The 115,343-nt window shown below is 41.9% G+C and carries 109 protein-coding genes, 2 tRNA genes, 6 pseudogenes and 1 riboswitch (2 of these 118 only partly in view); of the genes and pseudogenes, 76 read left to right on the forward strand and 41 right to left on the reverse strand.

The window, feature by feature from the left end; all coding sequences use genetic code 11:
- The 4 genes and pseudogenes from VY86_RS16335 to VY86_RS16345 form a co-directional block, all read left to right on the forward strand.
- Window positions 1-785 carry the 3' end of a ShlB/FhaC/HecB family hemolysin secretion/activation protein gene (locus VY86_RS16335; RefSeq protein ID WP_052760860.1) on the forward strand. Its footprint begins 895 nt before the window's first position, so only the last 785 of its 1,680 coding nucleotides appear in the window; its start codon lies beyond the left edge, outside the window; its stop codon occupies window positions 783-785.
- A gap of 60 nt (window positions 786-845) precedes the next feature.
- Window positions 846-2,258: pseudogene (locus VY86_RS26575) on the forward strand (filamentous hemagglutinin N-terminal domain-containing protein); the annotation flags it as partial.
- 489 nt (window positions 2,259-2,747) lie between these two features.
- Window positions 2,748-6,209: a DUF637 domain-containing protein gene (locus tag VY86_RS26580; protein WP_052760862.1), complete on the forward strand. Its 3,462-nt coding sequence runs from the start codon at window positions 2,748-2,750 to the stop codon at window positions 6,207-6,209.
- Entirely contained in the window at window positions 6,209-6,715 is a 507-nt protein-coding gene (locus VY86_RS16345) for a contact-dependent growth inhibition system immunity protein (protein ID WP_046975758.1), read from the forward strand. The genes VY86_RS26580 and VY86_RS16345 overlap by 1 nt, the downstream gene beginning before the upstream one ends.
- Window positions 6,716-6,868: 153 nt before the next feature.
- On the opposite strand, the gene VY86_RS16350 is transcribed toward VY86_RS16345, so the two are convergent.
- The 3 genes from VY86_RS16350 to VY86_RS16360 all read right to left on the reverse strand — a co-directional run bounded on the left by VY86_RS16350 (window position 6,869) and on the right by VY86_RS16360 (window position 8,755).
- The gene (locus VY86_RS16350) at window positions 6,869-7,591 is read right to left on the reverse strand and encodes a helix-turn-helix transcriptional regulator (protein WP_031282008.1); all 723 of its coding nucleotides are present in this window, start codon (window positions 7,589-7,591) and stop codon (window positions 6,869-6,871) included.
- A gap of 377 nt (window positions 7,592-7,968) precedes the next feature.
- Window positions 7,969-8,469 (reverse strand): GNAT family N-acetyltransferase, encoded by a 501-nt coding sequence (locus tag VY86_RS16355; RefSeq protein WP_158020039.1) that lies wholly within the window; start codon window positions 8,467-8,469, stop codon window positions 7,969-7,971.
- A gap of 7 nt (window positions 8,470-8,476) precedes the next feature.
- Window positions 8,477-8,755, reverse strand: a complete 279-nt coding sequence (locus VY86_RS16360) for a type II toxin-antitoxin system TacA family antitoxin (RefSeq protein ID WP_021325292.1) — start codon at window positions 8,753-8,755, stop codon at window positions 8,477-8,479.
- Window positions 8,756-9,007: 252 nt separating this feature from the next.
- Here VY86_RS16360 and VY86_RS26245 point away from each other — a divergent pair, with 252 nt between their 5' ends.
- The 3 genes from VY86_RS26245 to VY86_RS25995 all read left to right on the forward strand — a co-directional run bounded on the left by VY86_RS26245 (window position 9,008) and on the right by VY86_RS25995 (window position 11,497).
- A complete protein-coding gene (locus VY86_RS26245) occupies window positions 9,008-10,447 on the forward strand; it encodes an endonuclease toxin domain-containing protein (RefSeq protein ID WP_046975760.1) in 1,440 nt (479 codons plus the stop codon).
- Window positions 10,447-10,947, forward strand: a complete 501-nt coding sequence (locus VY86_RS16370) for a contact-dependent growth inhibition system immunity protein (RefSeq protein ID WP_046975761.1) — start codon at window positions 10,447-10,449, stop codon at window positions 10,945-10,947. The genes VY86_RS26245 and VY86_RS16370 overlap by 1 nt, the downstream gene beginning before the upstream one ends.
- A gap of 427 nt (window positions 10,948-11,374) precedes the next feature.
- Window positions 11,375-11,497, forward strand: coding sequence for a contact-dependent growth inhibition system immunity protein (locus VY86_RS25995; RefSeq protein ID WP_228939585.1), 123 nt, complete (start codon window positions 11,375-11,377; stop codon window positions 11,495-11,497).
- 336 nt (window positions 11,498-11,833) lie between these two features.
- On the opposite strand, the gene VY86_RS16375 is transcribed toward VY86_RS25995, so the two are convergent.
- From VY86_RS16375 to VY86_RS16395, 5 genes are all read right to left on the reverse strand, one after another.
- Window positions 11,834-12,562 carry a helix-turn-helix transcriptional regulator gene (locus tag VY86_RS16375; protein ID WP_046976925.1) on the reverse strand — a complete coding sequence of 243 codons (729 nt, stop codon included), beginning with the start codon at window positions 12,560-12,562 and terminating at the stop codon, window positions 11,834-11,836.
- Window positions 12,563-12,859: 297 nt separating this feature from the next.
- Complete coding sequence (nadS, locus tag VY86_RS16380) at window positions 12,860-13,144, reverse strand: NadS family protein (RefSeq protein ID WP_046975762.1); 285 nt, start codon at window positions 13,142-13,144, stop codon at window positions 12,860-12,862.
- A 1-nt stretch (window position 13,145) separates the two neighbouring features.
- Window positions 13,146-13,478 (reverse strand): type II toxin-antitoxin system RelE/ParE family toxin, encoded by a 333-nt coding sequence (locus VY86_RS16385; protein ID WP_023046557.1) that lies wholly within the window; start codon window positions 13,476-13,478, stop codon window positions 13,146-13,148.
- 556 nt (window positions 13,479-14,034) lie between these two features.
- Window positions 14,035-14,313 carry a type II toxin-antitoxin system TacA family antitoxin gene (locus tag VY86_RS16390; protein WP_021325292.1) on the reverse strand — a complete coding sequence of 93 codons (279 nt, stop codon included), beginning with the start codon at window positions 14,311-14,313 and terminating at the stop codon, window positions 14,035-14,037.
- 426 nt (window positions 14,314-14,739) lie between these two features.
- On the reverse strand, window positions 14,740-15,738 hold the full coding sequence (locus tag VY86_RS16395; RefSeq protein ID WP_046975763.1) for a Gfo/Idh/MocA family protein: 999 nt from the start codon (window positions 15,736-15,738) through the stop codon (window positions 14,740-14,742).
- A 633-nt stretch (window positions 15,739-16,371) separates the two neighbouring features.
- Between VY86_RS16395 and VY86_RS16400 the strand changes: the two genes are divergently transcribed.
- On the forward strand, window positions 16,372-16,950 hold the full coding sequence (locus VY86_RS16400) for a hypothetical protein (protein ID WP_036840922.1): 579 nt from the start codon (window positions 16,372-16,374) through the stop codon (window positions 16,948-16,950).
- Window positions 16,951-16,960: 10 nt separating this feature from the next.
- On the forward strand, window positions 16,961-17,338 hold the full coding sequence (locus tag VY86_RS16405) for a type II toxin-antitoxin system YafO family toxin (RefSeq protein WP_023044830.1): 378 nt from the start codon (window positions 16,961-16,963) through the stop codon (window positions 17,336-17,338).
- Window positions 17,339-17,525: 187 nt separating this feature from the next.
- Here the strand turns inward: VY86_RS16405 and yfaE are convergent, their stop codons facing one another.
- The 4 genes from yfaE to ubiG all read right to left on the reverse strand — a co-directional run bounded on the left by yfaE (window position 17,526) and on the right by ubiG (window position 22,314).
- Window positions 17,526-17,792 (reverse strand): class I ribonucleotide reductase maintenance protein YfaE, encoded by a 267-nt coding sequence (gene yfaE / locus VY86_RS16410; protein WP_021325288.1) that lies wholly within the window; start codon window positions 17,790-17,792, stop codon window positions 17,526-17,528.
- A complete protein-coding gene (nrdB, locus tag VY86_RS16415) occupies window positions 17,792-18,922 on the reverse strand; it encodes a class Ia ribonucleoside-diphosphate reductase subunit beta (protein WP_036840916.1) in 1,131 nt (376 codons plus the stop codon). The genes yfaE and nrdB overlap by 1 nt, the downstream gene beginning before the upstream one ends.
- Window positions 18,923-18,934: 12 nt before the next feature.
- Window positions 18,935-21,226 (reverse strand): class 1a ribonucleoside-diphosphate reductase subunit alpha, encoded by a 2,292-nt coding sequence (gene nrdA / locus VY86_RS16420; RefSeq protein WP_046975764.1) that lies wholly within the window; start codon window positions 21,224-21,226, stop codon window positions 18,935-18,937.
- A 365-nt stretch (window positions 21,227-21,591) separates the two neighbouring features.
- Window positions 21,592-22,314: a bifunctional 2-polyprenyl-6-hydroxyphenol methylase/3-demethylubiquinol 3-O-methyltransferase UbiG gene (ubiG, locus tag VY86_RS16425; RefSeq protein WP_046975765.1), complete on the reverse strand. Its 723-nt coding sequence runs from the start codon at window positions 22,312-22,314 to the stop codon at window positions 21,592-21,594.
- A gap of 167 nt (window positions 22,315-22,481) precedes the next feature.
- Between ubiG and gyrA the strand changes: the two genes are divergently transcribed.
- Window positions 22,482-25,109 (forward strand): DNA topoisomerase (ATP-hydrolyzing) subunit A, encoded by a 2,628-nt coding sequence (gene gyrA, locus VY86_RS16430; protein ID WP_046975766.1) that lies wholly within the window; start codon window positions 22,482-22,484, stop codon window positions 25,107-25,109.
- 174 nt (window positions 25,110-25,283) lie between these two features.
- Window positions 25,284-28,121, forward strand: a complete 2,838-nt coding sequence (rcsC, locus tag VY86_RS16435) for a two-component system sensor histidine kinase RcsC (RefSeq protein WP_071881039.1) — start codon at window positions 25,284-25,286, stop codon at window positions 28,119-28,121.
- A gap of 68 nt (window positions 28,122-28,189) precedes the next feature.
- Here the strand turns inward: rcsC and rcsB are convergent, their stop codons facing one another.
- Window positions 28,190-28,843: a response regulator transcription factor RcsB gene (gene rcsB, locus VY86_RS16440; RefSeq protein WP_046975768.1), complete on the reverse strand. Its 654-nt coding sequence runs from the start codon at window positions 28,841-28,843 to the stop codon at window positions 28,190-28,192.
- A gap of 5 nt (window positions 28,844-28,848) precedes the next feature.
- The gene (rcsD, locus tag VY86_RS16445) at window positions 28,849-31,539 is read right to left on the reverse strand and encodes a phosphotransferase RcsD (protein ID WP_046975769.1); all 2,691 of its coding nucleotides are present in this window, start codon (window positions 31,537-31,539) and stop codon (window positions 28,849-28,851) included.
- 215 nt (window positions 31,540-31,754) lie between these two features.
- On the opposite strand from rcsD, the gene VY86_RS16450 reads away from it, so the two are divergent.
- A tRNA-Ser gene (locus VY86_RS16450) sits at window positions 31,755-31,842 on the forward strand.
- A gap of 135 nt (window positions 31,843-31,977) precedes the next feature.
- Here the strand turns inward: VY86_RS16450 and VY86_RS16455 are convergent.
- The 8 genes from VY86_RS16455 to VY86_RS16490 form a co-directional block, all read right to left on the reverse strand.
- A complete protein-coding gene (locus VY86_RS16455) occupies window positions 31,978-32,604 on the reverse strand; it encodes a LysE family translocator (protein ID WP_046975770.1) in 627 nt (208 codons plus the stop codon).
- Between the two features lie 87 nt (window positions 32,605-32,691).
- Window positions 32,692-33,639 (reverse strand): ornithine cyclodeaminase family protein, encoded by a 948-nt coding sequence (locus VY86_RS16460; protein ID WP_046975771.1) that lies wholly within the window; start codon window positions 33,637-33,639, stop codon window positions 32,692-32,694.
- Window positions 33,640-33,667: 28 nt separating this feature from the next.
- Window positions 33,668-34,210 (reverse strand): carboxymuconolactone decarboxylase family protein, encoded by a 543-nt coding sequence (locus VY86_RS16465; RefSeq protein ID WP_046975772.1) that lies wholly within the window; start codon window positions 34,208-34,210, stop codon window positions 33,668-33,670.
- Between the two features lie 68 nt (window positions 34,211-34,278).
- Window positions 34,279-34,857, reverse strand: coding sequence for a prephenate decarboxylase (locus VY86_RS16470; RefSeq protein WP_046975773.1), 579 nt, complete (start codon window positions 34,855-34,857; stop codon window positions 34,279-34,281).
- A gap of 19 nt (window positions 34,858-34,876) precedes the next feature.
- The gene (locus VY86_RS16475; protein ID WP_046975774.1) at window positions 34,877-35,824 is read right to left on the reverse strand and encodes a branched-chain amino acid transaminase; all 948 of its coding nucleotides are present in this window, start codon (window positions 35,822-35,824) and stop codon (window positions 34,877-34,879) included.
- Window positions 35,821-37,224: a phenylacetate--CoA ligase family protein gene (locus VY86_RS16480; RefSeq protein ID WP_046975775.1), complete on the reverse strand. Its 1,404-nt coding sequence runs from the start codon at window positions 37,222-37,224 to the stop codon at window positions 35,821-35,823. Before VY86_RS16480 ends, VY86_RS16475 begins: the two co-directional genes overlap by 4 nt.
- Window positions 37,225-37,230: 6 nt before the next feature.
- Window positions 37,231-37,653 (reverse strand): DUF2000 domain-containing protein, encoded by a 423-nt coding sequence (locus VY86_RS16485; RefSeq protein WP_046975776.1) that lies wholly within the window; start codon window positions 37,651-37,653, stop codon window positions 37,231-37,233.
- A gap of 1 nt (window position 37,654) precedes the next feature.
- Window positions 37,655-38,008 carry a Dabb family protein gene (locus VY86_RS16490; protein WP_046975777.1) on the reverse strand — a complete coding sequence of 118 codons (354 nt, stop codon included), beginning with the start codon at window positions 38,006-38,008 and terminating at the stop codon, window positions 37,655-37,657.
- A 648-nt stretch (window positions 38,009-38,656) separates the two neighbouring features.
- Between VY86_RS16490 and VY86_RS16495 the strand changes: the two genes are divergently transcribed.
- The 17 genes from VY86_RS16495 to VY86_RS16580 all read left to right on the forward strand — a co-directional run bounded on the left by VY86_RS16495 (window position 38,657) and on the right by VY86_RS16580 (window position 53,525).
- A tRNA-Thr gene (locus tag VY86_RS16495) sits at window positions 38,657-38,732 on the forward strand.
- Window positions 38,733-39,989: 1,257 nt separating this feature from the next.
- The gene (locus VY86_RS16500) at window positions 39,990-40,409 is read left to right on the forward strand and encodes an antiterminator Q family protein (protein ID WP_036840887.1); all 420 of its coding nucleotides are present in this window, start codon (window positions 39,990-39,992) and stop codon (window positions 40,407-40,409) included.
- Window positions 40,410-40,721: 312 nt separating this feature from the next.
- On the forward strand, window positions 40,722-41,270 hold the full coding sequence (locus tag VY86_RS16505) for a phage neck terminator protein (protein ID WP_420800616.1): 549 nt from the start codon (window positions 40,722-40,724) through the stop codon (window positions 41,268-41,270).
- 3 nt (window positions 41,271-41,273) lie between these two features.
- Window positions 41,274-42,743, forward strand: a complete 1,470-nt coding sequence (locus VY86_RS16510) for a DUF3383 domain-containing protein (protein WP_082111253.1) — start codon at window positions 41,274-41,276, stop codon at window positions 42,741-42,743.
- 9 nt (window positions 42,744-42,752) lie between these two features.
- Complete coding sequence (locus VY86_RS16515) at window positions 42,753-43,193, forward strand: DUF3277 family protein (protein WP_021325272.1); 441 nt, start codon at window positions 42,753-42,755, stop codon at window positions 43,191-43,193.
- Window positions 43,194-43,292: 99 nt separating this feature from the next.
- On the forward strand, window positions 43,293-43,703 hold the full coding sequence (locus tag VY86_RS16520; RefSeq protein ID WP_046975779.1) for a phage tail assembly chaperone: 411 nt from the start codon (window positions 43,293-43,295) through the stop codon (window positions 43,701-43,703).
- A 77-nt stretch (window positions 43,704-43,780) separates the two neighbouring features.
- Window positions 43,781-43,906: a DUF6889 family protein gene (locus VY86_RS26000; protein WP_021325270.1), complete on the forward strand. Its 126-nt coding sequence runs from the start codon at window positions 43,781-43,783 to the stop codon at window positions 43,904-43,906.
- Entirely contained in the window at window positions 43,896-45,665 is a 1,770-nt protein-coding gene (locus tag VY86_RS16525; RefSeq protein WP_046975780.1) for a hypothetical protein, read from the forward strand. The genes VY86_RS26000 and VY86_RS16525 overlap by 11 nt, the downstream gene beginning before the upstream one ends.
- 2 nt (window positions 45,666-45,667) lie before the next feature.
- A complete protein-coding gene (locus VY86_RS16530) occupies window positions 45,668-46,273 on the forward strand; it encodes a phage baseplate protein (protein ID WP_046975781.1) in 606 nt (201 codons plus the stop codon).
- Window positions 46,258-46,563, forward strand: a complete 306-nt coding sequence (locus VY86_RS16535; protein ID WP_046975782.1) for a phage baseplate plug family protein — start codon at window positions 46,258-46,260, stop codon at window positions 46,561-46,563. The genes VY86_RS16530 and VY86_RS16535 overlap by 16 nt, the downstream gene beginning before the upstream one ends.
- 390 nt (window positions 46,564-46,953) lie before the next feature.
- Window positions 46,954-47,907, forward strand: coding sequence for a phage protein (locus tag VY86_RS16545; RefSeq protein WP_023043955.1), 954 nt, complete (start codon window positions 46,954-46,956; stop codon window positions 47,905-47,907).
- Entirely contained in the window at window positions 47,907-48,662 is a 756-nt protein-coding gene (locus VY86_RS16550) for a Gp138 family membrane-puncturing spike protein (RefSeq protein ID WP_023043956.1), read from the forward strand. The genes VY86_RS16545 and VY86_RS16550 overlap by 1 nt, the downstream gene beginning before the upstream one ends.
- Window positions 48,659-49,006 (forward strand): contractile injection system sheath initiator, encoded by a 348-nt coding sequence (locus tag VY86_RS16555; protein WP_021325264.1) that lies wholly within the window; start codon window positions 48,659-48,661, stop codon window positions 49,004-49,006. Before VY86_RS16550 ends, VY86_RS16555 begins: the two co-directional genes overlap by 4 nt.
- Window positions 48,999-50,192, forward strand: coding sequence for a baseplate J/gp47 family protein (locus VY86_RS16560; protein ID WP_046975784.1), 1,194 nt, complete (start codon window positions 48,999-49,001; stop codon window positions 50,190-50,192). Before VY86_RS16555 ends, VY86_RS16560 begins: the two co-directional genes overlap by 8 nt.
- Window positions 50,189-50,761: a DUF2612 domain-containing protein gene (locus VY86_RS16565; protein WP_023043959.1), complete on the forward strand. Its 573-nt coding sequence runs from the start codon at window positions 50,189-50,191 to the stop codon at window positions 50,759-50,761. The genes VY86_RS16560 and VY86_RS16565 overlap by 4 nt, the downstream gene beginning before the upstream one ends.
- Window positions 50,762-51,006: 245 nt before the next feature.
- Window positions 51,007-52,899, forward strand: coding sequence for a tail fiber protein (locus VY86_RS26005; RefSeq protein ID WP_476641829.1), 1,893 nt, complete (start codon window positions 51,007-51,009; stop codon window positions 52,897-52,899).
- On the forward strand, window positions 52,899-53,525 hold the full coding sequence (locus tag VY86_RS16580) for a tail fiber assembly protein (protein ID WP_046975785.1): 627 nt from the start codon (window positions 52,899-52,901) through the stop codon (window positions 53,523-53,525). Before VY86_RS26005 ends, VY86_RS16580 begins: the two co-directional genes overlap by 1 nt.
- A gap of 31 nt (window positions 53,526-53,556) precedes the next feature.
- Here the strand turns inward: VY86_RS16580 and VY86_RS26250 are convergent, their stop codons facing one another.
- Window positions 53,557-53,910, reverse strand: coding sequence for a tail fiber assembly protein (locus VY86_RS26250; protein ID WP_052760864.1), 354 nt, complete (start codon window positions 53,908-53,910; stop codon window positions 53,557-53,559).
- Window positions 53,910-54,668 carry a hypothetical protein gene (locus VY86_RS16590; protein WP_046975786.1) on the reverse strand — a complete coding sequence of 253 codons (759 nt, stop codon included), beginning with the start codon at window positions 54,666-54,668 and terminating at the stop codon, window positions 53,910-53,912. The genes VY86_RS26250 and VY86_RS16590 overlap by 1 nt, the downstream gene beginning before the upstream one ends.
- 463 nt (window positions 54,669-55,131) lie before the next feature.
- On the opposite strand from VY86_RS16590, the gene VY86_RS16595 reads away from it, so the two are divergent.
- The 6 genes and pseudogenes from VY86_RS16595 (at window position 55,132) to VY86_RS16615 (ending at window position 59,521) form a co-directional block, all read left to right on the forward strand.
- A complete protein-coding gene (locus tag VY86_RS16595) occupies window positions 55,132-55,452 on the forward strand; it encodes a type II toxin-antitoxin system RelE/ParE family toxin (protein ID WP_023044886.1) in 321 nt (106 codons plus the stop codon).
- Window positions 55,442-55,726: a helix-turn-helix domain-containing protein gene (locus tag VY86_RS16600; protein ID WP_023044887.1), complete on the forward strand. Its 285-nt coding sequence runs from the start codon at window positions 55,442-55,444 to the stop codon at window positions 55,724-55,726. Before VY86_RS16595 ends, VY86_RS16600 begins: the two co-directional genes overlap by 11 nt.
- A gap of 538 nt (window positions 55,727-56,264) precedes the next feature.
- Complete coding sequence (locus tag VY86_RS16605) at window positions 56,265-56,561, forward strand: type II toxin-antitoxin system MqsR family toxin (protein WP_021325247.1); 297 nt, start codon at window positions 56,265-56,267, stop codon at window positions 56,559-56,561.
- Window positions 56,562-56,563: 2 nt separating this feature from the next.
- Complete coding sequence (locus VY86_RS16610) at window positions 56,564-56,965, forward strand: type II toxin-antitoxin system MqsA family antitoxin (RefSeq protein ID WP_036840106.1); 402 nt, start codon at window positions 56,564-56,566, stop codon at window positions 56,963-56,965.
- A 92-nt stretch (window positions 56,966-57,057) separates the two neighbouring features.
- A pseudogene (locus tag VY86_RS23635) lies at window positions 57,058-57,156 on the forward strand (type II toxin-antitoxin system HicB family antitoxin); the annotation flags it as partial.
- 814 nt (window positions 57,157-57,970) lie between these two features.
- Window positions 57,971-59,521 carry a phosphoethanolamine transferase gene (locus tag VY86_RS16615; protein ID WP_046975787.1) on the forward strand — a complete coding sequence of 517 codons (1,551 nt, stop codon included), beginning with the start codon at window positions 57,971-57,973 and terminating at the stop codon, window positions 59,519-59,521.
- A gap of 127 nt (window positions 59,522-59,648) precedes the next feature.
- Here the strand turns inward: VY86_RS16615 and VY86_RS16620 are convergent.
- The 3 genes and pseudogenes from VY86_RS16620 to VY86_RS16630 all read right to left on the reverse strand — a co-directional run bounded on the left by VY86_RS16620 (window position 59,649) and on the right by VY86_RS16630 (window position 62,427).
- A pseudogene (locus VY86_RS16620) lies at window positions 59,649-60,304 on the reverse strand (IS1595 family transposase).
- A 79-nt stretch (window positions 60,305-60,383) separates the two neighbouring features.
- On the reverse strand, window positions 60,384-61,154 hold the full coding sequence (locus VY86_RS16625; RefSeq protein ID WP_036840104.1) for a glycosyltransferase family 2 protein: 771 nt from the start codon (window positions 61,152-61,154) through the stop codon (window positions 60,384-60,386).
- Between the two features lie 328 nt (window positions 61,155-61,482).
- Window positions 61,483-62,427 (reverse strand): glycosyltransferase family 2 protein, encoded by a 945-nt coding sequence (locus VY86_RS16630; RefSeq protein ID WP_046975788.1) that lies wholly within the window; start codon window positions 62,425-62,427, stop codon window positions 61,483-61,485.
- Between the two features lie 1,153 nt (window positions 62,428-63,580).
- Here VY86_RS16630 and VY86_RS24225 point away from each other — a divergent pair.
- The 4 genes from VY86_RS24225 (at window position 63,581) to VY86_RS23640 (ending at window position 67,295) form a co-directional block, all read left to right on the forward strand.
- A complete protein-coding gene (locus VY86_RS24225) occupies window positions 63,581-64,483 on the forward strand; it encodes a phage tail protein (RefSeq protein ID WP_235184783.1) in 903 nt (300 codons plus the stop codon).
- Window positions 64,483-65,109, forward strand: a complete 627-nt coding sequence (locus VY86_RS16640; RefSeq protein ID WP_021325259.1) for a tail fiber assembly protein — start codon at window positions 64,483-64,485, stop codon at window positions 65,107-65,109. Before VY86_RS24225 ends, VY86_RS16640 begins: the two co-directional genes overlap by 1 nt.
- An 834-nt stretch (window positions 65,110-65,943) precedes the next feature.
- Window positions 65,944-66,639, forward strand: coding sequence for a methyltransferase domain-containing protein (locus VY86_RS16645; protein ID WP_023044896.1), 696 nt, complete (start codon window positions 65,944-65,946; stop codon window positions 66,637-66,639).
- 440 nt (window positions 66,640-67,079) lie between these two features.
- Window positions 67,080-67,295: a tail fiber assembly protein gene (locus tag VY86_RS23640; protein ID WP_071881041.1), complete on the forward strand. Its 216-nt coding sequence runs from the start codon at window positions 67,080-67,082 to the stop codon at window positions 67,293-67,295.
- Window positions 67,296-67,335: 40 nt separating this feature from the next.
- On the opposite strand, the gene VY86_RS16655 is transcribed toward VY86_RS23640, so the two are convergent.
- The 3 genes from VY86_RS16655 to VY86_RS26015 form a co-directional block, all read right to left on the reverse strand.
- Window positions 67,336-68,433, reverse strand: a complete 1,098-nt coding sequence (locus VY86_RS16655) for a glycosyltransferase family 4 protein (RefSeq protein WP_036840099.1) — start codon at window positions 68,431-68,433, stop codon at window positions 67,336-67,338.
- Window positions 68,434-69,413: 980 nt separating this feature from the next.
- A complete protein-coding gene (locus VY86_RS16660; RefSeq protein WP_036840102.1) occupies window positions 69,414-70,040 on the reverse strand; it encodes a tail fiber assembly protein in 627 nt (208 codons plus the stop codon).
- Window positions 70,040-71,335 (reverse strand): phage tail protein, encoded by a 1,296-nt coding sequence (locus tag VY86_RS26015; RefSeq protein ID WP_235184784.1) that lies wholly within the window; start codon window positions 71,333-71,335, stop codon window positions 70,040-70,042. Before VY86_RS26015 ends, VY86_RS16660 begins: the two co-directional genes overlap by 1 nt.
- 386 nt (window positions 71,336-71,721) lie before the next feature.
- Between VY86_RS26015 and VY86_RS26585 the strand changes: the two are divergent.
- A pseudogene (locus VY86_RS26585) lies at window positions 71,722-71,790 on the forward strand (recombinase family protein); the annotation flags it as partial.
- Window positions 71,791-71,852: 62 nt separating this feature from the next.
- Here VY86_RS26585 and VY86_RS16670 read toward each other — a convergent pair.
- The 5 genes and pseudogenes from VY86_RS16670 to dmsD form a co-directional block, all read right to left on the reverse strand.
- On the reverse strand, window positions 71,853-72,137 hold the full coding sequence (locus VY86_RS16670; protein ID WP_036840097.1) for an addiction module antidote protein: 285 nt from the start codon (window positions 72,135-72,137) through the stop codon (window positions 71,853-71,855).
- A gap of 1 nt (window position 72,138) precedes the next feature.
- The gene (locus tag VY86_RS16675; protein ID WP_036840095.1) at window positions 72,139-72,435 is read right to left on the reverse strand and encodes a type II toxin-antitoxin system RelE/ParE family toxin; all 297 of its coding nucleotides are present in this window, start codon (window positions 72,433-72,435) and stop codon (window positions 72,139-72,141) included.
- 119 nt (window positions 72,436-72,554) lie between these two features.
- A pseudogene (locus VY86_RS23645) lies at window positions 72,555-72,790 on the reverse strand (transposase); the annotation flags it as partial.
- A gap of 186 nt (window positions 72,791-72,976) precedes the next feature.
- Window positions 72,977-74,488 carry a trypsin-like serine peptidase gene (locus VY86_RS16680; RefSeq protein WP_036840092.1) on the reverse strand — a complete coding sequence of 504 codons (1,512 nt, stop codon included), beginning with the start codon at window positions 74,486-74,488 and terminating at the stop codon, window positions 72,977-72,979.
- Window positions 74,489-74,911: 423 nt separating this feature from the next.
- Window positions 74,912-75,508, reverse strand: coding sequence for a Tat proofreading chaperone DmsD (gene dmsD, locus VY86_RS16685; protein ID WP_036840090.1), 597 nt, complete (start codon window positions 75,506-75,508; stop codon window positions 74,912-74,914).
- 336 nt (window positions 75,509-75,844) lie between these two features.
- Window positions 75,845-76,032: riboswitch (cobalamin riboswitch) on the forward strand.
- 113 nt (window positions 76,033-76,145) lie between these two features.
- On the opposite strand from dmsD, the gene VY86_RS16690 reads away from it, so the two are divergent.
- The 21 genes from VY86_RS16690 (at window position 76,146) to cobT (ending at window position 93,281) form a co-directional block, all read left to right on the forward strand.
- Complete coding sequence (locus tag VY86_RS16690) at window positions 76,146-77,528, forward strand: cobyrinic acid a,c-diamide synthase CobB (protein ID WP_036840112.1); 1,383 nt, start codon at window positions 76,146-76,148, stop codon at window positions 77,526-77,528.
- On the forward strand, window positions 77,525-78,484 hold the full coding sequence (cbiB, locus tag VY86_RS16695; protein ID WP_036840088.1) for an adenosylcobinamide-phosphate synthase CbiB: 960 nt from the start codon (window positions 77,525-77,527) through the stop codon (window positions 78,482-78,484). The genes VY86_RS16690 and cbiB overlap by 4 nt, the downstream gene beginning before the upstream one ends.
- Before the next feature lie 15 nt (window positions 78,485-78,499).
- Entirely contained in the window at window positions 78,500-79,129 is a 630-nt protein-coding gene (locus VY86_RS16700; protein ID WP_036840086.1) for a cobalt-precorrin-8 methylmutase, read from the forward strand.
- The gene (cbiD, locus tag VY86_RS16705; protein WP_036840084.1) at window positions 79,129-80,265 is read left to right on the forward strand and encodes a cobalt-precorrin-5B (C(1))-methyltransferase CbiD; all 1,137 of its coding nucleotides are present in this window, start codon (window positions 79,129-79,131) and stop codon (window positions 80,263-80,265) included. The genes VY86_RS16700 and cbiD overlap by 1 nt, the downstream gene beginning before the upstream one ends.
- Window positions 80,262-80,855, forward strand: a complete 594-nt coding sequence (locus VY86_RS16710) for a cobalt-precorrin-7 (C(5))-methyltransferase (RefSeq protein ID WP_021324498.1) — start codon at window positions 80,262-80,264, stop codon at window positions 80,853-80,855. The genes cbiD and VY86_RS16710 overlap by 4 nt, the downstream gene beginning before the upstream one ends.
- The gene (locus VY86_RS16715) at window positions 80,852-81,421 is read left to right on the forward strand and encodes a decarboxylating cobalt-precorrin-6B (C(15))-methyltransferase (RefSeq protein ID WP_036840082.1); all 570 of its coding nucleotides are present in this window, start codon (window positions 80,852-80,854) and stop codon (window positions 81,419-81,421) included. Before VY86_RS16710 ends, VY86_RS16715 begins: the two co-directional genes overlap by 4 nt.
- Window positions 81,414-82,187 carry a cobalt-precorrin-4 methyltransferase gene (locus tag VY86_RS16720; protein ID WP_021324500.1) on the forward strand — a complete coding sequence of 258 codons (774 nt, stop codon included), beginning with the start codon at window positions 81,414-81,416 and terminating at the stop codon, window positions 82,185-82,187. The genes VY86_RS16715 and VY86_RS16720 overlap by 8 nt, the downstream gene beginning before the upstream one ends.
- On the forward strand, window positions 82,168-83,229 hold the full coding sequence (cbiG, locus tag VY86_RS16725; protein ID WP_036840080.1) for a cobalt-precorrin 5A hydrolase: 1,062 nt from the start codon (window positions 82,168-82,170) through the stop codon (window positions 83,227-83,229). The genes VY86_RS16720 and cbiG overlap by 20 nt, the downstream gene beginning before the upstream one ends.
- A complete protein-coding gene (locus VY86_RS16730) occupies window positions 83,223-83,948 on the forward strand; it encodes a precorrin-3B C(17)-methyltransferase (protein WP_036840078.1) in 726 nt (241 codons plus the stop codon). The genes cbiG and VY86_RS16730 overlap by 7 nt, the downstream gene beginning before the upstream one ends.
- Window positions 83,945-84,742: a cobalt-precorrin-6A reductase gene (locus VY86_RS16735; RefSeq protein WP_046975789.1), complete on the forward strand. Its 798-nt coding sequence runs from the start codon at window positions 83,945-83,947 to the stop codon at window positions 84,740-84,742. The genes VY86_RS16730 and VY86_RS16735 overlap by 4 nt, the downstream gene beginning before the upstream one ends.
- 1 nt (window position 84,743) lies before the next feature.
- Window positions 84,744-85,538, forward strand: coding sequence for a sirohydrochlorin cobaltochelatase (gene cbiK, locus VY86_RS16740; RefSeq protein ID WP_046975790.1), 795 nt, complete (start codon window positions 84,744-84,746; stop codon window positions 85,536-85,538).
- Entirely contained in the window at window positions 85,538-86,251 is a 714-nt protein-coding gene (locus tag VY86_RS16745) for a cobalt-factor II C(20)-methyltransferase (protein WP_046975791.1), read from the forward strand. The genes cbiK and VY86_RS16745 overlap by 1 nt, the downstream gene beginning before the upstream one ends.
- Before the next feature lie 3 nt (window positions 86,252-86,254).
- Window positions 86,255-86,986, forward strand: coding sequence for a cobalt ECF transporter S component CbiM (cbiM, locus tag VY86_RS16750; protein ID WP_046975792.1), 732 nt, complete (start codon window positions 86,255-86,257; stop codon window positions 86,984-86,986).
- A 1-nt stretch (window position 86,987) separates the two neighbouring features.
- The gene (locus VY86_RS16755; RefSeq protein WP_036848061.1) at window positions 86,988-87,269 is read left to right on the forward strand and encodes an energy-coupling factor ABC transporter substrate-binding protein; all 282 of its coding nucleotides are present in this window, start codon (window positions 86,988-86,990) and stop codon (window positions 87,267-87,269) included.
- The gene (locus VY86_RS16760) at window positions 87,256-87,933 is read left to right on the forward strand and encodes an energy-coupling factor ABC transporter transmembrane protein (RefSeq protein ID WP_046975793.1); all 678 of its coding nucleotides are present in this window, start codon (window positions 87,256-87,258) and stop codon (window positions 87,931-87,933) included. Before VY86_RS16755 ends, VY86_RS16760 begins: the two co-directional genes overlap by 14 nt.
- A 13-nt stretch (window positions 87,934-87,946) precedes the next feature.
- Window positions 87,947-88,750 (forward strand): ATP-binding cassette domain-containing protein, encoded by an 804-nt coding sequence (locus VY86_RS16765; RefSeq protein WP_036840064.1) that lies wholly within the window; start codon window positions 87,947-87,949, stop codon window positions 88,748-88,750.
- A gap of 11 nt (window positions 88,751-88,761) precedes the next feature.
- Entirely contained in the window at window positions 88,762-90,300 is a 1,539-nt protein-coding gene (locus tag VY86_RS16770; RefSeq protein WP_046975794.1) for a cobyric acid synthase, read from the forward strand.
- On the forward strand, window positions 90,297-90,842 hold the full coding sequence (cobU, locus tag VY86_RS16775; protein ID WP_046975795.1) for a bifunctional adenosylcobinamide kinase/adenosylcobinamide-phosphate guanylyltransferase: 546 nt from the start codon (window positions 90,297-90,299) through the stop codon (window positions 90,840-90,842). The genes VY86_RS16770 and cobU overlap by 4 nt, the downstream gene beginning before the upstream one ends.
- Complete coding sequence (cobS, locus tag VY86_RS16780) at window positions 90,839-91,585, forward strand: adenosylcobinamide-GDP ribazoletransferase (RefSeq protein WP_046975796.1); 747 nt, start codon at window positions 90,839-90,841, stop codon at window positions 91,583-91,585. Before cobU ends, cobS begins: the two co-directional genes overlap by 4 nt.
- Window positions 91,586-91,594: 9 nt before the next feature.
- Entirely contained in the window at window positions 91,595-92,212 is a 618-nt protein-coding gene (locus VY86_RS16785; RefSeq protein ID WP_046976933.1) for an adenosylcobalamin/alpha-ribazole phosphatase, read from the forward strand.
- 73 nt (window positions 92,213-92,285) lie between these two features.
- A complete protein-coding gene (gene cobT / locus VY86_RS16790) occupies window positions 92,286-93,281 on the forward strand; it encodes a nicotinate-nucleotide--dimethylbenzimidazole phosphoribosyltransferase (RefSeq protein WP_420800631.1) in 996 nt (331 codons plus the stop codon).
- Between the two features lie 299 nt (window positions 93,282-93,580).
- Here the strand turns inward: cobT and VY86_RS16795 are convergent, their stop codons facing one another.
- Window positions 93,581-93,997, reverse strand: a complete 417-nt coding sequence (locus VY86_RS16795) for a type II toxin-antitoxin system HicB family antitoxin (protein WP_031280631.1) — start codon at window positions 93,995-93,997, stop codon at window positions 93,581-93,583.
- Between the two features lie 532 nt (window positions 93,998-94,529).
- Between VY86_RS16795 and VY86_RS16800 the strand changes: the two genes are divergently transcribed.
- Window positions 94,530-95,009, forward strand: coding sequence for an Hcp family type VI secretion system effector (locus VY86_RS16800; RefSeq protein ID WP_046975798.1), 480 nt, complete (start codon window positions 94,530-94,532; stop codon window positions 95,007-95,009).
- A 7-nt stretch (window positions 95,010-95,016) separates the two neighbouring features.
- Window positions 95,017-95,847 (forward strand): DUF4225 domain-containing protein, encoded by an 831-nt coding sequence (locus tag VY86_RS16805; RefSeq protein ID WP_023046027.1) that lies wholly within the window; start codon window positions 95,017-95,019, stop codon window positions 95,845-95,847.
- A gap of 450 nt (window positions 95,848-96,297) precedes the next feature.
- On the opposite strand, the gene VY86_RS16815 is transcribed toward VY86_RS16805, so the two are convergent.
- The 5 genes from VY86_RS16815 to eutA all read right to left on the reverse strand — a co-directional run bounded on the left by VY86_RS16815 (window position 96,298) and on the right by eutA (window position 101,974).
- Complete coding sequence (locus VY86_RS16815; RefSeq protein WP_021324517.1) at window positions 96,298-96,696, reverse strand: hypothetical protein; 399 nt, start codon at window positions 96,694-96,696, stop codon at window positions 96,298-96,300.
- Between the two features lie 1,250 nt (window positions 96,697-97,946).
- Entirely contained in the window at window positions 97,947-98,108 is a 162-nt protein-coding gene (locus VY86_RS16825) for a hypothetical protein (protein WP_228940351.1), read from the reverse strand.
- A 203-nt stretch (window positions 98,109-98,311) separates the two neighbouring features.
- Window positions 98,312-99,166: an ethanolamine ammonia-lyase subunit EutC gene (eutC, locus tag VY86_RS16830; protein WP_046975800.1), complete on the reverse strand. Its 855-nt coding sequence runs from the start codon at window positions 99,164-99,166 to the stop codon at window positions 98,312-98,314.
- Window positions 99,167-99,187: 21 nt separating this feature from the next.
- Window positions 99,188-100,549, reverse strand: a complete 1,362-nt coding sequence (locus VY86_RS16835) for an ethanolamine ammonia-lyase subunit EutB (RefSeq protein ID WP_046975801.1) — start codon at window positions 100,547-100,549, stop codon at window positions 99,188-99,190.
- A 12-nt stretch (window positions 100,550-100,561) separates the two neighbouring features.
- A complete protein-coding gene (gene eutA, locus VY86_RS16840) occupies window positions 100,562-101,974 on the reverse strand; it encodes an ethanolamine ammonia-lyase reactivating factor EutA (protein WP_046975802.1) in 1,413 nt (470 codons plus the stop codon).
- 315 nt (window positions 101,975-102,289) lie between these two features.
- Here eutA and cobA point away from each other — a divergent pair, with 315 nt between their 5' ends.
- The 13 genes and pseudogenes from cobA to VY86_RS16905 form a co-directional block, all read left to right on the forward strand.
- Window positions 102,290-103,072 (forward strand): uroporphyrinogen-III C-methyltransferase, encoded by a 783-nt coding sequence (gene cobA, locus VY86_RS16845; protein WP_046976935.1) that lies wholly within the window; start codon window positions 102,290-102,292, stop codon window positions 103,070-103,072.
- Between the two features lie 31 nt (window positions 103,073-103,103).
- A complete protein-coding gene (cobD, locus tag VY86_RS16850) occupies window positions 103,104-104,177 on the forward strand; it encodes a threonine-phosphate decarboxylase CobD (protein ID WP_046975803.1) in 1,074 nt (357 codons plus the stop codon).
- Window positions 104,170-105,030, forward strand: coding sequence for a GHMP family kinase ATP-binding protein (locus VY86_RS16855; protein WP_046975804.1), 861 nt, complete (start codon window positions 104,170-104,172; stop codon window positions 105,028-105,030). Before cobD ends, VY86_RS16855 begins: the two co-directional genes overlap by 8 nt.
- A 19-nt stretch (window positions 105,031-105,049) precedes the next feature.
- Window positions 105,050-105,679, forward strand: a pseudogene (locus tag VY86_RS16860) (NAD(P)-dependent oxidoreductase); the annotation flags it as partial.
- Window positions 105,680-105,748: 69 nt separating this feature from the next.
- Window positions 105,749-106,312, forward strand: coding sequence for a cob(I)yrinic acid a,c-diamide adenosyltransferase (gene cobO, locus VY86_RS16865; RefSeq protein WP_046975805.1), 564 nt, complete (start codon window positions 105,749-105,751; stop codon window positions 106,310-106,312).
- Between the two features lie 499 nt (window positions 106,313-106,811).
- Window positions 106,812-107,450: an adhesin gene (locus tag VY86_RS16870; protein ID WP_021324527.1), complete on the forward strand. Its 639-nt coding sequence runs from the start codon at window positions 106,812-106,814 to the stop codon at window positions 107,448-107,450.
- A gap of 938 nt (window positions 107,451-108,388) precedes the next feature.
- The gene (locus VY86_RS16875; protein ID WP_046975806.1) at window positions 108,389-108,967 is read left to right on the forward strand and encodes a gp53-like domain-containing protein; all 579 of its coding nucleotides are present in this window, start codon (window positions 108,389-108,391) and stop codon (window positions 108,965-108,967) included.
- A 2-nt stretch (window positions 108,968-108,969) separates the two neighbouring features.
- Window positions 108,970-109,392: a tail fiber assembly protein gene (locus VY86_RS16880; RefSeq protein ID WP_046975807.1), complete on the forward strand. Its 423-nt coding sequence runs from the start codon at window positions 108,970-108,972 to the stop codon at window positions 109,390-109,392.
- Between the two features lie 325 nt (window positions 109,393-109,717).
- Window positions 109,718-111,421: a pyocin knob domain-containing protein gene (locus VY86_RS22685; RefSeq protein ID WP_158019978.1), complete on the forward strand. Its 1,704-nt coding sequence runs from the start codon at window positions 109,718-109,720 to the stop codon at window positions 111,419-111,421.
- Between the two features lie 5 nt (window positions 111,422-111,426).
- Complete coding sequence (locus tag VY86_RS26025) at window positions 111,427-111,960, forward strand: tail fiber assembly protein (RefSeq protein WP_046975808.1); 534 nt, start codon at window positions 111,427-111,429, stop codon at window positions 111,958-111,960.
- Between the two features lie 355 nt (window positions 111,961-112,315).
- Window positions 112,316-113,299: a tail fiber protein gene (locus VY86_RS16895; protein WP_046975809.1), complete on the forward strand. Its 984-nt coding sequence runs from the start codon at window positions 112,316-112,318 to the stop codon at window positions 113,297-113,299.
- 313 nt (window positions 113,300-113,612) lie between these two features.
- Window positions 113,613-114,467, forward strand: coding sequence for a gp53-like domain-containing protein (locus tag VY86_RS26030; RefSeq protein WP_228940447.1), 855 nt, complete (start codon window positions 113,613-113,615; stop codon window positions 114,465-114,467).
- A 402-nt stretch (window positions 114,468-114,869) separates the two neighbouring features.
- On the forward strand, window positions 114,870-115,343 hold the 5' portion of the coding sequence (locus VY86_RS16905) for a phage tail protein (RefSeq protein ID WP_046975810.1). The gene runs 276 nt beyond the window's last position; only the first 474 of its 750 coding nucleotides appear in the window; its start codon is at window positions 114,870-114,872; its stop codon lies off the right edge, out of view.

Here is a 115,343-nt window from a genome sequence, read left to right on the forward strand (position 1 = left end):
ATGATTCTTTTCGGGATATTCCGATTGATTCACAAACCTATCGCTATGAAGGTGACAGCCAAACTCATCGGCTGGCGGTAGATAGGACGCTATATCGTGACGGTAAGCAGAAACTGGCACTGAATGTAGGAATGACGCGCCGTCAGACGACCAACGTGATGGTGGGAAAGAAATTATCTATTAGCAGCCCGACATTAAGTGTTATCAACTTTGGCGTTAATTACAGTTCAGTATTGGCGGGTGGCTATATCACTTTCAATCCTATACTGAGTCGTGGCTTATCTGTGTTAGGTGCCACAAAAGATGACCCAAATTTTCCCGATACGCCACGGAGTCAATTTCGCAAATTCAGTCTGAGTGCCAGCTATTTTATTCCGATCACGGATTCCATCTATTACCTCTCATCCATTTACGGTCAGGCCACACCGGACAACCTTTACGCCAGTGAAAACCTATCACTGGGTGGGCAATATTCTGTCCGGGGATTTAAGGAACAATATCTTACCGGCAATTGCGGCGGATATTGGCGTAATGAATTGAACTGGCGGATTTCAGAATTTCCTGTGTTGGGGGAACTTGTTTTAACCGGTGCGTTGGATACTGGCTGGTTACAGGAAAAAATTGGACAAGTTGATAGCGGTAATGTCACTGGCACTGCGCTCGGCGTATCACTAACTAATAGCAGATTCAATCAAATTATGACTTTGGGGACACCACTAATTCACCCTAACCATCTGAAACCGGATAACTGGGTGGTTTACTGGTCTGCATCACTGATTTTGTAACGATGTAACACAGGAAATTATACCAATAACCTTGTACTTAAATTAAGAAAGGATAGAACGATGGATAGATGTAACAACCCTATGGCAAGGGGCGCTTGTTATCTTTTAATTTATCTGACCGCAGTATATCCCCTTCATCCGGTTATAGCCGCTGGTATCACGCCTGATAATAATCATACTCAGGTACAAAACCAGGGCAATATCCCGGTTGTGAATATTGCTACTCCTAATGGAGCAGGGATATCTCACAACACCTATAAAGAGTTTAATGTTGCTACTCAGGGGGCTGTACTCAATAACGCCACTCAGGCGGCTAAATCACAATTAGCTGGGCAGATAAATGCAAACAGCAACTTGAAAGGTAAAGCAGCCGAATTAATTATTAATGAAGTCACCGGTAACGGGCGGTCTGACCTTCAGGGCAAACTGGAGGTGGTAGGTAATAAAGCCAATGTGATGATTGCCAACCCTAACGGTATTACCTGTGATGGCTGTGGCTTTATTAACACCTCCAGCGCAACACTGACTACCGGGAAACCTCAGTTTGACAAACAGGGTGCATTGGAAGCATTGGAAGTCAAAAAAGGTCAGATTATGATTGGTGGCAAAGGGCTGGATGGCAAAACGACGGATTATATTGACATTATCAGCCGGGCAACTGAGTTAAATGGAAAAATTCAGGCTAACAATTTGTCCTTTACACAGGGCGCTAATCGGATTGATTTTAACGATGGTACAGTGAAAAAAATCACTGGGGAAGGTGCTAAACCTCAATTAGCCGTTGATACCAAAGCATTAGGCGGCATGTATGCTAATAAAATTCGTTTGGTTGCTACTGAAGATGGCGTTGGGGTTAATTTGAAAGATTTAACCAGCAACCAGCGTGATATCACTTTAAACGTTAATGGTAAAATTGAATTAGGAAATGCCAAAGCCAAAACAGATTTCAACCTCAGTGCCAGAGAAACTCATATTGCTCCCAATATTAAGATACAGGCAGAACGGGATATTACCTTGTCAAGTACCAAACTGGATAATAAAGGGAATGTAACTGCGGGCCGGGATATACGGGTATTTGGTGACACCGTGCGTAATACCGGTGATAAAGCCTTGCTGCAAGCCAACAATAATATGTGGATACAAAAAGATGCGCAGGGAAATAAAGGTCAGTTAGTCGAGAATAGATCAGCAACGATAAAAACCGTGAATGGGGATTTGGTTGTCAGGACTAATGCTCTGAATAATGCTCGCAGTATCTATTATTTTGAAAAAAGAGAAACAGCACCCAACCCGGCAGATAAAAATTTCAACATTCTCGAAGCACAATATAAGTATGGACATAATTTAAAAAGTATGCAACCCAGTGTCCTCACATCTGGTGGAAATATTTATATTAACAGTGATATATTATCAAATCAGGAATTGAGCAAAATTGAAGCCGGAAAAGATATTTTCTTAACCGGAAAAAACTTTTAAATACAAGCAGAATATCTGAGGAAACATCAGGGTATCTTAATCTCTTTGAATACTTCCCTAAGGACACTTATGTATCTATAACCGATTCACTTAATACCCCCTCCGGTATCTATAAACTTTCTTCTAATAAGATCCTTGAAAAAATCAACATATAAATAACGTTTCATAATTCTGCTACACATGGCCTTCTTCAATCCATTGTTATACATAGAACTATGAGTGATATAAAATGTAGCGCTATTTTGGAATCTTATTTATCACCAATGGGATGATAAAAGTTATCATATTTTATCGCCAGGTGAAGTAAAATATGATATAAAAAAAGACAACCTTATTCTTGAGCGGGCAAGTATCATAGCAAAAGGTAATCTTATCGCTGACTTTAGCGACAGCATTAATATTGATACTGACTACCCTCATAAATCCCCTTCTGGTTTAGGTTTATTCAATGATCTCCCAATCGACAGTGAAAAACTGCCAGAAATATTGTCAGCTAAAAATATCTTATTGCATGGTGGACAAATAACTCTCAAGGATAAAATTAGAGCCTTTGATGAATTAAATATTATTTCTGAGAACGATATTGTCCTCAAGAATTCAATACTTTCATCACAAAATAATTTATCTATTGCTGCCGTAAATAATATCAATATCTGGAAAAGTAATATAAAAGGAAGGGATGTCACTGCAATCAGCCGTAATGGCGACATTCAGTTTAAGAATGGTGATCAATTCGGTTATTTTTGGAGCCAATCTGTTACTGGCGATCACCCAATATCAAACAAGTTAGGTGCTAGCGGTAATTTAACTATCAACGCCGGTAAAAACCTTCTTTTACAAAATGTCTATTTACAGCCGAGTAAAAATATATCTCTGATAGCCAACAGTGATGTTACGATAGAAAACCATGTAGATACCTATATTTTTGCAAAATCAAAGAAAAGAAATGAACGCTTACCTATAGCAGGCATGTTGAATGCCTCAGAATCATTGACGATTAACGCCGGGGGTAATCTTTATGCTAAAGGCTCAGATATGTCAGCCGGAAAAGATATTTATTTAAGTGCGGCAAAACAGATTGATCTGAGTTCTGCTGAATTAGGAGATCGGGGGAGTCTTCTCATACCCAGCGACTCATCAGAACTCAGCAGCAAAATTTTTGCAAAGAATAATATCAGCATAATGAGCGGTGGTGATATTCATGGGAAAGCTGTTCAGATACAGGCTAACGGTAACACATTATTATCCGCAGGAGGAAATATCACATTGCCTTCCCTTGCTTATTCTGCAATTAACAAGGCTAATGATAACAACAAAGATGACCGACATATTATTGCTCAAGTCCGTGGTGATAAAAAATTGACAATAGCGGCAAATGGTACCCTCACTACCGCGGGTACTAAATTGACTTCTGATGGTGATGTCACGCTCTCCTCCGGTGGCAATATGCGTTTTGAATCGGTGCAGAATCACACCTACCGGGAAGGTAATAGGGAATTTACCGAATCGGTGACTCAGCAAGGCACTGAATTGACTAGCGGCGGTGTACTGACCGTTATCTCAAACGGTAGCATTCTTTTCCAGGCCACTAAACTGGCTACTAAAGGTGCGATGGATGTCGCGGCAAAAGGTGGCTATCTATACGCTCAGGCGATGGAGGAATCCAGCCACTATGAGAAAACAGAGACAAAACGTAAATGGTATGGCAAGAAGAAAACCATTAAACGTACCCGTCATGATGTCACTAATAAAGTCACTGAATTTACCGCTGGTGGTGATATTAATCTGTTAAGCCGGGATGACAGTACTTATGAAGCCAGTAAAATCTCCACTAATAAAAATGCCAAACTGACCAGCACTCACGGTAAGGTCAATTTTAAAGCGGTAAAAAATACCACTTTCGAACAGACCATTACCAACTCCAAAGGCTTTTATATCAAACATAGGGATAAAGGTTATACCAAAGATATGTGGATTCTTCCTGCTATTCATATCGGCGGAAAACTTACCGTAGATGCAGCAAATGGTGTTAGCGTTGATATCAAAGCAAAAAATGGTCAGACATTACAGAATGCCATATCAATCTTCGGTAATACGCCGGAAACGGCTTGGCTGAAAGGACTCAGTGAACGTAAAGATGTTCAATGGAATTTGGTCAAAGATGCTTATAACAGTTGGGATCACAAGAGCCAGCATTTAAATCCGGTGGTTTCTGCGGTGATTGCTATTGCAGCGGCGGCGGCAACAGCAGGCAGCTCTCTGTCAGCATCTGTCGCATCTTATGCGGGTAATAGCGTTGCGGGTGGTGCGTTAACTGCGGGGATGTCATCACTGGCTGCACAGGCTGCCGTAGCTATTGTGGATAGTCAGGGTGATATATCCAAAGCGCTAAAAGCATTGGGTAGCAGTGATGCCGTTAAATCAACTATCACCTCAATGGCGATTGGTGGCGCATTGGCTGGATTTGATTCCTATATGGGATGGGATAAATTGGTTGATGGTACTAAACTCGATCCGACAAAAGCTAAATTACCTCAAATCAGCAATGGTGACTGGAACAAAGTGGTCCAGCGGGTAGCTGGTCAATCCATTATCAGTTCCAGCCTGAATACTACGATTAATGGCGGCAGCTTTAAAGATAATCTGACTACTGCTTTGTTATCTAATATTGGCAGCCAGATTCATGCGGAAGGTGCCAGATTGATTGGTGACAAGGGCGAGGTATTGGGAGTACCGGGCAAAACGTTGAGTCACGCAGTTGTGGTAGGCATCAGTGCTGAAATTGGCCGGGGAAATGCCAAAGGTGCAATGGCGGGGGCTTTGGCTGCGGAACTGGCTGGTATCATGATGGGTGATAACATCATCAAAGCTGAAGAGTGGCAGAGAACATCGGAACGGCAAGCGCAAATTGCCCGTGCTTTCGGTGGTTTTGCCGGCGCGGTATTTACCGGTAAAGCAGACGGTGCTTATAGTGGAGCAAGCGGTGCGGAGAACACTTTCCGTTACAATTACCTGGCTCATCACCAACAGCAATTAATGGAGAAAGAGCTTGCCGCAGAATCCAACTACCTTAAAAAAGCGCAGATTTTTGCTAAGTGGGGGCTGATTAGTAACACGCAAGATGGCTATTTAGCTGCGGGTTTTGTATCCGGTATTCCATCAGAACTTTATGATAGTGTGATGGCAATTGTCGGAGCGGTATCTAATCCTTCGGAAGTAATTGAAGCACTTAAAACGCTCTTAATTCAGGAGGATATGCCCGGCTTTATCTGGCAAGCGACAAAGGATGGTTACCTCAAACAGCTTGATATTGTCAAAGCCGAATACGAAAAAGCGGGTCCTGAGGGTGCCTATAACGCTGGCTTGGAAGCAGGAAAAATTGTCACTGAGATAGCCAGTATGGCAGCCGGTGGCCTTGGCGCGGTTAAGGGATCGACATCTGGTGCGGCTAAATTATCGAAAGTGGTATCAAAAAATCCACACCCAACAGTAGACATCCGGCATGTGTATCGGGTAGAAAAAGATGGCAGCAAAACCCAAATGGCGTGGGGAGAAGGTAACTATAAACAGGGGTATCCTTTTGAGGATTTTGTTGCTACGCAGATGCCAAAAGGTACTCGGTTGCCCACAGGGTTTAAGACTTTTGATTTTTATGATCCTACCACACGTATAGCTATTAGTGTTAAAACTATAGATACACGTACACCAGCACGGATGAAGGACCCTAAGCAAATATATACGTTAATGAAAGGGAATATTGATTCGGCGGCAGATTTTAGTGAACACATGAAACAAGGGAAAGAAGTAACATCTTTGATGATTTCACAGCGAGAAGTCCACATCGCTGTACCGAAAACAACAACGGTAGATCAGTGGGAGCAAATTAATCGTGCCATAGCTTATGGCACAGGTAAAAATGTTAACGTCAAAATCACGGTGGTGAAATAATGAGTGCAGATTTCAAACAAGGATTACATGCAAGGGCCGAATTTAATGGTGATTTCTATTCAATACAAACTTATTCAGGTAACGGTTTATTGGGAGTAGATCCTTTAGGAAGTAATCACTTATTACAGCCAGTTGTATCTGATCAAGAGTTGGGAAAGGCTGTGCTTGATGCTTTATCAAAAAGCAGAATAATCCCACTTGATGAATATGGGGATTATTTTGATCATGATGTAAATGCTGAACAGTATAAAAATTGGATCACAGAGATAATGGGAACTTATGGTTACCGTTCAAAACGTCAGTTATTTAAGAAAATGTTAAGCTGTGGTATCTGTATGCTTGATGGTCAAATAACGATCCGACCATCTTGTCATGAAAAATTGGAAAGTTGGACAGGTAAGGCCATTTCCGAATTTGACTATGTCGTAATCCCAGCGGACAGTTCCCCTGAAGATGTTAGTGCAGCATTACGACTGGCTTTTTCACGTTGTAGAAGTTATGTTTGACGATAAAGTAATAGTTTGTTTTTGTATTGATTATTCATGATCTTTGATTTATAGAGTTAATTAAGGTGGACACGTAATGGTTATTATGTGTCCACTAATTATCTCAAAAAGTTAGCTGCCTTGCCGCTGAATTGGCAGGATGGTTGTGCATTGTTATGCTAGAGGTATATAGGGATTAGGGTTAATAAATCTGGTAGGAGCATAGTTATCATATCCTTTACCCCTGCAATATTCTTTTAACTGGCTTAATGAATTTATTCCTATTTTCTGATAAATTATCTGTAGCCGGGTTTGTACCGTTCTATATGAAATATCTAATTTTCTAGCTATATCTTTAGCGCTTAGTGATTGCAACGCAAAAAATACTATATCGAACTCTCTATCAGTAAATAAATCAGTTGGTGTGCCAAAAGTTAGTGAATCAGGATGCCTATTATTTTCAAAATGATACATGGAATAAAGTTCAAGTTTTTTACCATGACCAACAACCCCAATGCATTTTCCATCCTTTATGAGAGGTGTAATGTTGACCATAAATGGTTGGATTATTTTTTCTTTCCCACCATAAGTGAAAGTGTTTAGTACCGGTATCGTTTTTTTACTAATCATTACGTTTTTATCATTAGCCTGTATAATATCTTCAAACTCAGACCACGGTGCTGGACATTCACTATCAAGCTTACCTTCTATATTAAAACCTTTAGGAAGGCCGCTGTAATAAATCATAATATCATTAGCATAGATAAATCGAGATTCGTTGTCTTTTATGATCCAAAAATCGTTGCTGTTTTCCATGTATGAAATGAAGGCATCAAAGCTTTTTGAATAAACATCCAGATCTTTGTTTACAGAGAAACTCATACTTTTATCTTTCATAATTTCACTCATCATGATTAAACTGGAATACCTCCATGTAAGGTTATCACTTTTACAATGCAATGAGTAATTATGTTTACGGACGATTTTACAGCTTCTGTAAATATCGCTAATATACCAATATTTTATATTGGGTAAAACTTTTCTTATTGATTATGTTTTTAATGAATAATTACAATCGAGTAGTTATTTTTGCTCTTTCTTTGGGTATATTAGTTGAATCCGCCACAACAGTTTGACCTTTTCTGACATGGCTGTCTTGGTGTTCTACTTGTTCGGTTAGGAAGAGTTAGTGGGTTGATTAACGGCGGTCAATTAATCTTTTTAAAAGAGTTGTGTGTCCACCGATTATCTTGAAAAAGCTCAACTTATATATATTAACCTTTGATTCCGAAAGCGGTCTTTAAATCCTTTAATGTGATCATCAACGTCATTGGGTTTAAAGGCGATTCATCAAAACCCACAGATTTATAAAATGCTTTAGCGTCTTCTGAGATAGCATGGACAATTAATCCTCTAATACCAACTAAATCTGCGGCTTGTGTGACGCGTATGGCAGCATCTCTAACCAAATAGCGGCCAAACCCTTTTCCTTGATAATTTTTATCAACAGCCAGACGGCCCAAAATGATTACCGGAATGGGGTTCGGCATATTGCGTTTAAATTTGCTTATCGCTTCTTGCGACATAATTGAGCCGGTAGCCAACGAATAATAGGCAATAACATTTTTGTCTTCGCTTACAACGTATGTTCGTGAGGCATTTCCTTTTTGGTTTTTTGATGCTTTGTTTATTAACCAATTGTCAAGGGTGTCAACTCCTGAATTAAAATTATCTAAATTGTGATCGTCTGTTAATGGGGTTAGGCCATTACTCATCATTGTATCACCAAGGTTTTTTCATATTTGCTGTTTTGATAAGACGTTCATTTGGTGCTGCCGGATCATCAAGTTTAGCGACAAAAGCATCAAAAACTTCTGGAGAAACAACCATAAATGAGTGTTCCAATAGGGTGTTTTCAGCATCACGTTTGATTGTATCAAGGACATATTCGGTGACGGTTTTGCCTTTTACTTTTGCTGCCCTATCGATTAAATCTCGATCTTCTTGCCTAATCCTCAAGTTGAGTGTCTTATTTTTACGATTCTCAATTGTTACATTCATTTTAAATCTCCTTTGGCTGTAGATGGTATAAATAACATACTAATGTAACGCTATTGACATTACATTGCAAGTGTGACATTAAACCATGTATAAATACCATCACTAAGAAAAAGGTAGATAGTAACAGCTGATTGAATGTTCAACTGTCACATCTAATGGAATAAAACCAGCTACATTTTTGCTACTTGTTTAATAACAATAGCTTGACCTTCTCTGACCGCTGTTCTCAGGCTTTCGGGAAGGTCTGTAATATTGATTCTTGTCACAGCGCTATTATCCCAAATCAGCAATGGTGACTGGAACAAAGTGGTCCAGCGGGTAGCTGGTCAATCCATTATCAGTTCCAGCCTGAATACTACGATTAATGGCGGCAGCTTTAAAGATAATCTGACTACTGCTTTGTTATCTAATATTGGCAGCCAGATTCATGCGGAAGGTGCCAGATTGATTGGTGACAAAGGCGAGGTATTGGGAGTACCGGGCAAAACGTTGAGCCACGCAGTTGTGGCAGGCATCAGTGCTGAAATTGGCCGGGGAAATGCCAAAGGTGCAATGGCGGGGGCTTTGGCTGCGGAACTGGCTGGTATCATGATGGGTGATAACATCATCAAAGCTGAAGAGTGGCAGAGAACATCGGAACGGCAAGCGCAAATTGCCCGTGCTTTCGGTGGTTTTGCCGGCGCGGTATTTACCGGTAAAGCAGACGGTGCTTATAGTGGAGCAAGCGGTGCGGAGAACACTTTCCGTTACAATTACCTGGCTCATCACCAACAGCAATTAATGGAGAAAGAGCTTGCCGCAGAATCCAACTACCTTAAAAAAGCGCAGATTTTTGCTAAGTGGGGGCTGATTAGTAACACGCAAGATGGCTATTTAGCTGCGGGTTTTGTATCCGGTATTCCATCAGAACTTTATGATAGTGTGATGGCAATTGTCGGAGCGGTATCTAATCCTTCGGAAGTAATTGAAGCACTTAAAACGCTCTTAATTCAGGAGGATATGCCCGGCTTTATCTGGCAAGCGACAAAGGATGGTTACCTCAAACAGCTTGATATTGTCAAAGCCGAATATGAAAAAGCGGGTCCTGAGGGTGCTTATAACGCTGGCTTGGAAGCAGGAAAAATTGTCACTGAGATAGCCAGTATGGCAGCCGGTGGCCTTGGCGCGGTCAAGGGATCGACATCTGGTGCGGCTAAATTATCGAAAGTGGTATCAAAAAATCCACACCCAACAGTAGACATCCGGCATGTGTATCGGGTAGAAAAAGATGGCAGCAAAACCCAAATGGCGTGGGGAGAAGGTAACTATAAACAGGGGTATCCTTTTGAGGATTTTGTTGCTACGCAGATGCCAAAAGGTACTCGGTTACCCACAGGGTTTAAGACTTTTGATTTTTATGATCAGAAAACAGGGATAGCTACCAGTGTTAAGACATTGGATACTCGTACAGCCGCGCGGGTAAAAGATCCCAAGCAGATATACACGTCAATGAAAGGAAATATTGATGTTATAGTTAATTTTAAAGAAGCGGGGAAAGGTGAAGATATAATTAAGTTGAATATGATATCACAACGTGAAGTGCGTATCGCCGTTCCAAAGACTACAACCCCTGATCAGTGGGAGCAAATTAATCGTGCAATTGTTTATGGTGCGGACAAGAATGTAAACGTTAAAATTACGGTGGTGAAGTAATGAACACAGATTTTGATCAAGGATTGAATGCGGGTGTTAAGTTTAATGGTGATTTTTACTCTGTTAAAACTTATTCTGGGTATCGCCTACTTCGAGCTGATCCTCAAGGTCACGAGCATATTCTATCTCCTGATGTAAATGATAGCCAATTAGGAAATGCTGTTTTGGATTCACTTTATAAAAGTCGCTTGATTGATCCTGATGATGATTTTTTTGACAATGAAAGAGCAGGTGAGCGATATAAAGAGTGGATTAAGCAAGTAATGGAAATTTACAATTATCGCTCAAAACGTCAACTATTTAAGAAGATGAAGAGTTGTAATATCTGTTTGTTAGATAGTGTTATAACTATCACGCCTTCTGGTCATGAGAAACTTGAGCTTTGGACAGGAAAAGGCATTGTTGAAGCTGATTATGTCGTAATCCCGGCTGATAGTTCTCCAGAGGAAATTGGTGCAGCATTACGACTGGCTTTTTCACGTTGTAGAAGTTATGTTTGATGATAAAGCAATAGTTTGTTTTCACTGGTTAGTTATGAGTTTTGATTTATAGAGTTAATTAAGGTGGACACGTAATGGTTATTATGTGTCCGCTAATTATGTTAAAAGGCTTTAATAGTTATTAAGTGAGCCTTGCCGCTAAAATTACGGTGGTGAAATAATGAGTGCGGATTTCAAACAAGGATTACATGCAAGGGCCGAATTTAATGGTGATTTGTAGTGGTCAACTTATTCAGGTAATAGTTTATTAGGGGTAGATCCTTTAGGAAGCAACCATTTATTACAGCCAATTGTATATAAACAAGAATTAGGAGAGGCTATACTTGATGCTTAATTAAAAATTAGGGTAATTCCTCTTGATCAATATGGTAATTATTTCGATCATGATGAAAATGATAAATAGTATAAAAATTGGATCACAAAGATAATGGCATCTTATAGTTACCGTTCAAAATGCCAGTTATTTAAGAAAATGTTGAGTTGTGGTATCTGCATTCTTGATAGTCAAATAACGATACGGCCATCTTGTCATGAAAAATTGAAAAACTGAACAGGTAAAGCTATTTCCGAAATAGATCATTCGCGTCACTCTTGTTAAATGGTGACAATTTTAACACGTCTTCGTTACGTATTGGGTAGCCTTCACTGCGTAAATGGGTTTTGGGTGTAGTGAGCAGCGAGAGCCATACCATTAGCAGCTTTGCCGATGGGTTGGCAGGATTGGTCGGAGACGAGAGAATCTTCTAGCGATGGTTTTTTCAGGCGTTTAAGCGCCGTAAAGTAGAGCTCTCTTTCGGCATCGTCTCACACACGACGTCAGATAGGCGCAGGGGTTCTGCCTAGCAGAACCCTAATGGCATAGTAACGACAACGATGTTGTACATTGTTATGCTAAAGGTATATAGGGATTAGGGTTAATAAATCGGGTAGGAGCATAGTTATCATATCCCTTACCCCTGCAATATTCTTTTAACTGGCTTAATGAGTTTATCCCTATTTTCTGATAAATTATCAGTAGTCTACTTTGTACCGTTCTATATGAAATATCTAATTTTTTAGCTATATCTTTAGCGCTTAGTGATTGTAAAGCAAAAAATACTATATCGAACTCTCTATCAGTAAATAAATCAGTTGGTGTGCCAAAGGTTAATGAGTCAGGATGCCTGTTGTTTTCAAAATGATACATGGAATAAATTTCAAGTTTTTTACCGTGCCCCACAACCCCAATACATTCTCCATCCTTCATTAGTGGTGTAACATTGACCAAAAATGGTTGGATTATTTTTTCTCTCCCGCCGTAAGTGAAGGTGTTTAGTACCGGAATGATCTTTTGACTCGTCATTACATTGCCATCATTAGCATGTACAATATCTTCATCTTCAAACTCAGACCACGGAGCTGGACACTCACTAACAAGCCTCCCTTCTATGCTAAAACCCTTAGGAAGACCGCTGTAATAAATCATAGTATCATTGGCATAGACGAATCGATGTTCCCTGTCTTTTATAGCCCAAAAATCGTTGCTGTTTTCCATGTATGATATGAAGGCATCAAAGCTTTTTGAATGAATATCCAGATCTTTGTTTACAGAGAAACTCATACTTTTATCTTTCATAATTTCACCCATCATGATTAAACTGTAATAACTTCCATGTAAGGTTATCATTTTTACGACGCAATGAATAATTATGTTTACGGATGATCTTACAACTTCTGTAAATATCGTTAACATACTAATATTTTACATTGGGTAAAATTTTTCTTTTTGCAGTTATTGTTAGCCGGTCGAAATGAAATGCGAGCCGTTATATTTGAAAGACTGTATTCCCATCTTTAAAGCCAGGACTCCTCAAGTACTAAATTAGGAGTCCCTTTGAGTTCAGATTTAGTACTTGTACGACACACCGGCTAATCAATGCGTCGCCAGAGCCTTATAGAAATTGGGGTTGTCTTGGATGATAGCTAACACCTTTGCCGCTAGCCCTGTCGGATTTCGACGCTTCTGCTCCCAGCTTTTAATTGTATCAAGGCTAGTGCCTAAAGCTTCCGCCATCTCTGCTTGTGAAATGTTAAGTTGAGCACGGATAGCTTTAACGTCGGTAACTTCGTATCGGGTCACACGCGCTGCGGCTTTATTACCTTGTTTAATTTCAACTGCTTCTTCGAGGGATGCTTTCAACTCATCAAAAAAACTCATGTTACACCTCATCTTTTAGTAATTTTGTTAGTTTTTTCAGTTCTGCCTTCTCGGCGTTCGTTAAGCTATCTTTTTTACTTTTCGGATAAACCATCACCAGATAGATAATATCTTCAGTCGCTAGAAGATAGATAACTCTGGTACTACCACTTTTTCCTTGTGAGCCTATAGCCATTCTGATTTTACGTAACCCCCCAGTGCCACGTATTAGATCACCTTTATCTGGTGATTCGACAAGCTCTCGTTGCAGTTCTTTAAGCTCATCATCAGTGGCAATCTCTTTTATCTGGCGGGTAAACATACTAGTTTCGATAAACTCTATCGCATGACTCACTGGCAAACCTCCTTTATCTTGGAGTACATGGTACTCTTATAATTCTAAAATTACCATCATGACTTACAAATTTATTCCATACCTTTAGTTGTAACGACTCGTATTCGAAAACAATCGGATTCGCAATCAACGCAAATTTTGGCTCACATTAAGTGATAATGAAATTTTGCCCCTGGTGCGTCTGTCGTCCAGTTTAGGTGTACTCAAAGAAGGTATCGCGATGAGACACTCCCAGTGTCTTGCAAGGGTTTAAGCCAGATTTCCGAGACAAGCTAAGAATGAACATCTAGATCCAAAAGAGACGTTTTTTTCATTTGCAATTATTGTGAGCCGAAAAACGGGATAAATGTGAGCCCATACGATTTCAAACGCGAGTAGTTATAAGTAGGCAATAACATTTTTGTCTTCGCTTACAACGTATGTTCGTGAGGAGTTTCCTTTTTGGTTTTTTGATGCTTTGTCTGTTAACCAATTGTCAAGGGTGTCAACTCCTGAATTAAAATTATCTAAATTGTGATCGTCTGTTAATGGGGTTGGGCCATTACTTATCATTGTATCACCAAGGTTTTTTCATATTTGCTGTTTTGATAAGACGTTCATTTGGTGCTGCCGGATCATCAAGTTTAGCGACAAAAGCATCAAAAACTTCTGGAGAAACAACCATAAATGAGTGTTCCAATAGGGTGTTTTCAGCATCACGCTTGATTGTATCAAGGACATATTCGGTGACGGTTTTGCCTTTTACTTTTGCTGCCCTATCGATTAAATCTCGATCTTCTTGCCTAATCCTCAAGTTGAGTGTCTTATTTTTACGATTCTCAATTGTTACATTCATTTTAAATTTCTTTTGGCCGTAGGTGGTATAAATAACGCACTAATGTAATGCTATTGCTATTGCTATTGCTATTGCTATTGCTATTGCTATTGCTATTGCTATTGCTATTATATTTCAAGTATGGCATTAAGCCATGTATAAATAATATTCTTAAGAAGAACATAGAAATAAAATGATATTTTCATATATTTTTTTACGCTTTTAATTATAGTCATCATCGTATTAATAAAAAAAGAATAGATCTGATGTAAGCAACAAAAATCTGATACAGAACAGTCGAGGCATTTATCCAATTGGATACATAACTAATCCCAGCAGGTATCCCTGCTTGGATTTGATACTAAACTTTCGAACATCTACCACTTTTGCCTTGCCGATATATCTTGTTCCACTCGTAACCAATATATTTTTTTAAAAATAAATTCCTTATAAATAATTATTTATTCTATAATCTTTTAATACTTGGTCTATTACCCAACTGGTTCGTGAGCCTGACTCTCCGGTTGAAGGGCAAAAACCTTTTCCTTGTAATTCATTAATTATCGTGTTAATCAATGGCATTTCTATATGTTCTGGATTATCAATATTAAATTGGTGTAATTTATTATTTTCGTCATAATATGAAATGGCTGAATTTCCAAAGGTAGAAAAAGATATTTTTCCTTTATTACCAATTATTTCAACATTATCTCCTCTGGCATTAGATGCAAAATTCCATATACCTACACCTTGAATATTGTTTTCAAACATAAATGACATTGATACGCAATCTTCTGCTGGATAAGCATTTCCCTGTGAATTTGCATGTCCTTTGACAGAAATAATTTTCCCCAAAAGAAAGTCTAATATATCCAGAGTATGACATGCTAAATCAACAAATAATCCACCACCGGAAATTTCTGGTTTAACAACCCAAGGTAAATGATGAGGGTCCTGATAGCAGGGTTCTATCTCCCTGTAAAGTATGCAATTTACTATTCTTGGCGTTCCTATCGCGCCTGATTCAATTAATTCTTTGATTTTTAAAAATCTCGGTAATGCTCTCCTGTAGTAAGCAACAAATAATGGGACATTTTGTGATTTACAAGTCGCTATCATTTCATTGCATTCTTCGAATGTTAATGCCATCGGCTTTTCTACATATATCGCCTTACCCGCCTTAGCGGCCAAAATAGTATATTCTTTATGTGTAGAGGGTGGTGTTGCAATATATACGGCATCAATGTCTTTATCATTAATCAGTGAGTTCGCATCAGAATACCATTTAGGGACATGATGTCTTTTAGCAAAATCTTCTGCTAAATTACCGTTACGCCTCATTACTGCAACTAATTCAGAATTATCTAATTTATAAAAAGCAGGGCCACTTTTTACTTCAGTAACATCACCACAACCAATAATTCCCCATTTTATTGTTTTTTTCATTTTTATTCTCCTAATATATTTGTATTGAATTGTTCATTAATAAAATATTGATGAAGATTATAGTTTAAATCTGGTTTATCACATTCTTTATCTCGAATATTCATGTATATAACATGCTTTCTATTTTTGAAGCAAGTAAGTTGATATGATTTTTACCCAATATTAATTCAGGCGATTTCAATGGGGCTATTTTTTACGGTAGTTGTTTTGCACTAATCAGTCATCGTCTTTGGTTGATATAGTCAATGCTAGCCTGATGGAATGTGATTTCGTGAGCTTTTCGACCAGAGTATTTTTTTGTCACCATAAATTTGGTGAATTGATCGCCGGATTTACAGCATTTATAATTGGTATACTGGGATGACCTTGATTAACATAAACCTGTTCATAGCGGATTATTTTTTACCTTGAAAATGAGGTGGTCATATTTTTCATTTTACATAAGTTTATATTTGCCATTTTGGTTTATTTCACTGATAAATAGGCAATTTTTATGGTAAATATTGGATGGATGAATTTTTCAAACAAATCATTGAGTATTGCGACAGGAAAAAACCAAAATATCGACAAAATGATGAACACATGATTCAATAGAGCAGGTATTCGATATTACTGTCATTGAGAGGGGTATGTATGAGTAATAAAATCACATCTATGGCAGCAGCAATGGCTATCGCTATGGCCCCCGTACCGGCGGATAGCATAGGGTATCATGATGCTATCACTAGCGCTAAAAACACATTTACATTACAACAGGTTAATGATTCCGTTGTTTTTCTTCCTATCGAAGAAGCAACCGCTTTTGTCGCGAGTATGGCTAATCGGATGCGATTCAATTTGAAAAACCTGCGATCCGAGTGGGAATCAAAGCGTATACCTATTGACGATAAAAGTATGTCAAGTTTTGCGAAGGACAACCTTCACTACTTAACTAAAAACATTATTATCTGCGCCAATTTTATTAAAGCTGCAAAAGTCGCATTAACATCTGTTCCTGAAACCAGCACTGAGCTACGCAGCATGATTACGCGTTTTGGCCGGGCCTCTGCTGACCTGCGTTATACATTAGAAGAAATTATTGCTTTCGTTAAGAGTACTCATGTCCCTAATAAAGTATCAAGTGTAGGGCGTGACATGGATAAAAATGCAGTTCATGAGCTTATTCGTGCCGAGCATACCGCTTTAGGTTTGGAAGTCCCAGCTTTCTACTAAAGGGGATGCAGTGATCCACGTTTCTATTCACAAAGATATCGAAATCCCCACGGTAGCCCGGCAATATGCGAAAATTTTGCAGGATTGGAAAAATGGCGGATCTCTTCCGGCTATTTTTGGTGATGAAGGGCGCTGGGAAGAGCATGCATCTCTATGTCAATCTTATGTTTTTAAAATCCATATCAAACTGCCTGGTGAAACGCCTTGGCCTGGTCATTTACCGCCCGCGGCACGAAAATCTAACAGTTATTTAGTTTATACGCGGCACTGGTGTGACCCGTCAAAATATCAAATCATTAGTATCATGAGTCCTAATGCCCATGAGCTGGCTCGGACATCGTTTCTCGCTGTGCTGGTTGGCCGCGCCGAGAATTTTCAAAACACCTGAAATATTGTTGAAACTAAAAAAACCGCATTTTCAGCGGGTTTTTGTTTAGTGTGCTGGGCATGTTCAGCAGCTCGGGGGTGAAAGTTCCCTGTCCAGTCTGATGGTGGCGAAAGACTAGTGAAGCGCAAAGACATCATTTCTTGCAGAGCTTGAGCGTAGGGCTGAGGAGTTCCATTCTACTTGAATATTAAAGCTCAATCTCAATATCACTGAGTGGATGACAGCAGCAGGGCAGAATTTCACCTTCATTGACAAAAGCCAGTGGCTTACGCCGATAGCCTACTTTACCTTTTACCAATCTGACACGGCAGGAGCCGCAATAACCTTCACGGCACTGGTATTCAGCCTGTACTTTGCCTTGTTCCAGCGCTTCCAGCAGACTGTTATGCAGCTCAGGAGAGCTGTGAATATGATAACCCTGCATACCATGCAGGGTTACTTTATAGCTTGTCATCAGAGTTCAAAATCACTCAGGTCGTCAGGGTTAACTTCAGCATCAATCTGACCAACCAGATAGGAACTGACTTCAACTTCCTGTGGCGCGACTTGAACGTTATCGGATACCAGCCAGGAATTGATCCACGGAATCGGGTTAGAACGTGTTTCAAATGGCAGTTTTAGCCCAACAGCCTGCATACGGATATTGGTGATGTATTCAACATATTGACACAGAATATCTCTGTTCAAACCAATCATAGAGCCTTCTTTGAACAGGTATTCCGCCCACTCTTTTTCTTGCTCCGCCGCCTGAACAAATAGGTCGTAACACTGTTGTTCACACTCTTTGGCGATTTCAGCCATTTCCGGGTCATCCTGACCAGAGCGCAACAGATTCAGCATATGCTGAGTGCCTGTCAGATGCAGTGCTTCATCACGGGCAATCAGTTTGATGATTTTAGCGTTACCTTCCATCAGTTCACGTTCGGCAAAAGCAAATGAACAGGCAAAGCTGACGTAGAAGCGGATCGCTTCCAGTGCGTTAACGCTCATCAGGCACAGGTACAGTTGTTTCTTCAGTTCACGCAGACTGGTAGTGATGGTTTTACCCGCAACTTGATGCGTTCCTTCACCAAACAACTGGTAGTTGTTGGTCATCTCAATCAGATCATCGTAATAAGCGGAAATATCTTTCGCACGTTTCAGAATCTCTTCATTGGTGACAATATCATCAAACACAACCGCCGGATCGTTAACGATATTACGGATGATGTGCGTATAAGAACGTGAGTGAATCGTCTCGGAAAAAGACCAGGTTTCAACCCAGGTCTCCAGTTCTGGAATGGAGATCAAGGGCAGAAACGCCACGTTCGGGCTGCGGCCCTGAATAGAGTCCAGCAGCGTTTGGTATTTCAGGTTACTGATGAAAATATGCTTTTCATGATCCGGCAACGCATTGTAGTCAATGCGATCGCGGGACACGTCAACTTCTTCCGGGCGCCAGAAGAAGGAGAGCTGTTTTTCGATCAGTTTCTCGAAAATCGGATACTTTTGCTGGTCATAACGAGCTACGTTTACCGGCTGACCAAAGAACATCGGTTCCTGTAACTGGTCGTTTTTTACCTGCGAAAAGGTGGTATAGGCCATAACTTCCTCAAATTAAATCTTACACGCGCCGCCTTCACAATCGGAATCAGCCGATTCCACGACTTCCTCCAGGTCACCCTGAACGTCTTCCGCACCATCACGTGTATTATGGTAATACAGTGTCTTCACGCCATATTTGTAGGCGAGCAGCAAATCTTTCAGCAGTTGGTTCATCGGCACTTTTCCACTAGGGAAACGTGTCGGATCATAGTTGGTATTGGCAGAGATCGACTGATCGATAAATTTCTGCATGATACCAACCAACTGCAAGTAACCATCATTACCCGGCATTTGCCACAGGAGTTCATAAGCGCCTTTCAGACGTTCATATTCCGGTACAACCTGACGCAAAATGCCATCTTTTGATGCTTTGATGCTGATGTAACCACGAGGCGGTTCAATGCCGTTGGTGGCGTTGGAGATCTGTGAAGATGTCTCTGACGGCATCAAAGAGGATAATGTTGAATTACGCAGACCATATTGTTTGATATCTCGGCGCAACGCTTCCCAGTCATAGTGCAGTGGCTGACTGGTCAGTGTATCCAGCGTTTTTTTATAGGTATCGATAGGCAGGATACCTTCAGAATAGGTGGTTTCTTTAAACCACGGGCAAGCGCCTTGTTCTTTCGCCAGCTCATTAGAGGCTTTTAACAGGTAGTACTGGACAGCTTCAAATGTTTTATGCGTCAAGTTGTTAGCGCTGCCATCTGAATAACGCGCGCCATGTTTTGCCAGATAGTAAGCGTAGTTGATGACACCAATACCTAAAGTACGGCGACCCATTGCCCCTTGTTTTGCAGCAATGATCGGGTAGTCCTGATAATCAAGCAGGGCGTCAAGCGCACGGACAGCTAGAGTTGCCAGTTCTCCCAGCTCATCAAGATTTTCGATTGCGCCCAAGTTGAATGCGGACAGCGTACACAGCGCGATTTCGCCGTTTTTATCATTGATATCATTCAATGGCTTGGTTGGCAGTGCAATTTCCAGACACAAATTTGATTGGCGCACAGGGGCGACTGATGGGTCAAATGGGCTGTGAGTGTTGCAATGGTCTACGTTCTGAATGTAGATCCGTCCGGTGGAAGCACGTTCCTGCATCATCAGGGAGAAGAGATCAACCGCTTTCAGGCGTTGCTGACGGATATTGCTGTCCTGCTCATATTGAGTATACAGACGTTCAAATTTATCCTGATCCGCAAAGAATGCATCATATAACCCAGGGACGTCAGATGGGCTGAACAGGGTAATATCTTCACCTTTGATCAGGCGCTCGTACATTAATTTGTTGAGCTGTACGCCGTAGTCCATATGACGGACACGGTTGCCTTCAACGCCACGGTTGTTTTTCAGTACCAGTAGGCTTTCAACTTCCAGATGCCACAGTGGATAGAACAGCGTCGCGGCACCGCCACGGACCCCCCCCTGTGAACAGGATTTTACCGCTGTCTGGAAATGTTTGTAGAACGGAATACAGCCGGTGTGGAAAGCTTCACCGTTACGGATTGGGCTGCCCAACGCACGAATACGGCCCGCGTTGATGCCAATACCGGCGCGTTGGGAAACATATTTCACAATGGCGCTGGAAGTGGCGTTAATCGAATCCAGGCTGTCGTCACACTCAATCAGCACGCAGGAGCTGAATTGACGGGTAGGGGTACGCACACCTGCCATGATGGGGGTCGGCAGGGAAATTTTAAACGTAGAAGCCGCGTCGTAAAAGCGACGGATGTAGTCCAGACGGGTTTCTTTCGGATAACCGGAAAACAGGCAGGCGGCTACCAGAATATAAAGGAACTGGGCGCTCTCATAAATTTCACCGGTAACACGATTTTGAACTAGGTATTTACCTTCGAGCTGTTTGACCGCTGCGTAAGAGAAATTCATATCACGCCAGTGGTCAATAAACTCGTTCATTTGCTCGAATTCTTCTTTCGAGTAGTCTGCCAGCAAGTGTTTGTCATATTTGCCCATTTCCACCATACGGGATACGTGATCATACAGGGCTGGTGGCTCAAATTGACCGTAGGCTTTTTTACGCAGGTTGAAAATTGCCAGGCGGGCTGCCAGATACTGATAGTCTGGCGCATCACCGGAGATAAGGTCTGCGGCAGCTTTAATCATCGTCTCGTGAATATCTGAGGTTTTGATACTGTCGTAAAATTGGATTTGAGAACGCAATTCTACTTGTGATACCGAGACATTTTTCAGACCGTCGGCTGCCCAGTTAATAACCCGGTGGATTTTCTCAAGGTCAATTCGTTCTTTGTGGCCATCACGCTTTGTTACTAGCAGACTGTGGTTCATGGACAGGCATACCTTACATTTACTTTCAGACTTGCTCCCACCTGCTTTGTGTCTTTACAAGACCAAAACATACCCTTCTCAGTGGTGAAGAAACCAACGAGAGAGTAGTGGTAATGGAATGTTAAGGAACACAATATGTAGGGGGTACACTAAATAATGACAACAAGATAATGTTAAAAACGGCTTTTATCAAGTGTACAAAAACATGGATTTTTGTGGATAACTTGAGGACTAAATTTGTTAAAAAGCCGGAAGCCTGCATCATTACTAGCGGTTACCCTGGCAGGAGCACCGGCAAAAATGGGTAAAAAAATTCCTGAAAATAGGATTTATTTGCCGATTTATTCATCGATCAGATGAATATGTCAGACATACTGGCTGTGTAACATATAATTAACGTCCACATTGTGACCGAGGTTAAATTTATCCGTTAGCGGATTATAATGCAGGCCGATAATGTGCTGCTCTTGCAGTGGCGTTCTGTCAATCCAGCCTATTAATTCTGATGGGCGGATAAATTTCTTCGCATCATGGGTCCCCTTTGGCACCATTTTCAGAATATATTCCGCACCGATTACCGCCATAAACCAGGCTTTTTTATTGCGGTTAATGGTAGAGAAAAAGACGTGTCCACCGGGTTTGACTAATTGCGCACAGGCACGGACAACCGACTGTGGGTCCGGTACATGTTCCAGCATTTCCATACAGGTGACGATATCATAAGCCTGTGGATATTTTTCTGCGTGGTTTTCCACGGTCTCCTGTACATAAGTCACAGGGATGCCTGTTTCAAGGGCGTGCAGTCTGGCAACCTGAAGCGGCTCAGTACCCATATCAAGCCCGGTCACTTCTGCACCTTCACGGGCCATGCTTTCCGACAAAATGCCGCCGCCACAACCCACATCCAGGATTTTCTTACCGAAAATGCCGCCGGAACGCTGCAAAATATAATTCAGGCGTAGTGGGTTAATCCGGTGCAGTGGCTGAAATTCGCCGTCCAAATCCCACCAGCGGGAAGCAACTGCTTCAAATTTCTCTATTTCCTGTTGATCAACATTGCTTGTAGTGGAAGGGGTTTTAACGTTCATCAGCGGTTGTCGCTCCTTAAACTTACTTTACAGGTGGATTCACTCCATTTTTGTCATAGTATACATGGCTTAATTTTTAAATACCCGTATCTGATTTTTATAAAACTGTTGATTTGTGGTATAGTTCTAAACCTTTGAATCCGGAATTATGAGGGATAGTGGGCTCCATGAGCGACATTGCCAGAGAAATCACACCGGTCAATATCGAAGAAGAGCTGAAGAGCTCGTATCTGGATTATGCGATGTCTGTTATTGTCGGGCGCGCACTACCAGATGTTCGAGATGGACTGAAGCCGGTACACCGTCGCGTACTTTTCGCAATGAGTGTACTGGGAAATGATTGGAATAAACCCTATAAGAAGTCTGCCCGTGTTGTCGGCGACGTCATCGGTAAATACCACCCACATGGGGACAGCGCGGTCTACGACACGATTGTTCGTATGGCGCAGCCGTTTTCCCTGCGCTATATGTTGGTAGATGGTCAGGGTAACTTTGGGTCAGTCGATGGTGACTCAGCTGCGGCGATGCGTTACACCGAAGTGCGTATGTCGAAAATTGCCCATGAGCTGCTGGCGGATCTGGAAAAAGAGACTGTTGATTTTGTGCCGAACTATGATGGTACAGAGCAGATCCCGGAAGTTATGCCGACCAAAGTACCTAATCTGTTGATCAACGGCTCGTCGGGTATCGCAGTGGGTATGGCGACTAACATTCCTCCTCATAACTTATCCGAAGTTATTGATGGTTGTCTGGCTTATATTGAAGATGAAAACATCAGCATTGAAGGGCTGATGCAGTATATTCCTGGCCCGGATTTCCCGACTGCTGCGATCATTAATGGTCGTCGGGGTATTCAGGAGGCTTACCGAACTGGCCGCGGTAAAATTTATATCCGCGCCCGTGCTGAAATCGAAGTTGATGAGAAAAATGGTCGTGAAACTATCCTGGTTCACGAAATTCCTTATCAGGTCAACAAAGCCCGCCTGATTGAAAAAATTGCCGAGCTGGTGAAAGAAAAACGCATCGAAGGGATTAGTGCTCTTCGTGACGAATCTGATAAAGACGGCATGCGTATTGTGATCGAAGTGAAACGTGATGCGGTGGGTGAAGTGGTTCTGAATAACCTCTATTCCCTGACTCAGCTTCAGGTTTCTTTTGGTATCAACATGGTGGCTCTGCATCAGGGGCAACCAAAGCTGCTGAATCTGAAAGATATTCTTTCCGCGTTCGTCTGCCACCGCCGTGAAGTGGTTACTCGTCGTACTATTTTTGAATTACGTAAAGCTCGTGATCGTGCCCATATTCTTGAAGCATTGGCGGTAGCATTGGCGAATATCGATCCGATTATCGAATTGATTCGCCGTGCTCCGGCGCCGGCCGAGGCAAAAGCCGCATTAGTTGCCCAACCGTGGGAGTTAGGCAATGTTGCCTCTATGCTGGAACGCGCCGGTGATGATGCCGCACGTCCTGAATGGCTGGAGCCACAATATGGCGTGCATGAGGGTAAATATTATCTGACTGAACAGCAGGCACAGGCAATTCTGGATCTGCGTTTGCAGAAATTGACTGGCCTTGAGCATGAAAAATTGCTGGATGAATATCGTGAATTGCTGACATTAATCGGCGAACTGATGTTCATTCTGGAAAGCCCTGAGCGCCTGATGGAGGTGATCCGCGAAGAGCTGTTGGCAGTCAAAGCGCAATATAATGACTCCCGCCGTACTGAAATTACGGAGAACACCGCTGATATCAATATCGAAGATCTGATTAATCAGGAAGATGTTGTTGTCACGTTGTCACATCAGGGGTATGTCAAATATCAGCCATTGTCTGACTATGAAGCGCAACGCCGTGGTGGTAAAGGGAAATCCGCAGCACGTATCAAAGAAGAAGATTTCATTGAAAGGCTGCTGGTGGCGAATACTCACGATACGATCCTTTGCTTCTCCAGCCGTGGCCGCTTGTACTGGATGAAGGTTTATCAATTACCTGAGGCCAGCCGTGGTGCCCGCGGCCGTCCGATTGTTAACCTTTTGCCGTTGGAGCAGGATGAACGCATTACTGCCATTCTGCCGGTGCGTGAATATGAAGAAGGGCTGTATGTCTTTATGGCTACGGCCAGTGGGACAGTGAAGAAAACGGCGTTACAAGATTTCAGCCGTCCGCGCAGTGCCGGTATTCTCGCGGTTAATCTCAATGAGGGTGATGAGCTGATCGGCGTTGACCTGACTAACGGCAGTAACGAAGTCATGTTGTTCTCCGCTGATGGTAAAGTTGTCCGCTTTGAAGAGGGCGCTGTTCGTTCAATGGGGCGTACAGCTACCGGTGTACGTGGTATCAAACTGAGTGGTGAAGACAAAGTCGTTTCTCTGATTATCCCTCGTGGAGAAGGGGAGATTCTGACAGTCACTGAAAATGGTTACGGCAAACGTACCGCTGAAAGCGAGTATCCAATTAAATCCCGTGCAACTCAGGGGGTTATCTCAATTAAAGTCAGCGAGCGTAATGGTAATGTTGTCGGCGCAATTCAGGTTGAGCCCACTGATCAGATTATGATGATTACCGATGCTGGCACATTGGTGCGTACCAGAGTCTCTGAAGTCAGCGTTGTTGGCCGGAATACTCAGGGTGTAACATTGATTCGTACCGCTGAGGATGAGAAAGTTGTCGGTTTGCAACGGGTTGCTGAACCTGAAGATGATGAAGATGGGCTGGCAGAAGAAGGGGAGGCGTTGGAAAACGATAATACCCATTCACCTGATGCTGGCAGCAGCGAGTCAGCTGATCCGGTTTAAGTGAAGACATTATTTTCACTCAATTAAGAAACAGGTACTTCGGTGCCTGTTTTTTTTAAAAAAAATTTTGATTAATATCGAAATATGCAACAGGTGATTCTTTGTGATCCTTGAACTCTGGTATATCCTGTCATTAATTACGTTGAATGATGTTCGTTGTTATCAGGTAGCCTTTTGAGATATCTTTCTTCTTTTCGTACATCACTGAAAATATCCCGTTATCTTTTCCGGGTGCTTGGCTTTATGCTGTGGGCATTGGGTGCCTTATTAACGGCTTTTTACCTGGTTAACATTTTTAATGAAGTAAAGTCTGATATCCGGCAAGAATACAATGCTAATTATGATTCCACACTCTCTTATGTGCGTCATACAGCAAGTGTTCTGCGGGATATTCAATATATGACAGAAAAGCATTTGCTGAATTCTAATGAAAAAATTTCCATTCTCGATTTTCCGCATAATAACCCGGCGTTTTCTTATCATCCTTTGAATCAAAGTGCTGATTGCCATACCTTTCGTAAAAATACCCATAGTTATTTAAATTCGTTGAATAACCTGATCTTTTACTGGAAAGATAATCTTGCCGCTCCTCAAGGGTTGAATCAGGTTTTCTTGGTGGGAACGAAAAGTATGTGCATGGTGAATTTTTCTATTCGTAATACCACGACTGAACCTGATACGCTGAAAAAAATAGTCTATGAGAACTCACGCAGACTGATTAGCTTGAAAGATCAGGGTAAAGAACGAAATGTTTATTGGGTTACGCCTGGAGCGAGATCTGATAGCGGCCATCTCTATGTGTTGGCGCCGGTATATGTCAATGGTCAGATGGTTGCAATGATAGGTATTGAACAGTTCATCAGATTAGATACTTTTATTCAAAGACAAGACCGTCCGATTTCAATAACCTTATTAAATCGCAGTAATCAACCTGTTTTGCACTATCCGGCAAATGATGAGTACCAGCTTCATTATGCCGATTATCAGCTGGAAGCACCTTATTTTGGCTATGATGATAATTTTACTGATTTATTGTTAAAACGCCGGCTAATGCCATCTTCATTCAGTATCATTTACGCGCTTCCACTGAAAAACATTTTCGAGGGTTTTAAGCTACAGATTATTAGCAGTATTGTGCTTAATGTACTGTCTGCTTTTGTCATTATTACTTTGGTGTATCTGTTTGAGCGCAAGATGTTTGTTCCGGCTGAAGAAAATGCCATTCGTCTGGAGGAGCATGAACAGTTTAATCATAAAATTGTCGCTTCAGCCCCGGTTGGGATCAGTATATTGCGGGTAAGTGATGGCAGTAATATTCTGAGTAATGAGTTGGCGCATAATTATTTGAGAATGCTGACTCATGAAGATCGGGAACGTATTATTCATATTATTTGTGACAGAACCAGCAGTTATGTTGATGTGGTGACCAGTAATCATCATCATTTGCAAATCAGTTTTGTCCATTCCCGCTACAGAAATGAAGAGGTGGCAATTTGTGTATTGGTTGATATCAGTGTCCGTGTACGGATGGAAAAATCATTACAGGAAATGGCATTAGCATCGGAACAGGCTAACTATTCTAAATCGATGTTTTTGGCCACGGTCAGCCACGAATTGAGAACGCCTCTTTACGGTATTATTGGCAATTTGGAGTTGTTACAGGCTCATTCATTGCCGGCTGAGTCTGTCCGTTTGTTATCAACAATGAGTAACTCTTCAGCTCTGTTGCTGAAAATTATCAGTGATATTCTCGATTTCTCAAAGATTGAATCTAAACAGCTCAAAATTGAATCCAGGGAATTTTCCTGTCAGGAAGTTATCTCTCATGTTATTTCTAACTATCTGCCGTTAGTTGTGAAAAAGCCGTTGACTTTATATTGCTATATCGAACCGGATGTACCGGATTATATCCGCAATGATCCTGTTCGATTGCAACAGGTCATCTCTAACTTGTTAAATAATGCGATTAAGTTCACCGATACCGGGTGTGTGATTATCCATGTGACAGTAGATAGTGATTACTTATATGTCAGAATAAAGGACACGGGAGTCGGCATTTCAGATAAGGCGTTGATTCAGTTGTTTGATCCGTTTTTTCAAATCATGCCAAATACGGAAAGCTCATCTCAGGGAACCGGTCTTGGCCTGGCGATTTGTGAAAAATTGATCAGCCTGATGGATGGTGATATTGAAGTGATTTCACAGCCACAGATAGGCAGTATGTTCTCTATCCGTTTACCTTTATACAATGCGAAATACAGGCCGAAAATTCAGTTAATGAATCAGTGTCAGCAAAAGCAAAAAGTTATCCTGGCTATACGTAATCTTTATCTTGAGGATTTTTTACAGCGTTTTCTGATTCATTATAATTTACATATTGTTTTATATAGTGGGGAGAATACCGATGGCAGTGAAATTATTATTAGCGATTTCCCCGATGCTGTGACTTCCCCGGCATATGCTTGTGTTGAGTTATCGACGGACTATATTGGCTCGCCGGAACAAATCAGAAAAAGCTATTGGCTGCATAATACTTACCATTTGCATGATCTACCCATTCTGATTGAGAGACTGATTTCACCCGGTAGCAACGAAGAGGTGTTGAATATCGTATCGCCTGTTTTACCGGCAAATATCCAGTTTAATACGGTTATGGTTTTGGTGGTGGATGATCATCCTATCAACCGCCATTTATTGGCTGACCAGTTGAAATCTATTGGTTTTCAGACAGCAATGGCGAATGATGGATTAGATGCGCTGGAATATTTGCAGAAAGGGCATGTTGATATTATTTTGACGGATGTCAATATGCCTAATATGGATGGCTATGCGTTGACAACGCATTTACGGAATACAGAGTACGAGTTGCCGATTATTGGTATTACGGCAAATGCACTTGCAGAAGAAAAGCAACGTTGTATTGATGCAGGAATGAATGACTGTTTGTCTAAGCCTGTTTCCCTGATTACGCTTAGACAAATACTGGGAGAGATCAGGAATATTGGCACCTGAAATAATGCCCGGTACAAGTAACCGCCGGGCATCAAAATGACTTTCATATTAAAATAACGGACCCGTACTTACTGAGCATGATCATCCGTATTGACGGTGACAGAAGCAAGATAATTGAGTAGCGCAATATCGTTATTGACCCCCAGCTTTACCATTGCTGATTTTTTCTGGCTGCTGATTGTTTTGACACTGCGATTGAGTTTTTTGGCAATGTCTGTTACCAGGAAGCCTTGGGCAAACAGGCGTATGACCTCGCTCTCTTTTTGTGATAACGGTTTGTCGCCGTAGGGGGTTTTCGTCACTTTTTTCAACAGTTCGGAAACGCTCTCCGGCATAAATTTTTCCCCTTGTTTCAGGGCAGTCAGTACATCAGGTAAATCTGTTGGTGCTCCTTGTTTTAAGACTATTCCTTCAATATCAAGTTCAAGTACAGCACTTAAAATTGCTGGATTATTGTTCATAGTCAGAACAATGATTGATAGCCTGGGATAATGGCGTTTGATGTATTTAATCAAATTGATGCCATCACCATAGGTGTCGCCAGGCATGGATAAATCAGTGATCAGTACGTTTGCTTTAATACAGGACAGATTGTTGATCAATGTAGTCGAGTCTTCAGACTCGGCTACAACGTTGATCCAGTCAAGCCGTTCAAGTGATTTGCGGATGCCAAACAGAACAATTGGATGGTCATCAGCAATAATGACATTAAGGTTATTCATCTTATTTAGTTACCCTGCTGCAATAGCTGCTTGACGATGGCGTCGATGTGGCTAATGCTATTTTTAATCTCTATTTTGTTACTGTCTGTTATGCGTTGTTCCAGTGTTTCGCAAGAAAGTTTGAGGAATTCCAGGTCTAACATAGCAAAGACGCCTTTCAGGCGGTGTGCTGTTTGCGAAAGTGATACCAAATCATATTGCTCTATATCAGTATACAGTTTATTAATATCTATCGGTACTGTCTCGATAAATAATTGTCGGTAATCGCTATTAGCCAACTGTTTTTGATAACTATTTATAACATTGTCAAAATCGTAATCAGGGTTTTTATCGTTAAATACTGACATTTCTGAATCGACATCCAATTCGTTAAAACTGAAGCTTCTCTCAATTAATAACGAAATGGCATTGATAACAGCTTCGCTTAGATTGTAATTACACCGAATATAGTCAGGTTTTATCTGCTCAAAGCCAACCAGATTATCAACCAATAATATAGTTGATTTTGCCGAGCTATACGGTTTATCGGTCAATATGATATCGTATTCTCTACTCATATTTTCTTTCTTTTTATCAAAGTAAGCCGCGCCATAATGATTCAGGTGATTCTGTGTAATCTGACAGATTTCAGTATTGCTGATGTCCAGCAAAGCGGTAATGTCTTCCAATAGCTGTGGGCATTGGTCTTGGCCGATTACCAAGGGTAGACTGATAGTGTAATGTGTACCAAGGTTGGGTTTGCTGTTTATAGTAAAATGGCCATTTAATTTTCTACATAATTGGTTACATAGATAAAAGGTCATTCCTGAATTAGATTGATATTTATCACCGGTTGTTTTGATTAAAAATGGGTAATTCAAATTGGTCAATTCTTTTGAATTAAGTCCGGAACCTGTATCTATTACTTCGATTCGGATGTGATCTTTGTATTCCTGAGAATAGCTAACTATGAGTGATATTTTTCCATAAGAGGTGATCGTGATTGAATAATTAACTAATATCAGGACGATTTTACGGATTATTAAGTCATCGCCAATAAATATAGTTTTAGGATTAATATTACAATGATAATAATAATTCAATCCCTTATTCTTCATCTTTGGAAATACTTCTTTAAGAATATCTTCTAATGTGGATGACAATGAAAACGACTCATTTTTTGCTTGCCAGTCACCTGATTCTAATTCATTGAGTAATGAGATATTCTCGACCCAATCGGATATATATGTGGATTTAGCTAATAAATTGTCAACGATACGATCACTATTTTCTTCTATGAGCACTTGCTTCAGCTGGCAAGCGATGTTATTTAATTCCTTTATTGGTTGTTTTAACTCAGAACGAATATTAGTCAGCATAAAACGCCGGGCTTGTACGCTTTTATCGTGTTCCAGATGGGCAAGTTGTAAGCGTCTGTTAATTAATGCTTCCTGGTCTTTATCTTGCAGTAAAAACAGATAAGTCTCTGGCAACCGGTGGATGCTGTACACTTTAATTTCATAGACTGCATCGTCAATGGATGTCTGAATGACGCCATGATGCTGTTTTGCCATCATTTTGATTTTGTTTAAATCGATATCAGGCAACAGATGATCGGCAATATTATTGCTCATTATTGTCTGATTTATTGAGAAATCATAAATCAGTAAGCCAATTGGGATGTTGGAGATAATCTCGTGGCTTAACGCATCTTTGATTTGTAGCTCGTGATTCATAAGTGCGTTTGGGGCAATATATTTTCTGCGAATGTAAATAAGGCCCCCCAAGGACAGGATAATAAAGATTGAATCAGCCAGTAATAGCCAGATGTTTCTGTATAATAAATCGATCAGTAAATCTTTGAGTGATATCCGATACAGTAGTTTGTATTGCGTACCATTGAGCGGTTGAGAAAATTCGAGCCAGAAGCCATTCTGTGAGATATTCACTTTATTAGTTTCCTGGAGATTTTGTGTGTCGTCAGATAATAAGCTGAAGCTTTTTGCCGCCATATCCATAGGAAGAAGATGACAAATAGGCAGATCAAAAGCGATAACGGTTGCCAGTTGCCCGGGTGAATTGAACGTTGCCCGGTAAGTATAGAAATAGATATTCTCGCCGCTGAGCTTGCGGATTGATGAAATATTTTCCCGTTCATCTAACGCGGTGGATTGCATCAGCATTTCTGAACGTTTCGATTCGGCAGTCAGTGTTAGATAACTTTCTTTGAATTTTAATTCTGGTTTAAGAATAGAATAGGTTGTTATCAGAAACAGACTGTTATCTTTACCATTCAGATAGTACATAGAGTTGTATTCATTGCGGGCACCCCATAGAATCTCCATATAATTGGAAAGGCGTTGCGTCAACTCAGTATTTGCAACGCTATGGTGACCAAAGATAATTGTATCGACAGTTTGATAACGATTCTCAAGCCAGTAAACATCAGGCCGTAGCTTCATTGGTGAAACGGGTTCCTGCGGCTTAAAAGATGAGATATTGGCTTGTTCAAAGATAGCATTAGCGTGGTAACGATAATCTTCTATCTGTAATACTATTTTGGTTGAAACGCTATTCAGCGCATACTTTTTTCCCATCAGCCAGGCGTTGAAGTAGTTATAGCTGTATAAAAACAGCGAAACAAAAAGCAGAACAATGAACAGGCCATAGTAACGGTTTATGGTTGATGAATTAATAGAAGATTGTTTGTTATACATTCGTTGAGTAAAAGCCTTAATAATTGCTTGGCTGTGCTAGCGAGCTCGTTAAGTTGGTGAATCTGATGATCCGATGTATTTATGTTAATTCTAGCAGGATCGGGGCAGGGAATGATATTGTCGATTGAGGATTGAGCAAACAGTAAAAAAATAACAGAATTTTTGCGATAAAGACTAGACATATTATCATGCTATAGAGCATAATCCTGCGCCATGGAAGGATGGCCGAGCGGTCGAAGGCAGCGGTCTTGAAAACCGCCGATGGGAAACCATCCTAGAGTTCGAATCTCTATCCTTCCGCCAAATACTAACCCCATGCATGTTGTGCATGGGGTTTTTTCATTGTGGTGTCCACGATTTATTGATAAGAATGACATGCAACAACAACGTCTGCTGGGATAGACTCTTATTCAATAAAACCGTGGAAAGAATAAGAAACTAAGCTTTTTGAATCAGCATAGCGACCGCAGCCCCTAACATAATAACCGATGCGCCCCTATACATAAGCTGTTGCGCACGCTGGCTTGATAACAGATGCCGAATGCTGAGGGCGCCGAAAATAAATACCGCTCCCACGGCGAGTAAGACAAAAATAGTCAATGGTACCAACATGAAACCCCAGATTTGCAACGAGATAGATTCCATGTTAATGACCAAAGGCAACAGCGCAAGATAGAAGGCAATAGTTTTAGGGTTGCCTAACGTTATGGTTAGACCAGATAACCATGCCGCAGCCAGTTCTTTTTTATTTGTTGATTGGCCTTCACCAATGGGTTGATGATCTGCAAACCAGAATTGCCATGCCAAATAACTCAAATATAATGCAGCGCCCCATTTCACAACAGCAAATAGAGTGTCAAAGTGGCTGGCAATAATGGATAAACCAAATACAGCAAAAGACAAATAAGTTAGATCGCCAATAACCAGACCAAACAACATACTAAATGCAGTTAACGCGCCACCATTCACGCTTCTGGCAACCACGGCAGCCATACCAGGGCCTGGTATCGCGGCCGCAACAGCAAGTGCCGCTGTATAAGTGAGTATTTGTGACACTTCTAGCATATATTTCCTCTCAAAAATAACATATCGAAATAATTAAACATAGATAATGTCACTTGCGTATGCAAGTGACAATTTTATCTGAAATAGTTAAGGTATTTTTGTTAGTTGTCGAATGACTTCCCGGGAAAATACCATATCTTGGACTGCCAAACCGACGGATTGGAATATAGTTACACCTTGCCCGGACAAACTGGCATGAGATTGAGAAACGGTACCAATTTCTATCCCAATGGATTCGCTGAGAATGCCTTTCCCCCGTGCCTTAATGACAGATTGCGAGGCGGCGAATACCGATTCGTTGGAATCAGTAAACAGGGTGGTATTGCTATACACATCTTCGTTTAATTCCTGGAAGCCCAATGCCGAAGCGCCAATGGCATTGACATGGCATTTAGCCGGTAACTCTTTTCTACTGATTATAGGGTCTCGTGATGCTGTTGTTGTGCAAATAATGTCACTATTAAGCACCGCCTCAGCAGGTGAGGCTTTGATCGAAATAGCAAGGTTGAGAGTTTTATCACACCATGTGGCAAACTCACGGCATCTTTCCTCACTGCGACCCCATAAGGTGACTTCCTTAATAGGACGCACATATAACATGGCTTGCAAATGTGCTCTTGCCTGTAGGCCAGTGCCAAGTATCGCCAATCGGCTGGCATCTTTTGCAGCGAGAAGATGGGTTGCATAAGCAGAAGCGGCTGCGGTACGAATTTCGGTAATAGCTCCGGCATCTACTACAGCCATACCTGAAACACTTGGTTCGTCGTAAATCAGCACACTACCAACGTGTGAAGGCTTATTACCATTACTTTGAAACCTCACTACTACCGACTTTAACCCAAATCCTTTATATGGCCCTTCCTTTATATAAATTGGCATGGTGCCCATTAAGCTGCCGTCTTCGCCTTTCACGATATTGCGTAAAGGTTGCTCTACTTTCCTTTCCGATTGCAATTTAAAGGCTATTTCACTTAGCTTAAGGCTAAGTTCCATCGTCAAATAACGTACAACGGCTTCTTTATCGACATAAAGCATATTAATGCCTTTCAATATCAGTGATCAGTTAAAGATCGCCCAGCTTGAAATTATCATCAATTTCAGTTCCGGCAATGCTATTGAGAATGGTAGACATATTCTTTTGAGAAACACCTAACACAACATCCAACATATTTTCTTTACTGAAACCACGGCTTAAAAACAAATCAATGGCACTTTTTTTTAATTGACCCCGGCAGTAAATAACTTCTACAGTGAATTCACGCAGTGCTAATAATCGTGGGGAGAGATCATCGGTTTTTTCAATTAATGCTTTAACCGTTTTTTTATCCACGCCATTATGAACGGCAATAAAAGCATGTGCCTGAACGGTATAGTCACAACCATTTTCTATTCCAGTTGTAATCCACACCACCGCTTTTTCTTCTTCATTCAGTGAACTATCAATAAATAAGTCATGTGCGCGTTGATAAGCGGCTAATAGTGAAGGAGATTCCGACATATAACCACTTTGGTTAGGTACCCAGCCAAAATCATCAATGGAACTCTGGAGTAATTTCTTGCTCTTTTCAGGTGTGGTAGTAATTGAGTGTAAAGTAAGTAAAGACATAATAACCTCCGTATATCGAAATTTTAAATAGATCTATATAGTTGCATATTTCAGAGCGATATTGGCTCTTATGCAGATGTAAATACTGACCAAAGCATTTTAATTGGTCGAATATGAGAAATAAATTTTAGTTTGTGTAATTTTGCTGCCACTTCTGTCGTTAGTGCGGCATCTACCTCTGAATTGGCAACCGCTTTCGCGGCTGAACTTGTTGAGTCTTTAAAAATGATATCTGCGATTTTCAGGTTATCAGGCAACAATTCTGGGATTAACGCCTTTGGTGCCGGATGGGTTGCAATGACTATGTTATCTTTAGTTAATTCGTCACGAATAGCTATCCCATAATTCGGTGTGTAATTTAAAAATGCGGCTGACAAATTAAATCTATTGTCCATATAAAACTCACTAATGTTGTAATAAGCATTGGCTACCACTAATGCCTGGCAGTTCTTTAAAATAATGTGACTGCTGGCTTCTTCGTAAGTATTACATAGGACAACCTGGTAACTTTTGGCTACTTTATTTTCAATTGCAAACTCACCAAAACGGATAGCGGATTGCTCACTACTTGTACCTGACGGGCCTAAAGTCGCTATATTTAAAACATCAAATGTATCTTTGTCGAAACTAAAAAAAACACACTCCATGGTGTCTCCTGGACTTACACTAATAAACCGGATTTAACCAATGTGAAAACTCACCGATTCTGCCTCTCACTATTTCTTGATAATCTTTAGCGATAACATTGGCTATGGAATCTTCTTTTTGAATATATGATATATCGTCTATTTGCGAAACAATTGATATTTCAATGCCAGTACCTGTTAAGAAACAGGCATCTGCTTCATAGAGATCCTTTTGTCGAACTTCTGACTCAATACAGGGAATATTGTGAAATTTACAAATATCGAAAACAGATTGTCTGGTTATTCCATTAAGAATGCCAGAATCAAGCGATGGTGTAATAACACAATTATCTTTAACAATAAAAACGTTTGATGTACTTGCTTCTGCACACATGCCTTGTTCATTCAGCATAATCGCATCATCAAAGCCATGTTCTTTGGCATCTTCGTAAGCAAGTGCAGAATTAACATAGGTGCCGGTAATTTTTGCAGAAGAGGGAATCGCTGTATTTGATACGCGCTGCCATTTTGAAATAAGACACTTGGACGCTGTTTTTTTAGCGTAAGTGCCCATAGGTAGCATATTAATACAGAGGGTTGAGTCTACACCACTTAACTTAACGCCAAATTTTTCACCAGGCATTAATGATTTTTTAAGCGCCAATGGTCTGATATAAATGTCTTGTTTAAATCCGTTTTTAATAATGATATTTTTGGTAATATCGGTCAATTCATGACTGGTATAAGGTAATTCAATTTTCAGTGTTTTTGCAGATTGAATCAACCGTTCATAGTGCTCATGTACTCTAAATAAATTAAGCTGGTTGTTATCCTGGTCCCAATAAGCCCGTATCCCTTCGAATATACCGGTGCCATAATTTAAAGCTTGGGTACTGGCGAGAAAGGTTGCGCTGCTAAAGTTAATATATTCTCCGTCCAGAAATACGATCCAATCTTTATGAACCGGACTGACGATATTGGTTGTCATTTAGCTGCCCTCTTTTTCATGATTTCTAAAGCTGAATTTCGCTCAATATTGTTACTATCATCTCTCAGATCATGGATCCGTGCGGCTTTCCAGCTGACCATTGCCGCTGTGCCAATCAGCCCGCCGACATCGCCTACATGCACATTGACCTTCATATTGAACTTGGATTCCATTTTTTCCTTTATTTTATTAATGAGTGAAGCATTATTTAATTCATCACTTGGCTCTAACGTTATTTTCAGTTCATCTGTACCAGATGTATTGTTGATTTCGATAAAGTATTCAAAACAATATTCAAGCTCTTCAAATACTGCGTTTTCAATATCAAAAGCGTACACATTGGCATTGTTCAACACTAATACATCTTTTACTCTGCCGATAGGCTCTATTTCCCAGCTCTCTAAGCCTATTGCTTTGCATCGAACCATATCTCCGGTTCTGTATCGAATCAGTGGCTTATTCCCTTTATATAAGTGTGTAATCACTAATTCGCCGGCAACGTGGTTATCACCAACATTTAATTTTTGATGAGTAAAAGGACAAATCAGCTCATAGTAATTATTGAATGGAATAGTAATAAGCTTATTTGTATCGTTGCAAGCCGCTAAAATAGAGGTTTCTTGAGATGCATACATGCAGTTGTAAATTTTAGCTCCCCAGTTGCGGGATAAGTTTCTTAATCTGTTTGGTGTAATGAGTTCGCCAAGCACTAAAATGATTTCGATACCTAATTTCTGTGGATTACATCCATTGTTCCGGCAATATTTTAGCAACTCAGCAGCGACCGCAGGGGTACAAACTAAAGCAGTTATTTTGAGATCTTGTATTAGCCTCAGCACTCTGTGCATGCCGACAACAGGTGAACGAGGCCACATTTTGATGACGGTATGTCCTAAGCTGCGAAATACATCTTCAAATGTATCGCCGGTGGAGTGCAATTCCGTTGGCCCCATGATGCCAATAATATGTTGTTTACCTTCCTGATTAAAAATAGACTCATATTGCAGTGTCAGAAAACTATTATTCACTAAAGAATCTATTTCATTACGGGGACAAGGTGTTGAAGGCCCGGTTGTACCTGTTGTTTCATAATATATCCAGGCGTTACTCAGGCTATCAGAAGATATTGTGTTCCCTGCTTTACTTAAATCTGACTTTGTTGTAAAGGGAAGTTTTTCAATGAGTGAAGATAAGTTGTTATCATCATTCGAATTTATTGCATTCAGGCGCTCATTATAGAAAGATGATCCATCTTTTGCATAATTGATGATTTCTTTCAATTTTTTATATTGTATTTTTTCCAGTGCAGATGAATCTATCTTGCCAGACATATATTGCTTTAATTCAGCCAGGTATTTCAGCCCTGATTCATGAAGATCGCTTCTAAAAATAGAATACATAATGTGTTACCTGTAAAGTGGTAAGTTGCCAGTGAGTTTATTGATATCTTTCTTTGGTCCAACTATGCCAATTCCAGATAACTTTAATTCATCCGAATGTTCAGCAGATAATTTCCCTTCATATTCCTCATATGTTCTGCATGATTGAGCCAAGCAGGAAAAAGGGCTCAACTTAAAATTATCGTCAGATTTTAATTTATGATGAATAGCATCCAGGACATCATGGCTTGCTTTCAAAATAGGTAGAGGCGTTTTAACAACACCGGGATAACAAATGCTGTCTTTACTAAAAACATCGTGCCCGACGATTCCATTAATCGTTTTACCGATTGAAACACTAATGACACTTAAGGCATTCATTGCCAAACCGAGTGGCAGGCTATCAGCAATAACGATTACGCTTTTATGCAGATTTTCGTCAAACTCCATACTACTTTCCTATTAACTGAGCAAAATTGATTAATTTATTTTTGTCGATAATAATATCCGAAACGGTCCATGTACTGATTTCTTTCCATAGTACTGCGCCTTTTACATGATCCGCATGATTTATATATATATTTAGGTCTTCATAACTTTCAAAGTAACCAATTAAACTAAAATCAACCGATTGCTTTCTATCTACTGTACTGCGACCGCAAAACCATCCTTTAATTTCACTTATCTCATTTATATGATTTAAAGTCACTTTCTCTGCTAATATAGCCTTTTCACTATCCCAGTTTATTCCATCCTTGAAGGTAAAAAAAACTTGATGTGCAATTAAGTTATTTTTGCCCAGCATAATTTACCTCATAATTAATAATTTGAGTTACAATAACACATGGAAATGATCTAGTTTATACCTAATCCTAGCGCATACCTGATTTAGTTTTTTGATTTGCGTCTAATTTAAATATCATATTGCATTTATAGTAGTCAACTATTTTCGGATGGTAATAAATTAAAGCTAAGTGGAAGGGTTACTGTTTGGTTAAGGATAAAAAATCTGCTATAGCTTGCCTTAGGCGTATTAAAAATAAGCCTAATTGGATACCGGAATGGTTTCCTATCCACTCTTTGAAAATTTGTCTTGTTGCTTTTTAACATGCTAACAAACCTTCATATAATTTGGCGACTTTGAATGTCCTGTCTTCTATTGCTGTCAGACCATAAGGCTATTTCATGACCAGTGGCTATCTTCTGATAGGTGATAAATTATAATAAAGCATTTCTTTGTTATTTCTGATTTGTCAAAAGTGACGCGCTTTTTGATACCGAGAATATGCGGTAGTAGTTTTGCCAAAGTGCCTTGAGATAGTTGTATGTCGTTGAATAGGTCACTAATGATAGGGTTTTGGCGGTGTTTTTACATAATTTATTATTTATGCTTGATTGTTTGCATCGGATTGTCATATACTGCGCTCGCTTTCAGGGGCTACCCTTGAAATCCGCCGGCTTAGCTCAGTTGGTAGAGCAACTGACTTGTAATCAGTAGGTCACCAGTTCGACTCCGGTAGCCGGCACCAAATCAAATGAGAAGCCGCCATCTTTATAGAAGATGGCGGCTTTTTTCATGCCTGCCGCACAGAAATGCTGTTTATATATACAGTAAAATCCACTGTTTTTCGTTACAATTTCTTGTTAAAACGGATATTGAATTAAAGGTATAGGTACCTGCATAAAATTAACAGTTCATCAGATTGAAACAGATAAACCCGAAATAAAATAAATACAAACTTTCAGGTGATACGGGTTTATTTATGCTTGTCAAAGTTAACAGAGAAAAATATTAGTGTTTGTGATGTCAGTCTTTCAGGCGTAAGAAAATGTTTGCTATGGCGTGTATTTATCTATTAGTCTGATGAGCGTCGGGAAAAAAAGAGATGAGGCATGGCAGAGATAGCGGAAGGTATTGATATTGTAAAAACGTATTAGATAAAAGTAGCTTTAGACTAGAAAAATATTTTCTGCGAACTGTTTATTGAATAGTATGAGTTAAAAACTCGTTGGTCAAAGACAGATATATTTGATAGCGTTAAAACTTTTCGCATGGATATTTACCCGATAATTGGTAATTTGTTGTTGGCAACATTAGTCCTATTTATGCCTTAAATACTTTGTTTAATCTGGTTAAGATATTTGAAACACTGTTGGTTAAATCCCGTATTTACGCTGGTTTGTCGTTTATTGCCATACCAACAGTATGATTTCTGTATCGTTGATTTCGGTGTGGAAACTTGCATTTTACGACCGATTTTAAAGCCGATCCAGAATGTTTTTTTCACTTTAATATCTGTGAGATAAAAAATTTGTGCTATTTTTTATTTAATGTATTTTTTTATCTTATAATAAAAGGAGCTGGTATGTTGTTTGAAGATTTTCGAGAAACAGTAAAGAATATTCGTGTTGTTTTAGGTTCTGAGTGTTTTCAGAGAAGGTATATTAGAGGATTAAGAGAAGCTTATAAAGTTAAATAAGAAATATTTAGATGAGGAAGAAAAACACCTTATAGACATCTGGATTAACAACGATGCTCTGAGTTTACCTCTAAGTTAAGCCTGGTCGGAATAGGGGTGTTTAGTATTTTCATTTAATAAATTCAGTAAGAGGATGTATTTAAACGATGTGGTTAAGCAACAAAGAAATACAGAAATACAGAAATACAGAAATACAGAAATAGAGAATGAGGAGTTTGTTATAATACCGAATGCATGGATGCATGAGACCATTCCGAAAATAATTTTTACTACTATTTGTTACTAAAAGTTAAAAGGTCAAAATGTATGCGCAATATTCAACAAGTTTTAGAGCGTTGGGGCGGTTGGGTTGATGATGACACAGGTGTCAATTGGCCACCAATCGCTGCTGGATTTAAAGGGCTGATTACGTCAACTCGTCCATTGCGTCCTTCCTGCTGTGATAACGATGGCTTGATCATTGATGCTTGTATAGCAAAGCTGCAAACGGTAGATAAGTCTGAAGAAATTGAAGTTTTATTTATGTACTACGCTTTAGGGCTTTCCAAACGGTCTATAGCGCGTTTACTTGAAGTATCGGATATTGAAGTGCGTTCCCGGTTACAAAAGGGAGAAAGTTTTGTACAGGGATGTCTGGCTATGCTCGATATTAAGTTAGAAATGGATGATGAAATACGAGAGCACAAAAAGCTTACGCGTACGCAAAAAGCTATGGTAGTGTACTAATCAGTTAAAGTTGCGAATAAGCGCTAAAGCTAATAAGCCCCGATATTCTTATCGGGGCTTATTTCATTCGGCTCTTGCAGCATCTGCTATTATGTACCGATAGAAATGAAAATTTAAATAACAATTGTCAAGGTCGCACTTTGTTGCGGCCTTTTTCGTATTTGCCACCGCGAATCGCTTACGCCTATTTCCTTATTTTTGCGGTCGGTATCCCTGTTAAATCAATCATAACCCGCTACTGGGAACGGAGCTTGCATTGCGCTTGGTTTACCCAGGCACATGGTGGGTTATTGCTGTTTGATGGAGGTGTTTTTGATGAGCAACGGTAGTGATAAAGCTGGTTGGTTAACGTCTGTCACTCCTGGGCCTGAGTACGATGAAGAACTGGAGCACACACTGAGTTGTTGGGTGAGTGGTGTCTCTGGTTTACCTGACGATAAAGTGCGTTCCCGATGGACATCCGTAGAATCGCCACCGTTACCGGTGGATGATGACGGGTGTGACTTTGGCATTATGGCTTTTATTTCGGATGTTACGCCTGCTTTTGAGAACCAGACCGAAGAAAGTACTGAATTATGGCGTCATGAAGAAATCGAATGCCTGGTTTCATTTTATGGCCCGAACTGCCAACGATACGGCACCTGTTTTCGTGATGGACTGGCGGTCAGTCAGAACAATGACGAATTGGGACGTTTCGGCCTCTCAGTAGATAAATCCAGCCAGCTGACTGCTTTACCTGAACTTATCAATAACCAGTGGGTGCGTTGTTATGACATGACGATCACCTTGCGGCGAAAAGTAGTGCGTGAATACGGTGTTAAATCACTGGTGGAAGCGCCTGTCAAATTCTTTGGAGATTAAATTATGCAGGGTTTACCTGTTTCAAACATTATCAATGTCACGTTGAATATGGCTCCTCATGCGGCCCAGTCCCGGAACTTTGGTGCGTTACTGATAGTCGGCGCAAGCAACGTGATCAACACTCAAGAACGTTTACGTCTGTATTCCGATATTGATGGTGTCGGTACTGATTTTGGCCTGACTTCACCGGAATATCAGGCCGCAGCGCTTTATTACTCCCAGTCGCCACGCCCGGTGGATTTGTATATCGGTCGATGGGCTAAAGACAACGTTATTTCCTCTTTGCAGAGTGCAATATTAAACAAGCAACAGCAAATGATCAGTAAGTTTACTGCTGTGACGGATGGCTCTTTTAAATTAATGATTAATGGTAAAGAGGTGATATGCAGCGGCATTGATTTGAGTAAAGAGACGAATCTTAATGGCGTTGCCCAACGGGTAGAGGATAAGTTGAAAGATTGTTCGGTCACTTATGACATGGCATCTTCACGTTTCACCATCGTACCGCATTCTTCGGGCGCTATGGATTATATCTTACCGGCAACGACCGGAACTTATATTGGTGAACTGTTAAAACTGGACGAAATTTCTGGCGCTATGGTGACCGAACCGACTAAAGCAGAAACGATTGCTGAGGCGGTGGCAACATTAGGAGCGCTGTCCAGTGGTTGGTACGGGCTGGTTATTGCTGATGACACGCTGACAGATAAAGATATTTTGTCTGTTGCCGACTACATCGAATCCGCGTCTGTTTCTCGTATCTATGGGCATACAGTACAGAAAATAGACGCATTGGAGGCTGATGTTGCTACCGATATCGGATCACAACTGAAAGGCGGAAACTATCAGCGTACGCTCTGGCAATATTCATCCGGTAAACCGTATACCGCCGCATCTCTGATGGGACGGATGTTTACCGTCAATTTCAATGGCAATAACACCACCATTACCCTGAAATTCAAACAGGAACCGGCTGTGACGGCGGAAAGCCTGACAGCAACTCAAGCTAACGCCTTGAAGAAGAAAAACGGCAACGTTTTTGTTAAATACAACAACGACACGGCCATTATTCAGGAAGGCGTCATGGCAAACGGCGATTTTATTGACGAGCGCCACAGCCTGGATTGGTTACAGAATTACGTTCAAAACAATCTTTATAACTTGCTTTACACCAGTACCAGCAAGATCCCACAGACTGATGAAGGTGTCACGCGTCTGATTACCAATGTTGAACAGTCACTTGATCAAGCGGTGACCAATGGATTGATCGCTCATGGTGTATGGGGGGGCGATCCTTTTGGTGCATTGAATACCGGTGCGACATTAACAAAAGGTTATTACGTTTACGCGCCACCCATTGCGACACAAGCGCAGGCGGATAGGGAAGCCCGCAAAGCACCGGTTATCCAGTGTGCTATCAAATTAGCAGGGGCTGTTCACTACGCTGATGTCATTATTAATGTAAACAGATAAGGGTTGAAAATGGCTACATATTCTTTTCTTGATGTCTCCGCATCTATTACCGGAGTCGGCGGTTCTTTTGATCTTGGCAACGGCGCAGCCCTCTCTGATGAGGGTATCACCGTCACAATGTCAGACAGCAAAAACACCATGACCACAGGGGCAGACGGTGAAGTGATGCATTCATTGCATGCGTCCAAATCTGGCACCATCACCGTTAATTTACTTAAAACCAGCCCGGTAAATGCCAAACTGAACGCGATGCTGAGTACACAATCGCTTTCATCGGCGGCATGGGGCAATAACGTGATTGTGATTCGTAATAAGCAGAGTAACGACACGGCTGTTGCCCGTTCTGTTGCATTTCAGAAGCAGCCGGATTTGCAGAATGCCAAAGCCGGCAATACCGTTGCCTGGGTATTTGATTGCGGAAAAATCGACATCATGTTAGGCACATTCTAACAAGCTGACTTCATAGACGCTGAAACAACGCTCAAGCCAGCATTGGACTTATATTTCGGTGGCTTGAGCGATTTTGCGGATAAGTTTTAAGGGGGGATTATGGAATTTGAAATTGACGGTAAAAAGTATCGCGGCGGCAAGCTAAACGCTTTTCAGCAACAGGATCTGGCAGTGGCTTTGGCGCCGGCCATTCCGGCACTTGGACCGCTCATGAAAAAGCTTGTTACAGCCAGAAATGATGAAAATGAGACCGGTTTTGAAGAATTGCTCCCTTATCTGGTTGAATCAATCAATGCGCTGGGAAAATCCAACCGACATGAAATTAATGATATTTGCTTATCAGTGGTTTCCCGTGAACAGAATGGTATCTGGAGCAAAATTTATGAATCTAATGGTCAGGTATTGATGTTCGATGACATCAATGGCTTAGAGCTGCTGAAAATTGTGGGTTTTATTGTCAGAGACTCACTGGGAAATTTTTTTCCCGCCCCATTAGAGAGCGCAGTGTAATCTCAGGACGAGCCAGCTTAAATTTTGAAACCTTACCGGAGGGGCGTGATTACCTGTTACGCCCGGTCATTGCGGGTATGTGCCGCTATGAATCTTTAAAAGATGGCGTTCTTGACCTGGCTGATATTGCACTGATGAATGATGCCCTTGACGTTAAATCGGAAAATGAGGCCATGATAGAGAGGTGGCGAAGTGAGCAATAACCCTGAAACAATTGAAGATTTCCTGGTGTCACTTAGGTTTGATATTGATGAGGTGGGGCAGCGTAAATTCATGGCTGTTATCACCGAAGTCACGTCTAACGTTCTCAAAATGCGGGCGGAAATTGAAAACGCAACATTAGCTGTGGTTAATTTTATCACTCAAATCGCTAACGGCTTGGATAAGCTCGGTGGGCAATTGCAGAAAATAGGCGTAACGACTGAGAAAATTAAATCTATTGATAGTGGTATCAGCCAGGCTGCGGGAAATGTTGAGGGGCTTTTGCCCAACATGGATATTCAGGCCAGTGATACAAATAGCAACCATTGTAATACGGCTTCTTTAGTCTCATTGATAAGTGAACAGTTATTAAAAACACCAATGGATTGTGCTGGTCAATCCACGGGCATACTCGATAGTGATGACATATTTAATGCAGTTGAGGAATTAGTTAAATGGTTAGACAAAGGGGAAATCTCAGCGAAAGGTTTATTGGCGACACTGAATGAATTGTGGAAATTCACAGGAAGAAAAATCACTCTGGGTATACTCTTTGATTTGAATAATCGGTTAAATGCATTACAGGAAGAAGCAAAAAGAAATCACGAAAACGTGGGTGAAACTCTAATGCGGCGGCAAAGAGAATATGAAGCAAATAAAAAACCACTTATAACATCTGAGCAACTTGATAGCTGGATGTCAACGCATGGGCTCTATATTGCTTCTGACTGGGCACTGTTTTTCAGCAAAGATAAGTATGAAAAATACCAGGAACAACTTGATGTCAGGAAAACCATAATCGACAAAGGACACAACACAATAGTTACTGATGGTATTCTTGGTAAAGTATCAGACCAATTAAGTAAAACGAAAAAGAAACGAAAGAATAAGCCACTAAATAAAGATCATCTTAGGACTGATGTTGCTAAACAGCATGATGCTCATCATGGTTTAATAGCTACAGCTAATCAGTCGATGAACGTTTTTAACAGTGAGCTTACAGGGGCAAAACTGAAGAAAATAATGTCTTCCAGAGGGGTACGGAATAATAATCCATTAAATATGAACTTTGCACATCAGACAGGGGCAGTACTTGAAGATAGCCCAAAACCCAGATTTGCTAAGTATCCAGATGCATACAGTGGATTAAAAGGTACAGCCCATCAGTTGAGACGTTATTTTCGTGGTCAAACTACCGGAAAAAAGCTACAGACCATTGCAAGTATTATCCCAACATGGGCACCATCAAAAGATGGTAATAAGACGGAAGATTATATTGCCAACGTGTCTAAAATGATGGGAGTTTCTAAGAATACGTTCCTCGATCTCACTGATCCTGATGTGATGCAAAGGCTAATTGATAGCATGATGGTAGTGGAAAGTGGTGGCAATCCTTATTCACCCGAACTTATCAGGGCAGCAATTACCGGAGTGCCACCGCCAGCGAATAAACCCTCAAAATTGGTTGGACATCTGCATAATGTCGCTCATTCTTTGAAAAATATTTCGATTGATCCCCGAATGATCAGTGGTGCGGTGACAAATATCAATAATATGATGAATCATCAGATACTGACTCCTCATTTACTGCTGCACGCGCCAATACCCACTGGCAATAATGTGAGGGGGATAGGGGAAGTAAATTATCATATTGAGGTTAACGGCGTTGAATCTCCCAGAGAGGCAGCAAGACTGACCGGGGAAACAGTAGAACGCACTCACAGTATGCTACTTAGAAATATGCAAACACAGGTGAGATAACAATGGATATATTATCAGTCATGTTTTCTCAGCAAACGAGAAAAATAGGTGTCATTGTACCGAGTGTTGTTATTTCAGAAAACCATACGGATACATCTAATATAACAGATCACCCGGTCCAGCAAGGGGCGACAATCAGTGATCATGCTTATGACTCACCATCAGAAGTGACAATGAGCTTAGGTTTTGCTGGTGGTGGTTCGTTGCTTGATGTTGTGGATACCACAAAAGTATTTGATATTGCTACCGGGTTGAGCTTGGGAACCAACCCGCGCGCGGTATATCAACAGCTGCTTGATCTAAAATCATCATATAAACCTTTTGATGTTGCGACAGGGAAACGTTTATACAACAACATGTTAATTCAAAATATAAGTGTTACGACGGATCAAACCAGTGAAAACGTTCTGTCAGTCACTTTAACTTTACGTGAAGTGATGATTGTTGAAACATCGCCGAATAAAACCGCGCCGGCGGAAAATATGAAACATTCTGAAGATACTGCACCTGTGGTTAATGTCGGAACCAAAGTCACGGTGAAGCCGTCATTACCACAAAGAATTCTTGACTTTGTTATAGAACGAGGTAAAAAATGGTTGGGATTGTAGAAATTCCTTTATCACCTAAAAATCAGCAATTTGATGTTCAGCTAAATGGAATTAACTATAAAATGCGTTTGATGTGGCGTGATATTGCAGGTTGGATCCTGGATATTATGACACTAGACAGTGAGCCAATAATCAATGGCTTGCCGCTGGTTTTTGGGGTTAATCTGCTTGAACAATATTGTCATCTTGGTTTTAATGGTTCATTAGTCTTTTATGGCGATATAAATCAGCAGAAACCTTACAGGAATAATCTTGGCAAGGAGGATAGATTATACTTTGTAGTAAGTTAACTTGGTAAAAATGAAGGATAATACATTTGTTTAAATTAGTTATAGGAAAATTTAAGCCAAGTAACGAGTATGGCTATATCTTTTGACCGCAATAAAATATATCTTGAATATCCTACTTTGGCGGCAGTAAAGGTTTTAGATAATAAAGAAGGAGCAATCTTATGTACCCTTCGGGGACTTGTGAGACTTCTTGGGAACAAGGAAGCCAGGTACGGTAAAAAGGCGATGACAAGCCCACCGTTCCTGTGAATGGGTGCCAGCGATGGTGCCCTTTGTCATTTATAGAATCTTATTCCGATGCAGTTTTATAGCCACAACCTTTAACTTCCCATGATTTGTTACACGTGCCGCTTAATTGCGGTTTTTTTGTTTCTGTTAATTAGGTGAATTATGTCAAAACAATGGATAAGAGAATGTCACCTTATCGTTGTAGACGAAAAGGGTGAAAAAATAGATTTATCAAACCTGAAAATTATATTTAATATCAACAGAGCTGAACACTCCTATCCGGCTACGGGTGTTTTCACAATATATAACCTCAATGACGAAACCAGTAATAAATTACGCCGAAATGAGTTTAAAACAATTAAATTTGTGGCGGGCTACAAGGAGAACTCAGGACAAATATTTTCAGGCCAAATCCAATACACACATGTGAAGAGAGAAAGTGCAACCGATACCTGTGTTGTTATTCAAGCTGCGGATGGGGATGAGCCACACAATTACGCGACAGTAAATACCACTATTGCTGCTGGGTATTCGCAAGCAGACTTAGACCATTTACTGATGCGTGATATTGCCAAATATGGCATTACCGCAGGTCTGCGCCCGGAATTCCGCAAATCAGCATCCCCTAGGGGAAAAGTGCTTTTTGGTATGCACCGTAATGAAGTTTCTAATCTGGCAAAGCAGTGTGATGCTAACTGGCGTTACGAAGATAACCAGTTGCATATTGTGCCCAGGAATAAATATCTGACAGAGGCGGTTGTACTTACATTAAAAACCGGTCTGATTGGTATGCCTGAACAGACCATCGGCGCTGGTATTAACGTTAAATGCCTAATTAATCCCAATATCGGCCCCGGCACATTAATCAGACTGGATAACCGCTCAATTAAGCCGGTTGAGCCTTCTGGCGATGAAACATCTAAATCTGACAATCATAAAGATGCAAAACAGCAACCGTCAGCATTGGATTCTGACGGTGATTACATCGTCTTCAGCGTAAATTATTCCGGCGACACCCGCGGAACCGACTGGTACATGGAGATGATGTGTGTTGCCAAAAGCGATCACACATTGCTGAAAAAATTAATGAGCGATAAAGATAAGGCAAACACCTGATGATAAATACTGATGAACGACTAAATAGACCCGAAGCGGTCTTTTTTTCTATGCAAGAGGTCATTAGCGCCGGATTGTATGTCTCTTTACCCTGCATTATTCAATCATTTAACGCTGACGCGGTCACCGTAACAGCACAACCCGCCATCAGATGGAAAATCAGGAAAAAAGACGGCGAACTGGAATCCGTATCCTTGCCGCTGCTAGTCGATGTACCCGTTATATTTCCAAGAGGCGGAGGTGTGACGTTAACGTTCCCGGTAAAAGCGGGTGATGAATGCCTGGTGGTATTTGCTGATCGCTGTATTGATTACTGGTGGCAATCCGGCGGCATACAAGAGCCGGTAGATCCCCGGCAACACAACCTGTCCGATGGATTTGCGATTATTGGCCCACAATCCCAGCAACAAAAAATAGCCGATATCAGCATCAGCGCCGCGCAGCTAAGAAGTGATGATGGCGCGGCTTATATCGAACTCGATCCCGGTAGCCATAATGTCACCGTGATCACACCGGCAAAACTCATTGCTACTGCACATGGCGGTACTGAAATCACCTCACCTGAAATCACCCTGAACGGCAACGTCACCATTAACGGCAACTTATCGCAGGGAATGGGGGCGGGTGGTGGAACAGCAACCCTGCAAGGCCCGGTCGCGGTGAACAACGATCTGACCGCGGGTGGCATAAGCCTGATGAACCATACGCACGGTGGTGTACAAACCGGTAGCGGTAGCACGAGGAAACCGCAATGAGATACAGAAGAGAAATTGATAACGACTATGTATTTGGTCGTGGAGACGCGAGTTTTCTTATCAACTCACCGGAAGCGGTCGCGCAGGCGGTAAAAACCCGCCTGATGCTGCGCAGTGGCGAATGGTTTCTTGATGACCGGGAGGGAACCGATTACGACAAAGTACTGGGTAAAGGCACATCGGGTTTTTATGACCTGATTATCAGACAGCGAATACTGCAAACGCAGGGCGTGTCAGAAATTATCCACTACCGTAGTGAAAGAAACCCCAACACAAGAAAAATCACCATTACCGCCACGATTGACACGATTTATGGACAGACAGGAGTAACTGCTGATGTATGAAAGTATTATCACCTCAATGCTACCTGCTATTGATAAAAACGGGATCAACGCGCCTGATTATCAAACCATCTTAAATGGCTGGAAGGCGATATTCAGGGATATCTACGGGAACGATATTTACGTTGAATCTGACAGTAAAGACGGGGTTTTTCTGTCGCTGATCGCGTACGTTGTTCACGGTTGTAACAACGCCACCATTGCCTCCTACAACTCATTTAGCCCGACAACTGCGGTGGGTGAAGGACTTTCCCGCAGTGTCAAAATCAATGGCATTACCAGAAAAAGCTCCAGTAACTCAACTGTGGATGTATTGGTAACTGGTCGGGCAGGAACCGTTATTCGCAACGCTTCCGTGCGGGATGACGCTGGAAACAGCTGGTCACTCCCTGATGAAGTGATTATCGACACACACGGACAGGCTATTGTGACGGCCATATGTCAACAGACCGGCGCGATTGGCGCGCTGCCTCACACAGTTAATCAGATTGCTACGCCAACCCTGGGTTGGCAAACAGTGACAAACCCGGTTGCCGCCACCCTTGGCCGGGGAATTGAATCTGATGCAGAACTGCGAATACGCCAGGCGGCTTCAGTCGCGTTGCCATCACAAACCATTATGGATGGACTAATCGGCGCGATTGCCAATTTGCATGGCGTCTCACGTTATCGGGGATACGACAACGACACGGATCAAACCGATGAAAATGGCATACCTGCGCACAGTATAGCCATTGTGATTGATGGTGGAGACTCGAAAGAAATTGCTCAGACCATCTTAAAAAAGAAAACGCCGGGCATACCAACATTTGGCACCACTGCTGAAATTGTCACAGACATTGCTGGCAATGAAAAAACGATAAACTTCTATCGTCCTACGCTGGTGCCAATCTACGTTGAAATTCAGATTAGACCCTTTGTCGGATACACCTCGGATATTGGGAATAGCATTCGTACAGAAATATCTGACTATATCAACTCACTTTACATTGGTGATGGCATATATGTTACCCGCCTGTTTGTTCCGGCAAACTTGTGCAATAAAAACGGCAGTCAGACATATGAAGTCCTGTCTGTGATGGCAGGTAAAACAGCATTAACAACAAACTCGGCGAACATCAACATTGCTTTTAACGAAGCACCGACTTGTTCACCTGGAAATATAAAAATAGTGACGGTGCTCGAATGAATAAATATATGAAACTGATTCCGGCGTATCACATGGAGGGTAAAAAATACGTCAGAATGCTTGAAGCGGTTACTGATATATTAAACCAAAGTGCACTAACAAATGACTTACTGATTAGCAGTTTTGACCTTGATAAAGCGGTGGGTAAACAGCTTGATATTATCGGTGAATGGGTAGGGAGAAACCGAACAATCCAGGCTCCGATTGAATACTATTACTTCTCCTTTGATATACCTGAATTGGGATTTGATTACGGTACCTGGAAAGATCGGTTTGATAGTGACAAAAGTTATATCGACTTGGATGACAACAATTACCGAATCGTGATTAAAGCCAAAATAGGGGAAAACAACTGGGATGGAACGGGAGAATCACTTAATAACATCCTGAGTTTTATTCATTCAAACCATAACATATCCATATCCTTTGAGGATAATTTGGATATGTCATTCACTGTGACAGTAAAAGGTAAATCAATTAGTACTATCACCAAAGAAATTATCCGTCAGGGTTATCTCTCCATTAAACCAATGGGAATAACGGTAAATTACCATGTCGTTGAGGGTTAGAAATGGCTAAAAATGACTTTAAAGCGTTTGCCACTGGTGAAAACGCGAATACATTATCGCAAGAAGAATATGAAAGCTTAGGTTTTATTGAAGAGGGATTTAAATCAGGAATAGCAAGGAGTGAACAGCTCAATAAAGTGTGGCGGCAATCCTCAATTATCGCTGCGGTGATTGGGAAATATATTGCAGAAAAAACGGGTGAGGATGTTATTGATGATGGAGATCTTGAGAAACTCGTCGCGCAATTGGACCTGGCGTTAAAACAAAAAATTACTGCGGAAATTCCGGATGCTTTGCTTACCCGGAAAGGAATTTCGCAACTTAACAACGCGACAAATTCTGACAGAGAAGATCAGGCGGCAACGCCGAAAGCGGTGAACGATGTTAGAAAAATGGCTGAAGGCAAATTAAGTAGCGTTGCTGATGCTACGTTAAGCCAAAAGGGGATTGTACAGTTAAGCAGTGCTACTGATAGTGCGAATGAAACCTTAGCTGCGACTCCTAGAGCAGTTAAGGGCGCGTATGATTTTGCAAATACGGCAAATGTAGCGGCTAAAAATGCTCATGATGAAGCGAATAGGGCTACAGATAATGCTAATAGTCGGTTGGCAAAAAATCAAAATGGTACAGATATCCCTAATAAGAGTGAGTTTATAAAAAACCTTGGTTTAGCGGAAACGGTGAATAAGGCCAATCATGCGGTGCCGAGTAGTCGGAAAGTGAACGGCAAGGTGTTGACCGGAGATATCAGTTTGAGTGCCGGGGATGTGGGGGCGTGTCGTGCTTATAGCGGCTCGATCAATACAGGCGGGGGCACATGGACTACTCAAGAGTTTATTGCATGGCTTAAGCAAAACGGGGCCTTTGATGTTCCATACTGGATGTGCAAAGGCTCATGGTCATATGCCGACAATCGTATAATCAACGATACAGGCTGCGGTAATATCTGTCTTGCGGGGGCTGTGGTTGAAGTCATGGGCGTAGAATCTGCAATGACTATCCGTGTTACAACACCGACGACAACAAGCGGAAACGGTATTGCAAGCGTACAATTTACTTATATTAATCATGGTGAAGGGTACTATCCGGGTTGGCGTAGGGACTATAACACCGCAAATAAACCTACTGTTGAGGATGTAGGAGCATGTCGGGCCTATAGCGGCTCGATCAATACCGGCGGTGGCACATGGACCACTAAAGAGTTTATTGTATGGCTTAAGCAAAACGGGGCCTTTGATGTTCCATACTGGATGTGCAAAGGCTCATGGTCATATGCCGACAATCGCATAATCAACGATACGGGCTGCGGCAATATCTGTCTTGCGGGGGCTGTGGTTGAAGTCATGGGCGTAGAATCTGCAATGACTATCCGTGTTACAACACCGACGACAACAAGCGGAAACGGTATCGCAAGCGTACAATTTACTTATATTAATCATGGTGAAGGGTACTATCCGGGTTGGCGTAGGGACTACAACACAAAAAATAAGCCTTCTGCTGAGGATGTAGGGGCTTTTCCTGGATTTATTTTTGTCAATAGTATCCCGACACGTAGTTATGTTGGGGCTTGGGGCGGATCCGGGAACGGGAGTTCGGGGTGGGTTAAAGGACTTAATATCGGTACGGCAGGTAGTGATGTAGGTCAACTATACATTGATCCCGATGGAAATCTTTATGCATATTTTTTAAATAATAATGGCTTTACAAGAGGGGGAGCAGTCAATACCTACCCTGTGGGCTCACCTATCCCGTGGCCGCAACCAAATCCCCCATCAGGTTACCTTGCGTGCAACGGCCAAACATTTAATAAATCCACATATCCGCAATTAGCGGCGGCATACCCCAACGGCAGAGTACCCGATTTAAGAGGTGAATTTATCCGAGGATGGGATGATAACCGCGGTGTGGATAGTGGTCGTGGAGTGCTGTCTTACCAAGAGGGCCAAGCACCAGTATCTGCTATTGCCGGCTACTGGGATAATGATAACTGGAAAAACGGTAAGCACAGAGAAACTGGATTTTCCGCAGCAACAGGAACAGACAATGGTGGCTGGCATAACATTATTCAAGAATATGAAAATCAAAGAGAAACTCGTCCTCGCAACATCGCATTTAACTACATAGTGAGAGCCGCATAATGACAGAGCAAAAGTATTCTTTAGAACATGAAACAGCCGTATTGGGTAAAGACGGATTAGCCACTCAGGCCGGGTGGATAAAGGTTTATCACTCGAATCAGATAACAAGAGAATTCACGAGCTCTGATATCGAGTATGTGATGCTCGGTGTCAGTTTATCGGCGGGTGCTTATCCTGATGCTCCAGAGTTACCGAAATCTGATGACGAGGCTGTCTGCCGCAGCATGGACGGTAAATGTTGGGAAATCCTCCCAGACTATCGCGGAAAAATCGCTTACGATACGAAAACTCGTCAAAAACGTGAGATAACTGAAATCGGTGAGCTGCCCGATACGCTGACTTTCAAGAAACCTGACACCGACTATGACAAATGGGACGGCAAAGAGTGGGTAGTTGATAAAGATCTCTTGAAATCCAGTCAGATTAATAATGCCAAGCAACAACAAGCAACACTGTTACGACAAGCGAATGAAACACTTTCGTTACTCCAAGACTCTGTTGATTTGGAAGTTGCTACTGAAGCAGAAAGAGCCGCTTTACTCGAATGGAAGAAATATCGGGTATTACTCACTCGTGTAGATACTTCACTGGCTCTTGATGTTACATGGCCTGAGATGCCGAAGTAAAATATTCAGAGGGCCAGCAATGGCCCTGCTCTCACTTCGGCACATCCGGCCATTGGATATCGGGTGCGGTAGTACAATCCACCCGATTGAGCAGCACCCGGTATTTACGCCATTCGGTTAATGCGAATTTTTCCGAGTTGGTGGCGATACTCAAATCGACTGCATCCTGGTAGATATCGATTTTTTCTGTGGCAGTCCTGAGTAGGTATTGTTTTTCATATTCCACGTGTTGTTGTAACTGCTCCGGTGTGGGTGGTGGGTTTGCAATCGCCATAGCCTCAGCTTCTGTGACAAGGATTAAATCCGGTTTAATCCAATCGTTCTGAGAACCGTCTGACTCGTATGCATAAACCTGATTGTCTTTAGATTTGTAATATTTCATCATTACCTCAGCTCAATCCAATTATTAATCACTACCCACTCAGACGGTTGTCCCCAGCCACCATTAACACGATATGTTGCACCAGGAGGGACAATCGCACATAGAGACACAATTTCATCAACGCTTATCCAACGGTAAGCAACCCGCAACCCGCTGACTGTAATATCGATACTGAACGGGCTTGATGCTCCTGTTCTGTTTGATTCAATGTAAACAATGATGGGTTTATCGCTGGAATTTGTGTACGTTGTTTTATTTCGGCGATTGGATATAACGTCAGTCCATTTCTGACCGACACCGAGCAACTGTTCAACCAACGCCATCGTGCCGGATTTTTTCCGTATATCCACATAGTGCATTGTGTCATCTTTCTTATCCCTATACCGGATAGTCAGCATATTTTCGCTGTTATCAGGATTGGAGTTTAACGTGGTGTTGTAACCACTCGGCTTTTTGAATTCAATACCAGACCAGTCATGCGTTGCATCAACATGCAGGTTGCCACAGGTGAAGGTTTCCTGTGAGGTTTTGTACGCGAATTTGGTATTGGACTCATCACGGGAATAGGCGCCAACAACTGCCGCTGAGGGGGGAAACGCCTCGCTGTACGCACGCGACCAGCCACCATGGTCAAAATGATCATACAGTTTGGTCGCCCCAATCCACCCTTTGGCTTCAATATCGTCGTCAGCATAAACTTTCCCTGTAATTTGTCCGCCTGTTTTCGGATAGGCATTTTTTGCCTGCTCTACTGTTCCCACTAAACCAATGTTTGTTGTAACCCGTTAACTGGCAGCATTCTTTGCCAAGGCAGCTGCTTAAAGCATTAAACGGGATTAAAAATGGTAAAAATCGGACCTATCCGCGTATCAATAAATAACCAAATTAACGACTTAAAGAGGAATGCATTAACCATGATGGAATTATGAACGCATTTTGGGTGATAAATCAGCAAAAAATTAGCATTGTTCTTGTCTTACCAACTCAGAAACTTCATCAGGCATATCCCAAGCAAGACATTTTTCTCCAGGGGGGTTAGATTCTCTGTTAACACCATAACCTATGCCTTATTGGTTAGTCAGGATAATTAATAGCCTTGTTTTGTCTCTTATTGCCCCAAAATTGATTGTGTTAACGCTGATTGATGAAGTTCACCTATGAGTTAAATTAACCCTTGATTTAAATGTACCTGCGGGTTAATGTCTTTACCCAAAGGGGGTATGTATGTTTGAACTGATATTTCACGAAGAAGCTAACAACGAGATTCAATCGCTAGACGAAGTTATGCGAGGTAAAACGGTACTGGCGATTGATAAGCTGGAAGCCAGAGGGAATACGCTGCGGTACCCGGCAACAGAGCCGTTGCGCGACGGGTTATTCCAGCTAAGAGTTGGCAATAAAGACATTACCCGGACCATTTTTGCTTATGCCACTGGCCGGCGAATTTACATACTCCGTACATTTATCAAGAAAACACCAAAAACCCCAGCGTCAGAAATAAAACTGGCATTGCAAAGATTAGAGGAGATGACAAATGAAAGTTAAAGGCATTCCTTGGTCAGAAGTCAGGGCGCAAGCCCTTTCATCCCCTGGAGCTCAGGCCGCTTATGAAGCAGCCAAACAGGAAGAGGAACTCTACGAGCTGATACAGAGCATGAAAAACAGGGCGGGCATTAACAGTTCACAGTTAGCCGAAAGACTGGGAATTACCCCACCGGCAGTAGCTAAGGTTGAAAAAAACCCGATGAAAGCCAGTGTTGCGACACTTAAACGCTATGCGGCGGCGTGTGGCGTCAACCTCAAAATTAGTATAGTTTAACTGCTGCCCACCTCTTGGACATTAACTAATCGATGAACCGCTCGTATTTCTTATGGAAAACAATATTAACAAGGCCAGCATAGATACCCTGGCACGTTATGCCCAAGCTTGAGGTGTCGAAAAACTCCAGATAACACTTTAATTTTAGCCACATCCCCCGGTATCTTTATCGTGAAGTTTGATTAAGATACCGGGGCATTAGGATTAACGTATTACGTGATATTGATGCTCCCCGCCCTACCGAGGCTGCCGCAAAAGTTAACCTTTATCAGCTAAGATCCGGGTTAATATTCCAAACGAGACCCTTGTATTGACATCCTCCCCTTCCTAAAGCATGGTGAGGCCGTTGTTGGTGATGGATTCTCATTTTCAGTTATTGTGGGTTCATGGCAATGGAATGCAAGTTGGCGTTGATAAATGTAGGTTGTCACACTTAGTGGGCAGATAATAGTTTGAAACGGTTTCGGAAATCAAGATACGGTTAATCTGTTATAATATCTATTGCACTAGAATAACCAAGTAGGTTAATATTTGTTTTATGGAAAAACGAACACCACATTGTAAGTTATCAGTTGTCAAAACTTTGATCGAAGCCAGAAAAGTACGTACCACATATACAGCGCTAGCTGGTGCGAATGAGCTGGGACTTGAGTTCTCCGACATGCTAGCCATAGTGATGGCGCTCACGCCAGCGGATTTCTACAAGAGTATGACGACTTACGCTGATCATACGGTCTGGCAAGACGTGTACCGGCCAAACACACATGTGGGTGATGTGTATCTGAAGCTGACGGTCATTGATGACGTGCTGATCGTGTCCTTCAAGGAGCTATAAACATGAAATGTCCTTTTTGCAGCACAGCGGAACTTATCCACGATACGCGCGATCTACCCTATACATACAAGGGCGAAACCACAATCATTTCTGCTGTAACGGGCGACTTCTGCCCTGCCTGCTCCGAATCTGTTTTGGACGCTGCGGAATCAGAGCGTGTTATGTGCGAAATGCGCGCATTTTCGAAGCAGGTCAACGCAGCTATTGTCGATCCTAGCTTCATTGCCAGTGTGCGTAAAAAACTCGCACTTGACCAGCGAGAAGCCTCTGAAATCTTCGGCGGTGGTATCAATGCTTTCTCGCGCTACGAGAATGGCAAGACTAAACCGTCGCTAGCTTTAGTGAAGCTGCTTAAGGTGTTAGATCGTCACCCCGATTTGCTCTCTGAAATCAGAACGGCGTAATTCCGTCTTGCACCACTGGAAATTGTGCCAGAGCACTATGAAACACTCTCAACCTTGCGGGGATTAAATCCCCGCCGACTTTGGAGGTCATCATGTTTTTCTCAGTAGGTGTTGAGTTGCCGAAAGACGAAAATACAGCGTATGGTCTGGTTATTCCTGCGCTGTGTACCGAAGATTATGGCTGTTTCTCAACACCAAAAACCCCAGTGTCAGAAATCAGGGCGCAAGCCCTTTCATCACCGCAGTAGCTAAGGTTGAAAAAAACCGATGAGAACCAGCATCGCGACACTTGAACGCTACGCGGGGGCGTGTGGCGTCAACCTCAAAATTAGTATAGCTTAACTGTTGCCTGTCTTTTGGATATTAAACTAAAAGGTCGGGTATTTTACTAATCAATGAACCCTTCGTGTTTTTTATGGAAAACAATATTAACAAGGCCAGTAAGATACCTTGCACGTTATGCCCGAGCTTGCGGCGTCGAAAATCCTCAGATAACACTTTAAACTTTATGTCAGATCACCCGATATCTTTATCGTGAAATTTGAGTAAGATACTGGGCGAAAAGTGAGAAAACTTACCCGATTACTATCAATTGCAGGGGATCAATTAGGCGTTGATGAGTTAAATTGCGGGATAACCATCCCCTGTTTAACAATGTCTTCTATAACTTATTAACTCACAACGATCCTTGTAAAGTCGGCTTTTCAAAATATTAAATGGGATTAAATACGGTAAAAATTAGCTATATCCGTACATCTAAGAATTATATTGCTTTATTTCCTTATGTTGGAATACTACTATACAGTAGTATCTCTACATCATCCAATTTGTCCTATGTTAGGAGTTTTCCAATTAAAAATATCAGATTACTCTTATTCACATGACGAAAAATACATAGTATAGTATCGAAAATTTGGCTAGATGAATAAATTGAATCCCAGTTTTTAGCCTTTTGAAATCCGAACTATCTTTTACCACCATTTGATATCCTATTGATATATAAATATGAAATTTATAAAAAACCACCTAATCAAGCTATTGCCAGTTGTTGCACTCTTCATTTTTTGTCTTTTAGCTCATATCGCTATGGGTTATCGTTTAAAAATAGGGTACGTATTCGCTGTATTCTTTATTTTCCTATTGCTAAACAAGGTCACTGCCGTTTATAGAGTCCTTCTTGTCGTTCTTGGCATAACAACTCTCATTTATGCCCCTGTAGGGCTGACATATGGATCACCAAACTTCAACTCAATTCTTTCATTATTCTATACAAATAAACAAGAAGCCAGTGAGTTTATCTCTTCTATTCCAATTGAACATTATCTTTTTAGTGCGCTTATCTTGATATTTTGTTTTTTATCGCTAAAGGTAAGCATTAATTTATATAAAAAGGTTAATGTCTTTCTATTTTCTTTTGCATTAATCACGATAATACACCACCCTTTAAAATCCTTTATACAGGGAAAAGAGTTTAATATCTTTGACTCAGGTCTTCCTGAAATCAGAGTAGTCAAAGATGTTACTATCAACTTTATAAGGGTAAAAAGCGAATACAAAAAAATGCAGGAAATATTGAGAGAGAAAGATACATGGGGAACAGTATCAGCACAGTCCAAATATAACACTTACGTCGTTGTTATTGGGGAAAGTGTACGTAAAGATTTTATGAATGCGTATGGATTCCCGATACACAATACGCCTTTTATGAGCACTGCGAATGGGACACTTTTTACAAATTATATCTCAGCAGGTCCATCAACCCAGATATCATTGGCAAACTCACTAGCAATGGTCAAAGATGGTAAAGAGATTTTAAGTAATAATATTGTTACACTGGCGAAAAAAGCTGGCTTTTATACTTATTGGATATCAAATCAAGGTTCGATGGGGTTATTTGATACTCCGGTTGCCAGTATGGGAGCAAGGGCAGATTCTCCATTGTTTATTAAAAAAGGTGAATCCAGTTCTGGTCTTAACAGAAGTATGCCTGATACAAATGTAATACCCATTGTGAAAAAAGTCCTGGAAGATAAGAAAGAGAAAAAATTAATTGTTATCCATTTAATGGGATCACACTCTCCTGCTTGTACCCGAACAAATTATGAATACAAAGTGTTTTTTAAGTCAGAGCAGGTTTCTTGCTATATACAGAGTATTGAAAATACTGATAACTTACTGTCAATAATTACTGATGAAGTACAGAAAAATGAGAAGAATTGGTCTTTGATGTATTTTGCTGATCATGGAGTGTCTTTCTTTGAGAGAGATACTAAGAAAATGAGACTTGCTCATAACGATAAATACAAGCAGAACTATCAGGTTCCTATGTTTATTACTTCTTACGACGATACATCACGGAAATTTATTAATTCTCAACGAAGTTCAATGAATTTTTTAACGCTATTTTCAGAATGGACAGGTATTAAAGAGCCTACAATATCTGAAAATTGTAAAATGTTGTCTAATGAAATATGTGAAAACCAAGATGATGTTTTGAATTTTAGTAATAACATCATGAAATACAGTTCATTACCAGAAGATAAAATTCCCAAATGAATTTCATGCTACGAAGAATACAAACAGAATTTGTGTTGAACCTGATTTTTAGATAAAACTAACAGGTAATAGTGATAAGGTTAGACTAATTTATGAAAGCTAAATTAGGGGCTGTCCTAGATAACGATCATAATTTCCCCTTAACTATTTGTTTTAGAATATATAATTGGTCTTTTACACCCGGAGTGTTAAATCTCCACTCACATTCCTTGAGAAAGAGCTCAAAATGTTCCTTTGGTATACCATTAAATTTACGCATATGACGTTTGGCCTGGTTGCAAAAATTCTCTATCCCATTGATATAGTTTTGACTATTTTTAGCGTCTACAAACTCCGTGCTATGGTTGATTCGATAGTGTTTAAAATCGGACACGTCCAGCACATCATAGCTGGCAAAATTGTCTGTATAGACCAGGCTGTCAGGCTTAATTTTCGCCGTGATTATCGGCATCAAGGTATCAGATTTAGCGTTAGGTATTAAGCGGGTGTAGACCTTACCACCCCCGCTTGAAAAGCCCGAAAACAGGGACTTTTCCGGCTGAACCCCGCGTTTTCCCTTACGTTTACTCCCGAAATAGCTTTCGTCTATCTCGAATTCACCTTCAAACATAGAGTGTTCATCGACATAATCAGCGATAAGGACTCTGAGGCGGTGGAGATAGTAAGCTGAAGTCGTTTTGTTGACACCACAACTGACTCTGCCGCAGTACGAGCTGTAGCCCCTGCCACAAAGAGCTCCTGAAGACGTTTTTGCTTGTATTGGCTAATCCGACTTTTTCTCATTTGGATATCCTAGATCAAATTACTTATCTAGGACAGCCCCAAATTATTTACTAATACTCATAAACAAAATAGACATTAATTAAAATCCTTTAATCAAATACATTAAAATGCACCCTGTAATTACACCAAAAGTAAAATACTTTATCTTTCGTCTATTTTTGATTTTTCTTTGCTTTATCTCTTCATCTGTTTTTATATGATCATCCCAACCAATATGCCTAACTGCACTTTTATCCAAAATAACTGTATATTTACCTATTTCAGCATATTTCTTTGATAGCGTCATCTCCGTGTCACCAGCTAGATTGTATGGCATGAATAACTCATAATCTGATTTTCTTCTAAGGCCTGGATTAAAACTAAACCCTCTCCATTTGGGATCATTACTTTCCAGAGTAGAAAAACAAACTCCTTCTAATTCTCTGAAATTACTAGGGTAATGGAATGGATAATGAAGTATCACATCCTCTTTCAAATCCCTAAGCCATACTTGAAGTATGTTTTCATCAGATCTCAAAATAACGAAAGAATCTTCGATAAATTTATCTCGATAGAAAAGCCAATCGTCTTCACAATGGAATATATAGTCAGTTTTTACTTTACTATATGCCAGATCAATTGATTTAATCTGTCCTAGATTAGGATTATTTAAAATAATTTCACAATGTGGTAACCAGTGCTGAGGTATAACAGAATAAATAGATTTGTCTCCAGAATCTTCTGTTATTACAACCTCTTTTATAGGATAAGAATTATACTTATCAAATGACTCAATGGTTTGCTTTAATAAATCAAACCGACCACAACTTGTAATAACCAGGGTAACATCACTTGAATCAGAAAAAAACATAATATTTACTCATCGATTTCTATAAAATCACTATTATTTAGCATAGTAACAAAAAAATCACTACACTCATAGTATTATAACAAATGGTTTCATTTTAAGGCCTTTTTAACCTTTTAGCAAAAGATAATATACAACTCTTCGTGTATTCTCACATAGTGCTTATGGCTCATCTGCTTTACCCATAGACGAATAAATATTTCCTATGAAATTGCATATAATTTTATAAAAAACAATCTTATTCTTTGGATACTGAATAATTCCTATCTATTATGCAATATTTTCTTTAATAAGAGAAAATGCGGGTACGGATTTTTTCACCTTTGAAATTCTATTTCTTTTTTATCTTCATAAATTTTCTTTTAAAACTAAATCTAACGTTATAGTCCAATATAAATCTTAATGTAGACAAGCTATTTATTATCTTGTAAATAGAATCAGAATATTCCTTTGATAATTTATCCCCATACTTATAGATAAGCTCTATAGCATGGCAAGCTGTAAGATTCCTAAATTTTCTCCCGAAAGTTTTATCAGTTATTAAGATAACCTCTGCCATTATATTTACTTTAACTTCATTAATGGAATTAGACAGACTTCCCTCTCTTTTTACGTAGTTATAGTACTTCATTTCAGTATAGTGAATATTATTACACTTGATCAATAACAAAGGGAATAACAATGCATCTTCATAACAAGGAGCTTCAGGGAAATTATTTCCATGAAACAGTTCTTTCCTAAAAAATTTCCCTATTAGATGAGCTTGATATTTTTTATGAATTAAAAATTCTTTTATTGCTGTATTTCTGTGAAGTTCTACCGAAGAAAGTAATTTTGATTTTTCCATTATATCTGAATCTTTTCTAACTTCATTTAACCTACTGATAAATATATCTGGTTTATTATACTCTAAGAAATCTAAAATTTCTCTCATAGAGAAGTCAGATAAAAAGTCATCACCATCAACGAATGTTATATACTCTCCATTGCTTATTTCTACCGCATATTTTTTTACTTTACCTGCGTTTCTAAACTCCTTTCTTATATAAATAAAGGACTCATTCTCCTCAGAGAATTTTTTTAAGATTGATGAAGTCGAATCAGAAGAACTATCATCTATCAGCAAAACTTCATATTCTTCAGGATCGCATTGAGATAAAGCATGTTTTATGGTGCTTACACATTTGAAAATTAGTTTTTCTAGGTTATGCGCAGCTACTGCGATTGATAATCTCTTTGGAACACAACCATGAGTATCATTAGTTTTAGTCATCATATAGATAATCACCTTTTACTACTTTTTTACAATTGCCAATGAATTAACCAGTGATAACTAAGTTAACGAGCCAACTGATATGTTGTAGTTAGTAAAAAAATTCTATTAGCATTATTCATAAAAAGGAGTGATTTTCATCGGAAAACCACAAGTCCCTGAGCATTCCGTTATCAACGGCAATAATACACGTATCATAGCTGGGTATGGCTGATACTATGTTATACATATCAATATGACTTAACAGATTTTACATTTTCTTATGCCCGCTTCTTGATTGGCTATACTATAGTTAATCGCAATATCTTTTACCATTCTGTTCGTATCCTAAAACTATATGAGTTAAAAGGAAAAGTAAACAGTCTGATTAGATAGCTTTTTATAAGCTTCATACTTCTATACCAATAACATATTCATGCAACGGTAAAAAGTCATTTAGCTTTTAAATAGAAGCTGAAATTCAATATCTACATCCATTTGAGCCATTTGCGAGTAACATACAACATATTTTTCATCATGTGAATCAAAATAATATAATATTTTTATAAACCTGAATACTTCGATTATAGGATAACTAACATAGCATAGAAATATCACTGTGATTTTCAAGTATAAATAAACTCATGCTATACCATACGTTAATCAATTATAGTGGCGAGATAAAGCCACTTAAAATGATAAGTCATGATGTAAAACTACTTCAACATCGAAGAACGTCAGTTTATCTAAAACAAGGCATTACAATCTCATTATTATCCTCAGCGATTTTCGTGAAGTACCAGAAGGTATCGGTTATGGTATTTATAGCTAGATCACAAAACAGGGAGTAGAGCATCAATACACAGGATTTTAATGTCGGCTTATCATCCTAAGTATTGAGAATATTGTGGGTCCCATGATGTAAGAAAGTGGGTCATGCGAATATGCTGATTTATTACCCAAAACATGATCGCGATTCAATCACAATGCATAAGTTCTTTCCTAAATCGCCATTTTGGTTATTTCTTGACACGCTGAACCATCCGATTTTTACCATACTAAATCTCGTTTAATGCTTTAAGCAGCTGCCTTGGCAAAGAATGCTGTCAGTTAACGGGTTACAACAAACATTGGTTTGTCGGAAACGGTGAATTTGGCTAAGGGGGCGTATCCCGGTTTGAGATCCGTTAATGAGATCCCTTCTCTTGGATATAACGGCGCGTTCCAAGGTAGAGAATCTATTAATTATGCAAAAGGAGTCAGTATTGGCGATAGCGACTACGGACAGATTTGGGTTAACTCATCGGGTCGGCTATTTGCTCAATTTTCCAATAATAATGGCGCAAAACAGGGAGGTGAATGTGTTTATATGGACGATATTACATCCATTGAGCAAAAAGCTAATAATGCCGTACCGAGCAGCCGGAAAGTGAACGGCAAGGCGTTAACCAGGGATATCAGTTTGAGTGCGGGGGATGTGGGGGCTTTTAATGGATTTATTTTTGTCAACAGTATCCCGACACGTAGTTATGTTGGGGCCTGGGGCGGGTCCGGGAACGGAAGTTCAGGGTGGGTTAAAGGACTTAATATCGGTACGGCGGGTAGTGATGTCGGTCAACTATACATTGATCCCGATGGAAATCTTTATGCATATTTTTTAAATAATCATGACTTTACAAGAGGGGGGGCAGTCAATACTCATCCTGTGGGCTCACCCATCCCGTGGCCGTTACCTAATGCTCCTACTGGTTATTTCACATGCAACGGTCAGTCATTTAATAAATCCATATATCCACAATTGGCCGTAGCTTACCCATCAGGAAAACTGCCTGATTTGCGTGGGGAATTTATCCGTGGTTGGGATGATGGAAGAGGTGTTGATAGTGGTCGCGGGATTTTGTCTTGGCAGGCTGATGAATTTAAATCACATTCACATAGCTATCAAACAATAAATGAACCGGGGACGGGAAGAGCATCGGGGGCCGGAGCAGGGTTTCAAACATTTGAAACAAATAAGACTGGTGGCAACGAAACCCGCCCTCGCAATATCGCATTTAACTACATAGTGAGAGCAGCATAATGACAGAACAAAAGTATTCTTTAGAACCAGAAGTAGCAGTATTGGGCAAAGATGGATTAGCCGAAAAAGCAGGTTGGATAAATGTTTACCACACTAATCAATCAACAAGAGAATTTACAAGCGCAGATATTGAATATCTGATGCTCGGTATCGGTCTATCAGCTGGGGCCTATCCCGATGCGCTAGAACTCCCTAGTTCTCATGATTTGGCGGTTTGGCGCAGTGAAAACGGTAAGTGTTGGGAAACCGTCCCAGACTATCGCGGAAAAATTGCTTACAATAAGCAAACCCGCATACAGCAAGAAATCACAAAAATCGGTGAGCTACCAGAAACACTGACATTTAAACAACCTAAGACCCATTTTGACATATGGAACGGTAAAACGTGGGTTATTAACAAAGACGCTCTGAAAGCAAATCAGATTGAACAGGCAGAGCAGCAACGAGCTACACTGCGCAAACATGCAAATGAAACAGTTATGTTACTGCAACATGCCGTTGATGCTAAACTGGCCTCAGAAGCGGAGAAAACAGCATTATTGAACTGGAAAAAATATTTTGTATTATTGAGCCGTGTTGACACCTCACTAATTCCTGATATCGAATGGCCGGAAAAGCCAGAGTGAGAGTGACGAAATCAGGGCCAAGATGGCCCTGTTCTTGTTTTGGCTGCACAGTGAACCGGTCATGGTCAATAGCCGGAAAGACTATTGTTACTGCTGAAGTAATATAGTCGATCTCAACAAAACAAGGAGCTTCCAGGGAACTACCCAATTATTTAATACTCTATCTAGGATTTCTATAACAGAAACGTATCTATTCATAAAACTAATAGGGAATTTAATTACGTATTCACCTTTCCTACTAAACAAACCCCATTAATAAATAACCTCTGTATCACCACGTTTCTACCATCCATTTATGGATAGTATAGCTGTACTTTTTGTACTTACATTTTCCACTAAGATATCTTATTTCAATTATCTAAGTATTCAGGTTTAATAAAATAATTGAATTATTCTGATTCACATGATGAAGAATACATAGTATGGTATTAACAAATAACTCATCCGGATAGAAATATTGGGTTTTGATTTATATTTCTTTGAAAATTAAACTACTTTTTACTATTACTCGATTTCCTATTGACGCATAGATATGCAGCCTAAAAAGATCATGATAATCAATCAGTTACTATCTATTTCGCTATTTATTTTTTGTCTTTTAGATCATATAACTTTGGGGTGCCGCTTAAAAATAGGTTATGTACTTACTATATTCCCTATTTTCCTGTCGCTAAATAATACTTATAAGATTTTTAGAGTTCTTCTTATCGCTCTTAGTATAGTAGCTCTCATTTACATTTCTACTGGCCTGGTGTATAGCCTGCCGAACTTTAATTCTACTTTCTATTCATATCGGGAATTTTCTCGATATCAATCAGCACTAGGTGTAATCTAATGAAAAATATTCCACGCTCTACCTTAAACGATATCATTGAATGGGATGTTAATAGTTGGTCTAAATGTTTAGGTTTTTGGCTTTCAAAGGGAAAGGTTAATTTAGAAAATGCTCAAGCTTTGGAGATTGGCAGTCGCAATGGTGGTTTGTCATTATGGGCATCACTAAATGGTGCTAGAGTAATTTGCTCAGATCTTGGCGGCCCGAATAAAAAAGCTTACCAAAAACATAGAGATTACAATCTTAGTGATTATATTACATATAAAAACATAAATGCACTAAACATTCCATATGAAAATGAACTGGATATTGTACTTTCTAAATCAGTTATCGGCGGTATAGGGCGCAATAATAATATTGAAAATCAGAAAATAGCCATATCAGAAATATACAAATCTTTAAAGAAAGGAGGAGAATACTGGTTTGCTGAAAACCTATTAGCATCTCCTGCACATAAAATATTAAGATCTAAGTTTATCCAATGGGGAAATGAATGGAAATATATAACAATAAACGATATGAATGAATATTTATATCAATTCTCAAGTGTTGAATATACTACCGTAGGGTTTGTTTCCTGTTTTGGAAGAACAGAAAAACAAAGAAGAGTATTAAATTTTTTTGATAAATTTATATTCTCAGCAATAATTCCTGAAAAATGGAATTATATTATGATTGGAGTGGCTAAAAAATAGAGTTTTTTTCATATAAAGCTTGAGGTTTGAAATGAGGGAAAACATCCCTCATTTATTTTATTCTGGCAATTCCGACCATTAGATAAATAGCTTTCCATAATACCGATACACCTATGCCTTTTATTTTCTTTCTGAACAACATTGGCTCTGTAGCCTATTTCACTGATTCTACGGACCGCTTGGATGAAAAGGCTGTATGTCTTGGTACACAAGGGCTAGTTGGAAGTGGAGCATAATTATGAAAACTTATTTATCATAAACCTAATAAATATCAAAACTATTCAATAGCATTGATTTGATGGAAACAGTGGAATCGGCAAGGGGGCTTATCCCGGTTTGAGGCCCGTTGCTGAACTTACATCAGAAGCAGTGCCAGCTGAAATAAATACTACAGTGGGATGGGTTTTTGACGGTAAAAAATCATCCCGCGCATTTACACGTTGGAAGAGCAACGACAACAGATAGAGGGCCAAAAATCAGAGAAGATGATTGCCGCAAACTTAATTATTCAGCCTTTGCAAGATGCCATTGATTTAGGGATAGCCACCAACGAGGAAAAAACGTTATTACTTTCATGGAAAAGGTATAGAGTGTTACTGAGTCGCATTGATACCTCATTAGTATCAGAAATTAACTGGCCTGAAAAACCAGCGTGAAATAATAACGGCCTGCTCTCCAGGCCGTAAATCTAAAGATTTAGGATTTATAAACTGAACTATAAATATTTATCGTTTCTGAGACCATTTTTCTCACATCAAACTCTTTAATCGCTTTTTCTCTGGCCTTTTCAGACAGCCTTTCTAACTCTTGAGATGATAAACCAGCAATCAGTTTTAAAATCTCATATACTGATGCTTCATTTCCTGCTTTTGTGATCCAGCCATTAACACCATGATCAATGTTTTCTGGTAATCCCCCAAAATCACTGACAATAATAGGTAGACTACAAGCCATCATCTCTCTGCAAGCAAAACTGATAGTTTCACAATTGGTAGATAAAACAAATCCTACAGAAGCATTCTTCATGTAATTAATGATCCTTTTGTCATCATTGATATAACCAGTGAATTCAACATCAACATGATAGAAAGGAATACCGACTAATTTATCGATATCTTTTTGATAAGGAATACGCCCAATGATCTTTATACGAAATTTATCAGATAATGCTTTATCTTTTGCCAGGCATCTTATCAACAAATACCAACCTTTGTGCCCAGCTGTCCCAGCAGAAGAGATAAGCGTTATCTTTCCTTTTTCTGTAATTATACGTTCAATCTTCCATTTGTCAGTATTAACACCATTTTTTATGGTAATAGCTTGTTTGTCAGAGACAAAAGATGAGCATTGGTTTCTGGTGGCGTCACTAACGAAGATGATTTTTTCATTGAATTTTTTCAGCCTGACTCTGGATAACCAAGACACAAAATAATGATTATGTTTCGTATAGATTATCTTACTTTTCAAGCCAAAAAGAACCTTTGCTAGGATAGCGATCTTATTATCAGAAGTTCCATTAGTATGAATAACGTCAATTTTTTGTTTTTTTGCAATACGTGACAAGGTTTTACAGGTTGTTACGAGTTGTTTAACTTTATTGAGTTTGCAGAAAAAATAAAGTGGAACAACATTGTTGAATCCAGAGCTGACAAGTTCTTTGTACAATCTACTTTCTGGTGGGCAAGCAATAAATAGTTTCCCTTTGTTATAATCAAAATATTTAACTATACTCATTATATATGTGGTATGACCACCACCATTTCCTGTATGAAAATTTGTAATCAAAATATTCATGATTCTTGCTTACTCTTACCTTTAATTATCTGTTAAGTTTATGAGCTGTGTCTCATGATCTTGTTACTAAAATTCTTATTTCCCTCTGTTACGTAGTCAGTACCTACAGCAGGAAGCCTATTTCCCTGCTACATTATACTGCACTCTACTTTATCTTTAATTCAACGTAGCCAGGGTTTTAAATATCCAACAGGCTATTTCTTTGCAGTGAAGCCTCTTGGAGTATTATCAGACTCAAGATGCTGTTTGATCAACTGTTGAAAATCTGGGACATATGAATCAATAAACTTCTTGTTTACTGCACCATGTAATTTTAGCATGTTTTGCGTAATCGATAGTTAGGTTACGAAAGGGTATTTAGAGCTTACCTGTTTACAATACTCTGCTTTACCGAGATATCAGCTCATTCTAAATTACGTAATGTAAAAGTATATGATAATCCCTAGGGAAGATTTTGGCTAGATAAAATTGAATTTTGGCTTCTCCTATTTTTTGCAATTTATGGAGTTCTTTTTATTGGTCTCTGCATAATCACTCTTATTTGTGTCCCTGTCAGGCTAACATATGGCCCGCTGGGCTTTAATTCTATTATTTCCCTGTTTTACACAAACAAGAAAGAAACCGATGAGTTTATAACAGCTATCCCTGAGAATTATTATCTATTTCTCTGATCCTCATATTCAGCCTGTTAGTATTAAAATTAAATAGAATAGTTAACCAATAAAAAGTGCTGTCTATGCTCCTAACTGTAAAATGGGGTAAACATCTCAAAATCTGGTTTGATTGAGAATATACACTCAGATGGTGTAATCTACGACCAATTGGTAGAATACTGAGCCTGTAAAGTTAAAGTGATCTGCTTCGGTGAATTACGAAACGGCAGCATAAAGCACAATAGTTGGGAATAATCTCGGAAAAGGCAAATAAAATAGGATGTTTTATTCTTGTCATCGGGCTGCATAAGCAGCCCTTACTTGTCATCATTCTGGCATTTTGGGCCATTCAATATCAGGCGCTAGTGAAGTATCAACACGGCTCAGTAATACCAGATACTTTTTCCAATTCAACAGCTGCACTTTTTCTTCTTCTGAGGCCAATTCAGTCTCGACAGCATATTGTAATAAAGTAGCGGCCTCATTAGCTTGTTGGCAAAGTGTGATTCGTTGCTGTTCAGTCTGTTCAATTTGGCTGGCTTTTAGAGCGTTTTTGTCAGTGACCCACTCTTTACCGGTCCACTTGTCGAAATGAGTTGCGGGTTGTTTGAAGGTCAAGGTTTCTGGTAATTCACCCAGCTCAGTAACTTCTTGTTGTGCGAGGGTTTGCGTGTTGTAAACACTTTTTCCGCGATAGTCTGGGACGGTTTCCCAACACTTTCCATCTTCACTGCTACAAACAGCCAAGTCATCAGACTTCGGCAGCTCTGGCGCATCGGGATAAGCACCCGCTGATAGACTGACGCCGAGCATCAGATATTCAATATCAGTAATTGTAAATTCCCTTGTTGATTGATTTGTGTGATAAACCTTTATCCAGCCTGCTTTCTTAGCTAATCCGTCTTTATCCAATACGGCTACTTCGGGTTCTAAAGAGTATTTTTGTTCTGTCATTATGCTGCTCTCACTATGTAGTTAAAAGCGATGTTACGGGGGCGGGTTTCATTTCCACCGGTCGGTGATGTCGTGCTGTCGATATACAGGAAACTATTATTATCAGTATCTGTAGCATTTGAGCCGACATTGTTGTTATACCCAGCTGGAGTTGCCTCCTTATTGCTAGCCCCGTGGAGACTGTTTACATTTTCGATATAATACCGGTCACGATAGCCGTGTTCATGACTTGCCAATAAATCGTTTTCTGCCGATAACAGTTTGCGACCCGGATTGACACCACGTCCTCCATCCCAACCACGAATAAACTCACCACGCAAATCAGGCAGTGCTCCTGATGGGTAAGCTGCCGCTAATTTAGGGTATATGGATTTATTAAATGCTTGACCGTTGCACGCAAGGTAACCTGATGGGGGATTTGGTTGCGGCCACGGGATGGGTGAACCAACTGGATAGATATCATCTTCTTTTCCAGATAATAAATAAGAGTAAACTTTCCCCTTAACCGCCCCTTTGGGGACTTCTGATAACTCTGCTATCTTCAATAACTGATTAACAGTTGCATTATCTGACACAAAAGCATTTAAAATTATGTTTTGAGCAAAAGGACCAATGAATATGTAAATATCATAGTTATCACCAGATGTATTAACAGTTGCTAAGTCAGTAGGTGCTTGAGTATTAACTGTGTACATCACTGCATTGATTCCGGCTGGCGCTCCATTCCCGGTTCTTAAAACTATATTGGTGATAGCGCATTGCTCAAAACTCCCAACGTTGTACCCTGAACCGCCAACAATATTAATATTGATAGTGCTCATCACTTTCATTGTTACTTCGGCAATTTTTACCCAAGCCGATGTCTGTACCGTCAGACTATTAATATATTGTTTACCTGACAAAGCCCCCACATCCTCAGCAGTAGGCTTATTCAATGTATTATATTGAATAGTCCAAGGTAGGTATTGCTCCGGCCCACCCCATGTCTGTCGCGTCGCAATATCGCCGTGATGCGATATGTACCGCTGCAAAATGACTCCGTTGGCGTTTTGTACATCAAGAATTCCATAGCCGTACATGTTGCCGTCGCGAGGAAAATCAGATACAGACGATGGGTTGGGTACAGCTACTCGATAAAAACCAGTTGATAAATAGTTCTTAAATTTTCCGCCGTTGGCAATTTCGCCGAGTTGATTTGAGCTTATCGCCCCCACATCCCCGGCACTCAAACTGATATCTCCGGTCAACGCCTTACCGTTTACTTTCCGACTACTCGGTACCGCATTATTCGCCAAATTCACCGTTTCCGCTAAACCAATGTTTGTTGTAACCCGTTAACTGACAGCATTCTTTGCCAAGGCAGCCTCTTAAAGCATTAAACGGGATTAAAAATGGTAAAAATCGGATCTATCCGCGTATCAATAAATAACCAAAATGACGATTATAGAGGACAGTATTACAGGTGGTTAAATAATGACCTTTTTTTGTATAAAAAGTAACCAAAATAAATCACATATATTGGTAAACTATGGGGTATTCCAATTCACGGGAAGTGTTATAACTAGAATCAATTAGAAAGTTACCTGGCAGTTGTTGACGTTTCGTGTACATCTTATGGAGCCCAGTTATAAGAGTTTAACCGAATGCCATTGTCCGGCTTACAACCCCTGAAGGCAAAGTGAAGGGTGGGCGCAAGCCCAAAATGACCAGCAGCAAGATCGAATCGGCCAAGAAGCTATTAACCAGCGGCAGAACGCACGTAGTGTGCTTTATATGACCCCAAATATCCGACTTATTGAAAAAACGGGGCAATTAAGCCCCTGTGAAATGTAATTTTAAACCCAACGCTTTCGTTATTTTAAACACTGTATTAAATGTAGGGTTTGCTTCTCCAGAAAGTGCTTTATAAATACCCTCTCTACTCATTCCAACTTGTTTTGATAGCTGGCTGATATTTTTTGCTCTTGCAATATTGCCTAATGCAATAAATAAATATTTAGTATCGTTTTCCTCTATCGCTGCATTTAAATAGGCTTGAATATCTTCATCATCATGTAAAAACTCAACAACATCAAACTCTTTAAGCTCTTTATTCATGTCAAAATCCCCATTCTTTAGCTATTTCTTTTGCTTTTTTGATATCTTGTTGTTGTGTATTTTTATCGCCACCACAAAGCAACAAAACTATTTCATTATTCCTATTAGTAAAATATACCCTGTATCCCTTCCCTTGATGAATTCTTAATTCTGATATTCCATTTCCAACAGGTTCTGCATCTCCGAAATTACCCTCTTTCATTCTATCAATTCTTATAATGATTTTTGCTTTTGCGGTTTTGTCTTTCAAAGATTTTAACCATCTCTCTACTTCGGGTGTTCGATTTACTTTAATCATTTTACCCCTCATTTATTTCTATAATACTGAGTATAATACAGCCTTTTGTGTTGTCAACCGCAGTTAACAGTTTTCTGGGTGTTTCATTTAAAAATTCCTCTCAAAACGCCAACTGCCCCTATGCCTTTATCCCACCACCGGCAAAATCGACGGTGAGTGTTTTTCCAGCCGCCATAATCGGGGGACAAATCTCGCCAAGGTACCCATGTTCGTAAAATCCAAAACACCGCATTGATAAATAATCGATTTTCGTGGGCTTCACGCCCCATGCGCCTTTTCGGCCAGACAAATGAGGTTCAAGTCAGTCCCAAACAGGGTCTGAAATATCATGGCGACGGTGTGAAGGTGTGCTCATTGTCAAACAATTCTATATATGAAATGGACGATGCTCATAGCAGATATTCTTCATGATGACATTATCTAGAGTCTTGTATGTTTTGTTTAGGATTAGACAACTATATCAGAACCAGTAACTCTGAACCTTTTTATATTTATCAGTAAAAACAAAAAAGGCCAGCAAACGCTGGCCGATTTTAAAAACTTATTTCTTAACACCAAAATCACGATAATCTATTGGGCCTTTATTACCCGCCTGATCCAAACCATATACACAGAAGCGTACTGGGGAATCTTTCTTCATAAGAGAAATCGGTATTCTTCTATAGATAGAATATCCGGTGTGATCGTCACACTTCGTAGATTCCAGAGGACCTGATTTTATACGTAAGTCAACAATTTCCCATTGATTAAATATAGGATTAACAACCCATCTGTCCTCTGCTTCAAAAACTAATCTTATGGCTGGTTTTATTGACGGAGGAGTGTTATCAATTTCACGTAATTTTACTGACGCGTAAGATGTATCCTGCCAGCGTTTATCTTCAGCATGTCGTCCAATGACACACATTGTGTAAACCCCTTCTTTAGAAGGTGTCAGGAGTTTATCCAGCGGTTGCTCAGTGACTGAGAAGGGTTTGCTGTATCCTTTAGGGTTTGAACAATCAGTATTACTCGCAAGTCCTTTTTTATAGCGGATTTTGTCAAAACCATCTTCATCAAGTCGTAAATTCCATGTGGCAGCGTTGCTATTAACGGTACTCTGAGTAATAAGAGGACCACTGGCTCTAATGGTGATTCCTTTGCCATCGTCAAGTTTATTTAAATCCAGTTTTCCATCATGGGTAAGTGCACGTGCAATTTTGTCAACAGGCATATAGTAACTGGCGCCTTCGCGCGAGTAACCTTTATCATCGACTAATTCACATGGCCGGCCAAGCCCACAACCACTGTAACCCGGCGTGACGGTGGTATTTAATACGCCAATTATCTTAGATTGGTTTTTCAATATGACCGGTGAACCAGAGGTTCCCCCAGAAACACCAGCACAATCCACAGAAACACTTGGCGCCCAATTCCACACATGTTCATACAGGAGCGGTGTTTCTCCAAGGATGTGGCAGTCGGAATATCGCAGATAACGTTTATCGCTCTCTACACCATTGACAGGTATATGAGCAAGTTCAACGGCCTGACCTGATGGTTTAAGTTCTTTTTGTAATGTCACCGGCAGTATTCCACGCTTTGCCAGTTCTCCATAAGTTGCTTTCAGTCTGAAAACCGCCAGGTCACCGCCTTTCATAGTCGCGTACAAAACTTTATCAATATCAAAAGGTTGATGTTTATCGATCAAGTCAATAAAGTAGTTTGGTGTAAATGTCCAACCAGGACCGGCGGGTTGATCAATAATGACTTCGTTTGTGTCTAAGGTATCGTCAAGACAATGGCCTGCGGAGAGAATAAGCGCCTGTTGATTGGCATCCGGTTTTTCTGAGCCGGCAATGAGTGTGGCGGTACAGAGGCCATTCGTTCTTAATTTTCCAACATGCTTAAATCTATCTGCACCCGGATCGGTCGATTTTAATAGCGGAGCTTCGTTTCTGGTGTTGTATTGCTGATGAGCAATATGCTCATTTTTGCTTTCAGGGAGTGTTTGTGCGAAGCAATTTGTTGACACAATCCCTGTAATAAGAGTAGCTAAAAATATTTTTTTCATATTTTGACCTCAGGTTGTTTACATTTTTAATATTTCCATGTAAAGAAAACAGACGTTCAATAAAATGATGTTTATTGCTAATCTTTTTTTAGGATTTTAATAAATCCTCTTATTGGGGTATTTAATGCTTACTAATTTATGAGTTAATAAACATTTTTTTTAGCGCATAAAATCATTCTATTGGGTGCCGGTGTTCCTTACCCGATAATAAATAACATAAAAATCAGCTGAACAGTTTTATATACGGCAATAGGGCTATAACGTTCAATGGAACGAAAGCTGATGATAAGGTTTTTTTTGATATAAGTTCGTCGTTATAAATGATTAATTGGTTAAATAGGATTTAAGCTCCGGGAAAATGTAAGTTTGTTAGCTGTTACTTAATTCATCACCCAGAGCATTGATTGTGGAATAATAAAAATGTTAGCGAAATAATTCTGGTTTTGCCGGAATTAATTCCAGTTCAGTTTGAAGTGTTTTTAAATAGTCAATAGCAATAGTTGCTAAAATGGGATAAAAATTATTTTCCAGTTTGGCCTCTTCAGTCAATTCCAGATAACGATACGCCCACGGCAGTAAGTGCTGTTCCAGCAGTGTACGAGCAGCAGGTTTATGTCCTTGTTCCAAAATATAAACCAGGGCCAGCAGCATCAGGCCGAATTGATCTTCCGGTTCCCGTTGTTTACTGGAGATGATCATATTTTGTTGCGCCAGAAATTCCCGGTAAGCCAATGTGCTTTCACCTAATAACAGGTTTTCTCTGTCCAGATAAACGGATCCCCAAGGCGGCGCTGGCATGGCTCCTTGTCCTTCGAACAGGATGGAATAGTCATATTGCAGGGATTCCGCCGGCAGAGCAGCGATTTTTTTCGTCAGGTTTCCTATTTTTCCGCTATCCGACCAGGGAAATAATTTATCAATATCTGTAAGCAATGGAATTAGCGGACGGACTTGTTCTGATTGCGGTGAGTAATAAAAACAGGCGCCAAGAATGCGGGGTACAGTGGTATCTAATAACATTGGCAGCTCTCATTGTGATTTGGTTATACAGAGGGTGTAGGAAGCTATTTTATGACAAGCTGCATCATAAACTTATATGATATGAATAGATAGTTGATTATGATCAACGATTAAGCTGTTGTGGTGTTGTTACTATCTTTGTTACCAGATTGGCGGTGGTTTTTGTTATAAGTCGTATAAATTTATCGTCGAAAATAATAAATCCAACCGTCTTCTTGATGTGAAGAATATATATTTAATTCGCATCTTAATTCAATGGGGTTAATAAGGTTATTATAATGTCAAAGGATATATATCATTAGCCATCTAATAACTTAGTAAATAGTCCCGTTAAAAATAAATAAACCGCTGTCGGGTTAATACTGCACCTCAATGGGTGTGGTTGGGAAGGGGGTGAAAATCCTCCGCAGCCCCCGCTGCTGTGATGCTGACAACTCCGCTGATGCCACTGGTCGGAATGACTGGGAAGGTGGCGGGGAAGGATGACGCTAAGCCAGAAGACCGACCTGACAGGTATGAGACATTCAACTCCTTCGGAGGGAAGCGGGTTGTCATCCAATGGATGTGTGCAGTGCTGATGCTGCGTCAGGCACGTCTTGTTGACACCTATTCTCGGTCGATATATCGGGAATTTTTTATGCAACAGTCAGGCAAGAAGGCGTTTGTTATTGCAGGTACGGGGAGTGGTTGCGGTAAGACCACGGTTACCCTTGGCATTTTGCGGGCGTTGAGGCTGCGCGGGTTGGCTGTCCAGCCGTTTAAAGTGGGGCCGGATTATCTGGACAGCGGCTGGCACAGCGCGGTGTGTGGCGTGGCATCCCGCAATCTTGATGCGTTTATGCTGCCAACAGCAACTTTAAACGGTCTTTATAATCAGCATATGCGCCATGCTGATGTGGCCGTCATCGAAGGTGTGATGGGGTTGTATGATGGTTATGGTACGAACCCGAATTATTGCAGTAGCGCTGCAATGGCGAAACAGTTGGGATGTCCGGTGATTTTGCTGGTAGATGGTAAGGCAGTATCCACTTCTGTTGCGGCTACTGTTCTGGGTTTTTGTCGTTTTGATCCCTCTCTGACAATTGCGGGCGTTATTGTTAACCGCGTCAATTCTGAAAATCATTTCGAACTCATCCGTAGTGCTATTGAACATTATTGTGGTGTTCCGGTGCTGGGGCGTTTGCCCGTTATGCAAGATGTGTCGTTGCCGTCCCGCCATCTTGGTCTTATTCCGGCTCAGGAACAGGTTGCTGATGATGCCCGCTGGCAGCGGTTGGCTCAACAGGTTGAAACGTATATCAACCTTGATCGTCTGTTGGCGCTTTGTGGCTGTCCTGTTTCACCGGAAGGTGAGGCGCCATCATTGCCTGATCCCGCACTGGCTGACGGCCTGACGCTGGCATTGGCGGATGATGAAGCTTTTAACTTTTATTATCCGGATAATCTGGAAATGCTGGAACGGGCAGGGGTACGTATCCACCGTTTTAGCCCACTACATGATCGCCGCCTGCCTGATTGTCAGATGATTTATCTGGGCGGTGGCTACCCGGAAATCTATGCCGCTCAATTGGCCGCCAATAGCCCGATGCGGGAAGCTTTACAGGATGCGCATTATCGTCAGGTTCCCCTTTATGCTGAATGCGGTGGCCTGATGTACCTTGGCGAGTCATTGACCGATGGAGAAGGGGCGCGTCACCAGATGGCCGGCATTTTGCCGGGAGAAAGCCGTATGGGGACACGGCTGATGCGCTTTGGTTACTGTCAGGCCAAAGCCCGTTGCAGTACGTTGCTGGCCGCTGCGGGCGAAGTTTTACGCGGCCACGAGTTTCACTATTCCGATTTTATCAGTTCGGTACCTTCGGTTTTTGATTGCACGAAATGGCGTGATGGTATGGCAATCCAGCAATGGGCGGGGGGCTATCAGGTACAGCAAACACTGGCCAGTTACCTTCATATCCATTTTGCCCAGCGCCCTGGTCTGCTTGATCGCTGGTTGATGTATGCGAGGAGACTATTGTGACACTTGCCGCTTGGTTCGCTGCTTTCTTGCTCGATAGTTGGCTGGGTGATCCGCCACATTGGCCTCATCCGGTACGTTGGATCGGTCATCTGATTTCATGGGTGCAACGGGTTATCCGGCGCTGTTGTCGCAATGAGCGAGCATTGAAAGTTGGTGGAGCCGTGTTGTGGGTAGTCGTTGTTGGCTTGACCTGGCTGGTGAGTTGGGGATGTTTATGGTTGATGAACTGCATTCATCCTTGGATCGGCTGGTTGGCCGAAGTATGGATGATTTATACCCTGTTGGCTGGCCGTTGTCTGAGTGATGCCGCTCTGGCGGTACATGGTGTGTTACAGCAGGGTTCTTTGGATGAGAGTCGCCGGCAATTGTTATGGATTGTCGGGCGCGATACTTCTCAACTGGATAAGCCGCAAATCACGTGTGCAGTGGTGGAGACGGTGGCGGAAAACAGCGTTGACGGCGTTATTGCGCCACTCTTTTTCCTGATGATTGGCGGTGCGCCGTTGGCAATGGCTTACAAAGCGGTCAATACCCTTGATTCAATGGTGGGATATAAAACGCCGAAATATCGCGCGATTGGGTATGTCTCCGCCCGTATGGATGATTTGGCAAATTGGTTACCGGCACGGCTGAGTTGGCTGTTGCTGAGTGCAGCGGCTTGGTTCATTCGGGTTGATTTTCGTCAGGCCCTGCGTATTGGCTGGCGCGATCGTTATCAACATGCCAGTCCTAACTGTGGCTGGTCTGAAGCGACAGTTGCCGGAGCCTTGGGTATTCGCCTTGGCGGCCCGAATTACTACTTTGGTGAACGGGTAGATAAACCCTGGATTGGTGATGAACGCCGTGAAATCGCGCTGACGGATATCCCGCTCACTATCCACTTGATGATGATAGCTTCGCAACTGGCCTTACTGTTGTTTGCGTTGCTGCACTTACTGTTGGTCGGAATAGCTTAGAAAAGGGCAACGAATATGAACTATCTCCAGAAACCTCAGCAAATTGAACAGAATAGTTTCGCAATCATTGGCGATATTATTGCCTGTGAACGCCCCGATTATCGTTTTGTTGATGAGATGCAGGAAGCGGTGATTAAACGGGTGATCCACACTACCGCAGATTTTGACTGGTTGGATATTTTGTGGTTCTCATCGGATGTGCTGACCCGTATTGCTGAGGCGCTGCGTCGGGGATGCATTCTGTATACTGATACTACGATGGCTCAGTCCGGTATCAACAAGGCGTTGTTACAGCAGATGGGCTGTGAATGCCGTTGTTATATCAGTGATCCGCGAGTGGTAGCGATGGCGAAAACGCAGGGTATTACCCGTTCTATGGCAGCGGTGGATATCGCATTGGCTGAGGAAGGCGACAAAATATTCGTGTTCGGCAATGCTCCGACAGCGCTGTTCCGCCTGCTGGAGAGGCGGGCTTCACCATTGGCGGTGATCGGGGTGCCGGTCGGGTTTGTCGGCGCGGCAGAATCGAAAGCGGCGTTGATGCAAAGCGAATTGCCTTATATCGCCGCCGCAGGCCGTAAAGGCGGAAGTAATATCGCGGCGGCGATTATCAATGCCATTCTGTACCGGTTGCGGGAGGCATAATGAGCGATACGATGCAATTAGACAGCATCTGGCATAACGGTAAGCAATATCGCAAAGGTTATACCACCGGTTCCTGTGCTACTGCTGCCGCCAAGGTTGCCGCATTGATGGTGTTGCGTCAGCAAGTTATTGACCATGTTTCTATTGTTACCCCTTCCGGCGTGACATTACGCCTTAACGTCGAACAGCCACTGATTGAAGGCCAACAGGCGACGGCTGCTATCCGTAAAGATGGTGGCGATGATGTGGATGCGACTCATGGCATGTTGATTTTTGCCCGCGTCACGCTGTGCGATCACGGTGAAATCCATCTGAGCGGCGGGGAGGGGGTTGGTACGGTTACCCGCAAAGGTGTCGGGTTGCCGGTGGGCAGTGCCGCTATTAACCGTACACCACGTCAGACTATTGAGTCTGCGGTACGGGAGGCTATTGGTCCGATGCGGGGCGCGGAAGTGGAGATCTTTGCGCCGGAAGGTGAAGAGCGGGCAAAGAAAACCTACAACGGCAAGTTGGGAATACTTGGCGGTATTTCCATTATTGGGACCACCGGTATTGTCACGCCAATGTCGGAGGAGAGTTGGAAACGTTCACTGGCGATTGAGTTGGAAATGAAACGTGCAGCAGGAGCCGAAAAGGTCATTCTGGTTCCCGGCAATCACGGCGAGCGTTTTGTGCGTGAACAATTGGGGCTTGATGGTCAACTGGTGGTGACGATGAGTAACTTTGTCGGCTACATGTTGCAGGAAGCGGTTCGGCTTGGGTTCCGCCATATCATGCTGGTAGGGCATCCCGGCAAACTGGTGAAGGTGGCCGCGGGGATTTTTCATACTCACAGTCACATTGCTGATGGTCGCATAGAAACATTGATTGCCTATCTGGCCCTGATGGGGGCGCCGCAGGCCCTTCTGTTGGAGGTGAATCGCTGCGATACCACGGAAGCGGCAATGGAACTGATTGCCGAGTATGGCTTGCAAGCGGTTTATGACCGTATCGCCGAACGAATTTGTGAACGGATGAGCGAGATGTTGCGTTTTGCCGTTAACCCACCGCGCTGTGACGCCATTATGTTCTCTTTTGATAATCAGATACTCGGCGCCAGCCGTCCATTGAACGACATTTTGGAGGAGATGCGATGATCACTGTTGTCGGTATTGGTCCCGGTGATACGGCGTATCTGACGCCACAGGCGCAGCATTATATTACTGACGCGGAGGTACTGGTTGGCGGCAGGCGTCATCTGGAGATATTTAGCGGCATCACCCATGAAACCCGCATATTGGATGCCGATCTTGCCAGTTTGCTGGTCTGGCTACAGAACAACAATACGCGTCATATTGTGGTATTGGCGTCCGGTGATCCGTTGTTGTATGGCATCGGCAAATTATTATCTGAATATTTTACCGCAGATGATCTGCGCATCATTCCGGGTATCAGTTCAATTCAGTATCTGTGTGCCAAAGCGGCGCTGGATATGAACGATATCTATCTGACCAGCAGTCACGGGCGTACCCCGGATTTCGACTGGATTCTGCAACATGACAAAGTAGCGATGGTAACTGATGGGCGCGTCGGCCCGCGGGCAATTGCGGAGGCCATTATTGCGCGTGGCCTGAGCCGTACATTGATTATTGGTGAAAACCTCTCTTTGCCTAATGAGCGTATTCACCGTCTGCGGCCAGAAGCGGTGGCGACTGACTATGACATGAACGTGGTGGTGATCCTATGAGAGATGACGAATTTTTACGCGGACAGAAAGTACCGATGACCAAAGAGCCGGTTCGTGCACTGGCATTGGAGCGGCTGGAATTGAATCATGCCAGCCAGTTGATTGATGTGGGAGCGGGTACCGGCAGCGTGGCGCTGGAGGCGGCGCTGCGATTCCCGGCGCTGACGGTCACCGCTATTGAACGTAACCCTGCTGCTCTGGCTTTGATTGGGGAGAATTGTCAACGGCTGGGTTGTCATAATGTGGCGATCATCGCCGGAGAGGCCCCGTTGGCATTGGATGTAATGGCAGATGCGGTATTTATTGGCGGCAGTGGGGGGCAATTGACGGCACTGATCGACTGGGCGTTGGATCACATGTACCCCGGTGGCCGTCTGGTGCTGACGTTCATTTTGCTGAACAACCTGAATGACGCGCTGGCACATTTGCGGACGTGTCAGATAAGTGATTTAGAGTGCATACAGCTACAGGCGTCTACTCTGGCATCACTTGGCAGCGGTCACTATTTTAAGCCGAATAATCCGACTTATCTGATTTCCTGTTACAAGGAGAAGATCGATGTCTGAACATTTTGATCCTCGGAAAGTCTGGTTTGTGGGGGCCGGGCCGGGTGATAAGGCGTTGATCACCCTGAAAGGCTATCGTTTATTGCAGCAGGCGCAGGTGGTGATTTACGCCGGTTCATTGATTAACACCGAACTGCTGGATTACTGTCCGCCGGAAGCTGAATGCCATGACAGCGCCGGTCTGACGCTGGAACAGATTGTTGCACTAATGGTGGATGGCGTACATGCGGGTAAATTGGTGGTTCGATTGCAAACCGGTGATCTCTCGTTATACGGCTCTATCCGTGAGCAGGGGGAAGCTCTGACTGATGCCGGCATTGGTTTTGTCTCGGTGCCGGGTGTCAGTGCTTTTCTTGGCGCGGCGGCGCAGTTAGGGGTGGAGTACACCGTACCGGAAGTGTCGCAAAGCCTGATTATCACCCGGATTGAAGGACGTACACCGGTGCCCCCGCTCGAACAGTTGGAATCCTTTGCCGCTCATCAGACTTCAATGGCGATTTATCTTTCTGTGCAGAAGATGAGACATGTGGTTGTACGTCTTCAAGCTGGTGGTTACCCGGTCACAACACCGGTCGTGGTGATATACAAGGCAACTTGGGCTGACAGTCGTACCGTGCGCGGTACGCTGGCCGATATCGCCGAAAAAGTACAGGCAGCGGGTATCCGTAAAACCGCTTTGATTCTGGTCGGTGCTTTCCTGGGAGAGGAATATCACTATTCCAGGCTCTACGATGCGGGGTTTAGCCATGAATATCGCCGGGCATGAATCGATCGCGGTGTTCTGTTTGACTCCGGGCGGGGTCAGATTGGTGCGAAGGTTGAGAACGCATCTGCCGCTGACCTGTTTTACCAGTGAAAAGCTGCTGGAGCCGGGATTTATTCCTTTTAATGGCAGTTTTGGCGACACCTTGCGTGGGGCATTCAAGAATTATTCGGCGCTAGTGGTGGTTGCGGCGCTGGGGATCACTGTACGAATGATTGCGCCACTGATAAACGACAAAATGCATGATCCGGCGGTGGTGGTGATTGATGAACGTGGTCGGCATGTCATCAGTTTGCTATCCGGTCATGTGGGTGGCGCTAATGCATTGACTCATTATCTGGCGGAACTGCTGGGGGCCGATCCGGTGATTACTACCGCTACGGATATCAATGGGGTGGCGGCGCTGGATACTCTTGCCACTCAGTTAAACGCGGATATGCAGGATTTTCGCCATGTGGTGAAAGTGGTCAACCAAATGCTGGTCAGTGGTCAGAAAGTCGGGCTGTGGTGGGATGAATCACTGCTTAACGAACGTGAACATTTTGATACCCGTGGTTTTGTCCCGGTAGCGAGTCTGGCGGCATTGCCGGAGCTGGATGTGCTGGTATGTGTCACGTTGCGCGATTCACTGCCCGAACTACCTCTGCCGGTTTATAAACTGGTGCCGAAACGTGTTGTGGCCGGGATCGGCTGCCGTCGGGACACCCCGTTACAAACACTGGTTGAGTTATTGCAGCAGCAGATGGCGGAAAATCATTTTGATCTGATGGCCCTGAGTGCCATCGGCAGTGTTGTCATCAAGAAAGATGAGCCAGCGTTGAATCAGCTTGCACAGCGTTGGCGTGTACCGTTTAAGTTGTTCAGTGTTAATGAGTTAAGTCGCCATGAGCAACGTTTTCCTGCTTCCGATTTTGTCCGCCAGACGGTGGGAGTTGGCAGTGTTTCACAACCTGTTGCCTGGTTGATGAGCGAAGGAAAACTGGTTGGTCGGACCTTGCGTCAGCAGGGCGTCACTATCACTTTGGGGGTATCACAATTATGTTAACCGTAATCGGCATTGGACCAGGCAATGAATCTATGATGACGCAGGATGCCATTGCGGCGATCCGCGAAGCTGAAATTATTGTCGGCTATAAAACCTACACCCATTTGGTCAAACATCTGACGATGGATAAAGAAGTGATTAAGACTGGAATGTGTAAGGAGATTGAACGCTGCCAGACAGCGATTGATCTGGCGTTATCCGGTCGTAAAGTGGCGTTGATCAGCAGCGGGGATGCGGGGATCTACGGCATGGCTGGTTTAGTGCTGGAGTTGGTTTGTCAGCAACAGTGTGATCTTGAAGTCAAACTGGTGGCCGGGATCACTGCCAGCATTGCTGCGGCTACGTTACTGGGGGCACCGTTGATGCACGATTTTTGTCATATCAGCTTGAGCGATTTGTTGACACCGTGGCCGGTGATTGAGAAACGTGTTATTGCCGCAGCGCAGGCCGACTTTGTTGTTTGTTTCTATAACCCACGCAGTCGTGGTCGTGAAGGGCACCTTGCCAAAGCGTTTGAACTTATGAGCCCATGGAAAGACCCACATACGCCGGTGGGGGTGGTAAAAGCCGCCGGGCGTAAAAAGCAGGATAAATGGATTACCACTTTCGGCGAGATGGACTTTTCACCGGTGGATATGACCAGTCTGGTGATCGTTGGCAATCATACAACCTATTGCCGTGATGGATTGATGATCACGCCACGGGGGTATGAGCTATGAGCCATCCGGCTATCCATGTTTTCGGTGGTACCAGTGACGCCCGGCTGATTTGCCGGGCGCTGGACGCGGCAGGAGCGCGTTACCGCCTCTCTGTTGCTACCGATGCCGGGAGGCAACTGGCGGGTGATATTCAGGGAGAGGTAATGGTGGGGCGAATGGATGCTGAGGCGATGGTGCACTATTTTGATCAGCATCAGGTAGGTTGGGTCATTGATGCGTCGCATCCTTACGCAGACGTGTTAACTCACAACGTGATCGCCGCCTGTCGCCAATTGTCACTGCGGTTTACCCGTTATCAACGTCCCAGTGAAATTGACTTACTGAATCACCCATTGTTGCACAAAGTCGATAGTGTGGAGGCGGCTTGCGACGTTGCCCGGACTCTGGGGTCGCGGGTATTACTGACCACCGGCAGTAAACAACTGGCGCTGTATCAGCGTTTACTGCCGGAAAAAACCTTACTGGTACGGGTATTGCCGACGGCTGAGGTACTGGTTCAGTGTGAGGCGCTGGGGTTGGGGGTTGATCATATTATCGCATTGCGTGGACCATTCTCGGCTGAATTCAATCATGCGTTGTATGAGTTTTGCCACCCTGATGTGGTGATCACTAAAGAGTCCGGTGCTGAGGGGGGATATCAACAGAAAGTGGCTCCCTGTCTGGCACTCAATATTCCCTGTATTGTTGTGTGCCGTCCTGCACAGACCTTACAGGCAGATGAAGGAGAGCAGATTAGTTCGCTGGATGAGTTTGTCCAACACCTGACCCAATGGCAGGAACAACGAGGGCAATAAAATGAAAAAAGCACTGTTAATCATCAGCTTTGGTACCAGTTATCAGCAGACCCGGCAAAAGAATATTGATGCTTGTGAGCGGCAATTGTCGGCTGCTTACCCTGATCGTGATCTGTATCGTGCATTCACTTCAGGAATGATCATCCGCAAATTGCAAAAACGTGATGGCCTACAGGTGGATAACCCACGTCAGGCGCTGGAGCGTTTGGTCAATGAAGGTTATCAAGATGTGGCTATTCAGTCCCTGCATGTTATCAACGGTGACGAATATGAGAAGATCGTCAGTGAAGTGAGTGCCTTTAGTGAGTGCTTCCAACGTTTGGTTGTGGGTACGCCGTTGCTTAACAGTTTTGCCGATTATCAACAACTGCTTATTGCCTTGGAAAATCAGATGCCGCCACTGGCTGCGGATGAACGCGTGGTGTTTATGGGACACGGCACCAGTCATCATGCGTTTTCTGTCTATGCCTGCCTTGATCACCTGATGAGTTCACTTAATTTTCCGGCGTTGGTGGGGGCGGTGGAAAGTTACCCAGAAATTGGCCATCTCATCATCCGCTTGGGGCGGCAGGCAGTGCGTAAGGTACATTTGATGCCGTTAATGCTGGTGGCCGGCGATCATGCAATCAACGATATGGCATCAGACGAACCGGACTCCTGGCGTTCTCAGTTGGAAGCCGTTGGGATCAGCACGCAATCCTGGTTACAGGGATTAGGTGAAAACCCGTTGATTCGCCAAATGTTTGTTCAACACCTGGACGCCGCGTTGCAGTCAGATCAGCAGGAGGTAGTGTGATGAAGGGAAGACTTTATGCAATGGGCGTCGGTCCTGGCGCCAGTGATTTGATTACCGTACGGGCCGCCCGGATACTTGCCCGCCTTGATGTGCTTTATGCACCCGCCGGGCGTAAAGGCGGAGATAGTCTGGCGCTCTCTATCGTGCGTGAATACCTGTTGCCCCACACTGAAATTCGCACCTGTCATTTCCCGATGAGCAGTAACGGCGAAGAAAAACAGGCGGTGTGGGATGAAGTGGCGCAACAACTGAAAGATGAAGTCGCACAGGGACGGCAAATCGGGTTTATCACATTGGGTGATGCCATGCTGTTCAGTACCTGGGTCTTTTTGCTGGCGCGCATTGGCAGGCAGGAATGGCTGGAAATTGTGCCGGGTATCACCTCTTTTGCCGCTATTGCCGCACGAACCGCACTACCGCTTGCCATGGAGCAACAATCAATGGCGGTCATGTCCTGTACTGCGCCGGAAGTTGAGTTGGAACAGGCATTGCAAACCCATGATTGTGTCGTGCTGATGAAAGTTTATAACCGTTTTGCCACCGTGCGTGCGTTGCTGGCACGCTTGAATCTGTTTGAACATGCTTTGCTGATGGCAGACGCTTCATTGCCGGGTGAGCAGTGCTGGCGTTGTCTGGATCAGGTAGCGGCTGATCAGCCGCTACCCTATTTCTCCACCATTTTGGTGAATAAACAATGGCATACCAAGGAGTAGATTATGGAACAACAGCTAAAGAAACTCTCGTTGACCGGGTTGGCAATGGCAGTCTTGTTGATGCTGGTGCCGGAGCAAGCCTTTGCCATGCACATTATGGAAGGTTTTTTGCCTCCTATGTGGGCATTGGCTTGGTGGGTTCTGTTTTTGCCTTGTCTGTTTATGGGGTTGGTACGATTGAGGCAGATTGTCAGTGATGACAGTAACCAAAAAGTGCTGCTGGCGTTGTGTGGGGCATTTATTTTCGTGCTGTCCGCATTGAAAATTCCATCAGTTACTGGTAGCTGCTCTCATCCGACTGGGGTAGGTCTGGCAGTGATCTTATTTGGTCCTTCGGTCGTTGCAGTACTTGGGGTCATTGTTCTGTTATTTCAGGCGCTGCTACTGGCGCATGGTGGTCTGACAACCCTTGGCGCTAATGGTATGTCAATGGCCGTGTTTGGTCCGGTTGTGGGTTATTGGGTCTGGCGTTTAGCCAATAAAATCGGATTCCGGCGTGATGTTGCCGTGTTCCTTTGTGCCATGATCGCGGATCTGGTGACCTATTTTGTCACGTCGGTGCAGTTGGGCGTGGCTTTCCCAGAGCCTGAATTCGGTATTAGCGGTTCTATCATTAAGTTTATGAGTGTGTTCTGCCTGACTCAGATCCCGATTGCAATTGCGGAAGGTTTGCTCACCGTACTGATTTACGATCAGTTAACTAAACGTCATCTTATCCACGTCAGGAGTCATTAACATGAAAAAGACCATTACCTTACTGTTGGTGTTAATCGCGTTGGTTATTCTGCCGTTCTTTATTAACCACGGAGGCGAATATGGCGGAGCTGATGGAGAAGCAGAAGCACTGATTCAGGTCACTGCTCCAGACTATGAACCCTGGTTCCAGCCGCTGTATGAGCCGGCCAGCGGAGAGATTGAAAGTTTACTGTTCACCTTGCAAGGTTCATTAGGAGCCGCGGTGATCTTCTATATTCTGGGTTACTACCGGAGTAAACGCAGTGAGCATGTTGGGAATTGATCGACTAAGTTATCAAAGCCGCTGGCGGCGGGTTGATCCGATGGCAAAACTGGCGCTCTATGGCTTGTTTCTGCTACTGGCGATGATCAGCCCGCCGCGCTACCAGGCATTGCTATTGCTGGTGATTGCGGTGCTGACCTGCTATCTGTTACAGATCGGGCCGCGTCGCTATCTGCTTTGGTTGTCTGTACCTTTATCGTTCTTACTGGTAGGACTGATAGCCATTGTGCTATCAGTTTCCCGTCAGCCGGACGCCCTGTGGTGGGGCGTTCAGGTAGGGCAGTTTTGGTTCGGTATTGATAAAGCAGGGCTGATCACGGCCAATCAGACAATGTGGCGCAGCTTGGCAGCATTGGCGGCTACCTTCTGGTTTGTACTTAATACCCCGTTTCCACAATTGATCCAACTGTTGAAACGTTGTCATGTCCCGGATCTATTAACGGAACAGATCCTGCTGACTTGGCGTTTTATCTTTATTTTTATTGATGAAGCGGCGGCGATCCATCGTGCGCAATCCCTGCGGTTTGGTTACACGTCGTTGGGAAGTGGCTACCGTTCACTGGCAATGTTAGTTAGTATGCTATTTACACGTGTGATGATCCGTTATCAGCAAATGATCGTTTCGCTGGATATCAAACTTTATCAGGGGAATTTTCACCTGTAAGGACAGGATTCCGATGTTAGCTACCCGACAGTTAAGTTTCAGTTATCAGGATGAGCCGGTCTTACAGAATTTGACCATGGATTTTAGCCGACATGCCGTTACTGGCCTGTTAGGGGCAAATGGTTGCGGCAAATCCACGTTATTTATGAATCTGAGTGGCATTCTGCGTCCCCAACAGGGTGAGGTTTTATGGCAAGACCAGCCTATCGGTTATGGTAAAGCCCATTTGCGGGCCTTGCGCCAGCGGGTGACGACGGTATTTCAGGATCCGGAACAGCAAATTTTCTATACCGATATCGACAGTGATATCGCTTTCAGTTTACGTAATCTTGGCATTGATGAGGCGCTGATTGCGCAGCGTGTTGAACGGGCGCTGGCGCTGGTGGATGCTCATGAATTCCGTCATAAGCCAATCCAACATCTGAGTCATGGCCAGAAAAAGCGTGTTGCGATAGCGGGGGCATTGGTGATGGAGGCGGAATATCTGCTGTTGGATGAACCGACTGCCGGGTTGGACCCTTCTGGCCGACAACATATGATCGCTATCATTGAACGTATTGTGGCAGAAGGAAAACGGGTGATTATTTCCAGCCATGATATCGATTTAATCTACAACGTCTGTGATTATCTGTACGTACTATCCCACGGTAAATTGGTCTGTGCAGGTGAAACTGCTGAGGTTTTTCTGCAACATGAGCAGTTGCAGGCCGCCGGACTGGTGCAGCCTTGGTTGGTTAAGATCCACAGCGAACTGGGGTTGCCATTGTGTAAAACTGAGGAGCAACTTTTTGCTCTGCTACGTCAGCGTAATAATTAAGGAAATGACATATGAGTCTGTCTTTAATGTTGCAAGGTACGGCGTCCGATGTTGGGAAAAGCATATTGGTGGCGGGATTATGCCGTATCTTTGTTCAGGATGGTTATCGCTGCGCGCCGTTTAAGTCACAGAATATGGCGCTGAATTCGGGTATCACTGCTAATGGTGAAGAGATGGGGCGGGCGCAGATTTTTCAGGCAGAAGCGGCGGGTATAGAACCTGATGTACGAATGAACCCGATATTGCTAAAACCCACCAGCGATTGTAAGGCGCAGGTTGTATTGATGGGAAAAGTGGCCTGTAGCATGAATGCGGTGGAATATCACCAGTACAAGCCCCGTTTGCAGCAGCAAATCTGTGAAGTTTTTCATAGTCTGGCCCGTGAATATGACGTGATGGTGCTGGAAGGCGCTGGTAGCCCGGCGGAGATCAATCTGCGTGATCGGGATATTGTCAACATGGGAATGGCGGAGATGGTTGATGCGCCTGTGCTGCTGGTGGCGGATATCGATCGTGGCGGCGTATTTGCGGCCATTTACGGTACGCTGGCACTGTTACTGCCGGAGGAGAAAGCGCGGATCAAAGGGGTGATCATCAATAAATTCCGCGGTGATATCAGCCTGCTCCAGCCGGGTATTGAACAGATTGAAGCCTTAACCGGGGTGCCTGTGCTGGGAGTGATGCCTTGGCTGAATATTGACCTGGAAGATGAAGACGGTGTAGCGCTGCAAACCGGTAAATACGATGGTGCAGCTGAAAAGGCGCTGGATATTGCCGTGGTTCGTTTGCCTTACATTGCCAATTTTACTGACTTTAACGCACTGGCAATGCAACCGGATGTTCGCTTGCGCTATGTGACTCAACCATCAGAGTTGCAGTCGTCGGATCTGATTATCCTACCTGGTAGCAAAAACACGCTGGGCGATCTGCGATGGCTGCGACAGAACGGATTTGCGGATGCTCTGTTGACGGCACATCAGTCTGGTATTCCGGTTATCGGTATCTGTGGCGGTTATCAAATGCTGGGGAAGCGAATTATCGATGGAGTGGAATCGGGTATTGACCAGATGGATGGTCTTGGATTGCTGGATGTGGAAACCCGATTTGCCCATGAAAAAGTGACAACCAGGGTAAACGGTAGCTGCCTGGCGGCGTTGCCGGGATTGTTATCAGACTGCATTGAGCAACCGGTCCGTGGTTATGAGATTCATATGGGAAGTTCGTTATTAGGGGCGGATGCAACACCGTTTGCCTGTATTACCGATCGTAACGGTCAATCCGGCAGTTGGTTTGATGGTGCGGTCAATCGGGAGGGCAGTGTGATGGGCAGTTATATTCATGGCCTGTTCGATAGTACCCATTTTACCCGTGCTCTGCTTAATGCTTTGCGTCTGCGCAAAGGATTGATGGCTTATCAGGGAGATACATTGGATTATGCCCACTACAAACAGATACAGTTTGACCTTTTGGCGGAAGCCATGCGCGAACATCTGGATATAGAACGGATTTATCAGTGTATGAAAAGCCATCAACAAGGTTCGGTGCCGTGATTTTGATTACCGGCGGCGCTCGCAGTGGTAAAAGTGTGTTGGCGGAGAGATTAGCGGCACAAGCCAGTGAGCAGGTGTTGTATATTGCGACTGCCGTGGTAACAGACGGCGAAATGGCTGAACGTATACGACTGCACCGTGAAAACCGGCCAGCCCATTGGCGTACATGGGAGGGCTATCGTGATCTTGGTACGGTAATTACCACGCAAACCCAGCCGGGAGAAGCGGTCATTCTTGAATGTATTACGACATTGATTACCAATCTATTATTTGATCAGGCCGGAGAGACTTCACCTGAACAGATGGATTTTGCTGTATTGGAGGTGGAGATTCAGCAGCAAATTAGCGATCTGTTAGCGGCTTGTACCGGCGTGACTTCACCGATATATCTGGTTACTAACGAACTGGGAATGGGCATCGTGCCGGAAAACAGACTGGCACGCCATTTCCGTGACATCGCAGGAAGGGTTAACCAGCGGCTGGCGGCGGCTGCCAGTGAGGTATTTCTGATGGTCTCGGGGATTGAGGTAAAAATTAAATGAATCTGCGTCTATTTCTTGCCACCTTGCAATTTATGACTCGCATCCCCATTCCGTCGCGCTGGACACAGGGAGTGGAAATGGATCAATACGTGCGTGGTATTGCTAGTTTCCCCTTTGTCGGATTGATCGTCGGTACACTTGCTGCGGTTATTTTTACCCTGCTTGCGCCTTGGTGTGGTGTGCCACTGGCGGCATTAAGTTACGTATTAGTGCTGGCATTGCTAACGGGTGCGCTTCATCTTGATGGTTTGGCGGATACCTGTGATGGAGTGTTTTCTGCCCGTAGCCGGGAAAGAATGCTGGAGATTATGCGTGACAGCCGTTTGGGAACTCACGGCGGGCTGGCGTTGATCTTCCTGATTCTGGCAAAAGTGCTGGTCGTGAGTGAATTGGCACTGCGTGACGTCCCGATGTTGGTGACCTTAATCGCTGCGTCAGTAGCGGGCAGGAGTGCGATTGTGTTGTTAATGTATCGCCAGCGTTGTGCCCGTGAAGGAAGTGGGTTGGGGTATCTCTATATTGGCCGGGTTAATGGTCATCAGGCAGCGTTAACATTGTTGAGTGGGATGATGTTGATTACTCTGCTGACTGGAGTGCCTGGTGTGTTGGCATTGGTGATCACACTGTTGGTTATTGGATTACTGGCGATTTATTTGCACCGTCGTTTAGGTGGACAAACAGGCGATACCTTGGGTGCGTCTGTGGAAATCGGGGAACTGGTGTTTTTACTGGCGCTACTGTGAGTCACGATGATGCGACTATTTTTGGTTCGGCATGGTCAGACGGAAGCGAATTTGAGTGGTGTTTTCTGTGGTATGACCGATGTGAAACTGACCGAAACGGGAATAAACCAGGCTCGGCAGGTTGCCCGCTCTCTATCGGCAGTGACATTTTCGCAAGCGACAAGCAGCATGTTATGGCGGGCGCGTCATACTGCGGAAATTATTTTGGCAGATCGTCGGTTATCAGCTGGCATTGATGCGCAACTCAATGAAATGCATTTCGGCGCATGGGAAATGCGTCACCATCACGATTTGCAACATGAAGACGCTAAAGCTTGGGCTGCCTGGTTAGCCGACTGGCAACAAGCCTCTCCTACCGGTGGTGAAACCTTTTCTGCATTTGCTGAACGTATAGAAAACGTGGCGCAGCAACTGCTGAAACAGGACAGTCAGGATAATTTATTGCTGGTGGCTCATCAGGGTGTACTTGGTCTGTTATTGGCGCGTTTGCTGGCTATGCCGCCTGCTGCCATGTGGCATTTTCATTTTGAACAGGGTGCATACAGCGTAGTAGAAATCCATCATGGATTTACTACGCTGCGTACATTTAATAGCCGGGCGTACTGGCAACCTGAGACGCGGGAATAACGCTATGCAAACATCTTCATCAATCTCATTTTCATCGATCGTTAGTGCGATTGTGCCGTTGGATAGCGTGGCTATGGCGCGTACTGCTACCCGATTGGATGGATTGCTTAAACCAACGGGCAGTCTTGGGCGTTTGGAACATCTGGCGATTCAACTTGCCGGAATGCGGGGATTACCGGGTCATCATATTGATCGTAAACAAATCATTGTGATGGTGGCTGATCATGGGGTTTATGATGAAGGCGTGACGATATCCCCTAAATCAGCAACGGCTATTCACGCCCAGAATATGGTGAAAGGGATCACGGGTGTTTGTGTGCTGGCGGAGAATGCGGGTGCAGAAGTTAAAGTTGTGGACGTAGGGATTGACAGTGATCCGCTGCCGGGATTGGTGGACATGAGGGCAGGGCGTGGCAGTGGCAATATTGCTCATGAACCAGCCATGAGCCGTCAGCAAGCAGAAGATCTGTTGTTGGCAAGCGCATGCCTGACGTTGGAACAAGCCGCAGATGGCGTGAAATTGTTTGGTGTGGGTGAATTGGGCATGGCGAATACCACACCGGCGGCGGCAGTGGTCAGCGTTTTTACGGACAGCGATCCACAACAGATTGTAGGCATTGGGGCTAACTTTCCCAGTGATCGTTTGCATCATAAAGTGGCGATTGTGCGGCAGGCGATTGAAATCAATCGGCCTGATGCCAGTGACGGCATTGATGTGTTGGCGAAGGTCGGTGGTTATGATTTGGTGGGGATGGCGGGAGTGATGCTTGGCGCGGCTTCTGTCGGACTGCCGGTCATTCTGGATGGTTTTCCCTCGTACGCTGCGGCGTTGGCAGCTTGCCGTATCGCTCCCGGTGTACGCCATTACCTTATCCCGTCACATTTATCGGCTGAGAAGGGCTCAATTATTGCGTTGCAACATCTGCAACTGGAACCTTATCTGCATCTGGACATGCGTCTGGGAGAGGGCAGCGGCGCGGCGCTGGCTATGCATCTGGTGGATGCGGCTTGCGCTACGTATAACAATATGGGGCTATTGGCCGATAGCAATATTGTGCTGCCGTCGTAAAAGAATGAGAGAAAAAGCGTTGCCACCTTCTTCATCAAGTTCTTTAAAAGCAGTGTGAAGGTATATCTCAGCAAACTCAGGGTCCTTACGGATCATTTCAATTACTGCTTCATTGTGATTACGTGATGTCCTCATGGTTTCCAATGCTAAATATAAATTAAGGTTTTTGACGGAAGGGATTAGAAAACACCCTGCATTATGCCAGCATTTTACTGAGTGCTGATCTCTGGTCTCTTATTGGCGTGGGTCATACCAATAAGAGACTGAATAAAGCTTTATGTTGTTGCCTCCGTTACCTATCAGTGTGAAGTCACGGATACCTCAAGATTTTTACCCATTGCCCCGATAGCACGCTGAACAGTGTCGATTTTTGTTGAATGCCGTAAATTAAAAATACGTTGTACTTCCTGTTTTTTAACCGTAATACGCTTGGCCAGCTCCACCTGAGTTAAGCCGGAATCAACAAACGTATTCAACATCATAATTTTTGCCGCAACACTTATCGGTACATCGACAAAATCACCTGTTATTGAACCAGGTAAAGGCACTTTCTCATTATCTTCAAAATAAAATTCAAAAGCGGTAATAAGTGCATCAAGCGCCATTTCTAGCGCTTCTTCGCGTGTATCACCTTGTGTAAGGGCTTCTGGTATATCGGGAAACGATACAACAAAGCCGCCCTCATCGGCTGACTTTAGGTTTACTGGATATCGCATATTTTTTTATGGTGAAAGTCCGCAAGTACCAGCCACGAAGGGCTGGATTTGTTAAAGACCTAACTGCTTGATAATGGCTCTTCTTAGTGCTTCTTTTATCTCATTGCCGGGGTGCCTCGGCATTACGCGTTGTTTCACCATCCCTCCTTTTTGTTGAACATAGAGTTGTGGTAATCATTTTTGATTACCTTGGTCAACATTTATATTTGTTATTTTCATGCTTGAAACAGAAAAGGATAATTTATCTGTTTTAGGGGCTTTCTGCTCTGCTATAACTACCCTTGGACAAAAACTTTAAGTATTTTAGGTAAATATATCTTGTACAATTTGATTATTAATATCTTTCATCTATTCTGAGGTTGCTTGGATGAGTAAAAGAATTAAATTCGATTACTAACACAAAAGTATTAATTGAATCTGTTTTGTCATGAAATATATCACATTTTTTGGGATAAAATTTATAACTAATTATAATTCTTATTAATTTAATATATATTCATGTTTTTGAAAATTAACTAACTGATGGTTCTTTATGGCGAATATAATCTATTTGGAAATTAAGGGTGATAAGCAAGGATTAATATCACAAGGATGTTCAACAGTTGATTCTATTGGCAACACATGTCAGCTTGGTCATGAAGACCATATATTCGTTTATGAATTGACATCGAATATAACCCGAGGTCAACATGTCAACCATCAGCCGGTTGAGATAAGAAAGCCAATCGATAAATCTTCTCCTCTTTTGGGTTTAGCTATAACCAATAAAGAATCACTTCAATGTATTTTTTATTTTTACAGAACATCAACAAAAGGTGGTTTAGAACTCTATTATAAGATAAAACTCACCGGCGCATATCTATGTGGATTGAATGGGTTTTATCCAAATTCATCTACGCATAATGAGTGTCAGCCACAGGAAAGTTTATCTTTGATGTACCAGTCAATCACGTGGGAACATGTTATGTCTGGCACAAGTGCATATAGCATATGGGAAGACAACGTTTATTGAGGCTTTTATGAAAGGGATATCTCATCTTTCTTATGACTTAAATAATTACGCTTCGTCATTGAAGCGTAAAGCACATTTGGCTGCCAGTTTTTTTATAGAAGATAGCCAATTGAGAATGTCATATTTAAAAGAAATTGATGACTTTGTTAATATAAAAACACGTGAGTTTAAAAATACATTTGATATAAGTGAAAAAAAGAGATTAGTTTATGAAGTAAAAGATGAATATGAAAATACTGAAAAAGAATATCAAGTTTTAAGGCGTAAGGATTATACCAAATATATTATAACCGATATATTTGAGGATCAGGGAGTGGTTAAATATGCAAAAATAGGGGGTGGCGTTGTTGCTGGTATTGTTCAGTCAGCTGCTGGTGTTGCTGTAATTAAGTCAGGGAGACTTGTAAAATCTAAAACGGTTCAGTCAATTGGGGCTGTTTTGTTCGCCCATGGCGTTAATAATACTTATGAGTCTGTTAGCCCTATTTTCTATGAAAGTCAAGATATAGGTTGGGTTAGGGAAGGATATCGGCATATCTCTCATGTTTTAGGTTATGATTATGATGTAGCTGATGTTGCTTATAGTTCAGTTGATTTAGTAGCAAGTGCATATGGAACGTATGGGATGCTTAGGCTTAAGCCTATTAAATCTCAGAATAATATATCAGGGGGCTATACTGTTAAGCCGGGTACGGGAAAATTATTTAGGTATATTAACGAAGATTTTATCAGAACTTGGAAATTAACATCAAAGCCTATGCTAACTATTCAAGTATCAAGTAGTGGATATAAATTTAAACTTTTGATAGACGACATATATAAACTTCATGATGATTGAAGTTTAGTTTTTATTTTAAAACGGAAGTAAAGTATTGATAATTTTAATTCTGTTATGAAATTAATAGAATGACCGAATAAAAATAAAAAAGATGTTGTTGTTAATAAGTAAACAAAAAACATTAATGGAATTCCATATGCTTTTCCACTGAAAAACATTCCTAACATTATGAATGAACAAATAAGTGTTGAATATATTATTGGCATGGCTACTTCTTCGCCTCTAAACAATAGATAATGACAAAAACAATCTGTTTTACTTTTATATTTATCATAAATGTAGGGGTTGTCTTTATGAAGAATTAGAAAATTTCTCTTTATCTTAAGCAATTCTTTTAAGGTGAATCCACTATTTAATATTAACTTTCTTAAGTCAGTTAAGTTCATTTATTTAGATCCGATTTTATTTAGTTTTATAATTGGTTATTTCTATCATGTTTTATTAATAAACTCAAGGATTAAATTTTTTTATTTTAAAACGAATATAGAATATTGCTAATTTTAATCCTGTGATTAAATTACAGCTAACGGAAAGAGTATAATAAATAAAAGCAGAAATGGAAAAGAATAAGTAAATAGAGGACATTAATGGGATCCCATATGCTTTCCCACTGAAAAACATTCCTGTCATCATAAATGAATAAACTGAGGTTAATAGTATTATTGGTAATGCTATCTCGTCAGCTATAAATAGTAGATAATGACAAAAACAATCCGTTTTACTTTGGTATTTATCATAAACATCAGGGTCATCTTTATGCAGGACAAGAAAGCTTCTCTTTATCTTAAGTAATTCTTTTAAGGTGAATCCACTATTTAATATTAACTTTCTTAAGTCAGCTAAATTCATTTTTTTAAACTCGTTTTTATAACTATATAAATGGCTTGTCGTAACATATTTAATTTTTTATAGCTGCTTTAAATGTTCTTTTATTCTGAAACGAATATAGAAAATGACTAATTTTATGCATGTGAAAAGATTATAACGATAGCGATGATAAAAAGATTTATAGCATATGCATATTATTGTTGAAATGATATAAAGAATCGATACTAATGATAAATAGGATATTGAATTCTCGTCATAGAGGAAAATCTCCATTATTATGCAGCCTGCATACATGAGAGTAAAAAATAACACTGGATCGCCGGCATCTTCAGCAAGCACTATTATGACATTGTAAATATTATCGTTTTTTGTATAATACTTTATTACATATCTTCTTTCATCATCATTAAGATTTTTAAAGGTCCTTTGCATCATAAGAAGCTCTTTAAATGTGAATCCGCTACTGAGGGTTAATTTTCTTAATTTTTCCAAATCCATTTATTTAACCTATAATATTTAGCTGATATAATGACTTATTATAACATAACTATTGTTTTGTTATACTTAATAAATGCTTTCTTTAGACCTGTTTTTCGCAGGTTTGTTGTGCTTGTAAATTTTCGAATTATGCTAACCGTTTTGCCGATAAACTAAAACCAATAAAAAATGAATGAATTTTCAATAAAATCACATAAAATTTTTCTCCTCTATGGAATTAAAGTTTACGTAATGCCGTTATATGGGGTGATTTTATTCTTAATTATGTAAAAGGGATTTATCCCTTAAGTGGAATGTTATTAGAATAGGATAACGCGGAAAAAACGGTATCTAATTTCGGTAGTTGCTTATTATAATGTTGAATAATGACTTATATACGATGAATTCGTTAACGATATCTTTTACTGCACTGATAAATTTCAATATTTAACTGCTTTTGAAAAGTGTTAAGTTAAATTTTACAGGTTAAATCACCTGTTATATATGTATCTAACTAACAGGATGATTGAAGTCTATTTTTAATTTTAAAACGAATGTAGATGATTAACAGTTTTGACCCTGTAAATAATTCTGTTTAATTTTTCCTTATCATATTTTCATTAATAAAACTATATGTGTTTTTACTTAATTATAAATAGAATTTTAAAAGTTTCTTGAGGTTATATACCCTTCATCTTTCAAGTTGCTGCTTTGTTGGCTGCGTTCACTTGCCGCCGCGCTGCAACTTGAAATCTATTGGGTATATTCCTTTATTTATTATGCCTAATAAATTTTCAAATAAAGAAAGTTCTTTCTTTGCGTGCAGCTAATAGTTCATCAAGTAATGTATATTCTTCTTCCAGCTTGTCGTATTCAGCTTTGAATTTTGGATCTTTCATCCAGTTAGCAACCATTTCATCGTGTGTTATGGTTGGAGGAATACGTTTATCTGTCATTCTTTTTGATCTCCTTTAATCTGGCTTCTGCAATGGTTCTCTCTTTGGATGGTTTTTTTGCGTCTTTTTAATGAAGCTGACATAACATTCTTGTTATGTTTTCGTAAGGTCTTGCAAGGCAAAGGAGACTCATTTGGATTCTCTCTATTTCAATTCATTATTTTTTAAGTACCTGTTTATGATGCTGGAATAATCAGTTTCCATCAACGGCTAAGAGCAATGCCGGAGGCTTGTTGTGCCAGCATATTTTTCGCTAAATCGACAATAATTGCCGCAGCTTCGATCGGCGGTGTTCCGCCCCGGTGAATGTTGGAGATACAAGTGCGGTCCGCCTCAACGGTTTTTTCTACGGTCGGTTTGTAGACCGCATAGCAGGAGAGGCTTTCCGATTGCCCCAATCCCGGACGTTCCCCGATGAGCAAGATAACCACTTTAGCTTTCAGCAATTCGCCAATCTGATCTTCAATTTTAACGCGGCCATAGCGCACAAAGAACGGCGTGCCAATGCACAATCCAGCTTGTTCCAGCCCTTTTAGTAGAGGTGGCAAAATATCTTCATAGTTGGAAGTAATAGCATCAGTAGAGAGGCCATCGGAGATAACAACCTGTACGTCAGCATCAGTTTTACACTGTGTCAGCAGGGTTTCTACGGCATTGGCGCTAAGTTTTCTGCCAAGATCAGGGCGAGTCAGATAGAGGTTTTTGTCGCTGACTTGAGATTGCACTTCCAGCAACCCTTGTTTTTCTATCCATTCAACCGGGACTTCTTTTAACACTGTATCCTTGGAACGGGAGTGATCAGCTAGAAAACGCAGTAATGCTTGCGTGCGTGGGCGTGGACCGCTGCGACCAGTACACACTCTCGATACGGTGCTGCGACGTAATTCCTGTAGGACTTCCATTCGGTTCGGGTTTTGTACACCAATCCACTGTTTGGCTTCTAGGGAACTTAAGTCCAGCGTGCAACTTTCAATTTCGTCAGTGATTTCAGGAGATGCATGTGGCTCCTGACCAGACACTACACTGCTTAAATTTTCTTCAATTTGTTTTTGGTTCATATGATTTATCTCAACAAAGCATCAGAAAAAGAACGATGCATCACCTGCGCGTGATGTTAAGCGCCCGTTTGCCATGATTCCCATGTTTTCCAGCCAGCGTTCAAACTCTGGTGATGGACGCAAATTGAGCAGGTGACGGATAGTGGCGGTATCGTGGAAAGCGGATGTTTGGTAATTGAGCATAATGTCATCACCGAGCGGCATGCCCATGATGAAGTTACATCCGGCGGTTGCCAGCAGGATCATCAGGTTTTCATTCTGGTTCTGATCGGAATCTGCATGATTGGTATAGCAGCAGTCACATCCCATTGAGACACCGCTGAGTTTTCCCATAAAGTGATCTTCCAGTCCGGCGCGGATAATTTGGCGATCATTGTAGAGGTATTCCGGCCCGATGAAGCCGACGACGGTGTTAACCAGGAATGGATCATAATGGCGCGCCAGACCGTAGTTCCGTGCTTCCATTGTTACTTGATCGGCACCAAAGTGAGCGCCAGCGGAGAGGGCAGAGCCTTGGCCGGTTTCAAGATACAGGCAGTTACTGCCGGCAAGACGGCAATATTCCGCGCCGACAGCTCGTGCTTCATCCAACATCGCTAGTTCTACCCCAAACTCTTTCAGCCCTTTTTCACTGCCACAGATACTTTGGAAAATTAAACCGCCCGGCGCGCCACGCTTAATGGCTTCTATCTGGGTGGTGACATGGGCTAAGACACAGCCCTGTGTTGGGATGGCGAATTTGTCGATCACCTCATAGATGGTGTCCAACACGCGAGTCAGGTTTTCCACATCGTCCGTTACCGGATTAACGCCGATGACGGCATCACCAACACCAAACGCTAATCCTTCGTAAATCTGGGCCAGAATGCTTTGCACTTCGTCGCGGGTATCGTTGGGTTGAAGGCGAGCGCTGAACGTTCCCGGCGTGCCGATGGTGGTATTGGCTTTTTTGATTACCGGCATTTTTTTCGCGCCATAAATCAGGTCGGCGTTGGAGCTGATTTTTGCCACAGCCGCGACCACTTCGGAACTTATCCCTTTGCGAAGAAAGGCAATATCATCCACGTTGGTGTCATCGCTCAATATATATTCACGCAGTTCGCCAATACGCCAGTTTTTTATGCGAGTGTAGGCAATTTCGTTAATGTCATCCTGAATAATGCGGGTAACGCAATCTTCTTCATAGGGAATAACCGGATTCATACGGATATCCGCTATCGTCATTTCCGACAGGACATGTTTAGCCGCTACACGTTGTTGAGAACTTTCGGCAGCGACCCCGGCTAATATATCCCCTGAACGCGGTTCGTTAGCCATTGCCAGCACCTGTTTGACATCCTTAAACTGATACGTTTTACCAAAAAGTTGTGTTTTTAATTTCATGTTTACGCTCTCTCAGGAAGGAAAAGCCAGTGATTTGATGGTGACGGGAACGACGGTGCCACCAAATAATGGAATCCCAATATCGATATAGTCTCCGGTGTGGGTAATCACTTCGTCGATTACCGCCAGTGGCCGTTCTTCCATCAGAGGATGCAGCAGCATACCCAGTGCCTTACCAAAGTCTTGACCGGCAACTATCAGCAGAGGATGGGAAGAGGGATAACGTTCGGTAAAATCCTGTAAAGCGGTGATGCATGTTTGTACTGCGGCATAATTAACTGGCAGGGCATCGGGCAGAGCCAGTGCATAAAGATCTTGTTGTGGGTCGAGGTCCATTTGTGTCAGCGCTTGCCGCCAGGCTTCTGTCAGTGATTCAGTGACCTCTGTTCCAGGATGAACCACAGGGATGTTGCACAGTGGCAGCGACAGTGTATCAAGCCAGATAGTGCTACCGGATAGCGATAATGTATGAGCGCCGGCGCCAATTACGGTGGCGCGGACGGTTTGTTTTGGGACTTGTAATGGCAGTTTAGTGAAATCATGATCACGATGAATAGCGTTCGCCAGTAGTGGCCCCAGATCGTGAAAGCGGAACAGATCACGGTCCGACGCTTGACGATAACATTCACCTACACCGCCGGAGAGGGTGACAGCATAGAGTTCGTCACAGTTTGGTAGTGGCTCAGTCATCAGCAATTGCTGTGCCAATGGGGTGAGATGTCCGACGACGACTTCCCATAGCAACTGTGACATTCGGGCAGCAATCTGTTGTATCTGTGTGGCGGTCAGATGTTGAATATCGGTGTTTTCACCAAACAGAGAATGAACGATGAGTGTTCCGGGCGGATGTGCCCGTAAAACTTTTCCTTGAAGATCGGTTTCCAATAAGCGACCGCCGACATTCAGGCAAGCGGAGGCGATCAGCCGTCCGGCATCGAACAGCGCGTAGTTTGCTGTGCCGCCGCCAATGTCAATGTTGAGCACTTTGGCCATTTTCTGTTGTGACAGTGCCTGAGCGCCGGAACCAAAACCAGCAATCACTGATTCCAGATGTGGCCCCGCTGTTGCTACAACAAAATCCCCCAGTTTCTGGGCCAGTGTCATGACCGCAGGACGTGCGTTACTGGTTTTAGCGGTTTCACCAGTAATGATCACCGCCCCGGAATCGATGTTTTCCGAATCGATGCCGGCTGCCTGATATTGTGCCTGAATTAAGTTGAGCAGTTCTTCTTCACGCAGTTGTCCGGCGAAATCCACGGGAGTAAATAACACCGGGCTTTGCCAAATAATCTCGCGTCGGACAAACTCATAGCGTGGCACTTGTGATACTGCCGCCCGGTTCACCAGCGACAGACGCGAAAAGATCACTTGTGTGGTGGTGGTACCAATATCAATACCGACACTGAATAATTCCTTGACCTCCATAGCTACGCCCCTTGTCTGTAATAAGGTGTATGTTGGCATTTTTTTCTATAAATCAGTATTAAATGTCGGCAATTTGGTCGGAAAGTCAACGGTAATCACAAAAACGTCAGGGGTTATAATAAAAATGGTGTAGGGACAAGGTGAAGGATTAAGTTACCAGAAGAAACAAACAGATAAAGCCAAAATGTGCCAGAACAAGTTGTCATCATCAATACATCAATAAAAGTGAAGAATTATTGATCTCACACCATATCGTGTTACCGGCTATGGGTAATATATCTTCTAACAGACTTTCGTTACAGGGTGAGAAAAATGATGAATAGCGGAAAAGTTTGGTTGGTAGGTGCCGGTCCGGGCGATGCGGCACTGATTACTGTCAGAGGATTACATTGTATTCGTCAGGCTGATGCGCTGGTATATGATCGGTTAGTCAGCCCGGATTTATTATCTGAAGCACCCGATCACTGCAAAATGATCAACGTCGGCAAAACGCCGAATTACCACCCGGTGCCGCAACGGCAAATCAATCAGATCCTAGTCGAGTGCGCGCAACAGGGGTTAAATGTTGTCCGGTTGAAAGGGGGCGATCCTTACGTGTTTGGGCGTGGTGGCGAAGAGGCTGAAGCGTTGGCGCTGGCGAAAATCCCTTTTGAAGTTGTACCGGGTATCAGCTCATCAATTGGTGGTCTGGCCTGTGCTGGGATCCCTGTGACTCATCGTGATTATGCTTCAGGTTTTCATGTTATTACCGGCCATCTGCGTCAGGGAAATGAGCCGCAGGATTGGGCGACACTGGCAAAGCTGGAGGGCACGCTGGTGATCCTGATGGGAATGACGCAACTGGCAAGCATTTGTGAGCAATTGATCGCAGGCGGTAAAGCACCGGCAACCCCGGCGGCGGTGGTAATGTATGCCAGTCACCAGCAGCAACAAATTGCCACTGCAACTCTGCTAACGCTGGCACAGCAAGTGGCGGCTCAGGGATTGACTGCACCGGCATTGATTGTGATTGGTGATGTGGTGCGTCTGCGGGAAACATTGGCTTGTCACCGGGATCGTTTGTTGCTGTCTTCCGTTTCATCACTGATGGCACTGTGATTCTCTATTTAACATCTGGATTTTACATTTTATGAGCGAACATGGCGGCAATGTGCTGGAAATGGCGCAGAAAATCGGTATTACAGCAGAAGAAATAACTGATTTCAGCGCTAATATTAACCCGCTGGGGATGCCGGTATCCCTGAAAGCGGCTATTATCGACCAGTTGCAATGTGCAGAATGTTACCCTGATACCGAATATTGCCGGTTACATGCAGCACTGGCGCATGTTCATCATTGCACCGCCGAAAACCTGATAGCAGGTAACGGTGCCACTGAACTGATTTATGCGGTAGTGAATTATCTTAAGCCGCGCCGTGCCATGCTATTGATTCCGGGATTCGCTGAATATCGGCGTGCTTTACTGCGGGTTGGTTGCCAGATTGATGATTATGTGATGAGTGAAACCGAGGGTTATCAGCCTGATGAGCGCTTGCTGGTGGCATTGGATCGTTGTCGCCCTGATTGCCTGTTTCTTGCCACACCGAATAACCCAACCGGCTTGATGCCGGATGCTGAACTGTTACAGGCGGTGCTTGAACGTTGCCATCAACATAATATCGCGCTGATTGTCGATGAAGCGTTTATTGATTTTCTCCCGGATGCTACCGGACTTATTCCCAAGATAGCCCATTATCCTCACCTCTATATTTTGCGTTCATTAACGAAGTTTTTTGCTATTCCGGGATTACGTCTTGGCTATCTGGTCAGCGGTGATGTAACCGGTATTCGGGAGATGAAATGCTGGCGGGAGCCGTGGACCATTAATGCTTTTGCGGCATTGGCCGGTGAAATCATTCTCAATGATAAGGCTTACATTCAGGCAACACACCGTTGGCTGGCACAGCAGCAACGTTGGCTCTATCAGGCATTAGCTGCATTGCCGGAATTATGTGTCTGGCCTCCCGCGGCCAATTATATTTTCTTGCGTTGTCTGCGTCCGCAAATCGATCTCCAGCAAGCATTGTTGAAACACCGAATACTTATCCGTCATTGCGCTAACTATCCAGGCTTGAGTGCTGCTCATTACCGGGTTGCCATAAAGGGTGAGCATGATAATCATCGGCTGGTATTGGCGTTGCGTCAGGTATTGGGTTATGGCTGAAGCCCGCTGTCCTGCATCGTGCGGTGAACTTATTCAAGGATGGATTCTTGGTGGTGAGAAGTTGATTTCCTGTCCGGTGAACTGGTTTAGCGAGGTTTCTGTTACTGATGGCGTACCGGGGAAACATGAACGTCCCCGTATGCGGCAAATGATGAAAGCTGTACTGGCGTACTTCGGCCTGTCGGTGGATATGGCGCGAGGTTTACACATCTCTTTGACTTCCACGATTCCGGTGGCAAAAGGGCTGGCAAGCAGTACCGCAGATATTGCCGCTACGGCGCTGGCGACGGCGCGTTATTTGGGAAAAATACTGGATGAAACAACACTTGCCCGGTTTTGCGTACAGATGGAACCCACAGATAGTACGCTGTTCAGTCACCTTACCTTGTTCGATCATCAAACGGGCGCTACTCAAATTGCATGTGACTGGCAGCCGCCTATAGACATTTTATTATTGGAAAGCCCGGAAACGTTGATTACCGCTGATTATCATCATTTGGAGCGACATCAGACATTGCTGGAAAGTGCCTCAGTATTGGAGCGTGCCTGGCGACTATTTTGTCAGGCGGTTGCCACCCAGGATTGTTTGCGGTTGGGGGAAGCCACGACGCTCAGTGCGCAGGCGAGTCAAAAACTGTTGGTAAAACCGGCATTTGACAGTTTGCTGGAACTGGTAGAGCGCAGTGGGATCTACGGGTTGAATGTTGCTCATAGCGGCAGTGTTGTAGGGTTGTTGTGTGATCGTCACTATCATGATGTTGAGTACCTGTGCTGGTGGCTAACACACTGGGAGATCACCCGTTTTTATCCGCGTCAGCATTTGCTGACCATGATACCGGGTGGTGTGCGCTAGCTGAGGAGAGGGGATCATGCTGGATTATTTGCCGATGTTTTGTCAGATTCGGGATAAAACTTGCCTATTGGTTGGGGGAGGTAAGGTGGCCGAACGCAAAGCGCGTCTATTATTGGATGCCGGTGCGCGTCTGCTGGTTAATGCACGGGAGTTCACTGCGCAATTCCAGATTTGGCAAGATGCGGGTCAAGTGACATTGATTCGTGGTGAGTTTGAGCCTGATTGGCTTGATCTCTGCTGGTTGGTGATTGCTGCGACCAATGATGCAGCAGTTAATGGTTATGTCAGTGATTGTGCAACGGAGCGTCATATTTTCTGCAATGTGGTGGATGAACCACAGCAGGCGAGTTTTATTACACCATCAGTCATTGATCGCTCGCCGCTGGTGATTGCTATCTCTTCCGGGGGTAATGCACCGGTATTGGTCAGGTTATTGCGTGAAAAACTGGAACGGCTGTTACCGATGCATCTTGGTCGCCTGGCTGCTTACGGCGGGACACTTCGCCAGCGGGTAAAACGGCATTTTCATCATCTGGCGGCCCGCTGTCGCTTTTGGGAACAGTTTTTTACCAGTGAGCCGTTGACGCAATCGTTGATCAGCCAAGATTATCAACAAGTTGAGCGTGTAACAGAAACACTGTTCTCTGAGTTATCTCAAGCAGATTCGAACAAAACAGATAACTGCTCTTTGACTGACTAACATACTGGAGTGATAAAAATGAGTGAGGAGCGGTATAAACAGAGAAAACAGCGGCAAAAAGAGAGATTTATGGCACAAGTTGCAGCCGCTCAGGAGAAGCGTGGGATCGTAATCATCTATACCGGCAATGGTCAAGGGAAAACAACTGCCGCTATGGGAACGGTTACGCGGGCGTTGGGGCATGGATTAAAGGCCGGGGTTATCCAGTTTGTTAAAGGAAGATGGTCAGGCGGTGAGGGGGCTTTGCTGGAACAACATGGGTTAGAGTGTCAACTCATGCCGATAGAATTTACCGGTGAAATGCGAAATCATGCCAAGGAAATAGCTGCTTGCACGGGTGTTTGGCAACATGCGCTGCGAATGATGCGTGATCCTGCGTTATCATTGGTAGTGCTTAGTGAATTGGCTTGTATGATAAATAGTGGTTATCTGTTACTTGATGAAATTATCAAGGCACTAAACGAGCGGCCAATCGATCAGACAGTCATCATTACCGGACGAGATTGCGATCCTGCATTGATTGAATTGGCCGATACGGTCAGTGAAATGCGTGCTGTAAAACATGTTCTCAAGGGGAATTAAATTTTCCCTATCATTTATAAGATGTTAATTTTTCTTCTCTAAATAATAGAGGGTGGATAATCGTTCATTATTTATTTTTACTGAGATTAATTATATGGAAATATTATTTTTAAAGTAATGAAAATATATGTAAATAATATGTTTTCAGCTAATCAATTGTAATGATCTTGATAGGGTATATATTCCACAAAGCTTAATGATACATTAAATAAATTCCATGAAATATATTCTGCGATCTAATAATTTTAATTTGTTTACAAGTTGGAATTTCTATCTAATATTGTCGGTGAAAAAATTAACGTTAATTTTTGTTTTAATATATGGAATAAATTCGTGTAATCCATATCACGTTCTGTTGTACTCATTATTAAGTTTCAAACAGAGCATATACCCAATAGATTTCAAGTTGCAGCGCGGCGGCAAGTGAACGCAGCCAACAAAGCAGCAACTTGAAAGATGAAGGGTATAGTTATTTAACTTATAAATTAAGAGATATAATATGTCTATTGAAAATACCAATGTAGCTGATCAAATAACTGGCAAAGATTCAGTTGTACTTGGACATGCAGAAGCGCCGGCAGTACATTCTATCGCGATTGGTGCTTCGCCCCGGAATTCTAAAACAATCAGTGAAGCCGCTATTGCTATTGGGCAAAATCAACTTGCGGGTAAACAAGGTGATGTGAAGGTGGTTTGGCCAATTGCGATTGGTGCTGATTCTATATCCAGTGGCCTGGCTTCTATCGCTTTAGGGCAAAAGGTAACAGCCAGTGCGGCTCAGGCAGTGGCGATTGGTCAACACTCCTCTGCAACAGAACAAGGGAGCGTTGCATTAGGTGCAGATTCAATTGCTAATAAACCGAATGTTGTTTCTGTAGGAAAAACGGGCCATGAACGTAAGATTGTGCATGTTGCTGCCGGGGATATTTCAAATCACAGTACTGACGCGGTTAATGGTCAGCAATTACATGCTGAATCGGCAAAGCTTGAAATATTATTGGATGCAAAGAATAAGCAACTGGAAGAGAGAATTGAAACTCTGGAAAGTGATGTAGCCAATTTGACTCTGCTGATTCAGAATAGTGTGGATGATGTTGCATTATTGAAGAAACGACTGCTTGATGCATTAAGTTATTAATGTAAGTTAACTATTGTCTTATACATTCTTGGTCATTAGGCAAAGAATTTTGACCCGCTCCGCAGCATAAAAGCCAGTTCGAAACTGGCTTTTCACTCATCGGATAAAAACTTAAAGAAAACGAGGTGTTGACAGATAGATAACAACGCCGTGAACACTTGAGATAAAAGATTTGACAGATTTCATGATAGGTTCTCTTTATTGGTAGAATGTGATTTGTTTCACGAAAATCTAAATTATGGCAGTGATTTTAATCAGAAAAACTTCAGAGTCAAGTTGTTTTTAAAAATTATTTTAAGGATTAAAATAATTTTGTATGGTGCTTTAAGTAGCAGGAAGCTTGCATCTTATGGAGATAGAATGCTGATCGGTGGTGCAGACGCGGTGAGGTATAAGCCGAGGCAAGGTTTTTTGTGTTTAAGCAGATAAGACTTTTTGTTGTTTCCAGTGAGATAATGAATATATGCTGGTTTTTATCTGGGGAATTTAACCTAGCATTTACCTTGGTAAATTAAATATTGATATTTGCCGGAGGTGTGAAAATAATAAGCTAATCTCGTGGTTATATTAGTATTAAATGATAAACAAACTAAATATTTTTAGGAATATATAAAATCTTAACATTAATAGTTAGGTTGGTGAATTATGAACTAATACATTGATGTACTTGGGTAAGTATAATAATGATGAATAACGTTTAGAAGTTTAATTTTAATACAATGGATATGTTTTATTTTTGGTATGTTTTTAATTTCAATGTGTTGGGTTGTTTATTACTGTCAGTTATACAAAAAATAGTTAACCTTCTTAGTCATAAAAAAATTTCATTATTCTTTTTATGAATTAGACTGTTATTGATGTAAATTGTGAGAAATCATCTTTGCAATAGTTCAGTCTGTTTTTATGTAATAATATTATTTAATTTAAGGGGGATGTATATGAGTGAAAAAAATGATTTTAAAGTTTTTGCTGTTAGTAATAATGCTAATGTAATAAGTCAAGAAAGATATGAAGAAAGTCAGAGTTTGCAGACTGGGTTCCCACCAGAGAATATTCCCATTCATGTATTAAATAAAGTGTTACGTCAATCGTCAACGATATCGTCTGTAGTTGCTAATTTTATTGCGACACAATCTGGTGATAATGTTCTTGATGATGGTGATATAGCCAAACTTACTGCACAATTAGATAAAGCTTTGGGACAAAAAATTAAAACAGCATTTGATAGGAGTAAAGCGCTGCTCTCTGCGAATGGATGGTGGAAATGTGGCGACACTGGAATAATTATTCAGTGGGGGCAAGAAAATGCTTCAATAAGTAGAAGTGATTACAGAAATTTCACGATTCCATTTCCTAATGCTTGTGGTCAGATTGTTGCAACCTATTCCAGTTTCGATAATTACGGGTTTGGTGTTGCTGCTTTAGCTGTCTCTGCGAGTCAATTTATTCTAACGTGCAGAAATGCTAGAGGATCTTTAGTGAGTTGTTCGGTTAGATATTTAGCGATAGGATATTAATTATGTATTATTATAGTGCGAAAACAAATGCATTTTACCCTGTAGAATTGAAACTGGATTATATTGCTTCTGGTTCATTGCCCGATGATATTATAGAGGTTAGTGATGATATTTATCAAGAGTATGCCGCTAATACTGCACCAGAAGGAAAATATCGTATAGCGGGTAAAAATGGTTTACCGGAATGGGCAGATATTCCTCCACCAACAAAAGAAGAATCGCAGAATTATGCTGAAGATAAAAAACAACAATTTATGATGAAAGCCAGTGAGAGAATAGCTCCACTACAAGATGCTGTTGATTTAGGCATTGCAACAGAAGCTGAAAAGGAGGCTTTATTATCATGGAAGAAATATAGAGTGATGCTGAATAGGATCGATATTAAACAGGCTCCTAATATTGAATGGCCGGAAGAGTTAAAATAATGAAAATAGCCTGAATAAACAGGCCATTCATACAATGTTTTATTGTTGTTGTAATTATAATACTGAAAGATTCAGTCTGATATATGAAAACGATGGAATAGTTTCATGTATTGAATGTCAATTGGTTAGATATATTTCCAGTTGCAATTTGTTTGGCTGTTTATTGCTTTTAATTATACAAAAATAATTATTCTTCTAAGTTATAAGAACATTTTGTTATTGTTTTGATGAACTAAACTATGATTGCCGTAAATTATGAAGGATTGCTTTAACAATTATCAAACATATTAGTTGTGAATAATGCTATTTAATTTAAGGAGTATATATGAGTGCCAAGAATGATTTTAAGGCTTTTTCTATTGGTAATAGCGCTAATATAGTGAACCAGGAAAAGTATGAAGGACACCAGAGCTTGCAGACTGGATTTACACTAAATGATATTCCTGCTGATCTATTAAACAAGGTATTACGTCAATCATCGACAGTAGCATCTATGATAGCTAATTTTATCGCGACGCAATCTGGCGATGATGTTTTAGATGATGGTGATATAGCTAAACTCACCGAGCAATTAAATAGGGCTTTAGAAAAAGAAATTGCAACAAAAGCGCCAAATGCCTCATTAACACAAAAAGGTGTTGTTCAGCTTACCGATGTATTGGGCAATAGTGACACATTAGCTGTTACGCAAAAGCTTATTCAGGAAATAATAAATTCATTACGCGACAATATTAATGCCAAGGTACACAATACCCGAAAAGTGAACGGGAAAGTATTAGCTGAGGATATCAATATTACTTCTCAGGATATCTTGGCTGGGCAGGCGATTAATTTAGGTAATAATGCGGATTTGGATAGTTACAAAACACCAGGAATTTATTATCAAGAATATAATTCCAGTGCCCAAAGTGGAATTAATTACCCTGAGCCGTTCGCGGGTTCGCTTGTTGTATTGAAAGCGGCTGGGGTCGTTCAACGTTATTTCGTCTATAACAGCAGTCGGATATATACACGCAGCCAGTTTCATGATAATCCATGGACCCCTTGGGTTAGAGAATATAACGCAGTGAATAAACCTACTGCTGAGGATGTTGGAGCGTATACAAAAGCAGATTCTGATGCCCGATATATTACAGGGATCCGCAAAGTCAATGGAAAGGCTTTAGCTGCGGATATCAATATTACTTCTCAGGATATCTTGGCTGACCAGGCGATTAATTTAGGTGGTAGTGCGAATTTGGATAGCTACAAAATCCCGGGGATTTATTATCAAGATTCTAATGCTCATGCCAAAAATGGCAGTAATTACCCTGAGCCGTTCGCGGGTTCGCTTGTCGTGTTGAAAGCGGCTGGAGTTATTCAACGTTATTTCGTCTATAACAGCAGTCGGATATATACACGCAGCCAGTTTCATGATAATCCATGGACCCCTTGGGTTAGAGAATATAACGCGGTAAATAAACCTACCGCTGAAGATGTTGGAGCGTATACAAAAGCAGACTCTGATGCTCGATATATTACAGGGATCCGCAAAGTCAATGGGAAAGCTTTAGCTGCGGATATCAATATTACTTCTCAGGATATCTTGGCTGGGCAGGCAATTAATTTAGGTGGTAGTGCGAATTTAGATAGCTACAAAACACCGGGAATTTATTATCAAGAATCCAATGCTCATGCCAAAAATGGCAGTAATTACCCTGAACCGTTCGCGGGTTCACTTATTGTATTGAAAGCAGCCGGCGTCATTCAACGTTATTTCGTCTATAATAGCAGCCGGGTATATACACGTAGCCAGTTCCATGACAATCCATGGACACCTTGGGCTCAGGAATATAATACATTAAATAAACCTTCTGCTAATACTATTGAAGAGCATACAAAAGCCGAATCGGACAATCTTTATATTACTGGCGTCCGTCTTGGTGCTAAAATTTATAGCAAAGATGGAGATGATTCTGCCGATATGCTTTATTCTAGCCCTATGCAGTTTTCTAGTAATGGTCAATGGTTCACTATCGTGCGAGGATAATAATAATGAATTTAATAAATGTTGGTCCATTTAAACAATATATACCTGACAGTGAAAACGCTATTCAATTTGCACTTTATCTTCAAGATAAGCAGGGCAATGATTGGTATAGATCTCAAAGTCAATTTTCAATAGATACATTAAAAATTATGTATGATGCGACAGGCCTCATTCGTGCAATAACGACTGATGTATCTAAACTTGCGCCACTTGGTTTTTCCGTCGCAGAAATTAATAAGAATGATGCTCCTATAAGGTTTGATGAGAAAACCAAAGAGAAATGGATATTTGACGGTCAGAAAATATTACTTTATGTTGCGACTAAAGAAGAATTAATACAGCAAGCAGAATATGAGAAATTTCAACTACTGACTAAAGTTAATAATATCGTTACGCCACTACAAGATGCTGTTGATTTAGATATTGCTACAGAAGCTGAAAAAGAGGCTTTATTAGCATGGAAGAAATATAGAGTGATGTTGAACAGAGTTGATATTTCATTGGTCCCTAATGTTGAGTGGCCGGAGCAGCCGAAATAATGAAAATGGTTTGAATGGACAAGCTATTTGTACAATGATTTTGTTGATGTTAAGAGACTGAAAGATTCAACCTGAAACTTGAAATAGGAGGTAAGAAATAAGAGAGGGGAGAGAAGAATAATTTATTGATATTGAATTGCTTATTGCAATCAATTATAAAAAAATTATTAACATTATAAGTTATAAGAATATCTAATTAACCTAATAAAGTATCTGAGGCACGATCAGAGTATTTGCAAAAACTCTGATCGTGGAGATTCTCTGGCATGATTAACTTAGGTGCCTCTGAATTGACTATTCTTAAATAGAGATAGGATTAATTATAAAATAATATTATTTAATTTAAGGAATTTATATGAGTCTCAAGAATGATTTTAAAGCTTTCTCTATTAGTAATAATGCTAATGTTGTCAGTCAGGAAAGATATGAAGAGAGTAAGGATCTGCTGACTGGATTTCCACCAAATGATGTTCCCACTCATTTATTAAATAAAATATTGCGTCAATCATCAACTATAGCATCTGTTGTGGCTAATTTTATTGCGGAACAATCTGGTGATGATGTTCTGGATAATGGGGATATAGCTAAACTTACCGAGCAATTAAATAAGGCTTTGGAACAAAAAAGTACAACAAAAGTTCCAGATGCCTCATTAACACAGAAAGGCGTTGTTCAGCTTACCGATGTGGTAGGTAATAGTGACACATTAGCGGTTACACAAAAGCTTGTTCAGGAAATAATAAATTCATTGCGTGAAAATATTAATGTCAAAGTACCTAATACTCGGAAAATCAACGGGAAGATGTTGACTGAGGATATTGTGCTTTCCGCGATTGATATCGGAGCAAAACGGCCGGGTGATATTTATTTATCTGCACATCCGGCATCAGATTTGGCTAAAGGAGAGTATATTGCGGATGGGACTATTCACACGATTGATTCAACTGTTGGTAGGGCATTGAATAATTTATCTGATGCATATAAGGCCGCATGGGGAATTAAGCAGAATGGTGATAAAATCAACCTCCCTAATCTGTTTGCTGATGGACGAGGGGTATTTATGCGTGCTGGATTGACACCTGGTGTGATACAGGGAGATGCGATTAGAAATATTACAGGTAATGTGGGGTGGCGGTCTCATGGACTTTTTACTCGTGTCAGTGGGGCATTTTATGGTGTTAAGTGTAACACTAATATAGTTGTTGCGGGAACGGTAGATAATAGCCAACATTCATATTCAGCATATGTCACTTTTGATGCATCAACAGTTGTGCCAACGGCAAACGAAAACCGGCCACTCAATGTTAGTATGATTCCTGTAATTTATTTGGGAGTATAAGACAATAATAAATTATTAACTGATATCCAATGGAAGGAACCACCAAAATAATGAAGATGGCCTGAATAAACAGGCCATTTTTACAGTTATTTTTCTGATGTTATAATTTAAATGTCGAAAGATTCCATCTATAACTTGAGATAAAACTGAATGACTTATTGCTACGAATTATACAAAAACAGTTAACCTTATAAGTAATAAAGATACCTCATTATTCTTTTTCTGAACTAGACTTTGATTGGTGTGAATTGGGGATTATTTTTACAATAATTCAATATATTGATTATAACATCATTTAATTTAAGGAAGGTATATGAGTCCCAAGAATGATTTTAAGGCTTTTTCTATTAGTAATAATGCTAATGTAGCGAGTCAGGGTAGATATGAAGAAAGTAAGGATTTGCTGACTGGGTTTCCGACAAATGATGTTCCTACTCATTTATTAAATAAAGTATTGCGTCAATCGTCAATCATATCATCTGTCGTAGCCAATTTCATTGCGACACAATCTGGTAATGATGTTCTGGATGATGGGGATATAACTAAACTCACCGCACAATTAAATAGAGCTTTAGAACAAAAAACCACAACAAAAGTTCCAGATGCCTCGTTAACCCAAAAAGGCGTTGTTCAGCTGACAAATGTGATTGGCAATAGTGATACATTGGCGGTTACACAAAAGCTTGTTCAGGAAATAATAAATTCATTGCGTGAAGATATTAATAATAGAGTACCTAATATCCGGAAAGTGAATGGGAAGGCGTTAAGCTCGGATATCAGTTTGAATGCCGTGGATATAGGATCATATACCAAAGCAGAAATAGACCACCAAATCAATGCCAGAGGAGCTAAAAATACAGTCTTAAAGTCAGAGAATGGTTGGTGGAAATGTGGTGATACTGGGATAATATTGCAATGGGGAATGTCTAATATTACTTCATATGCCAACCCTAATGTACAGGTTAGTTTCCCAATTCCTTTTCCACAAAAGGTGATTATAGTTGGCCAGCAAGATAGCGGTGGTGGAATTATGACAGCAATTTGGCAGATAAATAATATTCAATTATCAGGCTTCACTGCGGAAAATCTTGGCACCTTGAGTCGCAACTCAAAAGAATTTGGACCGGTAGTTGGGTCAAGATGTGTCTGGTACGCTTGGGGGTTTTAATGCCGGTACATTTCCTAACGATGTGATAAAGGTTAAAGAATTGGTTTTTTTATTGAGTTTGTAGGTAACAATAGGCGTCAAATCAAGGGAGAATAAATAAATTCTCCCGATTGGCTTTTGCTTTAATAAAATTCCAGAAATAAAAAGACAGCCATAAATGTTTGGTGAAAATTAATTGAAAAATAATTTTTAGATATTAAATATAAATTTTTGGTATGTTTTAGACTCCAACACATTGAATTTCTTATTGTTGTCAATTATACAAAAACAGTTAACCTTATAAGCAATAAGAACACCGTATTATTCTCTTTCTGAACTAGACTTTGATTGGTGTGGATTGGGGATTATTTTTACAATAATTCAATGTATTGATTATAACATTATTTAATTTAAGGAAGGTATATGAGTCACAAGAATGATTTTAAGGCTTTTTCTGTTAGTAATGATGCTAATAGAATTAGCCAAGAAAAATATGAAGAAAGTCAAAGTTTGCAGGTAGGGTTTCCACCAGAGAATATTTCTATTCCTGTATTAAATAAGGCGTTATGCCAATCATCGACAATAGCCTCTGTGGTGGCTAATTTTATTGCGGAACAATCTAGCGATGATGTTCTGGATGATGGTGATATAGCTAAACTCACTGAGCAATTAAATAGAGCGTTAGAACAGAAAATTTCAAATATTGCTAACATTCCTGTAGGTGTTCCTGCTCCTTGGCCGACTGCCACACCGCCCGCTGGATGGTTGCAATGTAACGGTGCGGTCTTTGATACGTTGAAATTTCCGAAATTAGCTGAAGCCTATCCTGATGGTAGATTACCTGATTTAAGAGGCGAATTTATTCGAGGTTGGGATGATAGCCGAGGTGTTGATAGT

Origin of the sequence: Photorhabdus thracensis (genome assembly GCF_001010285.1) — a bacterium.
Classification (GTDB): domain Bacteria; phylum Pseudomonadota; class Gammaproteobacteria; order Enterobacterales; family Enterobacteriaceae; genus Photorhabdus; species Photorhabdus temperata.

Bases quoted from the DNA above. Each gene is read 5' to 3' on its own strand.
- VY86_RS16560 (WP_046975784.1), top strand. From the start codon at position 48,999: ATGTATGAAAGTATTATCACCTCAATGCTACCTGCTATTGATAAAAAC.
- VY86_RS16760 (WP_046975793.1), top strand. From the start codon at position 87,256: ATGTTGGGAATTGATCGACTAAGTTATCAAAGCCGCTGGCGGCGGGTT.
- gyrA (WP_046975766.1), top strand. From the start codon at position 22,482: ATGAGCGACATTGCCAGAGAAATCACACCGGTCAATATCGAAGAAGAG.
- VY86_RS16350 (WP_031282008.1), bottom strand. From the start codon at position 7,591: ATGAAAGATAAAAGTATGAGTTTCTCTGTAAACAAAGATCTGGATGTT.
- nadS (WP_046975762.1), bottom strand. From the start codon at position 13,144: ATGAGTTTTTTTGATGAGTTGAAAGCATCCCTCGAAGAAGCAGTTGAA.
- VY86_RS16580 (WP_046975785.1), top strand. From the start codon at position 52,899: ATGACAGAGCAAAAGTATTCTTTAGAACATGAAACAGCCGTATTGGGT.
- eutC (WP_046975800.1), bottom strand. From the start codon at position 99,166: ATGAACCAAAAACAAATTGAAGAAAATTTAAGCAGTGTAGTGTCTGGT.
- rcsB (WP_046975768.1), bottom strand. From the start codon at position 28,843: ATGAATAACCTTAATGTCATTATTGCTGATGACCATCCAATTGTTCTG.
- VY86_RS16550 (WP_023043956.1), top strand. From the start codon at position 47,907: ATGATAAATACTGATGAACGACTAAATAGACCCGAAGCGGTCTTTTTT.
- VY86_RS26000 (WP_021325270.1), top strand. From the start codon at position 43,781: ATGTGCCGCTATGAATCTTTAAAAGATGGCGTTCTTGACCTGGCTGAT.
- cobD (WP_046975803.1), top strand. From the start codon at position 103,104: ATGAGCGAACATGGCGGCAATGTGCTGGAAATGGCGCAGAAAATCGGT.
- VY86_RS16605 (WP_021325247.1), top strand. From the start codon at position 56,265: ATGGAAAAACGAACACCACATTGTAAGTTATCAGTTGTCAAAACTTTG.
- VY86_RS16520 (WP_046975779.1), top strand. From the start codon at position 43,293: ATGGAATTTGAAATTGACGGTAAAAAGTATCGCGGCGGCAAGCTAAAC.
- cbiG (WP_036840080.1), top strand. From the start codon at position 82,168: ATGAATATCGCCGGGCATGAATCGATCGCGGTGTTCTGTTTGACTCCG.
- VY86_RS16395 (WP_046975763.1), bottom strand. From the start codon at position 15,738: ATGAAAAAAACAATAAAATGGGGAATTATTGGTTGTGGTGATGTTACT.
- dmsD (WP_036840090.1), bottom strand. From the start codon at position 75,508: ATGTTATTAGATACCACTGTACCCCGCATTCTTGGCGCCTGTTTTTAT.
- cbiK (WP_046975790.1), top strand. From the start codon at position 84,744: ATGAAAAAAGCACTGTTAATCATCAGCTTTGGTACCAGTTATCAGCAG.
- VY86_RS16480 (WP_046975775.1), bottom strand. From the start codon at position 37,224: ATGTATTCTATTTTTAGAAGCGATCTTCATGAATCAGGGCTGAAATAC.
- VY86_RS16455 (WP_046975770.1), bottom strand. From the start codon at position 32,604: ATGCTAGAAGTGTCACAAATACTCACTTATACAGCGGCACTTGCTGTT.
- VY86_RS16400 (WP_036840922.1), top strand. From the start codon at position 16,372: ATGAGTAATAAAATCACATCTATGGCAGCAGCAATGGCTATCGCTATG.
- VY86_RS16485 (WP_046975776.1), bottom strand. From the start codon at position 37,653: ATGGAGTTTGACGAAAATCTGCATAAAAGCGTAATCGTTATTGCTGAT.
- VY86_RS16355 (WP_158020039.1), bottom strand. From the start codon at position 8,469: ATGAGTAATGGCCTAACCCCATTAACAGACGATCACAATTTAGATAAT.
- VY86_RS16785 (WP_046976933.1), top strand. From the start codon at position 91,595: ATGCGACTATTTTTGGTTCGGCATGGTCAGACGGAAGCGAATTTGAGT.
- VY86_RS16895 (WP_046975809.1), top strand. From the start codon at position 112,316: ATGAGTCTCAAGAATGATTTTAAAGCTTTCTCTATTAGTAATAATGCT.
- cobA (WP_046976935.1), top strand. From the start codon at position 102,290: ATGAATAGCGGAAAAGTTTGGTTGGTAGGTGCCGGTCCGGGCGATGCG.
- VY86_RS16535 (WP_046975782.1), top strand. From the start codon at position 46,258: ATGGTTGGGATTGTAGAAATTCCTTTATCACCTAAAAATCAGCAATTT.
- VY86_RS16465 (WP_046975772.1), bottom strand. From the start codon at position 34,210: ATGTCTTTACTTACTTTACACTCAATTACTACCACACCTGAAAAGAGC.
- VY86_RS16490 (WP_046975777.1), bottom strand. From the start codon at position 38,008: ATGCTGGGCAAAAATAACTTAATTGCACATCAAGTTTTTTTTACCTTC.
- VY86_RS16615 (WP_046975787.1), top strand. From the start codon at position 57,971: ATGAAATTTATAAAAAACCACCTAATCAAGCTATTGCCAGTTGTTGCA.
- VY86_RS16375 (WP_046976925.1), bottom strand. From the start codon at position 12,562: ATGAAAGATAAAAGTATGAGTTTCTCTGTAAACAAAGATCTGGATATT.
- VY86_RS16565 (WP_023043959.1), top strand. From the start codon at position 50,189: ATGAATAAATATATGAAACTGATTCCGGCGTATCACATGGAGGGTAAA.
- VY86_RS16545 (WP_023043955.1), top strand. From the start codon at position 46,954: ATGTCAAAACAATGGATAAGAGAATGTCACCTTATCGTTGTAGACGAA.
- VY86_RS16655 (WP_036840099.1), bottom strand. From the start codon at position 68,433: ATGAATATTTTGATTACAAATTTTCATACAGGAAATGGTGGTGGTCAT.
- yfaE (WP_021325288.1), bottom strand. From the start codon at position 17,792: ATGACAAGCTATAAAGTAACCCTGCATGGTATGCAGGGTTATCATATT.
- VY86_RS16795 (WP_031280631.1), bottom strand. From the start codon at position 93,997: ATGCGATATCCAGTAAACCTAAAGTCAGCCGATGAGGGCGGCTTTGTT.
- VY86_RS16800 (WP_046975798.1), top strand. From the start codon at position 94,530: ATGGCGAATATAATCTATTTGGAAATTAAGGGTGATAAGCAAGGATTA.
- VY86_RS16645 (WP_023044896.1), top strand. From the start codon at position 65,944: ATGAAAAATATTCCACGCTCTACCTTAAACGATATCATTGAATGGGAT.
- VY86_RS16680 (WP_036840092.1), bottom strand. From the start codon at position 74,488: ATGAAAAAAATATTTTTAGCTACTCTTATTACAGGGATTGTGTCAACA.
- VY86_RS16815 (WP_021324517.1), bottom strand. From the start codon at position 96,696: ATGAATTTAGCTGACTTAAGAAAGTTAATATTAAATAGTGGATTCACC.
- VY86_RS16690 (WP_036840112.1), top strand. From the start codon at position 76,146: ATGCAACAGTCAGGCAAGAAGGCGTTTGTTATTGCAGGTACGGGGAGT.
- rcsD (WP_046975769.1), bottom strand. From the start codon at position 31,539: ATGTATAACAAACAATCTTCTATTAATTCATCAACCATAAACCGTTAC.
- VY86_RS16470 (WP_046975773.1), bottom strand. From the start codon at position 34,857: ATGGAGTGTGTTTTTTTTAGTTTCGACAAAGATACATTTGATGTTTTA.
- VY86_RS16530 (WP_046975781.1), top strand. From the start codon at position 45,668: ATGGATATATTATCAGTCATGTTTTCTCAGCAAACGAGAAAAATAGGT.
- VY86_RS16510 (WP_082111253.1), top strand. From the start codon at position 41,274: ATGCAGGGTTTACCTGTTTCAAACATTATCAATGTCACGTTGAATATG.
- VY86_RS16805 (WP_023046027.1), top strand. From the start codon at position 95,017: ATGAAAGGGATATCTCATCTTTCTTATGACTTAAATAATTACGCTTCG.
- VY86_RS16610 (WP_036840106.1), top strand. From the start codon at position 56,564: ATGAAATGTCCTTTTTGCAGCACAGCGGAACTTATCCACGATACGCGC.
- VY86_RS16515 (WP_021325272.1), top strand. From the start codon at position 42,753: ATGGCTACATATTCTTTTCTTGATGTCTCCGCATCTATTACCGGAGTC.
- VY86_RS16870 (WP_021324527.1), top strand. From the start codon at position 106,812: ATGTCTATTGAAAATACCAATGTAGCTGATCAAATAACTGGCAAAGAT.
- eutA (WP_046975802.1), bottom strand. From the start codon at position 101,974: ATGGAGGTCAAGGAATTATTCAGTGTCGGTATTGATATTGGTACCACC.
- VY86_RS16625 (WP_036840104.1), bottom strand. From the start codon at position 61,154: ATGTTTTTTTCTGATTCAAGTGATGTTACCCTGGTTATTACAAGTTGT.
- VY86_RS16710 (WP_021324498.1), top strand. From the start codon at position 80,262: ATGATCACTGTTGTCGGTATTGGTCCCGGTGATACGGCGTATCTGACG.
- cbiM (WP_046975792.1), top strand. From the start codon at position 86,255: ATGGAACAACAGCTAAAGAAACTCTCGTTGACCGGGTTGGCAATGGCA.
- ubiG (WP_046975765.1), bottom strand. From the start codon at position 22,314: ATGAACGTTAAAACCCCTTCCACTACAAGCAATGTTGATCAACAGGAA.
- nrdA (WP_046975764.1), bottom strand. From the start codon at position 21,226: ATGAACCACAGTCTGCTAGTAACAAAGCGTGATGGCCACAAAGAACGA.
- VY86_RS16460 (WP_046975771.1), bottom strand. From the start codon at position 33,639: ATGCTTTATGTCGATAAAGAAGCCGTTGTACGTTATTTGACGATGGAA.
- VY86_RS16835 (WP_046975801.1), bottom strand. From the start codon at position 100,549: ATGAAATTAAAAACACAACTTTTTGGTAAAACGTATCAGTTTAAGGAT.
- VY86_RS16735 (WP_046975789.1), top strand. From the start codon at position 83,945: ATGAGCCATCCGGCTATCCATGTTTTCGGTGGTACCAGTGACGCCCGG.
- VY86_RS16745 (WP_046975791.1), top strand. From the start codon at position 85,538: ATGAAGGGAAGACTTTATGCAATGGGCGTCGGTCCTGGCGCCAGTGAT.
- VY86_RS16715 (WP_036840082.1), top strand. From the start codon at position 80,852: ATGAGAGATGACGAATTTTTACGCGGACAGAAAGTACCGATGACCAAA.
- VY86_RS16390 (WP_021325292.1), bottom strand. From the start codon at position 14,313: ATGAATGTAACAATTGAGAATCGTAAAAATAAGACACTCAACTTGAGG.
- VY86_RS16555 (WP_021325264.1), top strand. From the start codon at position 48,659: ATGAGATACAGAAGAGAAATTGATAACGACTATGTATTTGGTCGTGGA.
- VY86_RS16770 (WP_046975794.1), top strand. From the start codon at position 88,762: ATGAGTCTGTCTTTAATGTTGCAAGGTACGGCGTCCGATGTTGGGAAA.
- VY86_RS16475 (WP_046975774.1), bottom strand. From the start codon at position 35,824: ATGACAACCAATATCGTCAGTCCGGTTCATAAAGATTGGATCGTATTT.
- VY86_RS16720 (WP_021324500.1), top strand. From the start codon at position 81,414: ATGTCTGAACATTTTGATCCTCGGAAAGTCTGGTTTGTGGGGGCCGGG.
- VY86_RS16700 (WP_036840086.1), top strand. From the start codon at position 78,500: ATGAACTATCTCCAGAAACCTCAGCAAATTGAACAGAATAGTTTCGCA.
- VY86_RS16880 (WP_046975807.1), top strand. From the start codon at position 108,970: ATGTATTATTATAGTGCGAAAACAAATGCATTTTACCCTGTAGAATTG.
- VY86_RS16360 (WP_021325292.1), bottom strand. From the start codon at position 8,755: ATGAATGTAACAATTGAGAATCGTAAAAATAAGACACTCAACTTGAGG.
- VY86_RS16660 (WP_036840102.1), bottom strand. From the start codon at position 70,040: ATGACAGAACAAAAATACTCTTTAGAACCCGAAGTAGCCGTATTGGAT.
- VY86_RS25995 (WP_228939585.1), top strand. From the start codon at position 11,375: ATGGCATCTTATAGTTACCGTTCAAAATGCCAGTTATTTAAGAAAATG.
- VY86_RS26250 (WP_052760864.1), bottom strand. From the start codon at position 53,910: ATGATGAAATATTACAAATCTAAAGACAATCAGGTTTATGCATACGAG.
- VY86_RS16500 (WP_036840887.1), top strand. From the start codon at position 39,990: ATGCGCAATATTCAACAAGTTTTAGAGCGTTGGGGCGGTTGGGTTGAT.
- cobT (WP_420800631.1), top strand. From the start codon at position 92,286: ATGGCGCGTACTGCTACCCGATTGGATGGATTGCTTAAACCAACGGGC.
- VY86_RS16755 (WP_036848061.1), top strand. From the start codon at position 86,988: ATGAAAAAGACCATTACCTTACTGTTGGTGTTAATCGCGTTGGTTATT.
- VY86_RS26025 (WP_046975808.1), top strand. From the start codon at position 111,427: ATGAATTTAATAAATGTTGGTCCATTTAAACAATATATACCTGACAGT.
- VY86_RS16730 (WP_036840078.1), top strand. From the start codon at position 83,223: ATGTTAACCGTAATCGGCATTGGACCAGGCAATGAATCTATGATGACG.
- VY86_RS16675 (WP_036840095.1), bottom strand. From the start codon at position 72,435: ATGATTAAAGTAAATCGAACACCCGAAGTAGAGAGATGGTTAAAATCT.
- VY86_RS16370 (WP_046975761.1), top strand. From the start codon at position 10,447: ATGAACACAGATTTTGATCAAGGATTGAATGCGGGTGTTAAGTTTAAT.
- VY86_RS16640 (WP_021325259.1), top strand. From the start codon at position 64,483: ATGACAGAACAAAAGTATTCTTTAGAACCAGAAGTAGCAGTATTGGGC.
- VY86_RS16670 (WP_036840097.1), bottom strand. From the start codon at position 72,137: ATGAATAAAGAGCTTAAAGAGTTTGATGTTGTTGAGTTTTTACATGAT.
- cobS (WP_046975796.1), top strand. From the start codon at position 90,839: ATGAATCTGCGTCTATTTCTTGCCACCTTGCAATTTATGACTCGCATC.
- VY86_RS16595 (WP_023044886.1), top strand. From the start codon at position 55,132: ATGTTTGAACTGATATTTCACGAAGAAGCTAACAACGAGATTCAATCG.
- VY86_RS16875 (WP_046975806.1), top strand. From the start codon at position 108,389: ATGAGTGAAAAAAATGATTTTAAAGTTTTTGCTGTTAGTAATAATGCT.
- VY86_RS16345 (WP_046975758.1), top strand. From the start codon at position 6,209: ATGAGTGCAGATTTCAAACAAGGATTACATGCAAGGGCCGAATTTAAT.
- cobO (WP_046975805.1), top strand. From the start codon at position 105,749: ATGAGTGAGGAGCGGTATAAACAGAGAAAACAGCGGCAAAAAGAGAGA.
- VY86_RS16855 (WP_046975804.1), top strand. From the start codon at position 104,170: ATGGCTGAAGCCCGCTGTCCTGCATCGTGCGGTGAACTTATTCAAGGA.
- VY86_RS16765 (WP_036840064.1), top strand. From the start codon at position 87,947: ATGTTAGCTACCCGACAGTTAAGTTTCAGTTATCAGGATGAGCCGGTC.
- VY86_RS16825 (WP_228940351.1), bottom strand. From the start codon at position 98,108: ATGACAGATAAACGTATTCCTCCAACCATAACACACGATGAAATGGTT.
- nrdB (WP_036840916.1), bottom strand. From the start codon at position 18,922: ATGGCCTATACCACCTTTTCGCAGGTAAAAAACGACCAGTTACAGGAA.
- VY86_RS16630 (WP_046975788.1), bottom strand. From the start codon at position 62,427: ATGATGACTAAAACTAATGATACTCATGGTTGTGTTCCAAAGAGATTA.
- cbiD (WP_036840084.1), top strand. From the start codon at position 79,129: ATGAGCGATACGATGCAATTAGACAGCATCTGGCATAACGGTAAGCAA.
- VY86_RS22685 (WP_158019978.1), top strand. From the start codon at position 109,718: ATGAGTGCCAAGAATGATTTTAAGGCTTTTTCTATTGGTAATAGCGCT.
- VY86_RS16600 (WP_023044887.1), top strand. From the start codon at position 55,442: ATGAAAGTTAAAGGCATTCCTTGGTCAGAAGTCAGGGCGCAAGCCCTT.
- VY86_RS26030 (WP_228940447.1), top strand. From the start codon at position 113,613: ATGAGTCCCAAGAATGATTTTAAGGCTTTTTCTATTAGTAATAATGCT.